This is a genomic window from Sorangium sp. KYC3313, from assembly GCF_052075895.1.
Taxonomy (GTDB): domain Bacteria; phylum Myxococcota_A; class Polyangia; order Polyangiales; family Polyangiaceae; genus Sorangium; species Sorangium cellulosum_B.
Genome location: NZ_CP197255.1, coordinates 10,311,115 through 10,424,506 on the forward strand (window position 1 = coordinate 10,311,115; position 113,392 = coordinate 10,424,506).

At 71.4% G+C, this 113,392-nt stretch carries 97 protein-coding genes (2 of these 97 running past the window's edge); 39 read left to right on the forward strand and 58 right to left on the reverse strand.

Annotated elements, in window-relative coordinates; all coding sequences use genetic code 11:
- Both ACSRUE_RS39090 and ACSRUE_RS39095 read left to right on the forward strand, forming a co-directional pair.
- A protein-coding gene (locus tag ACSRUE_RS39090) for a hypothetical protein (RefSeq protein ID WP_441288007.1) crosses the window boundary here: on the forward strand, window positions 1-210 show its 3' portion. The gene continues 18 nt to the left of window position 1, outside the view; 210 of the gene's 228 nt are visible here — the last part of the coding sequence; the start codon falls outside the window, past its left edge; its stop codon occupies window positions 208-210.
- 232 nt (window positions 211-442) lie between these two features.
- Window positions 443-1,408, forward strand: a complete 966-nt coding sequence (locus tag ACSRUE_RS39095; RefSeq protein ID WP_441288008.1) for a hypothetical protein — start codon at window positions 443-445, stop codon at window positions 1,406-1,408.
- Between the two features lie 33 nt (window positions 1,409-1,441).
- Here ACSRUE_RS39095 and ACSRUE_RS39100 read toward each other — a convergent pair whose 3' ends face one another.
- Entirely contained in the window at window positions 1,442-2,119 is a 678-nt protein-coding gene (locus ACSRUE_RS39100; protein ID WP_441288009.1) for a hypothetical protein, read from the reverse strand.
- A 657-nt stretch (window positions 2,120-2,776) separates the two neighbouring features.
- On the opposite strand from ACSRUE_RS39100, the gene ACSRUE_RS39105 reads away from it, so the two are divergent.
- The 6 genes from ACSRUE_RS39105 (at window position 2,777) to ACSRUE_RS39130 (ending at window position 6,512) form a co-directional block, all read left to right on the forward strand.
- Window positions 2,777-3,169, forward strand: coding sequence for a hypothetical protein (locus ACSRUE_RS39105; RefSeq protein WP_441288010.1), 393 nt, complete (start codon window positions 2,777-2,779; stop codon window positions 3,167-3,169).
- A gap of 149 nt (window positions 3,170-3,318) precedes the next feature.
- Window positions 3,319-3,633: a hypothetical protein gene (locus ACSRUE_RS39110; RefSeq protein ID WP_441288011.1), complete on the forward strand. Its 315-nt coding sequence runs from the start codon at window positions 3,319-3,321 to the stop codon at window positions 3,631-3,633.
- A 142-nt stretch (window positions 3,634-3,775) separates the two neighbouring features.
- Entirely contained in the window at window positions 3,776-4,828 is a 1,053-nt protein-coding gene (locus ACSRUE_RS39115) for an NAD(P)H-dependent flavin oxidoreductase (RefSeq protein ID WP_441288012.1), read from the forward strand.
- A 266-nt stretch (window positions 4,829-5,094) separates the two neighbouring features.
- Window positions 5,095-5,352, forward strand: a complete 258-nt coding sequence (locus tag ACSRUE_RS39120; protein ID WP_437769269.1) for a hypothetical protein — start codon at window positions 5,095-5,097, stop codon at window positions 5,350-5,352.
- Window positions 5,349-5,651 carry a hypothetical protein gene (locus ACSRUE_RS39125; protein ID WP_441288013.1) on the forward strand — a complete coding sequence of 101 codons (303 nt, stop codon included), beginning with the start codon at window positions 5,349-5,351 and terminating at the stop codon, window positions 5,649-5,651. Before ACSRUE_RS39120 ends, ACSRUE_RS39125 begins: the two co-directional genes overlap by 4 nt.
- A gap of 726 nt (window positions 5,652-6,377) precedes the next feature.
- Window positions 6,378-6,512: a hypothetical protein gene (locus ACSRUE_RS39130; RefSeq protein WP_441288014.1), complete on the forward strand. Its 135-nt coding sequence runs from the start codon at window positions 6,378-6,380 to the stop codon at window positions 6,510-6,512.
- Here ACSRUE_RS39130 and ACSRUE_RS39135 read toward each other — a convergent pair.
- Window positions 6,506-6,859 (reverse strand): hypothetical protein, encoded by a 354-nt coding sequence (locus ACSRUE_RS39135; RefSeq protein WP_437769273.1) that lies wholly within the window; start codon window positions 6,857-6,859, stop codon window positions 6,506-6,508. The two genes, ACSRUE_RS39130 and ACSRUE_RS39135, sit on opposite strands and share 7 nt — an antisense overlap.
- 662 nt (window positions 6,860-7,521) lie before the next feature.
- On the opposite strand from ACSRUE_RS39135, the gene ACSRUE_RS39140 reads away from it, so the two are divergent.
- From ACSRUE_RS39140 to ACSRUE_RS39185, 10 genes are all read left to right on the forward strand, one after another.
- Entirely contained in the window at window positions 7,522-8,451 is a 930-nt protein-coding gene (locus tag ACSRUE_RS39140; protein ID WP_437769274.1) for a hypothetical protein, read from the forward strand.
- Between the two features lie 271 nt (window positions 8,452-8,722).
- On the forward strand, window positions 8,723-9,628 hold the full coding sequence (locus ACSRUE_RS39145) for an ATP-grasp domain-containing protein (RefSeq protein ID WP_441288015.1): 906 nt from the start codon (window positions 8,723-8,725) through the stop codon (window positions 9,626-9,628).
- 152 nt (window positions 9,629-9,780) lie between these two features.
- Window positions 9,781-10,314 carry a 2'-5' RNA ligase family protein gene (locus ACSRUE_RS39150; protein WP_441288016.1) on the forward strand — a complete coding sequence of 178 codons (534 nt, stop codon included), beginning with the start codon at window positions 9,781-9,783 and terminating at the stop codon, window positions 10,312-10,314.
- 159 nt (window positions 10,315-10,473) lie between these two features.
- Window positions 10,474-12,183, forward strand: a complete 1,710-nt coding sequence (locus ACSRUE_RS39155; RefSeq protein WP_441288017.1) for a protein kinase domain-containing protein — start codon at window positions 10,474-10,476, stop codon at window positions 12,181-12,183.
- Window positions 12,184-12,256: 73 nt separating this feature from the next.
- Window positions 12,257-13,318: a tetratricopeptide repeat protein gene (locus ACSRUE_RS39160; RefSeq protein WP_441288018.1), complete on the forward strand. Its 1,062-nt coding sequence runs from the start codon at window positions 12,257-12,259 to the stop codon at window positions 13,316-13,318.
- The gene (locus ACSRUE_RS39165) at window positions 13,315-14,448 is read left to right on the forward strand and encodes a hypothetical protein (protein ID WP_441288019.1); all 1,134 of its coding nucleotides are present in this window, start codon (window positions 13,315-13,317) and stop codon (window positions 14,446-14,448) included. Before ACSRUE_RS39160 ends, ACSRUE_RS39165 begins: the two co-directional genes overlap by 4 nt.
- Window positions 14,449-14,532: 84 nt before the next feature.
- Window positions 14,533-17,553: a carboxypeptidase regulatory-like domain-containing protein gene (locus tag ACSRUE_RS39170; protein ID WP_441288020.1), complete on the forward strand. Its 3,021-nt coding sequence runs from the start codon at window positions 14,533-14,535 to the stop codon at window positions 17,551-17,553.
- A gap of 120 nt (window positions 17,554-17,673) precedes the next feature.
- Window positions 17,674-18,594, forward strand: a complete 921-nt coding sequence (locus ACSRUE_RS39175; RefSeq protein WP_441288021.1) for a LysR family transcriptional regulator — start codon at window positions 17,674-17,676, stop codon at window positions 18,592-18,594.
- 121 nt (window positions 18,595-18,715) lie between these two features.
- A complete protein-coding gene (locus ACSRUE_RS39180; protein ID WP_441288022.1) occupies window positions 18,716-19,843 on the forward strand; it encodes a 2Fe-2S iron-sulfur cluster-binding protein in 1,128 nt (375 codons plus the stop codon).
- A 32-nt stretch (window positions 19,844-19,875) separates the two neighbouring features.
- A complete protein-coding gene (locus tag ACSRUE_RS39185) occupies window positions 19,876-20,775 on the forward strand; it encodes a sterol desaturase family protein (protein WP_441288023.1) in 900 nt (299 codons plus the stop codon).
- Between the two features lie 34 nt (window positions 20,776-20,809).
- Here ACSRUE_RS39185 and ACSRUE_RS39190 read toward each other — a convergent pair whose 3' ends face one another.
- Both ACSRUE_RS39190 and ACSRUE_RS39195 read right to left on the reverse strand, forming a co-directional pair.
- Window positions 20,810-24,172 carry a HEAT repeat domain-containing protein gene (locus ACSRUE_RS39190; RefSeq protein ID WP_441288024.1) on the reverse strand — a complete coding sequence of 1,121 codons (3,363 nt, stop codon included), beginning with the start codon at window positions 24,170-24,172 and terminating at the stop codon, window positions 20,810-20,812.
- Window positions 24,173-24,540: 368 nt separating this feature from the next.
- The gene (locus ACSRUE_RS39195; RefSeq protein WP_441288025.1) at window positions 24,541-26,205 is read right to left on the reverse strand and encodes a glycoside hydrolase family 30 protein; all 1,665 of its coding nucleotides are present in this window, start codon (window positions 26,203-26,205) and stop codon (window positions 24,541-24,543) included.
- Window positions 26,206-26,509: 304 nt separating this feature from the next.
- On the opposite strand from ACSRUE_RS39195, the gene ACSRUE_RS39200 reads away from it, so the two are divergent.
- Window positions 26,510-27,295, forward strand: a complete 786-nt coding sequence (locus ACSRUE_RS39200) for a hypothetical protein (protein ID WP_441288026.1) — start codon at window positions 26,510-26,512, stop codon at window positions 27,293-27,295.
- Between the two features lie 47 nt (window positions 27,296-27,342).
- Here the strand turns inward: ACSRUE_RS39200 and ACSRUE_RS39205 are convergent, their stop codons facing one another.
- Both ACSRUE_RS39205 and ACSRUE_RS39210 read right to left on the reverse strand, forming a co-directional pair.
- Window positions 27,343-28,164, reverse strand: coding sequence for a metallophosphoesterase (locus ACSRUE_RS39205; protein ID WP_441288027.1), 822 nt, complete (start codon window positions 28,162-28,164; stop codon window positions 27,343-27,345).
- Between the two features lie 18 nt (window positions 28,165-28,182).
- Window positions 28,183-29,424, reverse strand: coding sequence for a radical SAM protein (locus ACSRUE_RS39210; protein WP_441288028.1), 1,242 nt, complete (start codon window positions 29,422-29,424; stop codon window positions 28,183-28,185).
- A gap of 243 nt (window positions 29,425-29,667) precedes the next feature.
- On the opposite strand from ACSRUE_RS39210, the gene ACSRUE_RS39215 reads away from it, so the two are divergent.
- Complete coding sequence (locus tag ACSRUE_RS39215) at window positions 29,668-30,087, forward strand: putative metal-binding motif-containing protein (RefSeq protein ID WP_441288029.1); 420 nt, start codon at window positions 29,668-29,670, stop codon at window positions 30,085-30,087.
- A gap of 150 nt (window positions 30,088-30,237) precedes the next feature.
- Here the strand turns inward: ACSRUE_RS39215 and ACSRUE_RS39220 are convergent, their stop codons facing one another.
- Together ACSRUE_RS39220 and ACSRUE_RS39225 are read right to left on the reverse strand one after the other, a co-directional pair.
- A complete protein-coding gene (locus ACSRUE_RS39220; RefSeq protein ID WP_441288030.1) occupies window positions 30,238-31,605 on the reverse strand; it encodes a hypothetical protein in 1,368 nt (455 codons plus the stop codon).
- A gap of 204 nt (window positions 31,606-31,809) precedes the next feature.
- Entirely contained in the window at window positions 31,810-33,015 is a 1,206-nt protein-coding gene (locus ACSRUE_RS39225) for an SMP-30/gluconolactonase/LRE family protein (RefSeq protein WP_441288031.1), read from the reverse strand.
- 219 nt (window positions 33,016-33,234) lie between these two features.
- Here ACSRUE_RS39225 and ACSRUE_RS39230 point away from each other — a divergent pair, with 219 nt between their 5' ends.
- Window positions 33,235-34,215: a 2-dehydropantoate 2-reductase gene (locus ACSRUE_RS39230; protein WP_441288032.1), complete on the forward strand. Its 981-nt coding sequence runs from the start codon at window positions 33,235-33,237 to the stop codon at window positions 34,213-34,215.
- 12 nt (window positions 34,216-34,227) lie between these two features.
- Here ACSRUE_RS39230 and ACSRUE_RS39235 read toward each other — a convergent pair whose 3' ends face one another.
- Window positions 34,228-34,893, reverse strand: coding sequence for a hypothetical protein (locus tag ACSRUE_RS39235; protein WP_441288033.1), 666 nt, complete (start codon window positions 34,891-34,893; stop codon window positions 34,228-34,230).
- Between the two features lie 386 nt (window positions 34,894-35,279).
- The gene (locus tag ACSRUE_RS39240) at window positions 35,280-35,684 is read right to left on the reverse strand and encodes a GFA family protein (protein WP_441288034.1); all 405 of its coding nucleotides are present in this window, start codon (window positions 35,682-35,684) and stop codon (window positions 35,280-35,282) included.
- Between the two features lie 319 nt (window positions 35,685-36,003).
- Here ACSRUE_RS39240 and ACSRUE_RS39245 point away from each other — a divergent pair, with 319 nt between their 5' ends.
- The gene (locus ACSRUE_RS39245; protein ID WP_441288035.1) at window positions 36,004-36,573 is read left to right on the forward strand and encodes a hypothetical protein; all 570 of its coding nucleotides are present in this window, start codon (window positions 36,004-36,006) and stop codon (window positions 36,571-36,573) included.
- Window positions 36,574-36,606: 33 nt separating this feature from the next.
- Here ACSRUE_RS39245 and ACSRUE_RS39250 read toward each other — a convergent pair whose 3' ends face one another.
- From ACSRUE_RS39250 to ACSRUE_RS39295, 10 genes are all read right to left on the reverse strand, one after another.
- Entirely contained in the window at window positions 36,607-37,110 is a 504-nt protein-coding gene (locus ACSRUE_RS39250; RefSeq protein ID WP_441288036.1) for a hypothetical protein, read from the reverse strand.
- 96 nt (window positions 37,111-37,206) lie between these two features.
- On the reverse strand, window positions 37,207-38,166 hold the full coding sequence (locus ACSRUE_RS39255) for a hypothetical protein (protein ID WP_441288037.1): 960 nt from the start codon (window positions 38,164-38,166) through the stop codon (window positions 37,207-37,209).
- A gap of 65 nt (window positions 38,167-38,231) precedes the next feature.
- On the reverse strand, window positions 38,232-39,296 hold the full coding sequence (locus ACSRUE_RS39260; protein WP_441288038.1) for a hypothetical protein: 1,065 nt from the start codon (window positions 39,294-39,296) through the stop codon (window positions 38,232-38,234).
- A complete protein-coding gene (locus ACSRUE_RS39265) occupies window positions 39,293-40,006 on the reverse strand; it encodes a hypothetical protein (protein ID WP_441288039.1) in 714 nt (237 codons plus the stop codon). The genes ACSRUE_RS39260 and ACSRUE_RS39265 overlap by 4 nt, the downstream gene beginning before the upstream one ends.
- Before the next feature lie 213 nt (window positions 40,007-40,219).
- A complete protein-coding gene (locus ACSRUE_RS39270; protein ID WP_441288040.1) occupies window positions 40,220-41,581 on the reverse strand; it encodes a DUF5050 domain-containing protein in 1,362 nt (453 codons plus the stop codon).
- A gap of 474 nt (window positions 41,582-42,055) precedes the next feature.
- Window positions 42,056-43,264, reverse strand: a complete 1,209-nt coding sequence (purK, locus tag ACSRUE_RS39275) for a 5-(carboxyamino)imidazole ribonucleotide synthase (RefSeq protein WP_441288041.1) — start codon at window positions 43,262-43,264, stop codon at window positions 42,056-42,058.
- Between the two features lie 55 nt (window positions 43,265-43,319).
- The gene (purE, locus tag ACSRUE_RS39280; RefSeq protein ID WP_173427451.1) at window positions 43,320-43,823 is read right to left on the reverse strand and encodes a 5-(carboxyamino)imidazole ribonucleotide mutase; all 504 of its coding nucleotides are present in this window, start codon (window positions 43,821-43,823) and stop codon (window positions 43,320-43,322) included.
- A gap of 116 nt (window positions 43,824-43,939) precedes the next feature.
- Window positions 43,940-44,266, reverse strand: a complete 327-nt coding sequence (locus tag ACSRUE_RS39285) for a TerB family tellurite resistance protein (protein WP_437551368.1) — start codon at window positions 44,264-44,266, stop codon at window positions 43,940-43,942.
- Between the two features lie 123 nt (window positions 44,267-44,389).
- On the reverse strand, window positions 44,390-46,147 hold the full coding sequence (locus ACSRUE_RS39290; RefSeq protein WP_441288042.1) for a hypothetical protein: 1,758 nt from the start codon (window positions 46,145-46,147) through the stop codon (window positions 44,390-44,392).
- 30 nt (window positions 46,148-46,177) lie between these two features.
- Window positions 46,178-48,796 carry a HEAT repeat domain-containing protein gene (locus tag ACSRUE_RS39295; RefSeq protein ID WP_441288043.1) on the reverse strand — a complete coding sequence of 873 codons (2,619 nt, stop codon included), beginning with the start codon at window positions 48,794-48,796 and terminating at the stop codon, window positions 46,178-46,180.
- 309 nt (window positions 48,797-49,105) lie between these two features.
- Here ACSRUE_RS39295 and ACSRUE_RS39300 point away from each other — a divergent pair, with 309 nt between their 5' ends.
- The gene (locus ACSRUE_RS39300; protein WP_441288044.1) at window positions 49,106-50,116 is read left to right on the forward strand and encodes an LLM class flavin-dependent oxidoreductase; all 1,011 of its coding nucleotides are present in this window, start codon (window positions 49,106-49,108) and stop codon (window positions 50,114-50,116) included.
- Between the two features lie 377 nt (window positions 50,117-50,493).
- On the opposite strand, the gene ACSRUE_RS39305 is transcribed toward ACSRUE_RS39300, so the two are convergent.
- Entirely contained in the window at window positions 50,494-51,282 is a 789-nt protein-coding gene (locus ACSRUE_RS39305; protein ID WP_441288045.1) for an FkbM family methyltransferase, read from the reverse strand.
- Window positions 51,283-51,750: 468 nt separating this feature from the next.
- On the opposite strand from ACSRUE_RS39305, the gene ACSRUE_RS39310 reads away from it, so the two are divergent.
- The gene (locus ACSRUE_RS39310; RefSeq protein ID WP_441288046.1) at window positions 51,751-52,704 is read left to right on the forward strand and encodes an alpha/beta hydrolase family protein; all 954 of its coding nucleotides are present in this window, start codon (window positions 51,751-51,753) and stop codon (window positions 52,702-52,704) included.
- Here ACSRUE_RS39310 and ACSRUE_RS39315 read toward each other — a convergent pair.
- Window positions 52,683-53,978 carry a PQQ-dependent sugar dehydrogenase gene (locus ACSRUE_RS39315; protein WP_441288047.1) on the reverse strand — a complete coding sequence of 432 codons (1,296 nt, stop codon included), beginning with the start codon at window positions 53,976-53,978 and terminating at the stop codon, window positions 52,683-52,685. The genes ACSRUE_RS39310 and ACSRUE_RS39315 overlap by 22 nt on opposite strands.
- A gap of 99 nt (window positions 53,979-54,077) precedes the next feature.
- On the opposite strand from ACSRUE_RS39315, the gene ACSRUE_RS39320 reads away from it, so the two are divergent.
- Both ACSRUE_RS39320 and ACSRUE_RS39325 read left to right on the forward strand, forming a co-directional pair.
- On the forward strand, window positions 54,078-55,325 hold the full coding sequence (locus ACSRUE_RS39320) for a hypothetical protein (RefSeq protein WP_441288048.1): 1,248 nt from the start codon (window positions 54,078-54,080) through the stop codon (window positions 55,323-55,325).
- Window positions 55,326-55,629: 304 nt separating this feature from the next.
- Window positions 55,630-56,943, forward strand: a complete 1,314-nt coding sequence (locus ACSRUE_RS39325; RefSeq protein WP_441288049.1) for an inositol-3-phosphate synthase — start codon at window positions 55,630-55,632, stop codon at window positions 56,941-56,943.
- Here the strand turns inward: ACSRUE_RS39325 and ACSRUE_RS39330 are convergent.
- Window positions 56,934-57,074, reverse strand: a complete 141-nt coding sequence (locus ACSRUE_RS39330; protein WP_437769315.1) for a hypothetical protein — start codon at window positions 57,072-57,074, stop codon at window positions 56,934-56,936. The two genes, ACSRUE_RS39325 and ACSRUE_RS39330, sit on opposite strands and share 10 nt — an antisense overlap.
- Before the next feature lie 26 nt (window positions 57,075-57,100).
- Entirely contained in the window at window positions 57,101-58,099 is a 999-nt protein-coding gene (locus ACSRUE_RS39335) for a diacylglycerol/lipid kinase family protein (protein ID WP_437769316.1), read from the reverse strand.
- A 597-nt stretch (window positions 58,100-58,696) separates the two neighbouring features.
- On the opposite strand from ACSRUE_RS39335, the gene ACSRUE_RS39340 reads away from it, so the two are divergent.
- Window positions 58,697-59,380, forward strand: a complete 684-nt coding sequence (locus ACSRUE_RS39340) for a hypothetical protein (RefSeq protein WP_012234436.1) — start codon at window positions 58,697-58,699, stop codon at window positions 59,378-59,380.
- Between the two features lie 89 nt (window positions 59,381-59,469).
- Here ACSRUE_RS39340 and ACSRUE_RS39345 read toward each other — a convergent pair whose 3' ends face one another.
- On the reverse strand, window positions 59,470-60,984 hold the full coding sequence (locus tag ACSRUE_RS39345; RefSeq protein WP_441288050.1) for an ATP-binding protein: 1,515 nt from the start codon (window positions 60,982-60,984) through the stop codon (window positions 59,470-59,472).
- Between the two features lie 99 nt (window positions 60,985-61,083).
- Between ACSRUE_RS39345 and obgE the strand changes: the two genes are divergently transcribed.
- Both obgE and ACSRUE_RS39355 read left to right on the forward strand, forming a co-directional pair.
- Window positions 61,084-62,124, forward strand: coding sequence for a GTPase ObgE (obgE, locus tag ACSRUE_RS39350; RefSeq protein ID WP_441288051.1), 1,041 nt, complete (start codon window positions 61,084-61,086; stop codon window positions 62,122-62,124).
- 384 nt (window positions 62,125-62,508) lie between these two features.
- Complete coding sequence (locus ACSRUE_RS39355) at window positions 62,509-64,257, forward strand: hypothetical protein (protein WP_441288052.1); 1,749 nt, start codon at window positions 62,509-62,511, stop codon at window positions 64,255-64,257.
- On the opposite strand, the gene ACSRUE_RS39360 is transcribed toward ACSRUE_RS39355, so the two are convergent.
- Window positions 64,249-66,354 carry a CotH kinase family protein gene (locus ACSRUE_RS39360; protein WP_441288053.1) on the reverse strand — a complete coding sequence of 702 codons (2,106 nt, stop codon included), beginning with the start codon at window positions 66,352-66,354 and terminating at the stop codon, window positions 64,249-64,251. The two genes, ACSRUE_RS39355 and ACSRUE_RS39360, sit on opposite strands and share 9 nt — an antisense overlap.
- A 182-nt stretch (window positions 66,355-66,536) precedes the next feature.
- Here ACSRUE_RS39360 and ACSRUE_RS39365 point away from each other — a divergent pair, with 182 nt between their 5' ends.
- A complete protein-coding gene (locus ACSRUE_RS39365; RefSeq protein WP_437769321.1) occupies window positions 66,537-67,175 on the forward strand; it encodes a Uma2 family endonuclease in 639 nt (212 codons plus the stop codon).
- Between the two features lie 58 nt (window positions 67,176-67,233).
- On the opposite strand, the gene ACSRUE_RS39370 is transcribed toward ACSRUE_RS39365, so the two are convergent.
- Window positions 67,234-68,115, reverse strand: coding sequence for an NAD-dependent epimerase/dehydratase family protein (locus ACSRUE_RS39370; RefSeq protein WP_437769322.1), 882 nt, complete (start codon window positions 68,113-68,115; stop codon window positions 67,234-67,236).
- 230 nt (window positions 68,116-68,345) lie between these two features.
- On the opposite strand from ACSRUE_RS39370, the gene ACSRUE_RS39375 reads away from it, so the two are divergent.
- Window positions 68,346-69,014: a hypothetical protein gene (locus tag ACSRUE_RS39375; protein WP_441288054.1), complete on the forward strand. Its 669-nt coding sequence runs from the start codon at window positions 68,346-68,348 to the stop codon at window positions 69,012-69,014.
- A gap of 176 nt (window positions 69,015-69,190) precedes the next feature.
- Here the strand turns inward: ACSRUE_RS39375 and ACSRUE_RS39380 are convergent, their stop codons facing one another.
- Both ACSRUE_RS39380 and ACSRUE_RS39385 read right to left on the reverse strand, forming a co-directional pair.
- Entirely contained in the window at window positions 69,191-70,699 is a 1,509-nt protein-coding gene (locus ACSRUE_RS39380) for a phenylacetate--CoA ligase family protein (RefSeq protein WP_441288055.1), read from the reverse strand.
- Between the two features lie 110 nt (window positions 70,700-70,809).
- Window positions 70,810-71,838, reverse strand: coding sequence for an NAD-dependent epimerase/dehydratase family protein (locus ACSRUE_RS39385; protein WP_441288056.1), 1,029 nt, complete (start codon window positions 71,836-71,838; stop codon window positions 70,810-70,812).
- Between the two features lie 177 nt (window positions 71,839-72,015).
- Between ACSRUE_RS39385 and ACSRUE_RS39390 the strand changes: the two genes are divergently transcribed.
- Window positions 72,016-73,011: a DNA polymerase III subunit gene (locus ACSRUE_RS39390; protein ID WP_441288057.1), complete on the forward strand. Its 996-nt coding sequence runs from the start codon at window positions 72,016-72,018 to the stop codon at window positions 73,009-73,011.
- Window positions 73,012-73,048: 37 nt separating this feature from the next.
- Here ACSRUE_RS39390 and ACSRUE_RS39395 read toward each other — a convergent pair whose 3' ends face one another.
- Complete coding sequence (locus ACSRUE_RS39395) at window positions 73,049-73,651, reverse strand: hypothetical protein (RefSeq protein ID WP_441288058.1); 603 nt, start codon at window positions 73,649-73,651, stop codon at window positions 73,049-73,051.
- On the reverse strand, window positions 73,648-74,400 hold the full coding sequence (locus tag ACSRUE_RS39400; protein WP_441288059.1) for a thiamine phosphate synthase: 753 nt from the start codon (window positions 74,398-74,400) through the stop codon (window positions 73,648-73,650). Before ACSRUE_RS39400 ends, ACSRUE_RS39395 begins: the two co-directional genes overlap by 4 nt.
- Window positions 74,401-74,522: 122 nt before the next feature.
- Here ACSRUE_RS39400 and ACSRUE_RS39405 point away from each other — a divergent pair, with 122 nt between their 5' ends.
- Complete coding sequence (locus tag ACSRUE_RS39405; RefSeq protein ID WP_441288060.1) at window positions 74,523-76,061, forward strand: hypothetical protein; 1,539 nt, start codon at window positions 74,523-74,525, stop codon at window positions 76,059-76,061.
- A 66-nt stretch (window positions 76,062-76,127) separates the two neighbouring features.
- On the opposite strand, the gene ACSRUE_RS39410 is transcribed toward ACSRUE_RS39405, so the two are convergent.
- The 15 genes from ACSRUE_RS39410 to ACSRUE_RS39480 all read right to left on the reverse strand — a co-directional run bounded on the left by ACSRUE_RS39410 (window position 76,128) and on the right by ACSRUE_RS39480 (window position 93,450).
- Entirely contained in the window at window positions 76,128-77,690 is a 1,563-nt protein-coding gene (locus tag ACSRUE_RS39410) for an acyl-CoA carboxylase subunit beta (RefSeq protein ID WP_441293180.1), read from the reverse strand.
- A 37-nt stretch (window positions 77,691-77,727) separates the two neighbouring features.
- The gene (locus ACSRUE_RS39415) at window positions 77,728-78,513 is read right to left on the reverse strand and encodes an enoyl-CoA hydratase/isomerase family protein (protein ID WP_441288061.1); all 786 of its coding nucleotides are present in this window, start codon (window positions 78,511-78,513) and stop codon (window positions 77,728-77,730) included.
- Window positions 78,510-79,457: a 3-keto-5-aminohexanoate cleavage protein gene (locus ACSRUE_RS39420; protein WP_441288062.1), complete on the reverse strand. Its 948-nt coding sequence runs from the start codon at window positions 79,455-79,457 to the stop codon at window positions 78,510-78,512. The genes ACSRUE_RS39415 and ACSRUE_RS39420 overlap by 4 nt, the downstream gene beginning before the upstream one ends.
- A gap of 24 nt (window positions 79,458-79,481) precedes the next feature.
- Entirely contained in the window at window positions 79,482-79,970 is a 489-nt protein-coding gene (locus ACSRUE_RS39425) for a MarR family winged helix-turn-helix transcriptional regulator (protein ID WP_441288063.1), read from the reverse strand.
- 50 nt (window positions 79,971-80,020) lie between these two features.
- Window positions 80,021-81,388: an STAS domain-containing protein gene (locus tag ACSRUE_RS39430; protein WP_441288064.1), complete on the reverse strand. Its 1,368-nt coding sequence runs from the start codon at window positions 81,386-81,388 to the stop codon at window positions 80,021-80,023.
- A 34-nt stretch (window positions 81,389-81,422) separates the two neighbouring features.
- The gene (locus ACSRUE_RS39435; protein WP_012234416.1) at window positions 81,423-81,833 is read right to left on the reverse strand and encodes a hypothetical protein; all 411 of its coding nucleotides are present in this window, start codon (window positions 81,831-81,833) and stop codon (window positions 81,423-81,425) included.
- Between the two features lie 34 nt (window positions 81,834-81,867).
- Entirely contained in the window at window positions 81,868-82,359 is a 492-nt protein-coding gene (locus ACSRUE_RS39440) for an ATP-binding protein (RefSeq protein ID WP_231864758.1), read from the reverse strand.
- Complete coding sequence (locus ACSRUE_RS39445; RefSeq protein WP_044964406.1) at window positions 82,359-83,348, reverse strand: PP2C family protein-serine/threonine phosphatase; 990 nt, start codon at window positions 83,346-83,348, stop codon at window positions 82,359-82,361. Before ACSRUE_RS39445 ends, ACSRUE_RS39440 begins: the two co-directional genes overlap by 1 nt.
- A gap of 48 nt (window positions 83,349-83,396) precedes the next feature.
- Entirely contained in the window at window positions 83,397-84,314 is a 918-nt protein-coding gene (locus ACSRUE_RS39450) for a slr1658 superfamily regulator (protein WP_012234413.1), read from the reverse strand.
- A gap of 24 nt (window positions 84,315-84,338) precedes the next feature.
- Window positions 84,339-86,723 (reverse strand): PP2C family protein-serine/threonine phosphatase, encoded by a 2,385-nt coding sequence (locus ACSRUE_RS39455; RefSeq protein ID WP_441288065.1) that lies wholly within the window; start codon window positions 86,721-86,723, stop codon window positions 84,339-84,341.
- 82 nt (window positions 86,724-86,805) lie between these two features.
- On the reverse strand, window positions 86,806-87,969 hold the full coding sequence (locus ACSRUE_RS39460; RefSeq protein ID WP_441288066.1) for a methyltransferase domain-containing protein: 1,164 nt from the start codon (window positions 87,967-87,969) through the stop codon (window positions 86,806-86,808).
- Window positions 87,970-88,040: 71 nt separating this feature from the next.
- A complete protein-coding gene (locus ACSRUE_RS39465; RefSeq protein WP_437534412.1) occupies window positions 88,041-88,598 on the reverse strand; it encodes a hypothetical protein in 558 nt (185 codons plus the stop codon).
- 962 nt (window positions 88,599-89,560) lie between these two features.
- Window positions 89,561-90,775 (reverse strand): tetratricopeptide repeat protein, encoded by a 1,215-nt coding sequence (locus ACSRUE_RS39470; RefSeq protein ID WP_441288067.1) that lies wholly within the window; start codon window positions 90,773-90,775, stop codon window positions 89,561-89,563.
- Window positions 90,772-92,334, reverse strand: coding sequence for a SpoVR family protein (locus ACSRUE_RS39475; RefSeq protein WP_441288068.1), 1,563 nt, complete (start codon window positions 92,332-92,334; stop codon window positions 90,772-90,774). The genes ACSRUE_RS39470 and ACSRUE_RS39475 overlap by 4 nt, the downstream gene beginning before the upstream one ends.
- 6 nt (window positions 92,335-92,340) lie before the next feature.
- Entirely contained in the window at window positions 92,341-93,450 is a 1,110-nt protein-coding gene (locus ACSRUE_RS39480; RefSeq protein ID WP_437769339.1) for a DUF444 family protein, read from the reverse strand.
- A 198-nt stretch (window positions 93,451-93,648) separates the two neighbouring features.
- On the opposite strand from ACSRUE_RS39480, the gene ACSRUE_RS39485 reads away from it, so the two are divergent.
- Window positions 93,649-94,929 carry a hypothetical protein gene (locus ACSRUE_RS39485; RefSeq protein WP_441288069.1) on the forward strand — a complete coding sequence of 427 codons (1,281 nt, stop codon included), beginning with the start codon at window positions 93,649-93,651 and terminating at the stop codon, window positions 94,927-94,929.
- Window positions 94,930-95,167: 238 nt separating this feature from the next.
- Here ACSRUE_RS39485 and ACSRUE_RS39490 read toward each other — a convergent pair whose 3' ends face one another.
- Window positions 95,168-95,878 (reverse strand): hypothetical protein, encoded by a 711-nt coding sequence (locus ACSRUE_RS39490; protein ID WP_437769341.1) that lies wholly within the window; start codon window positions 95,876-95,878, stop codon window positions 95,168-95,170.
- Window positions 95,879-96,164: 286 nt separating this feature from the next.
- Between ACSRUE_RS39490 and ACSRUE_RS39495 the strand changes: the two genes are divergently transcribed.
- A complete protein-coding gene (locus ACSRUE_RS39495; protein WP_441288070.1) occupies window positions 96,165-96,323 on the forward strand; it encodes a hypothetical protein in 159 nt (52 codons plus the stop codon).
- A 746-nt stretch (window positions 96,324-97,069) separates the two neighbouring features.
- Here ACSRUE_RS39495 and ACSRUE_RS39500 read toward each other — a convergent pair.
- The 3 genes from ACSRUE_RS39500 to glnE form a co-directional block, all read right to left on the reverse strand.
- The gene (locus ACSRUE_RS39500) at window positions 97,070-98,467 is read right to left on the reverse strand and encodes a carboxypeptidase-like regulatory domain-containing protein (RefSeq protein ID WP_437769343.1); all 1,398 of its coding nucleotides are present in this window, start codon (window positions 98,465-98,467) and stop codon (window positions 97,070-97,072) included.
- A 460-nt stretch (window positions 98,468-98,927) separates the two neighbouring features.
- The gene (locus tag ACSRUE_RS39505) at window positions 98,928-99,470 is read right to left on the reverse strand and encodes a hypothetical protein (protein ID WP_437769344.1); all 543 of its coding nucleotides are present in this window, start codon (window positions 99,468-99,470) and stop codon (window positions 98,928-98,930) included.
- 47 nt (window positions 99,471-99,517) lie between these two features.
- Window positions 99,518-102,664 carry a bifunctional [glutamate--ammonia ligase]-adenylyl-L-tyrosine phosphorylase/[glutamate--ammonia-ligase] adenylyltransferase gene (gene glnE / locus ACSRUE_RS39510; protein ID WP_441288071.1) on the reverse strand — a complete coding sequence of 1,049 codons (3,147 nt, stop codon included), beginning with the start codon at window positions 102,662-102,664 and terminating at the stop codon, window positions 99,518-99,520.
- 125 nt (window positions 102,665-102,789) lie between these two features.
- Between glnE and ACSRUE_RS39515 the strand changes: the two genes are divergently transcribed.
- Together ACSRUE_RS39515 and ACSRUE_RS39520 are read left to right on the forward strand one after the other, a co-directional pair.
- A complete protein-coding gene (locus tag ACSRUE_RS39515) occupies window positions 102,790-103,533 on the forward strand; it encodes a metallophosphoesterase family protein (RefSeq protein ID WP_441288072.1) in 744 nt (247 codons plus the stop codon).
- Between the two features lie 174 nt (window positions 103,534-103,707).
- Entirely contained in the window at window positions 103,708-104,640 is a 933-nt protein-coding gene (locus ACSRUE_RS39520) for a diguanylate cyclase (protein ID WP_437769347.1), read from the forward strand.
- A gap of 131 nt (window positions 104,641-104,771) precedes the next feature.
- Here the strand turns inward: ACSRUE_RS39520 and ACSRUE_RS39525 are convergent, their stop codons facing one another.
- The 3 genes from ACSRUE_RS39525 to fni all read right to left on the reverse strand — a co-directional run bounded on the left by ACSRUE_RS39525 (window position 104,772) and on the right by fni (window position 107,329).
- Complete coding sequence (locus ACSRUE_RS39525) at window positions 104,772-105,149, reverse strand: response regulator (RefSeq protein WP_012234398.1); 378 nt, start codon at window positions 105,147-105,149, stop codon at window positions 104,772-104,774.
- Between the two features lie 2 nt (window positions 105,150-105,151).
- On the reverse strand, window positions 105,152-105,997 hold the full coding sequence (locus ACSRUE_RS39530) for a GAF domain-containing protein (protein WP_437551285.1): 846 nt from the start codon (window positions 105,995-105,997) through the stop codon (window positions 105,152-105,154).
- 225 nt (window positions 105,998-106,222) lie between these two features.
- Window positions 106,223-107,329, reverse strand: coding sequence for a type 2 isopentenyl-diphosphate Delta-isomerase (fni, locus tag ACSRUE_RS39535; RefSeq protein ID WP_441288073.1), 1,107 nt, complete (start codon window positions 107,327-107,329; stop codon window positions 106,223-106,225).
- Window positions 107,330-107,501: 172 nt separating this feature from the next.
- Here fni and ACSRUE_RS39540 point away from each other — a divergent pair, with 172 nt between their 5' ends.
- Window positions 107,502-108,461: a hypothetical protein gene (locus ACSRUE_RS39540; RefSeq protein ID WP_437769350.1), complete on the forward strand. Its 960-nt coding sequence runs from the start codon at window positions 107,502-107,504 to the stop codon at window positions 108,459-108,461.
- Window positions 108,462-109,754 carry an argininosuccinate lyase gene (argH, locus tag ACSRUE_RS39545; protein WP_441288074.1) on the forward strand — a complete coding sequence of 431 codons (1,293 nt, stop codon included), beginning with the start codon at window positions 108,462-108,464 and terminating at the stop codon, window positions 109,752-109,754. It abuts the gene before it with no gap.
- 121 nt (window positions 109,755-109,875) lie between these two features.
- Here argH and rpiA read toward each other — a convergent pair whose 3' ends face one another.
- The 5 genes in view from rpiA to ACSRUE_RS39570 are tightly spaced (at most 34 nt apart) and all read right to left on the reverse strand, a layout consistent with a single transcriptional unit that may run on beyond the window.
- Window positions 109,876-110,574 carry a ribose-5-phosphate isomerase RpiA gene (gene rpiA / locus ACSRUE_RS39550; protein WP_441288075.1) on the reverse strand — a complete coding sequence of 233 codons (699 nt, stop codon included), beginning with the start codon at window positions 110,572-110,574 and terminating at the stop codon, window positions 109,876-109,878.
- A gap of 26 nt (window positions 110,575-110,600) precedes the next feature.
- Complete coding sequence (locus ACSRUE_RS39555; RefSeq protein ID WP_441288076.1) at window positions 110,601-111,242, reverse strand: phospholipase D family protein; 642 nt, start codon at window positions 111,240-111,242, stop codon at window positions 110,601-110,603.
- Window positions 111,239-111,682: an acyl-CoA thioesterase gene (locus ACSRUE_RS39560; protein WP_441288077.1), complete on the reverse strand. Its 444-nt coding sequence runs from the start codon at window positions 111,680-111,682 to the stop codon at window positions 111,239-111,241. Before ACSRUE_RS39560 ends, ACSRUE_RS39555 begins: the two co-directional genes overlap by 4 nt.
- 5 nt (window positions 111,683-111,687) lie before the next feature.
- Entirely contained in the window at window positions 111,688-112,263 is a 576-nt protein-coding gene (locus ACSRUE_RS39565; protein ID WP_437769355.1) for a DUF3501 family protein, read from the reverse strand.
- Window positions 112,264-112,297: 34 nt separating this feature from the next.
- A protein-coding gene (locus tag ACSRUE_RS39570) for a hypothetical protein (protein ID WP_441288078.1) crosses the window boundary here: on the reverse strand, window positions 112,298-113,392 show its 3' portion. The gene runs 264 nt beyond the window's last position; only the last 1,095 of its 1,359 coding nucleotides appear in the window; its start codon lies off the right edge, out of view; the stop codon is at window positions 112,298-112,300.

Genomic DNA, 113,392 nt, shown 5'->3' on the forward strand with positions numbered 1-113,392 from the left:
GGCAGGCGAAAAGCGACATCGATCAAGCCGCGGCCGTGGTACAACTTCTGGTCTCCGACAGCGAAGCGGGGCGATGGATCCGACTTCGTCATTGAAGACAAGGAGTACATTACCGACAAGCAGGGCCACCTCTACTACGGCACGATGAGCGGCACACCGAACAACCCAACGGTGCACGGCGGAAAGTACGTGCCCACAACGCCGAAGTGATAGCCCTATGCCTGTATGGCCGATCCTACCTTCGCCGCCTCCGCAGCAAGCGGATGTGGACCGCGCCCTCGGCAGCGCGACGGCGGCGTGGCTCGTCGCGAACGATCGCCGCCGCGTTCGCGTCGCTCGTTCGGAGCTCGACGCGCTTCGCCCGCTGCTTCGCCTCCGCGGGAATACGCCTCCGCACGGCGAGGGCGCAGATCTAGAAGCGGACACGCTGGGGCCGGTCACGGTGGAGCTCGAGCGCCATGGGCGGCCAATCGCCGCGCTGCGCGTGGGTGCTGACCTATCGATCCAGCTTGCGTGGGATACCGCCGCGCACGTGGACGCGCCTGCCGCGCTCCGCGCCTGGCTCACCGCGCACGGTGTAGCCGTACCGCGCCCCGAGCCAGGACGCGGCCAAGCGCCCGCAGGCTCGGCGTCCGGAGGTGCGCTCGTTCCTCAGGGGACAACCCTCGTTGCCGCAACGTCGTCGTCCTATCGCCGCCTTTGCACGGATGGCAGCCGGGTTTTCGCCATCGACGGCTGGCGGCTCGTGCGGCTGAAGAAGGACCACGGGGTCCTTGAGGTGCGCCCGGTCTTCAGGCCAGACACACCTATCGCGATCCGCAATCGCGCGGTGCTCTTGCTCGACCCGAGCGGCCGGCGCTGCATTGTGACGGAAGAGGGTGAGTCTCGCCCAGACCTGCGACCGCTCTGTGGCCTGCCGGCGGCACGCCTTCGCCATGCGCTGCCACGCTTCACGGAGGCGCGCGACGCGGCGCTCGCCCGCCTCGTCCCGAACGACGCCGACCTGCTCCCGCTCGACCCCGGCTACGACGCCTGCGACGCCTACGAGGCCTTTGGCGGCCCGCTGCCGGCCGCGCTGCGGCTGCGCTCGTTCTGGGGCTGCGACGTGCCGCGCGGGCTCCTGCACGAGGTGCCGAAGCGCGGCGCTCCCCGGAGCGTCGCGCTCCGCGGCCGCCCTGTCTGGCTGGGCGCGACCGAACCGGGTGTGGTCGTCGTCGTGGCGCGCGCTGACGACGAGGTGGCCGTGCTCGCGGTCGACGAGGGCGGCCCGGCCCGCTCGCTGGGCGCGTTCCGTGGCCGGGCGGACGGCGTGCTCGCCGCGCTGCGCGTGGGCGGCGAGGCGTGGCTCCACCTCGCTGCGCCGCCCGGCGACGTCATCGTGGCGCTGGAGGGTGCCGCCGGCGCATGACACCACTGCAGGGGCACCTCTACTGCGGCACGGTCAGCGCCCCGCGCGCCGGCGACGATCGATGAGCGCGGTCACGATCGGGAACAGCGGCAGCGCCATCAGCACGTAGAACCCCGGCTCATCGAACGCGGGCCCGCGCGGCCGGTAGATGCCGCCGCTGAGCAGACACGTCGCGAGGTACGCCGCCAGGATGCCCGCCCCGCACAGGCTCCACAGCCGCAGGTCGATCGGCGCTGGTGACGAGGCACGCGCGGCCCGCGGCGTGGCGTCCGGCGCGTCGAGGACGCCGCGCCACCGGTCGACGTCCCACAGCGCCAGCCCGACCAGGCCCGCGAACATCAGCGTGACGACCGTCGCCGTCGGGACGACCGCCGTGCTCCAGCAGAACGCCAGGATCGCGCCCGTCACCGGCAGCGCCAAGAATGCGCCGGCCGTCGCGAACCGCTGCGTCATGAGCAGCGTCGCGGCCACCAGCTGGACAACGCCCACGAACGTGTAGAAGTGCCCGGTCGCGTGGAACGCGTGCAAGAACTCGTGGAACGGGCCTTGATTCCCCGGGTCCGTGAACGGCTCGCCGAGGATCTTCTTCAGCCCCGCCGGCAGGAACGCGAAGCCGATCAGGATGCGCAGGTTCACCACGGCGAGGTGCGCCCACCGGCGCTGCCGGAGCCAGGCGACCATCGCCTCGATGCTGTCCATCACGGAGTCCATGGGCCGCGCAGTGTAGCCGCGCCGCCGCGCCGCGGCTCTGAAACCGTGGAACTCTCGGCCGTGTCAAGCCTCGCAGGGACGGCGCCGGGCGAGCCGTCTATCGCGCATCAGGTCCTCCGGGCTCGCTCGCCTCATGAGCATGAATACGACCCTCATTCGAGCACAAGCGCTGCGCGCTTGCGGGTAAAAGATGAGGAGCAGAGAAGAGAGAGGAGCGGCGAGGTGATGATCAGGGGGCGCGACGGACTAGGGGGTTGCTGCGCAGCAGCCGTGGTGTTGGCGCTGGGTCAGGCGGGCGCGATGGAACCGCCTCCCGGCTCCGCGCCGCAGATCTCGCCGGCACCACCGTCTCGGCCTGCGGCGGCGGACTCGACCACGGCGCCGCCGGTCGTCGACCCGCCGGCTGCCGGCGCCGCCCCGCCCGCGCCGCTCGCGCAGCCTGCGGGCGAGGCGGGGGGCGTACCATCTCAGCCTCCGTCCGGCGTGAGGAGCATGCCAGAGGCGGGGTACCCGCCGCCCGGGTACGCCCCGCCGCCCGACGGTTGGCGCGCTGGCCCACGGCAGCCCGGGAATCACGGCCCGGGCACGAAGCGCACGTCGCGGCGCGTCTGGTATGGCTGGAAGCACGTCATCGTGCTCGGCGGGAGTCTCCTGCTCGTGCCCGTCGCCATCGGCGCCGAGACCCCGGAGCTCCTCGTGGTGAGCCTCAGCGGCCTGATGGTCGGCGGCCCGATCATCCACGGCGGTCACGACAATGCCGGCAAGGCCCTGGCCAGCCTCGGCCTCAACATCGGGGGCACGCTCGTCGGCGGCCTGATCGGAGCGGAGACCGCCGGCAAGGCCGATGAAGGTGACTGGTACGATCCTTCGGTCACTGGCGCGATCCTCGGCGGCAGCCTCGGCCTGCTCGCGGCCAACCTCGTCGATATCGCCGTCCTCCCGTACGAGGAAAGCGAACTGGAGAGCCATCGTTCCACCCGTCTCCGGCTCGAGCCCCAGATCGGCTTCGCGCCCGGCGGCCTCACCTTCGGCCTCGGCGGCACCTTCTGAGTCGCGAGCCGCTCGGGCTGTGGGGCCAGGGTCGAGAGGGTACCCTGGGCAACGGGGAAGTCCCCAGCGACCCATCGTCTCCCATGGGAGGATCGCCCGCGCAAAGCCACTCCGACCTGGTACGTTGCGCGGCAGGAGGCTGAGTCGATATGTTGTTCGGGGATCGACTGGATTTTGCCATCGAAGCGGACGTGGAGCCCAACCTGGAGCCCCCGAGCGCAGTGTGGGGGCGCATGTGCGTCTGGTGCCGCGGGGCGGCCCTCGGAGACCTCGGGGAGTCGCACTGTGCGCTGTACCCGGCTTACCTCTCCTTCCGATGGCTGCCCTCCAACCTCGACCGCGAGCTACCCGGGCACATGGGCCGCGGCGTGGAGGTGTCGCGGGCCGGGCTCGTTGCAGCCGCCGAGGGGTTCGCCCGCTGGTTCGAGCAACAGGCGCGGCGTCTGGAAGGCGGTCGGGTCTAATGCGTGCCGATGCGGCCCAGCAGGGGCTTGCTGACCGACGCGTGAGCGCGCTACGCAACCCCACGCGCGGCACAACCCCCGCCGTTGGGCGGGAAGAAGACAAAAGCTGGACTCTGCCTCGGCCGTGGATCTGGAGATTCTCATGACGACGCTGCAGGAGCTCCTTGGGATCGATCTTCCAATCATCCAGGCCCCCATGGCCGGCGTGCAGGGCAGCGCGCTCGCGGTCGCGGTCTCCAACGCTGGTGGGCTCGGCTCGCTGCCCGGCGCCGTGCTGGGCCCGGACGCCCTGCGCAAGGAGCTGGCAGCCATCCGAGCGCAGACGACGAAGCCGTTCAACGTGAACTTCTTCTGTCACACGCGGCCCGAGCCCGATGCCGAGCGAGAAGCGATCTGGCGTGCCCGGCTCTCGCCGTACTTCGCCGAGCTCGGCGTCGATGCAAGCGCCATCCCGACCGGCCCCGGTCGATTGCCCTTCAGCGATGAGGCCGCTGATGTGCTCGACGAGCTCAGGCCTGCTGTGGTGAGCTTTCACTTCGGTCTGCCCTCGGAGGCCTTGCTTTCGCGGGTGCGCCGCTGGGGCGCGAAGATCCTGTCCTCTGCGACGACGGTCGACGAGGCGCGCTGGCTGGAGGCGCGCGGCGTCGACGCGGTCATCGCCCAGGGCATCGAGGCGGGCGGTCATCGCGGCAGCTTCCTGTCCGACGATCTCAGCGTCCAGCGCGGCACCTTCGCGCTGGTGCCGCAGATCGTGGACGCCGTGAAGATCCCCGTCATCGCCGCGGGCGGCATCGCGGACGCGAGGGGTGTCGCAGCCGCCATGGCGCTCGGAGCGGCCGGCGTACAGATCGGGACGGCCTACCTGCTGTGCCCCGAGGCCACCACGAGCAGGGTGCATCGCGCGGCCCTCGGGAGCGCCGCCGCCAGCATCACAGCGCTCACCAATGTATTCACCGGGCGCCCCGCTCGGAGCATCGTGAACCGCATGATGAGAGAGCTGGGGCCGATGAACGGCGCCGTGCCAGCTTTTCCGTTGGCGACGTCGGCCATCACCCCCCTGCGCGCCAGGGCCGAAAGCCAGGGCAGCGGCGACTTTTCGCCGTTGTGGGCGGGGCAAAACGTCAGCGGGTGCAAGGAAGTGCCAGCGGGCGATCTCACGCGACAACTCGCGGGTGCACTCCCAGGTACACGCTGACGCCGCCCAGCCTGCCCAAGGATCCGACGGGCGCCTGCGGCGTCCGCGGCTCATCGGCGGACAGTCGGGTGAAAGGCTCCTGTTCGTGTATCCTGCAGCGACCATGTGCTGCACCTTCTCCCCCGCGAGGCTCTCCAGCACCCTCCTCTATGCCGGCGATGCGCAGTGGAACGGCCTTTACGTCCACGTCCTCGCCTACCAGAACACGGCGTCGACCTCCGGCCCGAACGCCATGATCCTGCCGATCCCTGCCGGGCAGCTATGCGGTGGTGCTCGCCGAGTCGCCGCGCGCGGTGCTCTCCGTCCTCGGGCAGGTCCCGGAGCCGAAGCGGCCTGCGCTCAACGACCGCATGCTTCAGGCGTTCGAGGCCTACTACCCCGGCTGGCCGGTGGCGGTCTGTTGCTGGAACGGCGACCTCCAGCCCGAGCCGCTCCTGTGGTGGTACGAGCCCACGATGAGGCGGGTGCGCACCGGCCGCTCTTGCCCGCGAGCGTGCACGGCACGTGGCTGCAATCCCGGATGATCAACGGCGACTTCTGGTCGCGGCGCGACCAGCTCGGCGGGCCGGCGCTGCGTTGCGTGCCGGGCGACAGCGCGGGCGCGCCGATCGCGCTGAACGGCTGGGAGGGACCTCCACCGCCCTGGCTGCCGCCGGAGCCCATGGCGCCAAACTGGAATCCGCCGCCGCCCCGCCCGCCCATGCCGCCGCCTCCCGACGGAAAGAGGTACTGCTCGAACTGTGAGTTCTTGCTCGATGCCTCGGCGAAGCTCTGCACCATGTGCGGAACGTGGATGGATGTCGAGGGAGCAGCCCAGCGCTGAGCTCGGCGGCCGCGGGCATCTGGCCCCGCACGCTTCGAGGATAGGATGGTGGGATGATGCGTGTGATCGTCGCCGGCGCTGTGGCATGGACCAATGTGGAGGCGATCCGGCGCGAGCTGGCGAAGCTTCCGGTGGGGGCGACCGTGATCCACGGCGACTCGCCGGGCGCTAACGCGTACCTCGCGCAGCAGTACGCGGGAGAGTTGCTCATGCGCCTCCGCCCACCGTGCTCCCGTTTGCCCCCAGACCTGCTTCGCAGCGTTTTGCTGGCCGCAAGGAATGCCGCTGGCCGGTCGCAGCGAGCCGCGCCGCGCGGGTCTCTCGCGCCAGCAGAGGCGTAGCGGCCAGACTCCGCTGGGTGTCGGGATCGGAAACTGCTGAAGACGAGCCGAAAATGCGGTAGAGTTCACGTCATGAACCACCGCGATCGGATTGTGCGAGATCCTCTCGTCTGCGGGGGGGGAGCCAGGGGTCCCCCGACTCCGGCGTATGGGCGGCGGCTCAGGTGGACAAGCCGTTTTCTGATCACGCAGGATCTCGATTTCTCGGAGGTGCGGCGGTTCGCCCCTGGAACGCACTGCGGGGTCCTGCTCGTCCGCCTCGCTGATCCAGGCCGGCGCACACTCAAGGCCTGCTGACATGCGCGCCCTTGCGACTCCCGTCGACTCGCTGACGGAACCGCCGCCGAGTTGAACATCGCGCGGTCATTGCCCGATCCACACCTTCGTGACGACCTGCGCGGGGCCGGCCGCGCACGCCGAGCTGCTCCGTCAGCAGGGCCAGAGCGCGGGCGGCGCCCGCGGCGATCTCGAAGCGCTCGCCGAACCGGCGCTCGCCCGCGTGCTGGCGACCGCTCACTGAGCCTTGTCGAGCCTCAGCCATACGTAGGTCGGATAGCCCTCGGCGGTGCAGGTCTGGCTGGAGATGTTGAACTTGACCTTCCGTCCCGCGAGAAACGCCGACAGGAGCGTCCTGTCCATGAGCTGCCGTTCCGCCGCCGGGATCGTCGAGTGCGGGTCGAGATAACCGGTATTCGCGCAGCTCGCCGGGTTCTCCGTGGTGGCGGTGTAGACCCGATATCCGATCCCCGGCACCGTGTCGAGGTTATCGATCACGGTGTAGACGGGGTTCCAGTAGCCCGCGAAGGCGCCGGAGGTGATCGCAAGAGCAGCCGCACCCACAAGACCCATGATGTGAAAGCGCTTCATGATGATAGTCTCCTCGATTCTTGATATGAAAGACGGTCGATCTCAAGGACCCCTGAGAGGTCGGACGGATGACCGGCTGAGCGCCGACACGTGATCTCCCGACGCTTGGCCCCCCTGATTGCCAGAGGTGCCGGCGCCCCGAGGATCCGTGACTCCTGCAAGGCTCGGCGCATCGCTGTCATCGTACGCACGCCGCCGCTCAGTCGTTCGGGGGTGATTGCACGCCCTGTGCCACGTTCAGGGATAGCCCCACTTCGCGGTCCGCCGCGCCCCGCGCGCCGGTCATGGGGTCTCTCGACGTGACATGCGGCCCGAATTCGCGTGATATGTCACGGTTCTCGGCGTGACATGTCACGGTTCCCGGCGTGACATGTCACGGTTCCCGGCGTGACATTCCACGTGGGGGCGCTCGAGGCGACGGCGCCGGCCCGAGGTGTAGCCATAGGATTCCTGCGTTTTTGGAGCTGTCGCGTCGAACCACGGCGCGACCACGCCCGGCACGCGAATTGCTGGTTGTGCCAATCGCCGGCGAGACGCATGCGGCGCCGTCGACGCTGACGCATCGGCGGCAGCACGTCGCACGCGCAGGTCTTGACAGCGTCTCGTCGGCGAGGCAGTCGCGACTTGCGTCCTTCCTCTTGAGACAACCGAAAGGAGCCATCGTGAAGTACCCCATACTGGCCGCCTGCGCCTTGCTGATGACCAGCGCCTGCAGCGGTGAAATCGAGCCGAAAGAAGACCCCACCGGAGAGACGCACGACCAGTTCCGCACCTGGTGGCTCGGGATCGACCACAACGACCTCACGGAAGAAGCGCTCACTTTCCTTTCGGAGGATGTCGCGGACGAGGTCGGCGACCACAACGAGGACACCGACAGCGGATATCCGGAGTACAAGAGCAGGTACCACGTCGACAACTGCCGGATCCCGGACGCCTTCGACAGCATACGTGAGCGATATGCGGACGTCGTGTCCCTCCTCAACCCGGCGAGCCTTTCAAGATACGACGCGAAGCAGGTGTTCGGGACCATCCTGCACACCGTGCAGGACTTTTACGCGCACAGCAACTGGATGGAAGCGGATCAAACGACGCTCTTCGACCAGAACCGCTTCCGGTTTCCGTACGCCGAGCCCGGGAGAATGCTCGGCGGCATGATGGTCCTGACCAACGCGCTGCCCTCGTCGTATACGATCGATCTGCCGGACGGTTCGCGGGTTCCGATCGTGACGGTGGCCGGCTCCACGTCGACCAAGAAGGGGCTCATCACGGGCACCTACGAGGACAACGAAGATTCTTCAATCTGTCCGCCCGAGGCTTCCATCGAGCACGGCGACACCCTCTTTCAGGGCGATTACGACGAGTTCCTGTCGAAGGATGATCCCGACAGCCCGCACCACGACGAAGCCGCCAGCTTCGCCAGGTGGCAGACCAAGGAGGAGTTTTGCCGGCTTGCCCGGCTGGTGCTGCTCCGATACGGCAATCCCGGCCTCGACACCCTGCTCGACGTCTTCGAGGCCAGCAGATCCGGTTATGAAGCGGCGTGCCCCAACGACCGTAGCCTGGTCTCCTCCGTCATCACGTCGACGATTTGAGCTTCACGGGCTCTCCGTCGCGCTCACTCCATCCTCCCGCGGGCCGGGCCCAGTGATCCACGAGGTCGCCGGTGGGGAGAAATGGTCGGCGAAGCCGCAGGGGCCAGGAAATCCAGACGCCAGGCCAGAGCCAAGCTCCTCGTAGCGGCCGTCCCACCGCACAGCCACGTGTTCGGCTCGCCGCCGGTCCACTCGAAGTCCCACATCGCGGGGTCATCGCCCGATCCACACCGTCGTGACGACCTTCGCGCCATCGGGTAGAGTCGGCGAAATGCTCCCTGCCCCGCTCGTCCTGTTCCCGAGCAACCCGCTGCACCCGACCGCGCCGGACAGCGCCTTCGAGGAGGAAGCCCGGCACGCCGCCAGCGCGGGCTTCGACATCGGCCTCATCGACCTCGAGGTGTTCCTCGGCGGCGACGTGAAGCTCCGCCGGGTGCCGGAAGGCCCGGGCGAGGTGATCTACCGCGGCTGGCTCCTGGGCCTCGACGCGTATCGATGCATGAGCGAGGTCGTCGCCGCGCGTGGCCGGCGGCTGATCACGGGACCGGCGGCGTACCAGCACTGCTATCACCTTCCCGAGTGGTACGAGGCGATCGGCGGCGCCGAGCACACAGCGCGGTCGATCTGGATCCCGGGCTCCACGTTCGACCTCGACGCGGTCGTCGTCAAAGTGCGAGATGCGTTCGGATCGGGCGCCGTGATCCTCAAGGACTATGTGAAGTCCCGCAAGCACGAGTGGTTCGACGCGTGCTTCATCCCGGCGGCGGACGACGAGGCCAACGTGCGGCGCGTCGTGGGCAACTTCCTCCGCCTCCAGGACGACCACGTCGTCGGCGGGCTCGTCTTCCGCGAGTTCGTCGAGCTGCGACGCATCGGGCTGCACCCGAAGAGCAGGCTGCCGCTGGTGAACGAGCATCGCTTCTTCGTGCTCGACGGCCGGCCGTTCTACGCGGCACCGTACTGGGCCGACGGTGACTATCCGGGTGAGCCGCCGAGCGCCGACGTCCTCGCGCCCGTGCTCGGCCACGTGCGCAGTCGTTTCTACGCGGCCGACGTCGCCGAGAAGGAAGGGGGCGGCTGGATGCTGGTGGAGCTGAACGACGGCGGGTCGGCGGGCATCCCCGAGGGCGGGGCCGCGGACGCGTTCTACCGGAGCCTGCGCGCGGCGCTCGGCTGAGGAGCGGCCCGTTGCTCGATCCGAAGAACCATCCGCCGCGCGCCGCCACCCGGCGCACGCCCTGAGCGGGCCGTACGCCGGAGGGGGCGCTCACGCGAGCTCCGGCGCGCGCGGCTTGCCCGCGAGGCGCGGCGGCGCAAAGGGTGCCGGCCATGGCGCAAGAGACAGCGTTCGCCCTGTGGCTCATCCCCGGCGGAGCGCCGGCCGCGCGGCTCGAGGAGCTCATCGAGGCGCTCGCCCGGGAGACCGGCGGCCTACCGTTCGCGCCTCACCTCACCCTGCTCGGCGGGCTGCGCGGCGACGGCGGCGCGCTGGCCGCGAGGCTCGGCAGACTGCGCGGCGACGCCGGCGCGCTCCGCCCCGTCGCGCTCGAGGCGCGGGGACCCGCCACCGGCGGCACCCGCCACCAGTGCGTGTTCCTCGACGTGACGCCATCCGAGCCGCTCGCGGCGCTGCGCCGCGCGGCCGAGGCGGCGCTCGGCGCGAGCGAGGCCCCCTTTCGCCCGCACGTGAGCCTCGTGTACGGCGAGCTGCCGGCCGCGCGCCGAAAGGAGCTCGCCGCGGATCCTCGGGTGCTTGCGCTCGCGCACGAGGTGTGGCGGGCCGACCGGCTCGAGCTGTGGGCCGTGGAGGGGCAGACCGAGCGCTGGCGCTGCGTCGAGGGCGTCGCGCTGGAACGCCGGTGAGATCGCGCCGGCGCGGGTGTCATGCCTGCCCACCACGTACCCCGACGCACGGCGCCGCCGCAGGGGAAGCGTCGACGAGGGTTTTCCGCCCTGCGCGCAGATCGCGGCGCGCCGAGGTATGTGATCTCGTGGATCTCGGCTAGCCTAGGGCCCATGGCGATGGCTCCCGTTGCTGTGGGCGACGTTCTCGCGAGCAAGTACCGCGTGGAGCAGATCGTTGGCGCCGGTGCGATGGGCACGATCGTCGCTGCGTGGCACCTGGAGCTGGATCAGCGGGTCGCGATGAAGTTCCTGCACTCGCTGCGGTCGGACGGCGGCGACCCGGCGGAGCGGTTCCGGCGCGAGGCGCGCGCGCTGGCCAGGATCAAGAGCGAGCACGTGGCGCGCGTCCTGGATGTCGGCTCGCTGGAGGGCGGGATGCCCTACATGGTGATGGAGTTCCTGGAGGGGAACGACCTCGCCCACGAGATACGGGCGCGCGGTCCGCTGCCCGTGATGGAGGCCGTCGGGTACATGCTCCAGGCCCTCGACGCGATGGCCGAGGCGCACGCCACGGGGATCGTGCACCGCGATCTCAAGCCGGCCAACCTGTTCCTCTCGCTCCGGCCCGACGGCGACCGGGTCATCAAGGTCCTCGACTTCGGTATCTCGAAGTCGCTGCTCGGCATATCGCGCGACCAGGTCGCGCTGACCCAGACAGCGTCGCTCCTCGGGTCGCCGCTCTACATGTCTCCCGAGCAGGTGCGCTCCGCGAAGGATGTGGATACGCGCGCGGATATCTGGTCGCTCGGCGTGATCCTGTACGAGATGCTGACCGGGCGGACTCCGTACGACGGCGACTCCGTCGCTCAGCTCTTCCACGCGCTGCTCTACGAGAACGCGGCCCCGGTCGCCCAGCTGCGCCCCGACGTCCCGCGCGAGCTGGACGTCGTGGTGATGCACTGCCTCGCCAAGGAGCGCGAGCAGCGGTGGGCGAACGTCGGCGATCTGGCGGCCGCGCTGCTCCCGTTCGGCCCCGCCACGGGCCACATGCACGTCGACCGGGCGCGCCGCATGCTCGGCAGCTCCTCGGACATCGCGCGGCCGTCGCTCCTCCAGGCCGGCGTGCCGAGCGGGGGCGCCCAGGGCACCGGATCGCGCCCGTCCATACCGCACGGGGGCCCGGCCTTCGCGCCGGCCTCGCCGTCGTCGCCGTCCTTCGCGCCGGGCACGCCGTCCTTCGCGCCGGGCACGCCGCCCTTCGCGCCGGGCACGCCGTCCTTCGTGCCGGGCACGCCGCCCTTCGTGCCGCCCTCGCCGACCGCGCCCAACGCGGAGACGGGGCCCACGGTCAACTCGTGGAGCAACTCGGGCCATCCGGTGCGAACGGCCCGCAACGGGGCCCGCGTCGCCCTGGCCATCGCCGCCGGCGCATTGCTGGCAGGGGCCTCGCTCGGCGCCCTGTTCTTCCTGCGCTCCGGGCTCGCCACCGACCCGGAACAGCCCCCCGCAGCCGCGGCTGCGCCCACCGCCGAGGCCACGGCGGCGCCCCCTGCCGAGGCCGCGGCGGCGCCCCCCGCCGAGGCCGCGGCGGCGCCCACCGCCGAGGCCACGGCGAAGGGCGACGCGCGCGAGGCTCCCGGCGCCACCGGCGGCGCGCCGGAGGTGGCCGGCGGTTCACCGGCCCCGACCGCGCCGGCGGCCTCCTCCAGCGCGCCCGCGGCGCCGCCGGCGGCGTCCTCCGGCCCGGCGGCGCCGCTCGCCGCGCATCCGGGCGCGCCTCGGGCGACCGCCACGGCCCGGCCCGTCGAGCGCGCGCAGCCGGACGCGGGAGCGCGCCCGGAGCCGGCGCGGGGCAATTCGATCAGCGACTTCGGCGGGCGGCGCTGAGCGTGGCGCTCGCGTCGATCCGGCGACGGCCCCCGGGGCCGCCGTGGCCAGCTTGGAGGAGAACACGGGACGTATGAGGCGTACGAAACGTCGTCAGCGAAGCATCGCACACTGCGTCGGCCTGGGTCTGTGCGCGGCGTTGATCGCCGGGGGGCTCCCCGCGCGGGCGGAGCCGAGCGCCGCCGACAAGGCGACGGCGGAGGCGCTCTTCGACGCGGCGCTCGACCTGATGAAGCAGGGGCGCAGCGCGGAGGCGTGCCCGCGGCTGGAGCAGAGCCAGCGCATCGATCCGGGCATCGGCACGCTCCTCTACCTGGCCGAGTGCTACGAGAACACCGGCCGCACGGCGAGCGCGTGGGCCACGTTCCGGCAGGCCATGTCGGAGTCGCAGGCCGCGGGGCAAGCCGACCGCGCCCGCAAGGCGCAGGCGAGGGCGGCCCGGCTGGAGCCGGGCCTGTCGAAGCTGAGCATCGGCGTCGCGGCGGAGAACCTCGCGATCGAGGGCTTCAAGGTGCGCTCCGCCGGAAAGGCGGTCGATCCTGCGGTCTTCGGCGTCGCGATCCCCGTAGATCCGGGCGAGATCGCGATCGAGGCGAGCGCCCCGGGCCACGAGACCTGGACGGCGACCGTGAAGCTCGGGGGCGACAGCAAGGGCCCTGCGAGCGTCGATGTCCCGGCGCTCAAGCGGATCGAGGCGCCGCCGCCTGCGCCCGGCGATGCGCTGCCTCCCGAGGCGGCGGGCCCTGCGCCGGCGCGCGGCGCCCCTGCGCCGGCGCCCGCGGCGTCCGGGGGCAACACGGCGCGCTTGATCGGCCTCGTGGTGGGCGGCGCGGGCGTCGTGGGGCTCGGCGTCGGCACGTTCTTCGGCGTGAAGGCCATCTCGAAGAACAGCGACGCGGAGCGCTACTGCAAGGGCGGCAGTACGTGCGAGGACGAGCGCGGCGTCACGCTGACCGAGGAGGCCAAGAGCGCGGCCACCGTGTCGAACGTCGCGTTCGGGCTCGGGGCGGCGGCGGCGATCGGCGGCGCCGTCCTCGTGTTCGTCGTCGCGCCGAGGCAGGCCCCGCCCGTCCAGGTGGGGGCGTTCGTGGACGCGCGCAACGTCGGGTTGCGCGTGGGAGGTACGTTCGAATGAGACGCATGACAGGGCTCCTGTCGCTCGCCCTGCTCGCCCCGCTCTCGAGCCTCGCGTGGCTCGGCTGCCAGGCCATCGCCGGCATCGAGGACCGCACCTTCGACCCGGGCGGCGGGCCGGCGCCCGTGAGCGAGCAATGCGCGTCGTACTGCGCCGACGTGATGGCGAACTGCACGGGAGAGCACCAGGTCTACGCCACGCTGGCGACCTGCCAGGGCGTGTGCGCGCTGCTCCCGGCGGGCGATCCTCTGGAGCCCGTGGGCAACACGGTCGCGTGCCGCGCCCGCCAGGCGGAGCTGGCCGGCGCCACAGGCGAGGTCGGGGTGCACTGTCGGGCGGCGGGCCCGGGCGGCGACGGCGAGTGCGGGAGCAACTGCGAGAGCTACTGCGCGCTGCGGGCCGCGGCGTGCACGCTCGAGGTCGCCACCGAGGAGGAGTGCGTCGCCATGTGCGCCGGGCTCAAGGAAGTGGATACGTTCGACGTCATCGAGAACCACGACGGCGACACGCTGCAGTGCCGCCTCGTGCACGTGAGCTCCGCGACGGTGGACCCCGAGGAGCACTGCCCGCACGCGAGCCTGACGCCGGTGCAGCCCTGCGGCGATCCGGCAGGGACGACGCCGAGCTGCGAGGACTTCTGCCGGGCGGCCATGACGTCGTGCACGGGTGATCTGGCCGTCTACGAGTCGAGAGCGCAATGCCTCCTTGTCTGCTTGGCGCTCCCTCCCGGCGCGACGGAGGACCGGACCGAGAACACCGTGGGCTGCCGCAAGTACCACGCCTACAGCGCCATGCTGGCGCCGACCACCCACTGCCCGCACACGGGGCCTGGCGGAGACGGCCATTGCGGGGCCGACGAGCCGGGCTCGGGCGTGACGGGCAACTGCGTGTCGTACTGCACGCTGTTCGAGGCGGCCTGCAAGCCGACCCTCGGCGAGGCGTACGAGGGCTGGGGCGCGGCGTGCCAGGACGAGTGCAGCGCGATGACGGGCGCCGCCCACGATTCGGGCTACTCCGTGGCGAGCGCCGAGGGCGGCGACACGGTCTCTTGCCGGCTGCTCCACGTGAGCCGCGCGTTCGAGGACCCGGACGAGTGCCTCGCGCTGGCCGACGGGACCGCCTGCCAGTAACGACCCGCGGTGGGCCCACCGCGCTCTGGAGGGCGGGTCGGCGGTTCCGGGCATAGGCGCAAACCGAGCTCGTTCGGTCAGGCCATGAAGAGAGCGGAAGCGAGACGGTGGCTTGCCCTTGCCCTGCTCGGGCTGGCGGCGGCGGGGATCCTGGGCCTCTTGTTGTGGCTCCGCGCCGGAGAGGCGCCGGCGGACGGCCCCGCGCCTCCGGCGAGCGCCGCTTCGACGCGGGGAGCGCGGCGCCTCCGCGCGAGGGACGCGCCGCCGCCGACGCTCGGGAGCATCGCGGGGCGGGTCGCCGATGCGGCCGGCTCGCCCGTCGCCGGAGCGCTCGTGTGCGCCAGCGCGAGCGGCGGAGCGAGCGGACTGACGCCGTTCGATCTGGGCGAGCCGACGTGCGCGCCCGCAGGAGAGGACGGCCGCTACCAGATCGCGGATCTCTCCCCCGCGCGCTGGACGATCTTCGCCTCGGCGCCGGGCCACCGGCCGGCGAGCTACACCTCCCCTGCCCCGGACCGCACGCGCTGGCTCGATCTCCGCCAGGGAGAGGCGCGCACCGGCGTCGATCTGACGCTCGTCCGCGGCGGCGTCGAGATCCGGGGCCACGTCAAGGACGTCAGCGGCGGGCCCATCGCCGGGGCGCTCGTCATGATTCATGGCTTCCTGGGGTCGCACCAGGGCGCCGCGGTGACCCGCTCCGACGCGGATGGCGCCTTCTCCGCGTGGACCGAGGAGGGATACTGCCTGGCGCGCGCCACCGCCGACGGGTACGCCGAGGGGTCGCAGCACGGCATGGCGCCGGGGCCGCCGCTCGAGATCTCGATGACGCCCGGCTCGGTGATCGAGGGGCGGGTCGTCGAGGCGGGGTCGGGCGCGCCGATCGCCGGCGCGACGGTCCGTCCCGGGATGGCGCAGCGGTGGGGCCCCGGGGAGGTGAAACCCGTGTCGAGCGACGCGGAGGGGCGCTTCCGCATCCCGGGCCTGCCGCCCGGGCGGTACAAGCCCACGGCGCGCGCCGCGGGCGGCCATGGCCAGGCGCGCGCGAGCGTGGTGCTCGGGATCGGCCAGACCGCGAGCGAGGTGGTGATCGAGATGCACCCTGCCAGCAGCGTGGCGGGCCGCGTGGAGGTCGCGCCCGGGGGCGGGCCCTGCGCGAGCGGCTCCGTCACCCTGTTTCACGAGGGGAGCGGCTGGCTCCCGACGGTCCTCGGGGCCGACGGTTCGGCGCGCTTCGAGGGGGTGCTGCCCGGCTCGTACCAGGTGGTGGTGCTCTGCCAGGATCACGCGTCGGAGCCGGCCTACCCCGCCGTGGAGGTCGGCGAGGCGGACGTCGAGGGACTCGTGTGGACCGTCCGCGCCGGGCTGTCGCTCCGCGGCCGGGTGGTGGACCGCGAGGACAAGCCTGTGCGCGCCATGGTCCACGCGAGCCCGACCGATATGGGGCGGATGCAGCCGATGCAGCCCGGCCCCGTCGGGCAGAGCGATGACGACGGCCGCTTCGTGCTCCGGGGGCTCCTCCCTGGCAAACACAGGGTCATGGCGCACTCGAACGATCACATTCCGCCCGAACCGGTGATGGTCGAGCTCGTCGATGAGGGCGCTCCCGAGATCACCCTCGTGATGGACAGCGGGGGTCGCGTCGAGGGCACCGTGACCGACGAGGACCGCCGCCCCGTTGCAGGCGCGGACGTCATGCTGAGCGCGCAGCAGCCCGGGTGGGGCGGCCCTCCGAGAAAGTCGCTCGCGGACGGGACATTCGTGATCAAGGGGGTCGCGCCGGGCGCATACCGGATCTGGGCCATGCAGGGGGGTATGCCCATGAGGGCGCCAGGTCAGGCCGGCGGCGGCGACCCCGGGGTCGCGGTCACCGTGAAGGCAGGGGCGGCCGCGCGCGTGAGCCTGGTCGTGGAGCGCCAGAACGGCGAGATCCACGGGCGCGTCGTCGACGGGAGCAGCAGGCCGGTGGCGGACGCGTTCGTCAATGTCCAGCGGGAGCCCGAGGGCGCGGGCGAGCCGGGCGCCCCGGCCCCTCCGCCCCCGCCGCCGGAGAGCATGGGGCCGTACGCGCCGGTGCTCACCGATCCCGACGGGGAGTTCGTGATCGGGAACCTGGGCCGGGGCACGTACACCGTCCAGGCCCAGCGCCGCGGAGGGGGCCGCGCCGCCGTCGAGCACGTCGAGGTCGGCCGCACCGTGACGCTCACGATCCAGGAGACAGGCACCGTCTCCGGCGCCGTCTCCAGCCCCGGCGGCGCGCCGCCCGATCAGTTCACGATCCGCGTCACGGGCCGCGAAGCGCCGTTCTTCCGGAACGAGTCCTTCTCGTTCACGGACGGGGCCTGGACGATGAGCGACCTGCCGGCGGGCAGGTACGATATTGCAGCCGACGCCCCGGAGGGGACGGCCACGGGCGAGGTGACGCTGGCGCAGGGGGAGCAGCGGAGCGGGGTGGTGCTCACGCTCGCCGGGCGCGTCGCGCTCCGGGGTCAGGTGGTGTCGCTGGAGGACGGCGCGCCCATGGCCGGGGTGACGGTGCACGCGTACCCGCGCGCCGGCGGAATGGCGCCCTCGCCGGTGCAGCAGCACGAGGTCACCGACGGAGCGGGTCATTTTCACCTCGACCGCGTGCCCAGAGGTCCCCTCGCGCTCATGCTCATGCCCGCGGATCCGATGAGCTCGGCGTTCGATGCGGCGATGATCCCTGTCGATGTGCAGCCGGGCGCGGAGACCGACGTCGGGCGGTTGTTCATGGCGAAGCGCCGGATGAAGCACGACGAGCCTCCCGGCGATCTCGGGTTCACGGTCGAGCCGCCCCGGTCGCCGATGGATGTGGCCATGCGGCCGCACAAGGTGGTCGAGGTGCGCCGCGACGGTCCGGCCGCGGCGGCGGGCCTGCAGGTGGGAGACGTGATCGTCTCGGTGGACGGCCACGATGTCACCGGCAAGCTGGGGTATCTGGTCGGGCCCCTGCTCCGCGTGCCCGCGGGGACCCGGGTGACCCTCGGGCTCGCGCGCGGGGCGCGCGTGGCCCTTGTGGCCGCGGCGATGCCGCCGCCCCCGGGCGTCGGGCAGGGCGGCATCGAGGCCGCGCCCGGGCCACCGTAGGCGCCGGCCGCTACCTCCCGGTGCCCAAGAGGTCTCGGGGATCTCCCTCATGGACCGTACACGCACGCCGCTCGGGCCCTCGGCGGCGGGTGTCTGTCGGGGCAGCGCTACCCTCCCCGCATGAACGCACCGCCGCTGCCTCGCCTGCGCGCCGTGGACCTGAACCTGCTCACCGTGCTGGACGCCGTGCTCACCGAGCGCAACGTGACGCGGGCGGCCGAGCGCCTCGGCATGACCCAGCCGGCCGTGAGCAGCGCGCTGAACCGGCTGCGCCTGCTGTTCAACGACGATCTCATCGTGCGCCGCGGCAAGGAGATGGCCCCGACGCCGCGCGCCCTCGCGCTCGCCGGCCCGATCCGCAAGGCGCTCGACCTGATCCAGGCATCACTCGCCCACACCGGCGCCTTCGATTGCACGGCGAGCCGCACCTTCAGGCTCGGGATCAGCGACATCGGAGAGGCCCTCCTCTTGCCTCGTTTTCTGCAGTGGCTCGAGCAGCTCGGCGCCCGCGTCCGGCTCGATTTCTGTCGCGAGCCCGGGACCTCGCTGCAAAACGAGATGCGGCTCGGCAAGATCGAGCTCGTCCTGGATCACATCGCCATCCCGGGCGAGGAGTTCCGGCGAACACGCGTGCTCGACCTCGAGTTCGTCACTCTGGTGCGCCAGGATCATCCGACCGTCGGCCCCTCGCTGACCCTCGACGAGTACATGGCGCTCGAGCACGTGATCATCGAGCCGCGCGAGGGCCAGACCAACCTGGCAGAGCAAATCCAGGCCGCCGTTGGGCGAGCCCGGTGCGTGCGGGTGCAGGTCCCCCGCTATCTCTCGATGCCGTTCATCGTCTCGCAGTCGAACCTCGTCTGCACGTTGCCGCTCCCCCTGGCGCGGCTGTTCGAGCAGCACTTCCCCGTGCGGGTGGTGAGCTGTCCGCTCCCCCTCCAGCCGATCCCGCTGTTCATGATGTGGCATGCCTGTCAGGACGGCGACCCGGCCCACGAGTGGCTCCGGCGATCCCTCATCGAGCTCTGCAGCCGCATCTGACGCGTCCCACGCGGGCGGGCTCGGCCGGGACAGAGACGGGCGGCCGCGGATTCGGCGGAATATTCACGCCGGCAATCTGCCTCATACCATTTGCTGATTGGGCTTTTCGGTGGCCGCCCCCATGAAGCCACGTGCAACAGGGAGCCATGACATCGTGAAAGCCATCTCATTCGGCGGCCGGACGAGGGGTCGAGCCGGGACCCTCCAAATCCTCGGCAGCGATCGCGCGGCCCGTATCGAGGCCGGAGAAACGCTGCTCAGCGCAGCCGTGCGCGGGAATATCCCGTTTCCACACATGTGCAGCGTGGGCGAGTGCGGCACGTGCAAGTGCCGCCTCATCAAGGGGCATATCCGACTCAAGAGCGATATCTCGCGCCACGTCGCGCCCGAGGAGATCTCTGCCGGCTTCGTGCTCGCCTGCCAGAGCCTGGCCGTGTCGGAGGACGTGGCGGTCGAGGTCCCGGGGGTGGGCCGCCGGCGCGCGACGGATCGAGCGCCGGCGCAGATCGACGCGAGCGTCGCGCGCGTGACGCGGCTCGCGCCCAGCATCGTCGCGCTCGAGGTCGACCTCGCCGCGGACGTCCGCTACGTGGCCGGGCAGATGGCACAGCTCACGGTTCCCGGCGTCCCGGGGCTCGGCGAGCCGCGCTGTTACTCGTTCGCCGAGGCGCCGGGTCGGGCCTCGCCGCGCAGGGCGCTCTTTCATATCCGCCACGTGCCGGGCGGCGCCTTCACCGGTTGGCTCTTCGGGGCCGATCGCACGGGCGCGCGCCTCTGCTTTTCGGGGCCCCACGGCAGCTTCCGCTATCACGAGGCCGATCGGCCGCTCCTCTGCGTGGCAGGAGGCACCGGGCTCTCTCCGATCAAGGCGATCCTGGAGCAGGGGCTCTCGGATGGGCTCGCCCGCGACGTGACGCTGGTCGTCGGCGCGCGCACCCGGCAGGATCTCTATGCGCTCGACGCCATCGCGTCGATCGAGGAGCGATGGCGAGGTCGATTCGTCTTCATCCCCGTGCTCTCGCACGAGCCCGAAGGCTCGAGCTGGACAGGGCGTAAGGGGCACGTCACCGACCACCTGCGTGAGGTCGCCGCGGGCCACGCCGATTGCGCGGCTTACGTGTGCGGGCCGCCCGGGATGATCGACGCCGTGCTCGACGTGCTGCGCGGCGAGATCCCGCGGATGCACTTGCATCACGACAGATTCCTGGACCGCGGCTCGGTGGCTCACGCCGCCGCTGCGGTCGCCTGAGCCAGGCCACGACGCTCGAAAGGAGAGCCCTCATGCTCCACGGTACGGTGTTCGTCCTCGTCTTCCTCGCGCTCTTTGCCGCCCTCGAGCTCGCGCTCGGCCTGTATCGGCGCACAGGCGTGCTCACCATGCGGGAGCTCGGCGCGAGCCTCGTGTCCGTCGGCGCCTACCTCGTGATCCGCGGCGCGTCCTTCGTCGCCGTGACCTGGGCGCTCGGGGCGCTCTGGCCCGCCTCCGAGGGCGCGCTCGCCGGCGTGAGCTCCTGGCTGGTGTTCCCGATCTACGTGCTCCTCGATGAATACGGGATCTACTGGGTACACCGCAAGAGCCATGAGCTGCCCTGGCTCTGGCGGATCCACAAGCCGCACCACGTGCCGCGCAACATGAACATCGCGGTCACGTACCGGGAGAACTGGAGTTGGCATGTCCTGTTGCCGGGCACGTGGATGGCCCCGCTCGTCGTCTGGCTCGGCCACCCTGGCGTCTATATCGTGGGATTGGCCTTCAGGACGATGATCGTGCTGGCGGAGCACAGCGATCTCCGCTGGGACCTGCACCTCCAGCGGAGCCGCTCCACGCGCCCTGTCATGCGGATCCTCGAGCGCATCGTCTCGCTGCCCGACACGCACCATGTGCACCACGGGGTCGGCCGCTTCGGCAATGCCACGAAGAACTATGGCGCCGCCCTCATTTGCTTCGATTGGATCCACGGCACGCTCATGATCCCGCACGCGCGCCAGGAGGGCTTCGGGCTCCCCGAGGGCGCGCCGGTCGAGCCCTGGGCCGAGCAGCTCTTCTGGCCGTTCGTGCGCTCGACGAAGGAGAAGGCGGCTCGTCGCCGGCCGATCGAACCGACGTCGCCGGATGCCGAGGTCGCCGGGGCAGAGGCGGTGATTTACACCGCCGATGGCCGCGCTGTCGTCGTGAGGTGAGCCCTGCCAGACGGCGCGCCCGGCGCGCCCCGCCTCACGGCGGCATGACGAACGACGCCGGCCCCGCCACGGCGGGGGACGGGTCCTTCCGGTAGCGCTCTGCCAGCAGCTCGCGCCGGTCCGCGGTCCAGCCGTTCTTCGGCGACGCCGCCTGCACGAGCGCCTCCAGCGCCAGCCGGCGCAGCCGCGGATCGGGGCTCCCCCGGAGCTCCTGCTCGAGCTGCGACGGGTGGGCGCAGCCGTGCACCGCGGACATCGCCGCGACCATCGCGTCGTGGTGCAAGAGGTCCCGCCGGCCGAGCTCCGCGAGCGCCTGTCCGAGCGCCTTCCAGGGAAGGAGGCGCGCCGCGAGCCCCAGGTACTGGGGCACGGCCAGGGCGTCCGCCTTGAGCGCGGCGAGCAGCCCCTCTCCGACGGCGACGTGGTGCTTCGCGGCGTACGAGCCGAGCCGCGCCGAGAGCACGGGCAGGAACGCCACGAGGTGCCGGCGCCTCGGCGAGAGCTCCGCGAGCCGCTGGACGACGGTCGCGACCTCCCCCGGCTGCATCCTGGCGAGCGCCGCGGACAGCGCCTCCGCCGCCTCCTCGGGCGCGGGCGCGGCCATGTGCTCGATCAGCCGGCGGAAGAGCGACCGCGCCTCGTCCCGGAGCGGCAGGTACGCGCCGCGCCGGAGCAGGTCGAGCCGCGCCTCCGGCTCCGCCCGCCCGAGGATCGCGGCGAGCAGGTCCACCACGCGCCGTTCGGCCTCGGTCGACAGCCTGCCGAGCGGGATGTCCGCGAGCTTCGAGGCCACGATCCAGTCGGGATCCCGGGCGGCGCGGCCGAAGACGTCCCAGGTCTCGGGCTTGTCCAGGTGGTCCCAGAGCGCCCGGAGCAGCGCGATCCGCACGTCGCGGTGGGTCTTCGGGGCGTCCAGCCGGAGCAGGTCGCGGTAGGCGTCGTCGCCGCCCAGCTCGCCGAGCAGGCGCACGACCTCCTTGGCCACGGTCACCTTCGTGGTCGGCACCGCCCGGAGCTCGGCGAGCACCCGCTCCCGGGACATCTCCGCGAACGCCTTCCGGAGCGCGTAGATCGCCCAGCGCGCGCGATCGTCGCCCAGGCACTCGATCAGGACGGGGACGCCCTGGCCGGCGTCGAGCCACGGCAGGCCCCGGATGGCCATCTCGCGCAGGGGCGGCCTCGGATCCGAGGCGAACGGGGTGATCGCCGACGCGTCGACGTACGCGAGCCGGACCAGCGCGGAGATCGCGAACCGCAGCGTGGGGACATCGCACGTCTCGTCGCCGAGCAACGCGCGGAGGCCGGCGGCGTACTTTTCCTGCTGCCTCGCCGTCCAGCGGCCGTGGCCCCCACCGAAGTCGAGCACCCAGCGCGTCTTGCCCGTGGCGAACCTGCCGGTCATGGGCTGCGCCCGGTCGAGCAGGGGGTCCAGGAGATCCTGGCGCTTCTGGCTCACGTGCCGGGCGACGGTCGCGATCAGCACGAAGCTCCTGTCCTCGCGCAGCAGCGCGGGCACGAGCCGCGCGAACCGCGGCCTGTCGTGGGCGCGCAGGAGGCCGAGCGCGCCCGCCGCGACGCCGACGAACGGGAGCTCGCGGGACAGCCGCTCGAGCGCCTCGAGCAGCGGCGTGACCACCCTGAGGCGGATGCCGAGGCTCTGCGCGAGCGAGAGCACCGCCCCTGCCCGCTCGCCGGTGCACCACGCGCCCGCGAGCTGCGCGAGCGCCGGGCTGAGCCGCTCGGCCTCCGCCGGGGTCAGCTCCTCCCCGAGGCCCTCCGTCGAGACCGAGCCGCGCACCGCGAGGATCTTCGCGAGCCAGCGCGCCCCCCACGCCCCGTCGATGCGGAACAGGCGGACCACGAGCCGCTCCACGGCCGAGGCCGTGGCGTGGGACAGGTCCGCTGCGTCGAGCGCGTCCTGCGCCACGGCGCCCGCGGCTTCCAGGTGCTCCTGCGCGAACCGGCCGAGGGGCAGCGCGGCGAGGGCGCCGATCATCGCCCGCCGCACCGGATCCTGCTCGAACTTGCGGGCGCGCACGTTCGCGAGGGCGTCCGCGAGCGCGCCCCGGTCGTGCAGGACGCTCGCGACGAGCAGCGCCTGTGCCTTCGCCCGCTCGTCGCCCTCCGGGTGCCCGAGGAGCGGCGCGAGCACCTCCTTCGCCTCGGCGAAGGACAGGAGGCGCGCGTAGCTCATCCGCCGGTCCGGCTTCGAGACGAGCGACGGGCAGCTCGTGAGGTGCCGCCTCGCCTCGCGCTCGCGCAGGTCGCGGGGCAGCGCGTCGAGCACCTCGGGCGCGATCGTGCCGTCGGTGGCCTGCGCCGCGCACGACCAGCGCGCGAAGGCCCGCTCCCGGAGCGTCTGCTCCTTGGCCGACTCGGCCTTCACGTAGCGGAACAGGAAGGCGCCGTAGCCCCCGGCCCCTCCGAGCAGGAAGGCCCGCAGGACCGCCTGCTGGTCGTCGGGGCCGAGCCGCAGGAACCACCGCGGGCCCAGCTTGCCGTCGCTCAGCGCGCCCCAGGCGTGGCGGATGAGGTAATCGAGGCGCTCGGCGCCGAGGGCGGGCGCGCCCTTGTCGAAGCGCACCACACCGAAGACGCCGGGCGGGCGCGCGGGTCGCCCGCTCTCGTGGCGCGCCTTGAGGAGGTCGAACGTGGCGGCCGGGCGCGATCGGGCCAGGAGGTGCAGGGAGCCGGCGAGGAACGAGGGCTCCTCGCCGCGCTCGAAGAGGGCCTGGATCAGCGGCAGCGCCGCGTCGGGTGCGCGCCGGGCGAGCGGGACGAGCAGCGGCGCGAGGCGGTAGCGCAGGCGAGCGTCGAGGGACTTGGAGCGGGCGATCGCCTCCCCGAACCAGCGCGCCGCGGCCGCGGGGTGCCTCACGCCGAGCCGATCGAGGCAGCTCGGGCCGCCCGCCTCGTCGATGGCGTGCCGGTGCGCCGACACGAGCGCCTCGGAGCCGAACGGGAGCAGATCCACGATCAGCGGATCGCGCCCCGCCTGCATGCGCGCGCCGAGGAACGCGTCCACGGCGGCCTGGCGCTTCCGCCGCGCGAGCTGGGCGACGGTGCGCCGGAGGGTGCGGCGCTCGAGGAGGGCGCCGAGCGCCGCGAGCGCCTGCGCGTCGTCGCAGAAGCGGGCGACCATGCGGCTTGCGCGCCGCCGCACGGAGCGGGACGGGTCGGAGACGGCCGCGACGACGCGCGCGCCGTCGCCCGAGCCGTAGACACTCATGAGCGCGAGGAGCCGCTCGTAGGGCTGCGCGCTGCTCCAGAGCGCGCCGAGGAGCGCGCTTGCGCCGGCGTCGCCGCGCGCGGCGGCGCGGCCCAGCTCCACCACGCGTCGGACGCGATCGTAATGGGCCAGCGGCTCGATGTCGGCGAGGAAGGAAGCGGCATCCATGGAGGGCGATCATAGCGCCCCGGGGCCGGAGGCTCGCAAGGCCGAGCGCGGCGACGCTCCGGAGCGTCGACACCCTCCGGTTTGAGTTTCATCTCTCCCGGGAGGCTGTCGACACCCTCCGGTTTGAGTTTCATCTCTCCCGGGAGGCTGTCGACACCCTCCGGTTTGAGTTTCATCTCTCCCGGGAGGTTGTCGACACCCTCCGGTTTGAGTTTCATCTCTCCCGGGAGGCTGTCGACACCCTCCGGTTTGAGTTTCATCTCTCCCGGGAGGCTGTCGACACCCTCCGGTTTGAGTTTCATCTCTCCCGGGAGGCTGTCGACAGGTCCGGGCCGCGATGGGTCGACCCGGGCCGGGTCGCGCGCGCCTCACTTCCAGTTGACGGTGGCCCAGCCGCGGGCAGGAACGCTGAACTGGAGCTTCTTGCCGGCCACGCCGAGGGTGGTCGCCTTCGCGGAGCTGCCCGAGTTGTAGATGACCGTGACGATGCTGCCGTCCGGGTTCTTGAACGCCAGCGCGTCGCCGCCGGTCGTGTTGACGCGCATCGCGCCGGGATCGACGTACTGCGAGACGTGGCGGAAGACGTAGTAGGCAGGGGTCAGCACCAGCTCCTTGGTGTCGGCTTTCACGTTGAGGAGCGCGTTCTGGGGCCACGGCCGCTGCGAGTCGATGTTCTTCCCCACGGGGTCCAGCACCATGTTCCAGGCGCTGTACGAGTTCACCCCCGCCTTGATCCAGTCGCGGATGAGCCCCCAGCTCTCCTGCCCGTACGCGTGATCGTTCGCTGCCGTGTCCGGGTTGAACGCCGGCACGCCCGGAGGGTTCCAGTTGTAGTTGCCGCACTGGTGCTCCGTTTGCACGATCGGCAGATTCCGCGATTTCAGGCCGTTCACGCTGCCCCGCATGTTCCACTGCAGCCCGAAGCCCTTGACGTACTTCATCGCGGTGGCATCGCCGGTCACGGCGCTGAGGATCTGCGGGTCCGCCGCGTCGTTGGACATCGTGCCGAGGAAGATCTGCGCCTTGATCCCGCGCTCTTCGAACGTCGGTCCGAGGTAGGTGCCGATGAACTTGGCCATGAGCTGCCCCGTCCACCCGCAGCTCGGATACCTCGTCTCGTAGGTCGGCTCGTTCTGGGGGTGGACCGCCTCGATGGTCATGCCCTCCGCGGCGTACGCCTCCACGAACTTCGCGAAGTACAGGGCATGCGCCTTCAGGGTGTTCGCGTCGTCCTTCATCTTGCCACCATCGAAGGCGCCGTTGCTCTTCATCCAGGTGGGGGGCGTCCAGGGGCTGGCCCAGAGGTGGAGGCCGGGCCTCACGGCGAGCGCCGCCTTGATGAACGGGATCAATTTCTCCTTGTCCCGCGCGATGGAGAAGCTCTCCATCGTGAAATCATCTTTCTTCTCGTTGAGGCTATAGCGGTCCATCGCATAGTCGCTGGCCCCCATGGGGATGCGCCCGTAGGAGAACCCTGCGCCCTCGTTCTTATCGAAGAGAAGCTTGATGGCTCGCTGCCGCTCGGCCTCGCTGAGCATCGAGAGCATGTTCCAGCCCATCTCGTTGAAGGAGCCGCCGAAGCCATCCCATCGCTGCTGCGTTGCCGCGTCGTCGACGGTCACGTCGGCATTGCCGCTCGTCACTTCCGTCGGCGTCCCGATCTTCCAGTACTCGTTCGCGCCCGAGGTGATCAACGTGGGCTCGACAACGTCGGGCTCACCGCCGCCGGTACCGGAAGACGAGCCGCCGCCGCCGTCTCCGCCCGGATCGCCGCCCGCACCGTCCGAACCGGTCGAGCCGCCCGTCCCCGCGCCGCTGCCTGCCGTCCCGCTCCCGCTCGCGTTTCCGCTCCCGCTCCCGCTCGCGTTTCCACTCCCGCTCCCGCTCGCGTTTCCGCTCCCGCTCCCGCTGCTGCCCGCACCCGCACCGGGGCCGCCCGAGCTCTCGGGTTCTTCCGGGCCGCTCGAAGAACCGCAACCCACCAGGAGAAACGCGAGCAATATGCCGGCGGTCGAACCGCGTGCCCTGTTCATCACAAAAATCCTCCATCCCAGGGGTGCAACCCCTTGGCGGTGCCTGCAGCAGGCGTCAGAAAGTGGCCGTCCTATATGCCCAGAAGGCCCCACGGTGATCGGGCGGGTGGGATAAAAGGCAGCAAGCTCCACGTCGATGACCCGGCGCACGCACGCGCCATGCGCTCGCGTCACGTCTCCCGTGCCGAAGGTCCGCGTCGACGTCGCGGATGGCACGGCGGCACGCGTTCCAGATCGTGCACAGCGGATCCAACCCGGCCGTACGATTGCTGGGTTTCGATGCGCGTGTTAGCGTCGGCCCCCGATGCGAACCGCGGTTTTCGCCCTCGCCCTCCTGGCCGGCTGCGGGGGCGCATCCGGGGCGGCGCCCGGCGCGGCCCTCTCCCCCTCCTACGCGACGAGCCTGGGCTCCACGTCGGCGAGCATGCCCAGCAGGCTGCCCGCGCCGGCGTTGCCCAGCCGGGCTTCGGTCCAAACCGATCTGGTCGTCCGCCCCGACGTGCTCGTCCTCGGCTTCGCGCTCCAGGAGACCGACGCCGATCCGCAGCGCGCCCTCACCGCGGCGAAGGCTTCGGTGGAGGACCTGGAGCGGCAGTTCAAGGAGGCGACCGGCGGCGCATCCACGGTGAAGATGCTGGGCGCGTCGTTCACCACGGTCTTCACCGAGAAGGCGGAGAGCGAGGGCGACGCCGTATCGGCCGCTGTCGACGGCGTGATCGAGGTGCGCCTCGCCCCCGAGCTCGACTTCTGGGCGAGGAGCCGGCTGGCCGCAGCCGTGGCGCAGGTCAGGCGCGAGGTGAGCGCCGCGGTGCAGGCGGCGAAGGACGGGCGGCGCGGGGCCACCTTCGGGCAGCCTCGGGCCGAGGTGAAGGAGCCGGAGGCGCACCGCGCGCAGCTGACCGAGCAATGGCTCCGGAGGGCGCGATCGTTCGCGGAGGCGGCGCAGGCGGCGTCGGCGCCGCTCCTGCTGGTGGACTGCGCGCCGCCGGGGGCCATCGAGCAGCGGCCCATCTCGCTGCTGGAGGTGGGGCTCTCGCTGTCGGTCGCGTGCCGCCTGGACGCGCTCTCCGCAGAGCCGAAGCGCGACTGACGGCCTCCGGGCGGTTCACCCCCGGCCGTCCGTCGTCGGGCAGGACATCACCCGGCGATCAGCCGGAACACGGGGAGCTCTGGCCGACATGTGAACCGCACAGGAAGGACGCTTGTGCCGACACCGCGGCTCACGTACACCCTGCCATGGGCCGTGTCGTACATGCCCGAGCGAAATCGGCCCGATCCAGGCGGAACCCACACCGCCGTTCCGAGCGCTCGGATCTGTCCTCCATGCGTATGCCCCGCGAGGCCCAGATCGAAGCGCGGCGCGCCGGGAGGGAGCGTCTCGAAGACGCCGGGCGCGTGCGTGAGAAAGAGCCGAGCCGGAGCGGACGGCACGCTCGCCAGGGCGGCGCGCAGATCGGCGTTCCCGCTGCAGAAATCGTCCGTCGCGACGATGGAGACGCCGCGCTTCAGCAGCACCGACTCGTTCCCGAGGAGCCTGGCTCCGGCGCGCGCGTACACCTCGCTCAGCCTCCGCAAAGGGACGTGCCCCCAGTGTTCCCAGTTGCCGACGGTGGCGAGGACCTCACGCCCCGGCGCGGCGAGGCTGCGGCAGAACTCCTCCAGCACGCCGAGCGCGCCCTCGCCCTCGATCGAGTCGCCGGTCAGCACGACGAGATCGGGCGCCAGCCCGCGGATGGCGGCGATGGCCTTCTCGTGGACGCTGCCCAGCGCGCGCAGGTGGATGTCAGAGAGGTGAGCGATCCGAAACCCCTGGAGCGCGGCCGGGAGCTGGGGGATCGGGACATCGTGCTCGGCGACATCGAGCCAGGAAGGTTCGATGGCGATCCCGTCGAAGGCGGCAATCCCTGCAGCGCAGCAGCTGGCGTGGAGGAAGGCTCGGCGGGTGACCGGCTGGACCATCCCGGAACCTTAACAAAGTCAGCTCGAGGCCCGCGGCTTGCGCGTGAGCTGGACCAGCCGCTCCGGGGAATCGAGCCCGGGATCGGGGCCGTCGAGATCCTCCAGCACCAGCTCGAACAGCCCGTTGTCGAACGGCCTCCCCGCGGCCGGCGCGGCGGGCACGAGGCGCTCGCGCTTGCCCTGCGCGGCCAGCGTGCGCGCGCGAAAGTGGCAGTACGGGTTGTTGCCCGGCCGCCCGAAGAGCGCGTGCGCCGTGAAGGTGCACCCGCCCATGCACACCTCCGCGAAGGCGCAGCTCCGGCAGAAGCCCCAGAGATCGTCGGCCGTGCGCGCCCGCGCGAACGCGAGGCGCGGCGCCTCGTCCCAGATCTCCTGGAGCGCGCGCCCGCGCAGGTCGCCGCCCACGTAGGCGTCGCTCTGGAGCGACGGGCAGCCCTTCACCGCGCCGTCGGACTCGATCCCCAGCACCAGCTTCCCGGCCTGACAGCCGCGAAAGTGGTCGCGGCCGCCCTCGCGCAGCGAGCGCAGGAGCGCCTCCTCCGGGCCGAAGTAGCCCAGGTTGTTGCCGGGCATCACCGTGATCCCGTCGCGGAAGGCCCGCCGCTTCAGCGCGGCGATGCGCGGGAGCACGTCGAGCAGATCGTAGGGCTGGAGCAGCATCGCCGGCCGGTCGGCCGCGCGGCCGAGCGCCGCGGTGATCTGCACCTGCCACGCCTCGATCCCCTGCTCCCGGAGCAGGTCGTAGAGCGCCTCCAGATCGCCCTGGTTCACCCGGTTGAGGTTGGTGTTGGCCGCGGTGAGCAGCCCCGCGCCCCGGAGGTGCCCGAGCGCCGCGAGCGCGCTCCGGTGGCTGCCCGGGGCCTTGCGGATGAGGTCGTGGGCGCGCTCCAGCCCGTCGACGCTGACCGAGACGCTGTGCAGGCCGGCCTCCTTCATCTGCGCCGCGATCTCCGCCGTGATCCCCCGCCCTCCGGTCGTCATGGTCGGCCGCACGCCCGCGGCCTTGAGCGCCGCGATGATCTCCAGAAAGCCGTCGTGCAGGTAGGCCTCGCCGCCGATGAGCACCACCTCGCGCGCGCCCATCGCCGCGAGCTGCCGCACCACGCCCAGCGCCTCGTCGGTGCCGAGCTCCGAGGGCCGCGCGGCCCCTGCCCTGGATCCGCAGTGCCGGCAGGGCTGATCGCAGCGGAGCGTCAGCTCCCAGACCACGTACGCCGGGAAGTACTCGCCGGGGACCACATCGAGACGGCGCAGCGCCATGCCGGAGCCTACCGCGAACTCCGCCGCCGGCTCCTGCTCTCCGGCGCCCTTTCGATCGCGCGGGGGATGGATGATGACCTGCGCACGCGCACGCGCCACGCGCACGCCGCTGCGCCACTCCCCTTCATTTTCCTTGTGCGTCGCCGAGGCGGCTTGCCATAGAATGGGACGGTTTGACCTCCCTGGCTCGGCCTTCCGAGGCGCGCCAGGGCTCGGCCTCATGGCCCAACGGCGGAGATCCTCATGCTCACCCTCGGCGCTTGTCCTTGCTGCGATGGTTTCCTGCCTCCCGGCGCTTCCGCCTGCCCGCATTGCGGCGCGACGCCCACGGCCGAGCGCGTCACCTGCGCGCAGGCGCGCCACGGGATCGCGGGCCGGCTGCTCGCGGCGGCGTCGGGCGGCATGATGGCTGTCACGCTGATGGCCTGCTACGGCATGCCCCCGTGCGACGAGCCCGCGACCGACAGCGACGGCGACGGCTACCAGGCGACATGCGAGGGCTACGGGCCCGAGGAGGACTGCGACGACGGCAATCCGGACATCCACCCCGGCGCGACCGACGTGGCAGGTGACAGCATCGATCAGGACTGCAGCGGCGACGACACCCCGCTCGGCACCGGCGGCGCGGGAGGCGGCGGAGGCGGCGCTGGCGGCGCCTCCTGACAGATCCCCTCACCTTGTTGGCATTTTAATGGGGAATTGAACAGGGAGACGGGGAGACGGGGAGACGGGGAGACGGGGAGATTGATTTTTTACTCTCCTTCTCCCCGCCTCCCTGTGAATCTTCCCGAAAAATTCGAGGGGACGCCTCGCCTACGGAGCTGCGGCCCATTCGGACAACGCATGGCGGACGCGCTCGAGATATCCCCCCTCGCGCACGATCTCCTGGTATCCCGGCACCGCGCCGACCCACTCCCGCATACGCACGTTCGACGCCTCGGTGAGGTACATCGTGGGAAGTCCCATGAGCGCGGGCCCGTCCATGCCCGCGGTCGTCACGCCGAGCTGACCGACGAGGCCGTGCGTTCGCTTCAGGTGCTCGAAGAACTGCAGCTGCGCCCGGCGCATGTCGAGCTGCCGGAAGGTCGGGTCCTTCCAGAAGAGCGTCATGTCGATCGCTCCCTCGGGGACCCGCGCGTCTCGAAGGGCGTCGCCGGTCAGCACAGGCACGAGCCCCGTGCGTTGAACGAGGTCCGTCAGCTCGAGCAGCTCGGCGAGCGTCGTGTTGCGGTGCGGGTGGTGGCTCCCCTCGCGGATCCAGAGCAGCACCTTCTTCCGGCATGACGCCCCCGCCCGCGCTTCCGCGAGCCTGCGATCGACCCAGGCGATCACCGATTCCGGAATCGGCGCGTCCGCCAGAAACGCTGTGCGAAGTCTCCCCTGGGCGGACGACGGATCGACCTTGAAGGCGCGGGCGACGATCTCCGTGGTCTGCTTCACCGCGCGCGGGCGCGGGCGGTACGCCTGAAGGTGATCGCACAGGCCTGCATCGCGCAGAAACGCCTCGGCTTGCGGCGTTCCCGGTTTGCCTGGCTCGACCTGGATGGCCGCGCCCGCGAGGACGGCGGCCGCGGCGACGTACCACCCCTCGCCGAACGAGAAGCCGCCGTCCGTGTGGAATGTATACGCGTGGTTTCGCTCCTCGATGATCCTGCGCGCAGCGCGGGCGGCGACCTCGGCCTCGTGAGCCGCCGCGCGCGCAGCGCGGGCGACCTTTGACCGCAGAGAGCCGCCCTCGAGCTCCGAGGCGCTGATGGCGGCCGCGCGCGCCGAGGCCTCTGCGCCGGTCACGATCGCCTCCACGCGCCGCCAGCCGTCGTCGCAGGCTTCGCGCGTCGGCGCGCGCTGCGCGCTCAACGAGAGCTGGCCCGCTCCGTGGAGCGCGTCTGCCGCCCGCGCCGCGTGGGCCCTCGCCAGCGTCGAACGGGCGCCCATCGCCGTCGCGAGGATTCGCTCTCTTCCAGCGTCGACCTCATGTTCCTGGAGGGCGGCGCGCTCCTGCTCGGCGGCGGCCAGCGCGCGATCCGCCTGCTCGATCGCGCATTCGAGCAGACGCCGATAGCGCTCGCGCTGCCCCGGCGCGTGCAGCGTGGTCGCCAGGGCGAGCGCGGCGTCGAGGCTGCTTTCGGCGTCGCGCCCGATGTGCTGCGCGGCGAGCGTCTCGGCGACAACCACTCCCATGCACACCGGCTCGAGTCCCTCGATCATCGTGACCTACGCCGGACCGCCAGACCGGTCAAGCGCTGTCGCCCGCAGGGTGTTCCGCGTCGGTGAATCCATCACGGATTTCCTGGACAGCGCGCTCGCGCGCGGGGGCGAGCCGCCGGACGCTCGCTGCTGGGACGCCGGCGCGGTTGAGCACCGGCGACCCGCGTCCAGCAAAGTTCAGTTAGGATATCCGGGGATGTTCACCTCCATCGCGTAGAGCGACGCGCCCGACGTGATGTAAAGGGTCTTTCGATCGGCCCCGCCGAACGCGACGTTCGACACCTCGCCCATCCCCGTGATCGCGCCGAGCCTCGCGCCGCTCGGCGCGAAGACGTCGATGCCGTCGCGCCACGCGATGTAGAGGTTGCCCGCGCAGTCGACGCCCATGCCGTCGGCCTTCGGCAGGTTCGCCGCGAAATTGGACGAGGCGCCGGGTGCTCCTTCGGCGCTCAGCGGATAGCGAAGGATCCGGCCGGGGGTGAACTCGGTCACGTACAGCACGCTCTCGTCCGGCGAGAGCGCGACGCCGTTGGGGGTTTCCAGCGTGCCGATGAGGCTCACCGCGCCGGACGGGGACACGCGGTAAGCTGCTGTCGGCAACTCCGGCCTGCCGGCGCTGAGCTGAAAATCGGGATCGGTGAAGTAGACGTTGCCGTCGCTCCGCACGACGACATCGTTCGGGGAGCTGAACCGCTTGCCCATGTACGATCCGGCGATCTCGCGCCGCGCCTTCGTGCCGAGATCGAACACGGAGACGCTGCGCGTGTCGTGGGTACACCCGATGAGGTTCCCGTCGCTGTGGAGGCCCAGCCCGTTCGTCCCGCTGTTCTCGAGGAACACCTCGATCGTGCTCGGAGGCGTGAGCTTCTGGATCTTCGCCTTCGGGCCGTTGAGGGGCGGCGTGTTCTGCGCCTGCATGTTGATCTCCGAGAAGAACAGCGCCCCGAGCTCGGCGACCCAGACCGGGCCCTCGACGTACGTGAACCCCCCTCTCACCAGCTGCGGCCTGCCGTTCGCCGGCACCGGATCGGCCGCGTACGGGCCGCCCGGGCAGACGGCCGACACCTCATCACCGCCGCCCGCCCCGGCGCCGCCCGCCCCGGCGCCGCCCGCCCCCGCGCCGCCGCTCCCCGCCGCGTCGCCCCCGCTGCCGCTCGACGCCGCCGCGCTGCCCGCGCCCGCGCCCGCGCTGGTGGAGCTGGAGCTGGAGCTGGAGCTCGTGGCGCCCACGCTGCCCGCGGAGCCGCTCGACCCGCCAGCTCCAGCGCCGCTGGAGGATCCGCCCCCGCCCTCCGACTGGAGCGGGTCGTCGTCGCCGCCGCCACAGCCATTCGCCGCGACGAGCACGATGCAAGAAACGACGAGCGAGTACGTGACCTTCATAAGCAAGTGCCTCCAAGCGCCCCCCGGCTGGTGTGCCGATCGGGCCCGCTCATCATCGTCAGCTCGCCTCGCGCCGCAAGGGCCGAGGCGACCGAGCGGCACCGCGCCTCGAACGCGCGCTCCGCGCAGGCCAGGGACCGGCGCGCCGCGCTGCGCCGTGAACGGCGGCGGCGGGCGAGGAGGCAAGCGGCGGCCGGCGACGGTAGGATGCAGGGAACCATGAAAATTGCTGTTTACGGCTTCGGAGCCATCGGCGGTTTGCTCGGCGCCCGGCTGGCCACGGCTGGCTGCGACGTGAGCGCCGTCGCGCGCGGAGAGAACCTCGCCGCCTTGCAGAAGCGCGGCCTGCTGCTGCAAGGCGAGGGAGAGATCACCCGGGTGCCGATCCGCGCCTCGGAGGATCCGGCCGCGCTCGGCGCGCAGGACGTCGTGATCATCGCGGTCAAGGCCACCGCGCTGGCCGACGTCGCCGCGCGCATCGCTCCGCTGCTCCGCGAGGACACGATCGTCGTCCCCGCGATGAACGGCGTGCCGTGGTGGTTCTTCGCCCCCGAGAACGTGCCGTATGCCGGCGCCCGGCTCCGCTCGCTCGACCCGGGCGGCATCGTTCCGCGCGCCATCCGGCTCCGCCAGGTGGTCGGCTGCGTCGTGCATCTGTCGGGCTCCAGCCCGGAACCGGGGCTGGTGCGCGTCGGCCTCGGCAACCGCCTGCTCCTCGGCGAGCCGGCCGGCGGACCTTCGCACCGCGTGGGCGCGCTGGTCGAGCTGCTGCAGCGCGCCGGCTTCAACGCCGAGGCCAGCGCCGATATCCGGACCGACATCTGGTACAAGCTGTGGGGCAACATGACGATGAACCCGGTGTCGGTGCTCACCGGTGCGACGTGCGATCGGATACTGGACGATCCGCTGGTGCGCGGCTTCTGTCTCCAGGCGATGCAGGAAGCGGCGGCGATCGGCGCGAGGATCGGTTGTCCGATCGCGCAGAGCGGAGAAGACCGGATGGAGGTCACGCGCAGGCTCGGCGCGTTCAAGACATCGATGCTGCAGGACGCGGAAGCGGGCAAGGCGCTGGAGATCGACGCGCTGGTGACCGTGGTCCACGAGATAGGCAAGCTGACCGGCGTACCGACGCCGACCATCGACGGCTTGCTCGGCCTCGTGCGCCTGTGCGGCCGCACGCGCGGCCTGTATGCCGGATGATCCGATCGTCGCTCAGGGCCGGGCTCCACCGCAGTCGCCCGGGCAATTGCAGTCGTTCTCACCCGCGCCGCAATCGCCGTCGCCGCATGTCGCGCAGAGGTGCGCGTCGGGCGCCGTGGTCACGCACGCGCCGTCGACGCGCGCCATGCTCGCGATGGGCGTGAGACCCGGGCAGCAGGCCGTGAACGCCTTGCTCGACGCCATCTCTCCCTCGCCCGAGCAGCGCGACGCGAGCGCGGCGCACGAGCCGTCGGCTTGCTGGACATACCCGGGCAGGCAGTCGCACTGCGGCCGCCGGGGGCGCAGCACCGGCACCGTGCCGGCCGGGCCTCTCGGCCCGAGCTGAACGGCAGCCGCGGCCGGAGACCGCGCCGACGCGGCGCCATCCGGGCTCGCCGGCGGCGGGGGGCTGGCTCCCTCCGGGCCCGCTGGCCCCGCGGGAGGCGTGGCGATCTTGCCGTCGGGCGTCTGGGACTCGATGGGGATCCAGTCGACGATCTGGCCGTCCGGCGTGACCGTGGTGGCCACGACGTGCTCGCGGGGAGGCCGCGGCGTTCCCCCCGGCGCGCAAGGGTTTTCAGCGCCCGGGTGCGGGGGATCCGCCGGGTCGGGCCCCCTGGCGGCGCAGGCCGTGGCGAGGAGCAGCAGGGGGCACAGGAGCAGAGCGAGCGCGCGCATGGGCATGTAAACACGAGAGCCCGCGGGATCTTACGGCGCCACGCCGCCTGCGGCGGCGGAACGGCGCGAAGCGGGGGCGGGAGCGGCCGGCGTCGCGCGGGTGCCTCGGAGGTGACGCGGCGGGGCGTTCGCGATCGAGCCGATGCCGTTCTGCCGGGCGTGCCACGCGCCCGAGGCGAGGCCGGAGGCGCCTGAGCCGGAGGCGCTCGGGGCGCTCGGGGCGCTCGGGGTGGGGTGCGTGACGTGCCACGTGACGAGCGACGCCGAGGGCGAGCTCGCAAGGCAGGCGGTGGCGCCGGTGCTCGCGGCGCCGTGGGCGGGGCGCCGGCGTGCGGCGGCGCCTCCGTCGATGGGCCTCCGTCCGCCGCAGCCAGCGGCGGCGACGGTCACATGTGCCGGGTCTCTCCCGGCGGCGCGCCCCAGTTGTTGTTGCGTCCGTCGGCGTACCGGATGGGCGCGGAGATGAGCTCCGCGAGATCCACGTCGTCCAGCGAAGCGAGCTGGACCGCCACATAATCGCCGCCGATCTCCTCGACATGCCCGCGCCCGAACGACCGTACGCCGCAGTGTCGACAGAACAGGTGGTGCCCGACCTTCATGCCGAACTGGTAGTCGCTCAGCGCGTCCTCACCCGCGAGCAACCGGAACGCGTCCGGCTTGAGGATCACGTTCCAGTTTCTCGTCTTGGTGCAGATCGAGCAGTTGCACTTGTTGGTTCCGGCGCTGAGGTCGATGTCGGCCTCGAAGCGGACCGCGCCGCAGTGGCAGCTCCCTGTATAGGTTTTCTTCATGTGCAAACCTCCTGGCAGGACGGGCGTTCGCGTTCGGACGCGCGACCCCCTGATGGCCTGACGGTACCCGAATCCGCACCGGCGGGAGCCCCCTTCGAAGCGCCGCCGCGCGGTCTGGAGGCGCGCTGCGCCGGCGGCGCCGGGGCGTCCATCCGCCGAGCCGCGGGTTCGTTGCCCTGACACACATGTCATGCCGCTCGGCGGGCGCCTGGCACAAGGCGTCAGGAGCGCCGGCTTCTTGCGCCCGCGCAGGTGGCCCGCCCGTTGCTATGCCAGCGCGTCCATCCACGGCGGTTCCGCCGGAGAGAGGATGCCCTCCATGACCTTATCTCTTTTTTCCCTCGTCCCACTCGGCTCTTTCGCGCGCAAGGCCGCCGCGCTCGCCGCCGGATTCACCGTGACCGCCGCCATGCCCGGCTGCATCATGGACCCGAAGTCATGCACGGAGATTGGCTGTAGCGACGGCTTCTCCATCACCGCCGCGACGGCGGACAAGCGCTGGGCAGCGGGAGAGTACACGCTGGAGGTCGCAGTGGACGGCGACAAGGTGTCGTGCGCCTACAGCTGGACGAACACGCCGACGGTCGGCGGCGGCGGCGTGTTCGTCCGGTGCAGCCCGACCGTCAGTGTCGCGGTCAATGCGGTGACAATCTGCACGGAGACGAGGCGCGGCGACGCCGTCTCCCAGAGCTGCGTCCCGGCCCCCGGGCAGTTCACCCAGCAGCTCGCGATTCAGGGCACGCCGGCGCGCGTCGACGTCGTCGTGCGCCGGGACGGCGCCCTCGTCGGAGAGCGGAGCTTCACCCCCGCGTACCGGACATCGTACCCGAACGGCGAAGACTGCGAGCCTGCGTGCCGGCAGGACGCGCAGGACTGGGCGCTCCCGTAGCCGCCGGCGCCGGAGGGGCGCCGAGGCGCTTACCTAATCCCAGCGGGCGGAGAGCACGCCTCTCATCCGGTCGATCCGCAGCGCCCTCTCCAGGGCGCGCCCCTCGTAGGCGCTCAGGAGCGCGGGGAGCGCCTGCCGGGCCAGCGCCAGCAGCGCGCGGCGGCGGACCTCCGGATCGAGCCTGCCCTCGACGACGATCTGGCTGAAGGCCAGGGCGAGGATCGCCTCGTCGCGGGTGAGCAGGCCGTACTCGTCCTCTTCGCCGAGCGCCTCGACCTCGGCCGCGTCCACGGCGTCCCAGCCGGCATTGCCGACCTCCCAGCGCTCGAGGAGCGCGTCGAGGAGCTCGATCGGGCTCTTCTTCGGGTGCTCGTCGCGGAAGTCGCGGAAGGCGTTGAGGGTCTCGTGCGCGGTCTCGTTGCCGAACGGAGCGGTCTCGTCGGTGAGCGACCAGAAGAACGGGTCGGCGAGGGCAGCGGCGGCCCGGGGGTGGCAGTCGTCGGGGGAGAGGTCGGGGAGCTCGGGCGCTTCGGTCATGGCAGAGGGCTTTCCGTCGGGTGAGGCGCGGGCGCGCCGCGCCGCCACCTTACCGCGTCGGCGCGCCCCGTCCGAGCGCGGCGCCCTCCTCCCCCGTCATTTCCAGTGCCATTTGCCCTTCCCCTTGCCCTTGTGCTTGTGCTTGTGCTTGTGGATGACGAGGACCCGGCCGTCGTCGTCGTCATCGTCGTGCACCACCACGGTCGGCTTGACGTCGACCTTCACGGCCCACGTGGTCGCCACCAGGACGCCGATCACGGGCGCGCGCGGGCCGACCACGATCACCGCGCCTGGACGGTAACCGCAGAGGACCACGTGCGTGTGCCCGCCTTCCTTGAGCACCACCGTGATCTTGGTCGGATTGACCTTCACGTCGAGCTTGCCGGTGAAGTAGAGCCGCTCGGGCCCGGGCGCGAGCACGATGACGTCCGGCCCCGACGCCGTCTGGATCGCGAGCTTGATCTCGCGCTCGCCGATCGGCACCGGCTTGAGGTTGAGATCCAGCACGTACACGCGCAGATCCCCGCTCTCCTTGTCGGCGACGATCTCCACGATGTCGTCTCCGACCGGCTGGAGCACGCCCCCGTTCGGCCCCTTGGTCCCGTCGAGCTGGGTGGTCTGGTGCTCCCTGGCGCTCTCCTGGAGCTCCCGGGTCCCGCCGCGCGGCACGTGCAGCACCCCCTTGAACGGCTCGCCCTTCACCTTGAGCTCGTAGCTGACCTCGGTCAGGTCGTCCTCGAGCGGCGGGAGCTTGGCGAGCAGCACACCGCCCGATTTGGGCTCTGGCACGAGCGCCGCGCTCATGGGGGCTCCGCCCTTGCCAGGCACCTTGACCGAGACGCTGCCGGACACGTCCGCCTCGATGGGCTTGCCGTCGCGATCCTTCACGAGCGCCGTCACCTGCCCGTCCTGGGCCACCGTCATGAGGACGGACCCGGGCTCGTGCTGCTCCGTCAGCGCCCAGTTGTCCTCGATGCTCTCCGCCGTGATCTGCGGCGACTTGCTGCAAGCGGGCGAGGCGAGCGCCGCGGCGGCGACCCCGAGCGCGACGACCATGGACCGGAGACAACGTTGGATTCGCATACACCCCTCTCTGGCAACACCCTGAAGGCTTGATCGCCTCATACCTGCTTGCGCGTCACGGACCAGATGAACCCGTCGTACCAGAAGTGCATCAGCGCGACGGCCTGCGTGATCGACCACAGCGCGCGGTCGTCCGCCGGCGCGAGCTCGGCCCAGACCCCGTACACAAGGACGCCCCCGAGGAAGACCGCCACCGCGATCGGCGCCCCGGCCCGGAACGCGTCGAGGCGCAGCCGGCGGCGGAGGCGGCCGCCCTCCGACCACCAGACGAGCGCCAGGTACTGCACGGCGTGGAACAGGTTCATGATGAAGAAGGCCTGTCCCCAGGGGTTGAAACCCCACGTGTAGATCGAGCAGAGGCCCGTGCTGACGAGCAGCCACACCTTGGGGAACGACACCCGATACCCCCGCCGGATCATCGCTCGGTAAGCGAGCGCGTAATAGAGCAGGTACGACGTGCCCGCGGCGATGACGGCCCAGCTGATGACGCGGTGGCTCGACGTCATCAGCGCAGGGACGGCGGTGAAGAAGGCGGGGCCCACGCCCTCGAAGGCGTCGAAGCTCTGGAAGTGGAGAAGCATCGTCGCGCCGCCCAGGATGGGGCCGGCGTAGAGGACGAGGTTGAGCCACAGGTCCAGCCGGCGGCCGAGCGCCGGCGCGTTCCCCGTGCGCGCGTCGTAGATGCGCCCGAGGCCGAACGTCTGGAGCGCCGAGTGGTAGACGTCCCAGAACACCACGAGGACCGACACGCAGGCGACGGCCCACATGGACAGCATCATCGCGGCGAACAGGGCGACCGGCGCCACGAGGAAGCGGAGCCGGTGCCGCCGGAAGATGTCCGCATTGCCGTGGCTCCGGAGGAGCACCGCGGCGAGGTGGCCGTGGATGAGCGTGCCGATGAAGAGCCCCGCCCCCGTGACCTTCTCCCCATGAAGCCTGAACGTCGCGTCGACGAACGGCGTCCCCGCGATCAGGGCGCCGGCGGCGAGCGCGACGGGCGGCGGAAGCAGAAAGAAAGCCCAGTCGTACCAGGGGCCGACGATGTACGCGGCCCGGCCCACACCGAGCTGCGCAGCGGACACGGGCTCGGCCCGTGCGCTCATGTGGGATGCTCGAGCGCCGCGGGCCGCGGCTCCGGTGCTGCTGGCGAGAAGCCGATCGTCCACCCCTGCACGGCGAGGTGATCGACGAGCGACAGCAGGAAGAGATTCACGCCGAGCATCTCCATCGACTCCTCCACGAAGTCGATGAGCGCGTAGATCAGGTTGTCGCTCCCGGCCCGCTCGGTCCAGTACCCGAGCGGCAGCTCCAGGACGAGGGCGCCTGTGACATAGATCCCGCCCGAGAGGAGGAATCGATTCCGCGTATCTCGCGGCAGGTGCGAGAGGAACTGGAGGTAGGCGACCGCGAACACCGCCACCGCGGCGGCCGCCGGGATCACCCAGCTGAAGTACAGGACCCCGCCCAGATCGAGCCAGGAGCTCGCCGCTTCATGGATCTCGACCACCTCGTCGAGCGAGATGTAGAGGAACGCCGCGGAGAGCCCCCACCAGTGCTTCACGAACTTGCCCGTGCGCCGGGCGCCGGCGGCGATGAAAGCGAGCGTGAGTGAGCACACGAACAGCAGTGACGAGGTGTACCACGTGGGCACATTCTGTTCGTAGCTCAGCGAGAACAACGGGACGACGCCGCTCTGGCTCCCCAGGTGGAGGAGCGGCTTGAGCACCTCGACGCCGAGCCCGGCGCCCGCAATCACCGCCATCACGGCGAGCAGCGCGACCTGGAGCCGGGCCCTCGGGAGGGTGATCTGCATCGAATGAGAAGAACTACGCCAGGACGCCGGACACGGTCAATGCGCAAAGCCGCCGACACCGGCGCAGCGGGGCGGCGCAGCGCGCCCTGGCGAGCGGCCTCGGGAGCGCTCGCCATGCGCTCTCGAGCCACATTCGGTGCAATGCGGTGCGGGCGAACGGGCTTTCTCCGCCGCGTTCGCCCCTGCTGCCCGCAATCGCCGCCGGACGCGCGCTCAAGGAGCGCTGTAGGACACGATCTCGCCTTCGAAGCGGTAGTCACCGCCGTTGGTCCAGAACACGTCCTGACCTTCCGGGGCGAGGATGCGCCAGGCGAAGTGCTGGCCGAGCGCGAGCACGGTGGTCGTATTGCCCGCGAGATCGTGGGCCTGGACGCTGCGGTTCCGGCTCATGTCCGTCGAGAAGAGCGTCGAGCCCCTGAGGGCCAGCCCCGCCATCGAGCCGCCCTGGTAGATCAGCGTCTTCGCCCCTCCGGCGATCGGCGCCTTGAACACGCCGCCGTCGCCGGCGTTGGCCCAGTAGACGAACTGCGCGTCCACCGCGATCCCGGCCGGCTCGCCCTCGTTCTCGGCGATGACGGTCACGTCCCCGCCCGCCTTCGCCACCTTGTAGACCTTGTTCGTCGTGGCGCCGCCGGTCCAGTAGATGTTCTGTGCGTCCTGCGCCAGGTGCTCCGGCGCCCCGGCGCCTTCCGCGAGGAGGACGGGCGCGCCGCCGTCGAGGGGCATCTTGTAGATGTTGTGTCCGTCGCCATCGCCGAAATAGACGGACGACTCGTCTCCGATGACGCTGAGCAGGTAGCCGATCTCGACCAGCGTCTCCATCCCCAGGGTCGATTTGTCGACGCGCTTGAGCGCCGAGGGGATGACCGGTTCGTTGTCTCCGCCGCTCGCCCAGTACACGTGGGAGGCGTTGACCCACAGCGCCTTGGGGTCGGGATCCGCGGGGGTCATCGCCTCCACCTCGGTCGTGCCCGGCTTGACGCGATAGATGTAGCCGTCGTTCGAGTCCGCGGGCGCATTGGCCTCGGTGCCGCCGCTCGCAAAGTAGAGGTAGGTTTCGTCGGCGGCGAGCGCCATCGGGTAGGCGTGCTGGCTCGCCATCGCCGCCGGCGGGACCATCCCGGCCTGGAAGCGGGAGAAATGAGGGGTCTCCGTGATGACGCCGGCAGGGGAAGCGTCATGACGCCCGAGCCGCGTGAAGTCATCGGAGTCGGCCGGCGCGGTGAAGGCATAGGCGTCGAGGATGGTGTTTTCCCCGAGCTCCGCCTCGAGCTCGACGGTGATCGGCAGCGTGAGCGTGATCGGCTTGTCGAACGTCTGCCCCTCCGGGCCGAGGAGGTACATGGGCCCCACCCCGCCCTCGCGCGCGCCCTCGACGCGCTCGATGGTGATGTCGGTCGCCGCGCTGACCGCGCCCGGCGGCACTTCGATCTTGAACCCGTCGTCCGAGGTGAACACGCCGCCCTGAGCGTCGACCGAGAACTGCGGCTCGTTCCCCTGCGCGGCGCCGTCGTCCGCGTCCACCCCCCCGCACGACACGCTGCCCAGCCCGCCCGCCACACACGCCAACACCATGAATGAGATTCTTTTCATCGACTTGCTTCTCCGCGGGCGGTCGCCGCCGCCCATGATCGACAGGGTTGCAAGCAGGGGCACGGCCGGAGTCTCCACGGTCGCGAGCCGATGAGATGCGAACATGCCACAGCGGCGCCTCTTACGAGATGATCGTTGGAGTTGGGATCGGGTGTTGTCGGATCGGCTGCTGCCTGGTCGCCATGAAGACAAAGACGCCGTGAGCGCGCTCCGCACTGGCAGTGAAGACGATTGACTCTGCCGAGCACACTGCACGCGGCCCCGGTGCCGCCGTCGCGTCCACACGACAGCGGAGCCCCAGAGCCGCGGGAAGCGAAGCCAAGCATGAGCAAGTAGGACCACGCCCTACCCGTCACGCTGGTCCCGGGTGAGCAGTTGCGCCGCGGCTCATCGGCGGCTCACAAATCGGCGGCCGTGGAGAGCGTCGTGCGCCGGCGGAGGCCCGCCGGCGGCGGGTCAGCGCCCGGGGAGCGGCAGCCCGGCCTGCGCCGAGAGCCGGGCCATCGCGAGCTTCGCGGCGACGAGCGCCTCCTCCGGCGTGCGGCCCGTGGCGGAGAGGTGGCCCATCTTGCGGCCGGGGCGGGCGACCCGCTTGCCGTAGAGGTGGAGCCGGACGCCTGGGATCTCCAGCGCGGCCTCGAACGGCGGCGGCGCGCCGCCGAGCCACACGTCGCCGAGCAAGTTGAGGATCGCCGCGGGGCGGACGATCTCGACCGAGCCGAGCGGCAGGTCGCACACGGCGCGGACCGCCTGCTCGAACTGGCTCGTCGCGCAGGCGACCTCGGAGGCGTGGTAGCTGTTGTGGGGCCGCGGGGCGAGCTCGTTGATGAGCAGGCGGCCGTCCTTGAGCAGGAAGAGCTCGACGACGAGCAGCCCCTCGACGCGCAGGCCGACCGCGAGGTCGAGCGCGATCTGGACCGCCTGCCCCGTCACCGCGGCCGAGAGCGGGCCCGGCAGCAGCGACCAGTCGAGGATCTGGTCGACGTGGTGGTTCAGCGCCGGCGGGTAGACCGCGAGCTTGCCGCTCGGGCTCCGCGCGACGAGCACCGAGAGCTCCGCCTCGAGGTCGAGGGCCTGCTCGACCACGCAGCGCTGGCCGCCGAGCGACGCGAAGAGCGACGCGGCCTCGCGCGCGAGTTCGCCGATATCGCCGGCGCCGCCGCCATCGTCCAAGCGCGCGTCCCCCGAGAGCCGCAGCTGGCCGCGGCCGTCGTACCCGCCGACGCACGACTTCACGAAGCACGCCCCGCCCATGGCGCGCGTCGCCTCGAGGAGCTGCTCGCTCGTCGCGACCTCGCGGAAGGGCCCCACCGGGAAGCCGTTGCGCGAGAGCCAGCCCTTCTGGACGCCGCGATCCTGCACCATCGCCAGCACGTCCGCCGACGGGCGCACCGGCGCGAAACGGGCGGCGGCCACGAGCCCGTCCGTGGCGACCTTCTCGATCTCGAGCGTCACCACGTCGCACTGCGACGCGAGCTCGGCCGCCTGCGTCACGTCGTCGAACGAGGCGACGATGCAGTGATCGAGCACCGAACGGGCCGGGCAGTCCGGGTCAGGGTCGAGGGCGTGGACCTTGTACCCGAGCGTGCGGGCGGCCAGCGCCGTCATGCGGCCGAGCTGGCCGCCACCGAGGATACCGAGCGTGGAGCCGGGAGCGATGGGCATTTCCGGAGGACCTGGTCGAGGGGGAGCGAAACGAGGCCCGGCGAGGCCTGACGAGCTAGACGATGACCGAGTCGCGTAGCACCGCCGCCTCCTGGGCGCCGCGGAAGGCGGCGAGGCGCTCGCGGAGCTCCGGGTGCTTGCCCGACAGGACCGCCGCCGCGAACAGGGCCGCATTGGCCGCCCCGGGCTTGCCGATCGCCATCGTGGCGACGGGGACGCCCTTCGGCATCTGGACGATCGAGAGCAGCGCGTCCATCCCGTTCAGCGCCGTGGCGGGGATGGGCACGCCGATGACGGGCAGCACCGTCTTGGCGGCGACCATCCCGGGCAGGTGGGCGGCGCCGCCGGCGGCGGCGATGATCACCTCGATCCCGCGCTCCGCGGCCGTGCTCGCGTACTCGAACATCCGGTCCGGCGTGCGGTGCGCCGAGACGACGCGCACCTCGTGCGGGATGCCGAGCTGCGTGAGCAGCTCGCTCGTGACGGCGAGGTGCTCGTAGTCGCTCTTGCCGCCCATGATCACGCCGACCCAGGGCTTCTCGGCCGAGCTCGCTCCCATTTCCGCCGGGGTCCGGCCCTCGCCGGCCCCTCCCTGCGCCATCGTGCTCATCGTTCCACCGCTCACCGGCTCATCGTCCGTCCGTCGTCCGTCATCCGTCGCCCCCCCCGCCCGCGTCAGCGCGTGAGCTGATCCAGGAGGCTCAGGCTCTCGCGCTCTTCCTCGCCGATCTCGCCGTCGGACGAGATCATCTCGCGCGCGGCGTTCAGGAAGAGCTGCCGGTGCGCGCGCGGGATCTTCATCGGATCCACGTCGTCGGCCGCGGGCGGCACCTCGAGCCAGCCGCGCACCTGCTTGGCTTCCTCCGCGTCCAGGTGGAGCCGCAGGATCATCTTGCGCACGAACTCGCGCTCCTGGTCGCGCACCTGGAGGTCGGCCCAGGCGAACGAACAGATGAACCGCATCAGCTGGAGGCGCTCTTCGCGAGAAAGCTTGTCGAGCATGGGGCGAGGACTCTAGCCCGGATCCGCCAGCGTTTTGTGTGGAAATCAGCGAGCCGCGCGCCGCGTAAGGGGATTCCCGGTTCCGGAGTGCCAGCCCCCGCCCGGGCGCCCGCTCCTCGCCGCTCAGCGGTACGGGCGGGCGGCGCGCGGGCCGCGCAGCAGCGCCGCCACGTGCAGCTGCTCGCCGAGCAGGTCGCGCAGGGTGGCGGGGTCCTCGAGCGGGGCCGGCAGCGTGATCACGATGGAGTGCGGCGCGATCCGCAGCGCGCGCGTGCGGGCCTGCAGGCCCTTGACCGCCTCGCGCGCCCTGGGCGAGGCGGCGCGCAGCTGCTCGGGATCGTCGGGATCGAGCGCCGCGTCGAGGGGCGGCTCCACCACCAGCGTGATCTCGGAGCGCTCGGGGTGGGGGCCTCGCTCGAAGCAGGTGTCGAGGTGGAACGTCGCGCCGTCGATCTGCGCGTCCCGGATGCGCATGCGGCCCACCTCGAAGCGGCCGTGGACCTCGGCCGCGAACCGCTCCCATGCCGCGCGCATCCCCGCCATCGGCGTGGGCGGCGGGATGCGCTCGTTCGCGGCGCCGATCTCGGCCGCCAGCGCGGCGAGGTGCTCCAGGAACGCGCCGAGCCAGGGCTGATCGTGGCCCGGCGTCCGCGACCGGACCGACACGTGCTCGTCGTCCAGCCGGACGTCGTCGAAGGCGAGCAGGGCCCGGCGCAGCGGCCCCGCGACCACGGCGCGCACCTGGCCGGGATCGCGCCCGCGCACGCGGTAACGGCGGCCGAAGCCCTCGTCGTCCTCGGACGACAGCGCGAGCAGGAAGCGCCTCACGCCGACCTCCAGGTCGAGCCCCCACGACGGCCAGCGCAGCTCGCCCGCGAGCGCGCCGCTCGACGAGGAGCCCGCGTCGATCCACACCGACGCCGCGGCGCCGGAGAGCGTGCCCGAGAGGCGGAGCTCCAGCGCGTCGAGGGACAGGCCGTGGCGCGCGCCGACCGCTTCCCAGACGGCGCGCCACCTCCCGGAGCCGATCTGCCGCCGCATCGCGCCGAGGCCGGGCGGGCTGTCGAAGACGCCGAGCGCGAGCGGCGTCGTGTGGACGACGCCGTCCGCGCGCGCGAGCTCGACGCGCACCTCGAGCCCCCAGACGAGGGCGACCCAGCCGGCGTCGAACGACGGCGCGACGGAGCGGGGGATCCGGAACCGGAACGGCAGCTCCCGCCCCTCGTCGCGGCTGTCCGCGCGGCGGAACGCAGTGAAGCGGTGCGCCTCGGTCGCGCGGTTCGGCGCGGAGCGGTCGACGCTGAGGAGGCGCTCGACGCCGACCAGCGAGATCTCGATCCCGCGCACGCCCCGGCCCTGCACGTTGCCGAGGGCCACCGCCCCCGAGATCTCGTCGCCCGGCGCGAAGACGCGATCGTCGAGCGAGACCTCGACGAAGGGGCTGTCGCCGCGCGCCGTCGTCCCCGCGGCCGGCGACCGGGCCGGGCGGGTGACGGGGCGGGGCGTGACGAGCACCTCGTAGGACTCCTGGACGTCGAGCCACCACGGGATCGCGATGGAGAGCGTGATGCCGTAGCGGATCTCGGCGCGCGTGCCGAGGTACGAGCAGGGCGCGTCGGCCGGGACCGGGAAGCTCGCGCGGTAGCGCTGCTCGCCCTCCGGGAGCGTCGTCGGCCCCGAGACGCGGGCGACGAGCGAGAGGAAGTGGGGCGGCACGAGGACGCGCTCCTCGACGCGGGCGACCTGCATGCCCTCCAGGTGGAGCGCGATCGCGTCGACCGGCGTCTTCCCGCGGCAGCGGAGCACCAGCTCGACGAGGACGACGTCGCCCGGGTGGACGGTCCTGGACATCCGGAGCTCGACGTCGGGTCGGGTTCGCATGGTGTCCGGCTCAGCGCGGCGGGCGCGGGCTCACTTCACGAGCGGGGCCGGGACGGTCAGGCGGATCGGCCCGCGGGGAGCGCCGCGCTCGAAGAGCTCTCCGCGCCGGTCCGCGACGCCGAGGCGCATGAGCCCGTCCGCGCGCACGAGCGCGAAGGGCGCGCGCGGGGCCGGCGCGTCGCGGACCGAGCCGCCCCGGCCCGCGTCGAACGGGACGATGAAGACCACGACGTCCTCGGCGCCGGCGGCCGGCGCGCGGGGCGGCGCGGCGCGGGCGCAGCGCCCGGCGACCGCGGCGTTCCTGTCCTCGGCGGCGCAGCGGGCGAGCGCGCGGCGATCGTCGTCGGCGCCGCTCCGCGCGACGTGGTCGGCGGCCGCGAGGCGGACCGCCTCCGCGGGGTCGCGCGCGAGCAGGTCCCGGGCCGCGTCGCCGTCGCAGCGGGCGCCGGCCACGGTGAGGGCCGCGAGCGCGTTGGCCCGCACGTAGGGGCGCGCGTCGGCGAGCGCCGCGCAGAGCGCCGCGGCCGCGCGGGCCGGCTGCCCGGCGCGGCCGGCGGCGCGCCCGATCGCGCCCGCCGCGTTGCCCGCCACGGCGGCGTCGGGGTCCTTGAGCAGCGGCAGAAGCAGCGGCAGCGCGTCCTTGTCCCCCGCCGCGCCCAGCGACCAGACCGCGTTGGCGCGGACGCCGGGATCCGGATCGCCCGCGAGCGTGCGGAGCGCGGCGGCGGCCTCCGGGTGCCCCGCGAGCGCCTCGGCGATCTTGCGGCGATCGTCGATGGGCGCCGCCGAGGCCATCCGCGCGAGCGCGGCGCCCGCGGCCTGCCCCGGCATGCGGCCGAGCCCCTCGATCAGCGCGTCGCGCGCGGCGTCCGGCGCGCTCGCGATCGCGGCCGCGACCTCGTGGACGAGGCCCTTGCCGCTCGCGCCGCGCGCGGCCTTCGCGCCGCCGGCGTCGTCCGCGCGCGACAGGGCGCCCGAGAGGGCGATGCCGAGCGCGCCGCGGTCCTGCTCCGCCGCGACCGTGAGGCGCTGGAGCAGCGGCCGGGCGCTCCCTGGGCCGGCGACGCGGGAGAGCGCGATCGCCGCCCGGAGCCGCACGTCGGCCGACTCGTCGTCGAGCGCCGCGAGCAGGGCGGCGTCCACGGCCGCGCCGAGCGTCCCGGCCGCGCGCGCGGCCCCGAGCGCCTCGATCACGGCGAGCCGGAGCGGCGTGGAGCGCGCCTTGGCGAGCGGCAGCAGCGCCGCCTGCGCGCGCGGCGAGCCGGTGCGCCCGAGCAGCTGGACGAGGGCGAGCTTCTCGTCGGGCGCGGTCGCCGGGTCGACCAGCTGGGCGCGCGCCGGGTCCACCGCGCGCCCGTCGGGCCGCGCTGGATCGAGCAGCGCGGTCGCGGCGCGGATGGCCTCCGCGCGGACCGCGGGGTCGGCGTCGCCGAGCAGCTCCAGCACGCCGGGCAGCGCCGCGGGATCGCCGAGCGCGCCGAGGGCGCGCAGCCCGTGCCGGAGCGGGACGACGCCCCGCTGCATCCCCCGCGCGAGCGCGGGCAGCGCTTCCCTGGCCCTGAGCTCGCCGAGCACGAGGGCGGCGCCCGCCGCGGTGTTGGCCGACGGCGCGGCCGCGAGCGCCGCGACGAGCGCGGGGACGGCCGCGGCGCCGGCGCTGACGAGGCCGTCGCGGACCGCCGAGCGCGGCGCCGCGGGGTTGTCCTTCGCGAGCGCCGCGAGCAGCGCCTTCACGGCCGCGTCGGAGCCGATGCGGCCGAGCGCCCGGAGCGCCGCCTCCCGCACGTCGTTGCTCGAGGTGGCGCTGTCGGACGGCCGCGCCCCCGGGAACGCGCCCGCGGCCCCCGGCGACGCCGTGACGAGATCGGCGATCGCCGACGTCGCGTCGTCCGAGCGCAGCCGGCCGAGGGCGGTGACCGCCTCGACGCGCACGTCCTGGGACGCGTCCTGGAGCGCGAGCAGCAGCGCGCTGACCGCGCGCGGGTCTCCGAGCTCTCCGAGCGCGCGCGCCGTGACCTTGCGGACCTCCGGGATCGAGTCCTGCACCTTGCCGATCAGCGGCACGACGGCGCGCGCGTCGCCGATCCGGCCGAGCGCGCGCGCGACCTCCGCGCGCACCTCCGGCGCGGTGTCGTCGAGGTGGCCGAGCAGGGGCGAGACAGCGTCCGGGAGCCCCGCCGCGCCCATCGCGGTCGCGGCGGCGAGGCGGACGTGCGGGTCGGGATCGCCGAGCACCCGCCCGAGCGCGACGACGGAGCGGTCCGTGGGCGCCGCGCGGATCACGTCGCAGGCCGCGAGCCGCAGGCGCGCGTCGCCCTCGCCGAGCCACTCGATCACGAGGTCCCCCGCGCGCGGCATCCGGAGGCGCACGGCCGCCCCGGCGAGGTGCAGCCGCACCTCGATGTCCGGATCGCTCATGCCCCGCTGGATCAGCCTGATCGCCGTCTCCGGGGCGAGCTCGCCCACGCGGGTCGCGGCCAGGCGCCGCTCCAGGGCGTCGCCCGACGTGAGCGCACGCGCGATCTGCTCCGGCACGTTGGGCCAGAGGGTCGCGGCCGCTCCCCCGGGCGACGCCACAGCGGCGGCCGAGGCGGCGACGACGAGCAGGACCTGCGGCAGGCGGCGCAGCGGCGAGGACGAACGGCGCACGAGCCGAGCGTAATACAGCGGGCGCGGCCACGTCATGGCGTTCCAGACGGCTCGAGCGCCGCGGGGCGCGCTGGCGGGGCCGCGCGCCGGCGGGGCCGCGCGCTGGCGGGGCCGCGCGCCGGCGGGGGCGCGCGCTGGCGGGGCCGCGCGCCGGCGGGGACGCGCGCTGGCGGTCGCGCGCCGGCGGGGTCGCGCGCTGGCGGGGGGCGCCTCCTCGCCGCGATCGCGGAGACCGCGTACGCGCCGCGCCGGTCCCCGAGCGCTCCCGCAACCGTCCGTGGCGTGCAACAGTCTGGCGAGGTGTCCAACATGATTCCGTTCTCCGTTCTCGACCTTGCCCCCATCGTCCAGGGCGGAGACGCCGCGCAGGCGCTCCGCAACTCGCTCGATCTCGCGCGCCACGCCGAGCGGCTCGGCTATCACCGCTACTGGCTGGCCGAGCACCACAACATGGGCGGCGTCGCCAGCGCCGCGACGTCGATCGTGATCGCGCACGTGGCCGCCGGCACCTCGACGATCCGCGTCGGCGCGGGCGGGATCATGCTGCCGAACCACGCGCCGCTCGTGATCGCCGAGCAGTTCGGCACGCTGGCGTCGCTCTTTCCCGGGCGCATCGATCTGGGCCTCGGGCGCGCTCCGGGCTCCGACCCGATCACCGCCCGCGCGCTCAGGCGCAACCTGGCCGGCGACGCGGACGGCTTCCCCCGGGACGTCCTGGAGCTGATGGGCTACTTCCGCCCGGCGGAGCCTGGCCAGCTCGTGCAGGCCGTGCCCGGCGCCGGGCTCCGCGTGCCGATCTGGATCCTCGGCTCCAGCCTCTTCGGCGCGCAGCTCGCCGCGGCGCTCGGCCTCCCCTACGCCTTCGCCTCGCACTTCGCGCCGGGCCAGATGACGCAGGCGATCGCGCTGTACCGAAGGGAGTTCCGCCCCTCGGATCAGCTCGCAGAGCCCCGCATCATGCTGGGGATCAACGTGGTCGCCGCCGGCACCGACGAGGAGGCGCGCCGGCTGTGGACCTCGCTCCAGCAGGCCTTCGTCAACCTGCGCCGTGGCCGGCCGGGGCCCTTTCCTCCGCCGGTCGACGATGTCGACGATTTCGAGCGCGACCTGAGCCCCCTGGACCGCGCCGGCCTCGAGCAGGCGCTGGCCTGTTCCGTCGTCGGCTCGCCCGAGGCCGTGCGGCGCGGGCTGGACGCCTTCATCACGCGCACCCGCGCCGACGAGCTCATCGTGAGCTCGTCGATCTTCGATCACGCCGCGCGGGTGCGCTCGCTCGAGCTCACGGCAGCGGTGCGCGACGAGCTCGCCCGCGCTGGGTGAAGCGCCTTGCCCGGAGGCGCGGGCTCGCGCCGGGCGGGGCGCCGGCTCGGCACGCAGCGCCCTCCGTCCGGCTCGTTCGCGGGACGGTGGTCGAGCACCTCCGGGCAAGCCCGCCGCACTTCCACCGAGGTCCTCCACCACCTCCGGGCAAGCCCGCCGCACTTCCACGACGGTGGTCGAGCACCTCCAGGCAAGCCCGCCGCACTTCCACCGAGGTCCTCCACCACCTCCGGGCAAGCCCGCCGCACTTCCACCGAGGTCCTTCACCACCTCCGGGCAAGCCCGCCGCACTTCCATCGAGGTCCTCCACCACCTCCGGACAGCCGTCGGGCGTGCTGGTCATGAGGGATGTCGACGCTGCTCGAAGCTCGGCGAGCTCACGATGAGCTCGTCGGCGCGGGTGCGGGCGATGAAGGCGTCCAGCCACCGAGGCGGGCGTAGACGTCGCCCGATCCCGATCCGAGGGTCAGCGACGCGAGGAAGCGGCGGATGCCATCCGCGTCGAGCCACGCCGTTTCGCCGAGGACGAGGCTCTCTCCGCGGGACCAGTTGTAGCGGTAATCCCCCAGCGAGGTGAGCCGCTCGACGCACTCGAGCGCGATCTCCCGCGCGGCGGGCAGGTATTCGAACGAGAGCGCGGGCAGCGGCCTCGAGAGGCCCGAGAGGACCTCGGCCTCGAAGCCTTCGACGTCGATCTTCACGAAGGCGGGAACGCCGAGCTCGTCGATCAGCGCGTCGAGCGTGCGCACCTCGACCTCTGCGCCCTCGGACCATCTCACGCCCCGGAACGACGGATCCCTCCGTACCTTGTCGATCCAGGCGCGCGACAGCGTCGTGACCGTCGGCGCGCGCTCGCTGACGAAGAGGCGCGCTCGTCCCGGCGCCCGACCGAGCGCGGCGTGCAGGAGGACGACGTCCCCGTCGCGCCCATAGAGGCCACGAAGCAGGCGGACGAACGCGGCCTGGGGCTCGACGGCGACGACGCGCGCGCCGAGACAGCGGAACGCGCGGATGCGATCCCCCGCGTGCGCCCCGACGTCGAAGCAGAGCGAGCCCGGCGTCACGAACTGCCCGTAAAGACGAGCCATCCGGCGGACGCGGAGCGGCACGCCGTAGTACATCGCGAGCGAACGCGCGATGCCGAACCAGCTCTCCACGCGCGTCATCGCGCTCCTTACCGCCCCGCGGGTCGAGCCCGGAGCGTCGCAGGCCCCGCCCGGCGGCCTGGCGTACCTCGTGTCGTCATTCCGCGGCGCAGCTCCGATCGTCAGCCGCCGCGAGCGACGGTAGCACGGCGCCCGCTCACCCGCCGCTCCCTGGGGAGCGTATCGATTCCACGTTACCGAGCGGGCGTTACGTCCACTTCCGGCGCGTCCGTCCGCTCGGCGAAGGCGACATCGACGGCTTCCCTCGAAGCCGGGGAGGATGCGCGGCGAGGCGGATGGATCCGTCGCGGCGCGCGACGGGTCCCGGCCGCCGGCGTCACCGGCCGTGGTTGCGGGTCCACGGGGCGTCCGGTGTTACCTCATCATCGGTCACCGAGGTCGGGGTGGTCGTGCCGGTGAGCCCCTGATAAACGGACGGGCACCGCCCGTGGTCTTCCCGTCACCCCGACCCCCTCCGGAGAAACGAGCATGAGTCGATTCGTGGGCTGCCGCAGCCTGACCGTTCGAGACCCGATGAACGACCTCTCGTTCCCGGTCCTCGTGATGTACCCGACGGACGTCCCTGCCGAGGTCGTCGCCATGGGGCCTTACGCGCTCGAGGTGGCCCGGAACGCGCCCGCGCACGGCGGCCCTTTCCCCTTCGTGGTCATCTCGCATGGCGGCGGCGGGACGCCCCTCGGGTATCGGACCCTCGCGTCCCACCTCGCGCAGAGCGGCTATGTCGTCGCGATGCCCGAGCACCCCGGGGACAACCGCAACGATCGGTCCCTGACCGAGGCGGTCGAGAACCTGGAGCGCCGGCCCCGGCACGCCCGGCTGGCGGTGGACGCCGTCTGCTCCGACGCCGAGCTCGGGCCTCGCCTGCTGGGCGACGACATCGCCGTCATCGGGCACTCGATGGGTGGCTACACCGCGCTCGCCCTCGCGGGCGGGCAGCCCTGGACGGGGCCGGGGCAGAGGGTCGCGGTCACGAAGGACCCGCGCGTCAAGGCGCTGGTCTTGATGGCCCCCGCGGCGTGCTGGTTCGTGCCCAACGACGCCTTGAAGGACGTCGAGGCGCCCGTCCTCCTGCTCGTGGCGGAGCACGACCGCATCGCGCCGCGATGGCAGGGGCAGCTCGTCCTCGACCTCGTCCCCGACCCGGCCCGGGTCACGTTCAAGGTCGTCGAGAACGCGAACCATTACTCGTTCCTGAGCCCGTTTCCTCCCCAGATGCGGCGCCCGGACTTCCCGCCCGCGATCGATCGCGCCGGGTTCGATCGCGAGGCGTTCCACCGTCGGCTCGAGCGCGACGTGCGCGAGTTCCTCGACGCGGCGCTGCGGCGGAGCCCTTCGTCGCCGCCACGTCGACAGCCCGTCCCGGAGGGAGCAGGCGACGCGCCGGCGGCCGTGGAACCACCTCACCCCGGATCGAGCCGGTAGACGCGCCCCGTGTTGAACATCACCACGTAGACCTCCCCGGCCGCGTCCTCGCCGAACGAGGACGGGAGTCCATTCGGGTTCAGCGCCGAGGTCAGCTCGACGGGATCGGTCGCGGCCTTGCCGTCCCACACGAAGGAGAAGAAGCGGCCCGTCACGTAATCGGCGTACAGGTAACGGCCGCGCAGGCACGGGATCTTCGCCCCGCGGTAGACATAGCCGCCGATGATGGAGCCCGCCTCGCTCCGCGGGTGCTCGACCGCGGGCGGGAGGCCGCGCGGCTTGCACGTCGCGCCGGGAGGGTAGCAATGGGCGCCCTCCATCGCTTCCCAGCCGTAATCGTTCCTGCCCTGGCCAGGGCGCTCCACCAGGATCTCTTCCCAGCTCTTCTGGCCGACATCGCCGATGTACATGTCCCCGGTGAGCCGGTCGAAGCTGAACCGCCACGGGTTCCGGAGCCCGTAGTCCCAGATCATCGGGTCACCGCTCGTCATGTTGCCCGCCGGCGCCTTGCCCGGCTGATCGACGTCGATGCGGAGGATCTTGCCGAGCTTCGAGGTGAGATCGGCCGCGGGGCTCGGCGATCGCGCGGAGTCGCCGATCGCGGCGTAGAGATGGCCGTCCTTGCCGAAGGCGAGCATCCCGCCGACGTGGTTCCAGGCGCCGTGCTTCACGTCGACCAGCGACCTGACCGGCTCGGGATGGGCGGAGTCGCCGCCCTGCGCCGCGCGCTTCCACTCCTCGATCACCACGTTGCCGCGCGGGGCCGACGAGTAGTGGAGCCAGAAGCGCCCGTTCTTCGCGTAGTCCGGGTGGAACGCGAGCCCGAGCAGGCCGCCCTCGGCGTTCGGCGCCGGAAAGAACACGCGCGATCGCACGTCGAGGAACGGCGCCTGCTGGACGGCGCCGCCCTTGATGAGCCGGACGACCCCCGTCTTTTCGAGCACGAGGAGGCGCGACGGATCGCCGGGCGGCCCGGCGACATACGTCGGCTGATCGAGCCCGCTCGCCACCAGGGTGAGCTTCAGCTGCGGGACGCCCCCGCACTTCGCCGGGCGGCCGAGCTCCGCGGCGCTCGCGGGCGCCCCCTGCGCCCCCTGCGCCGCGGGGGCGCCTTGCGCGGCCGGCGCCCCCTGCGCGGCCGGCGTGTCTTGCGCGGCGAGCGCCGCGCCAGGCGCCCCCGTGCCCCCCTGAGCCGCCTGGACCGGGCTCCCCGCCGCGGCCTGGCCGGGAGGGCCGCCCTCGCGAGGCTCCTCGGGCGGCCCCGCGACCTGCACGCGCCTGTCACAGGCGGCTACACTGCCAGCGAGCAGGAGGCACCAGGCGGTCCGATGGCACGCTCTCGTCACATAGGCAGCGCGCCCCACGACGCGCCGGTGGCTCGGTCTCTCGGGCAAGCGGACACCTCCCTCTTCACCTTCACCACGAGAGGACGCGCCTGGCAAGCCGCGGTCGCGTCGCTGCTGCTGGCCGGCTGCGGCGGCTGCGGCGCGCAGGAGGCGCCCCGGCCCGAACCTCTCCCCACCGCACCGGCCCAGACCGTCCCGGCGGCCGCGGCCACCACGCGCGCAGCCGGCGCAGGCGATCGCCCCGGCCAGGCCGCGGCCGAGACGCCCGGAGGCCTGCCGCGGTGCAAGGACGGCGACACCGATCCTCACGATCTCCGCTGCACCGGGCTCTACAGCGACCCCGGCGCGCGCACGATCGCGGCCGGTGTCCGCGAGTTCAGGCCGGCCTTCGAGCTCTGGAGCGACGGCGCCGAGAAGACGCGCTGGATCTACCTCCCTCTGGGCGCGACCATCGATGTCTCCCGGATGAACGACTGGATCTTTCCTGTCGGCACAAAGCTGTGGAAGGAGTTCCGTCTGCCCGTCGCCGGCGCGAGCCGCCGTATCGAGACGAGGTTCCTGTGGAAGACAGCGGAGGATCGCTGGACGCGCGCCACCTACGTCTGGTCGGAGGACGAAGCGAGCGCGACGCAGGTGAAGGCCGGTGTCCCCCACGTCCCCGGCGCCCCCGACTACGCGATCCCGGCGCAGGTCGACTGCATCCGTTGCCACGGTGGCAAGACCGACAACCCGCTTGGATTCGAGGCGATCCAGCTCGCCGCGCGGGGCGCCGGCGGCCTGACGTACGCCGAGCTCGTCGAGCGCGGCCTCCTGTCGACGACCTCCGGCGGCCCGCTCCCCGACGCGGCCGCGCTCGAGGTGCCCGGGACCGCGACGGAGCGGCGCGCCCTCGGCCTGCTGCACGTCAACTGCGGCGTCTCGTGCCACCACCGGCTCGGCGTCGCGACGCACTTCGAGATGCGCCTCGACATCGACGCGGCCGGCCGGGTGGGCGACGTGCGCGGCACGCGCGTCTACCAGACGGCGATCAACCAGCCCGCGAAGCTCCGCCCGCCCGGAGCGCCGCCGGGAGCCCGCTATGACCGGCTGAGGCCCCTCGATCCGGATCGCAGCGCCGTGCTCCGCGCCATGTCCCGGCGCGACGCGCCCGGCGCGCCGCCCGAGCAGATGCCGCCGCTCGCGACCCGGCGCGTCGACGAGGAGGCCGTCGCCGCGGTCCGCGCCTGGATCGAGGCGATGACCCCTGCCGCCGGCTACCCGCGCCCCTCGCCTTGATCGCTATCGCCCGCCGGGGTTGCCCGGCGCGTCGCGAACATGCCCTCTCGTGGCAGCACCGCATGCCGCCGTCCGAGGCGCCGAGGGGAAGGGAGCGCCGGAAACGCGCGAAGGGCGCCCGCGGGAAACGCCATCGCGCGCGCGCCGGCCCCGTGGTGATCGCGGCCCTCGAGCTTCATGCTCCCGGCGGGTCGCGGCGCCGCGCGGCCCCGACCGACCTCGCGCTCGCCGTGTCCACGGCGCCGGCGGATGCACGCCCTCACCCGACGAGCGCCCACGACCACGACCGGGGGGAACACGTCACGTGAAGCAGCCGAAAGAGATCAAGACCGCGGAGGGCAAGCTCGGGGTCCTGCTGCCGGGGCTGGGCGCCGTCTCCACGACGACCATCGCAGGGACCCTGCTCGCGCGGCGCGGGCTCGCGGCGCCCATCGGGTCGCTCACCCAGATGGGCACGATCCGGCTCGGCCAGCGCACCGACAAACGCGCGCCCAGGATCAAGGATTTCCTGCCGCTCGCGGCGCTCGATCAGCTGGTGTTCGGCGCGTGGGATATCTTCCCCGACAACGCCTACGAGTCGGCGCGGCACGCGGACGTGCTCGAGCAACGCCACCTCGACGCCGTCCGCGAGGAGCTCGAGCGGATCCGCCCGATGTCCGCGGTGTTCTACCCGCAGTACGTCCGGCGGCTGCACGGCAACCACGTGAAGAAGGGCGCGAGCAAGGCCGCGATGGTCGAGCAGGTCCGGGAGGACATCCGCGACTTCCTCCGCGAAAGCGGCGCTGCGCGCGCCGTCGCCGTCTGGTGCGGATCGACCGAGGTCTATACCGCGCCCGCGGAGGTCCACTCCTCCGTCGCGCGCTTCGAGGCGGGCCTCGCCGAGGACCACCCGGCGATCTCGAGCTCCCAGATCTACGCGTGGGCCTGCCTGAAGGAGCGCGTCCCGTTCGCGAACGGCGCCCCGAACCTGACGGTCGATTTCCCGGCCGCGTGGGAGCTCGCGAGCAAGCAGGAGGTCCCCATCGCCGGCAAGGACTTCAAGACCGGCCAGACCCTGATGAAGACGGTGATCGCCCCGGGGCTCAAGGCGAGGATGCTCGGCGTCGCAGGGTGGTTCTCGACGAACATCCTCGGCAACCGCGACGGCGAGGTGCTCGACGACCCGGACTCGTTCCGATCGAAGGAGGTCTCGAAGCTCGGGGTGCTCGAGCACATCCTCCAGCCGCACGTCTACGGCGAGCTCTATGGCAAGCTCTTCCACAAGGTGCGGATCGAGTACTACCCCCCTCGGGGCGACGCCAAGGAGGGGTGGGACAACATCGATCTCGTCGGCTGGCTCGGCTACCCGATGCAGGTGAAGATCAACTTCCTCTGCCGCGACTCGATCCTCGCCGCGCCGCTCGTGCTCGACCTGGCGCTCCTCCTGGATCTCGCGCAGCGCGCCGGGCTGCGCGGCACGCAGGAGTGGCTCAGCTTCTACTTCAAGAGCCCCATGACCGCGCCGGCGCTGTACCCGGAGCACGATCTCTTCATCCAGTCGATGAAGCTCAAGAACACGATGCGCTGGCTCATGGGGGAGGACCTCATCACCCACCTGGGCAACGAGTACTACGACTGAATCGCGACGAGCCCGCGCGACGCGAGCGGCTCGAGCTCGCCGGCGCTCGACGCGCGGTTCGCGTCGCGGTCGCTCCAGAGCACGAGCGGCGTGCTGGCGGCGCTGCCGCGAGTCGTGCCAGTCTGGTCCAACCCGCGTCCTGCCGGACGGCTGAGCCTTATCCGCGCGGCGGCGCGTAGAAATCCACGATCCGGATCGGCTCGGTCAGGCGCACGCGCACCCGCGATCGCTCCCCGCGGACGTCGCCGCCGATCTGGAAGCTCGTCACCGGGTCCATCTCGATCGTGACCTCGTCCACGAAGTAATCGAACACCGTCTCCAGGTCGTCGTACTCCCCGCTCCAGATGCGCGAGAAGTTCCGCATGAACGTGAACGGCGAGACCACCGACACGCGCAGCTGCATGCGGTCCTGGCGATCGTCCGCATAGGGGAACATCCGGAAGCCGAAGCCGTAATAGGGGATCGTCGACAGCGCCGCGATCTTCGCCGGCCCCTCGTAGATGACGCCGCCCTTCTTGATGGGCGCCCCCAGCATCGCCCCCTTCTCGCCGACGCGGATCGCGTCGTTGCCCTCGTTGATGATGCGGCAGTGCGGTGTTCGCCGCACGAGGTAGCTCGGGATCGTCCGCGTCGTCGCGGCGACGGCGTACGCCACCGGCCCCGGCGCGAGCCGCTTCAGCGGGCCCCGCGCGAGCGCCGACTTCACCGCGTTGTAGTCGCGGAGCATCACCGCATCGATCCCGAAGCCGCAGAACGGCGACAGGATGTCCTCGGCCTCCACCAGCCGCAGGTTCCGGCTCCCGGCCTCGGCGCGCAGCCGCTGGAGGTCGACCGCGAGCCCGGGCTTCGCGCCCGCGCCGGCGGACGCGCCGAGCACCCACGCCAGCGAGTTGCCCGTCCCCAGGCGCAGCAGCCCGAACCGCGGCAGCGGCAGCCCGCGCCGCTTCGCCTCGTTCACCACGGCCGTCACCACCACCGTGAACGTCCCGTCGCCGCCGCCCGTGAGGATCGTGCCGTAACCCCGGTCGACCAGGATCCGCGCGATGCCCTCGCTCTCCTCCACCCGCCGCGAGACGAACAGATCCCCCGTGTCAAGGATCTGATCGAGCGTCTCGATCACCTCCGCCGTCACGCTCTTGGCGTTGCCGTTCACCACCACGGCAATCCGGCCGCTCGCCGCGCCTCGCGGTATTTCGCTCGCACGACGCGGCGCATCAGCGACCGCGGCCTTGGGGACGTCATCGGCGGGGCCGCGACCGGCGGGCGGAGAGGTCATACACCGCGATCTACCACGACCCACCCCTGCGCTTGGTGCGCGGGATCGCGCGGGCTGGCTGGATGGCTGGCTGGATGGATGGATGACCAACCGCCCGGCCGGCGGCCGGCGCGCGACAGGCGCCGCGAGCGTGGCCTGCGCCGGACCGCAGCGCCGAGCCCGCCGAGGCCGGCGATTGTGGACCGATGTGGCCGACGCGACGCAGCGGCCCCGCCCGACGACCGGCTTCCGGGACGCCCGATAGCGTGCGATGCTCGCTGGTTTGGCTCCCGGACCGATCTTGGGTCATGCTGCCCTTCGGGAAAGCGAAAAGCCTCCCCGAAACTTAGTGGACGGGGTGGTCGATTTTTTGGTAAGGCGACGACCTGGTGAGCCAATCGGGCTTGACAGCCGTGCGGGTCTTTACCGCCGCGCGGGCGGCGCGCGCTTGAGGCGAAGGGCCGCGACGATCTCGTACCCAGCGGGGGACGCAGCGACATGCCGAAGATCACAAAGCAGGGCAGCTCCGAGAAGGCGACGGGTATGAAGAAGAAGGCCTCTTCGAGCAGCAAGGGGGGCGCAGAAGCTCAGCTTGCGAAGCCCGTGAATCCGGTAATCAAGGAAGATTCGAAATCAGCGTCGAGCGCGTCGAAGCGTAAGCTCGGCCTCCGTGGCGCTGCGCCCTGGGCTGCGCGGCACGCCGCGAAGCACGCCGCCGAGGCGCGGGCCCGGGCCGCGGAGCCGGCGCCCCCTGGCAGCGCCCGGGCGACCATCCGCGTGCCGAGCGGCGCCGAGGAGATCAAGGCGAAGATCGCCGAGCTCCACAACCAGACCCAGAAGATCCGCACGCTCCGCAAGCGGCTCGACAAGGGGTTCTTCGATATCGGGGTGGTGCTCGCCGAGATCCAGCAGCAGGAGCTGTATCAGGCGAAGGGCTACGGCTCGTTCGAGGCGTTCCTCGAGCGCGAGATCGACCTCGGCAAGCAGACGTCGTTGCGCCTCATCAAGGTCGCCCACGTCTTCCAGCGCGAGGTGGCCCTCGACTACGGCATGGACCGGCTGTTCGTGGCGCTCGCCGCCCTCGAGGGCGAGGTGCCCAAGCCCGCCCCCTCCGCGATCCCCTCCGCCCCCGGCTCCAAGCCCCCTCTCCCGCTGAAGCCCCCCATGCGCATCGTGGGCTGAGCAGCGCTCACCCGCTGCGGATACGGGCCCACCTCGACGTTTTCGGTGCTCGGCGGACGTGAGGCGGCGCGCGCTCCGGGCGGCGCGCGTCAGGCGCCTGCGCCGCGGGGTGGGGACGAGCCGATCGGGCGCTCGACGGGCTCGGGGACGAAGCGGGGGAAGCTCACCCGGACCGTCGTGCCGTCGGCGGCGTGCGCGTCGACATCCACGCGGCCCGCGTGCTGGTCGACGATCTTCCGGACGATCGCGAGCCCTAGGCCCGTGCCCGCCGCCTTCGTCGTGAAGAACGGATCGAAGATCTCGGCGAGGATCGTCGGCGCGATCCCTGGTCCCGTGTCCCCGATCGACAGCCACACCTCGTGCGCGTTCCCCGACGCGCACGCCCGCAAGACCCCGCCGTCGGGCATCACGTCGAGCGCGTTGACGACGAGGTTCAAGACCACCTGCTTGAGCTTCTCGACGTCGCCCAGCGCGAAGCAGTCGTCCGCCAGATCGCGGACGACCTCGACGTGGTGGCTCGCGAACGCCTCCTCCTCGAGGTCGAGCACGTCGCGCACGACGCGGGCCAGATCGACGGGCTCCCGGTGGGGCGCGCGCGGCCGGGCGAGCTCGAGGAACTCGCCGAGGAGCCTGCCCAGCCGGGCGATCTCCGCCTCGACGATGCCGACGCGCCGCTTCATGGGCTCGCGGATCGCCTCGTCGGAGAGGCGGTCGATGCCGCGGCTGAGCAGGTGGAGCTCCAGGACCGCGGCGTTCAGCGGGTTCCTGATCTCGTGGGCGAGCCCGAGGGCGAGCGGGGCCATGGCGTTCAGGGCCTCGGCGTCGGCGGCCCGCCGCTCGAGGGCGCGCCGCTCGGTCACGTCGATGCCGATGCCGTAGACGAGGTCGGTCCTGCCGCCGCGCCCGCCGCCGCGGACGCCGGAGAGGTGCCAGCGCACGCGGCGGATCGCGCCCACCGCGTCCCGAACGCCGACCTCGACCTCGGCGGCGGCGTCGCCCTCGACCACGCTCAGGAACGACTGGTTGAACCGGCGCTGATCGGGCTCGTCGACGAGCGCCTCGGAGAACGCCATGCCGAGCGCGCCGTCGCAGGACACGCCGGTCAGCGCGGACAGGCGCGGGTTGAAGAGCGCGACGCTGCCGCCGGCGTTCAGGCCGAGGATGAGCACGTCCGCCGCGTCGATGATCGCCCGGTACCGGCGCTCGAGCTCTTCCCGCTCCCGCTTCAGCGAGATCTTCTCGATCGCCTGGGCCACGGTGGAGATGAGCTCCTCCGGGCGGAACGACTTGAGGATGAAGGCGAAGGCGCCGGCGCGGAGCGCGGCCATGGCGGCGTCGACGGTCGCGAAGCCGGTCACGAGGACGATCTCGCCGTGGGGGGCGGCGGCGCGGAGCGGGGCGATGAGCTCGAGGCCGCTCGCGTCCGGGAGCTTGACGTCGACGACCGCGACGTCGAACCCGTCGCGCCGGGCGGCCGCGAGCCCCTGCTTGCCGTCGGGCGCGAGGGCGACCTCCACGTCGAGCTCGCGCGCGCCCTCGAGGACCTCGCGGAGGTTTGCGGCGAGGCTCGTGTTGTCGTCCACGATCAGGATTCGAGCGGGCACCTGGGGTCTCCTGGGCGAGCGGTCCGGCGGGCGGCCCGGGGCGCGGGGCGTCCTTCCGCTTTGGGGTGTTTCCTAAATTGTATGCTATGAGCCGCCGTCATGCGGTTCGTCGATCGGTGCCGTCTGAAGGTGATCGCCGGGGATGGCGGCAATGGTGCGATCGCATTCCGTCGTGAGAAGTACATCCCGTTCGGCGGCCCCGCGGGTGGAGACGGCGGCCGCGGCGGGGACGTCGTCTTCGTGGGCGACGGGGGCCTGTCCACGCTACTCGACTTCACCTACGCGCGCACGCTCGAGGCCGACCGGGGCGAGCACGGGATGGGGAGCGACTGCCACGGGCGCGCCGGCGCCGACCGGGTCGAGAAGCTCCCCGTGGGGACGCAGATCTTCGACGCGGAGAGCGACGAGCTGATCGCCGACGTGACCGAGCACGGCCAGCGGGTCATCGTCGCCCGCGGCGGCAAGGGGGGCCGCGGCAACCTGCACTTCAAGTCGCCGCACGACAGGGCTCCGCGGCGCGCGGAGCCGGGCGAGCCGGGCGAGGCCCGCGAGCTCCGCCTCGAGCTGAAGGTGCTCGCCGACATCGGCCTGCTCGGCTTCCCGAACGCCGGCAAGAGCACCTTCGTCGCGGCCGTCTCGGCGGCCCGGCCCAAGATCGGCGACTACCCGTTCACGACGCTCACCCCGATCCTGGGCATGGTCGAGATCGGCGGCGGCGTCCGGGCGGGCGGGTCGAGCTTCGTCATCGCGGACATCCCGGGGCTGGTCCCTGGCGCGAGCGAGGGGGTCGGGCTCGGCATCCAGTTCCTGAAGCACGTGGAGCGGACGCGGGCGCTCCTCCACCTCGTGACGCTCGACCCGGGCGAGGGCCGCGAGCCGCTCGCCGACTACCGGGCGCTCCGCAAGGAGCTCAAGAAGTTCAGCCCGGAGATCGCGGTGCGCCCGGAGATCGTCGCCTTGACGAAGGCCGATCTGACCGAGGTGCGCGAGGCCTACCCGAAGCTCAAGGCGCGGTTCGCGAAGGCGAAGGTGAAGCTCCACCTCATCAGCGCCGCGACGGGCGAGGGAGTGCCGGAGCTCGTCCGCGAGCTCGCGGCGCTCGCGCGCAAGCGGGAAGAGCCGGCAGAGCAGGACGGCTGAGCGCCTCCGCCCGGACGGCGGGCGCGGCGCGCACCGACGGCGCGGCGTGAGCGCCGCCGCCGTCGGCGCATCGTGACACGGCGGAGCCCGCTGGCGCGCTGGCTCGAACGGACACTGGCTCGCGGAACGCGAAACAACGCTGATGGCGGCGCAGAGCCGGCGCCTCGCGCCCCCTCGTCATCACATCACCCGTCATCCGGCGCACTGGAAAAAGGGGGGCTGCCGCCTTCGTGCGCACAGACACGAAGTGTTCTCACGTGGGGTGGTCCTCCACATCCGTCGTTATTTGGTTCGAGCTGGCGCGCGCGCCACCTGGACAGGAGAGCAAAACTCGAGTCCAATTTACGATCCGGACTCGCGTGTCCTGTCGGAAGGAGAAGCCTTATGCGCTGGTCGACCCCCAACAAACCCTCTTCTCTCGCGTGGCGTGTGGCCCTCCTCGTGGCGCTCGGCGCGGTCGGGACGGCGCGCGCGGATGTGGCGCAGCCGAACGGCACCGTCGTCCCGGTGGTCACGAGCCGATTGAGCGATCTGCTGAACGGCTCGGAGAAGAACGACATGCTCGACGAGATGATCGACGTCGTGGCCGACGCCGCGGTGGAGCCCCAGGTGTTCTCGCCGCTCTGCGAGTTCAGCGGCAAGTACATCGAGAAGGGGGGCGGCGCCAACTTCGCGGTCGGCTGGTACAACGTCGACGATGGCCGCGACAGCGGCGACCCGCCGCTGTACGTCCCCGTCGACACCGGAGCCAACCTCAGCACCCCGGCGCCGGAGAGCGATATCCAGATCCTCTTTCCGTTCTCGGGCTCCCTGCCGTCCGCCGAGAAGCGCGAGCTGACGGCCGTCTCGATCCGGGAGAACCCCGCCTACGCGGGAGGCCTCATCGGCTTCGTGCTGATCCCCAACCCGAACGGCACCGGCAATGGAAACGCCACGCAATACCATTACACCGAGCACCGCTTCAACGTGGAGTGTACGGCGTGCGAGAGCCCGGGGCCCTGGTACTCCGATCTCATCTACAGGTCGAACCAGCTCGCCAACACGTTCTACCTGGGGTTCGAGGATCTAGATTTCCGGAACGCCGCCGGCAGCGCGGGCGTCAACGGCAATGATCTCGATTACGAGGACTTCCTGTTCCGCTTCTCCGGCATCACGTGCCCCGCGGCCGGCCAGCCGTGCGAGATCGAGGAGAACGTGGGCGCGTGCCGCGCGGGCATCTCCGACTGCGACGGGCAGGGACAGGCGATCTGCACGCCGATCGTCGAGCCTGGCAGCCAGGCCGAGCAGTGCGACGGCATCGACAACGACTGCGACGACATCGTCGACGAGGAGGCGCCCTGTCCGGAGGACCAGGTGTGCAGCCGCGGCCGCTGCGTGAACCGCTGCGGCTCGGCCGAGTTCCCGTGCGATCCTGGGCTCGTGTGCGTGGAGGGCCTGTGCGTCGAGCAGGCGTGCGTCGACGCGAAGTGCGATGTCGGCCAGGTGTGCCATGACGGCGTGTGCCGCGCCCCGTGCGACGGCGTGGTGTGCCCGCACGGCCAGACCTGTCGCGGCGACCGCTGCCTGGATCCGTGCGACGGCGTGACGTGCGGCGCGGGCGAGGTGTGCGAGAGCGGCGTGTGCGTGGTCCAGTGCAACTGCCGGGGCTGTCCGTCGGCGGACCGCTGCGCGGCGGACACCGGGCGGTGCGTCGAGGCCGCGTGCGCCGACGTGTCGTGCGGCGCGGGCACCACTTGCCGTGGCGGGGCGTGCGTCGACCTCTGCGATGGCGTCGTGTGCCCCGCGGGCGAGCGGTGCGTGGCCGGCATGTGCGCCGAGGAGCCGCCGGCTCCTGCCAGCACGACGGCGGCGGGTCCGACGCTCGACGCGGCCGCCTCGGTCGGCGCGGGCGACGCCGCGTCGGGCGCGGGCGGGGCCGGATCGGGCTCGGGTGGGGCTCCCTCCACCGGCGCGGGCGGGGACGCGAGCGGGAGCGGGGAGTCGGCGGGCTGCAGCTGCAGCCTCGGCGGCGACGCGCCGTCCGCCGGCGGCGTCGCCGCGTTGCTCCTCGCCGTGAGCCTCGGGCTCCGCCGCAGGAGGGGCGGAGACCCGGAGCGCTCGGCTCCTGGCCTCCGTATCCGTCGTTCAGGGTGATCCGGACGCCGGCCCGAAGAACTCGACATCATCGATCTCGATGGTGCCCGAGTCGACCTTGTCCTTGCCGAGGAAGCCGCTCGCGCGGACGCCGTTCATCTCCGCGCTGAAGGAGAGGCCGACGATCGACCGGAGCACGTCGTTCACGTCGTCGCCCGGGTCGCGCCCCTGATCGATGGCCCAGCCCGGGAGCGCCATGTCGGCGAACCTGAGCTCGATCAGCGTCGGCTCCGCGGTGAGCCGCACGTCCCATCCGTGGCGAACGCCCGTGAGCCCTTCGCTCTGCGCCGGGCTCTCGACGTCGAAGCGCATCCCGCGCGCCGCCTCCGCCCGCGCCCAGAAGCGGACCCCCTCGAGCGCCGTCGCGTCGAGCATGCCCTCGGCGAGAGGCACCCCGAAATACACGTACTGCCCCCAGGGAGACGCCTCGTCGCGGAAGTCGAAGCGGAGGAGCATGCTCTGCGCGCCGTTCAGCGGATCTTCCTGCGAAAGGCCCTGCACGGCGCTCGACGCGTTGTTGGTGGACAGCACCGTACCGACGTACAGCCCGAGGGTGTCCGCGGCCTCGAAGTCGTTGATCCCCGTCGCGGTGAACGAGAAGGGCGCGAGGGGCGTGCCGCTGGCGAAGCGGCCCAGGCGCTCTCGCAGGATCGGCAGCTCGTTCCTGAGGCGCTCCACCGCGGGCTCCCACCCGGCGAGCCCGGGCCCGAGCGGGTCCTCCTCGACGGCGGCGCGGATCAGCGCCGCGTACTTGTCGACCTGCTCCTCGAGCCGCCCCTCGCTGAACGGGCCCTCATGGAGCGCCTGCAGCGCGGCCTTGTAGCCCGCTGCGTCCTGGTTCAAGGCGCCGAACAGCGCATCGCAGCCCGGCGGGCGCACGTGCTCGGAGCCCATGAACACCGGGACCACGGCGCTGCAGTCCGCCGGCGTCTCCGTCCATCGCGGCACGTGGCCGAAGTAGGTGCTGGGGCCGAGGGTCTGATCGAGATCCCACGGGATGAGGTGGAACTTGCCCGAGGACGGCTCGTCGTAGACGTAGAAGTTGTGGTTGAACGCGGCGCCCGCCTCGTTGGCATAGTAGGTCGTGACGCCGTCCCAGTTCACGATCGCCTCGTCGACGGCCATGTAGCGCTGCAGCTGCTCGACGTCCGCCCACTCCGACAGCGCGGTGAGCCGCGCCGCGCCCTCGGAGGACGCGAGGGCGGTCGAGAACGCGATGAACCGCTCGTGCGTGGCCACGTCTTCGTTCGTCTCGATCCGCTCCGCGTAGTAACCGGCGTCGTCCGAGACCGGCCACGCTTCCTTGTAGAGATCGCCGTCCGGAGCCTCGGAGAAGTGGTGTTCCAGGAAGCGGCCGTCCACGTCCTCGACCATCGAGAAGAGCCCCTGCGACTCGCCGTTCACGCGCAGCGTCGCCCACGCGCTCCGCGGGGCGGCGACGCCCATCTCCCGGAACAGGCCATAGGCGATCCGCTCGTGGAGCCTCGTCGGGTCCCAGATCATGGAGTGGAAGTTCAGGCGCTTCTGCGCGTAGAAGCGCTGTCCGTCGACGACCTCGTCGAACTTCACCTTCATGCTGAGCTTCGGACAGGTGAGGTTCCCCTCCCCGTCGAAGCACATGTCGAGGGTGCCGTACCCGCCCTTGAACCGCAGGCCGACCACGCCCAGGCTCTTGCCCTTGTAGCAGGCCTCGGCCTCCACATACCGCTCGTCGCGGGCGTTCTCCTTGAGCTCCGCCCAGCGCTCTTCCGGAAGGTAGAAGTCGAAGCGCGGGACCTCCTCCGCCGCGTACAGCTCGTCCGCGTCGCGGTTGGCCAGCGCGGGGTCGGACGGCTCGCACCGCGGCGTCGGGGGCTGCCCGCCGCTCCCGCCGTCGCTCGCGCCGCCCTCTCCGCCGGCGCCTCCGGCGCCTCCGGCGCCTCCGCCCCCGGCGCCTCCGGCGCCTCCGCCCCCGGCGCCTCCGCCTCCGGCGCCTCCGGCGCCAGCCCCGCCCGAGCCGCCTGGCCCGACGCCGCTGCTCGCGCCTTCGTCATCGCCGCAGCCCGCGCCCACCGCGGCAGCCGCAAATGCAAGCACCATCCAATACCCAAGCTTCATCCAGCGATCCTCCAAGAGCCCCGACCCTAGTCGCGGCCATCGCGTCCGTCGATGCCTGAATTTCACGGCTGGCATGGACGCCTCGCTGGACATCGTGCGGCGCCGCGTGACCTCGCGACCCCGCTCATGACCCGGCACGATGGACCCGGCACGAGGCGCGTGGTGATGGTAGTTTTCCAGGCGTGAGCCAGCGCCCGTATCCCGAGCCCCAGGCAGCCCGCCTCCTGTCCGTCGCGGAGTGGGCAGCGCTGCCGGAAGACGAGGCCGGTGAGCTCATCGATGGCCGCCTGGTCGAGGAAGAGATGCCCGATTGCGTCCACGAGCTGGCCGTCGCCTGGCTCATCCACACCCTGCGGGCCTGGCTCATCCCGCGCGGCGGCTTCGTCTTCGGCTCCGAGGTGAAGTACGCGCTCAAGCCACGGCGCGGGCGCAAATCCGACGTGTCGGCGTTCCTCCCGACCTCGCGGAGGCCCCCGGCCCGTGGCGCCGTCGGCATCCCGCCGGACATCATGGTCGAGATCGTCTCCCCCTCGCCGCGGGACAGCCGGCGCGATCGCGTCGAGAAGCTCGAGGAGTACGCCGCGTTCGGGGTGCGCTGGTACTGGTTGCTCGATCCGCAGCTCCGCACCCTTGAGATCCACGAGCTCGCGCGCGGCGGGCTCTACCAGCACCGCCTCACCGCGCCCGGAGGGGTGCTCCGGGAGGTTCCGGGCTGCGGGGGGCTGACGCTCGATCTGGACGCGCTCTTCCGCGAGCTCGACCGGCTCGACGCGACGGAGCCGCAGGAGCCGCCGCAAGGCAGCGCAGACGGCGAGGCGTGACAGCGCGGGCGGCGAGCGGCGCGGCCGCGCGGCGGTTCACCCGCGATGCCAGCGCGGCTCACCCGCGGCCCCGCGGGGCGCGCTCGCTCGGGGCGGGGGCCGGCGCCTCGGCCTCGACGGCCAGGCACGCCTCGAACCCCTCGACGTAGCTCGGGTAGAGCAGCGCCATGCCGAGGGCGCGCTTGACCTTCGCGTTGTCCACGGCGCGATCGTGGCGGAGCGTCTCGTGCAGGTCCTCCCGCGGCGCCCCGGCCGGCAGCGCGAGGCCGAGCCGCGCGCAGAGCCAGCGGACGACCTCGATCTGCGGCACGGGCGCGTCGTCCGCGACCAGGAAGATCTCGCCGGGGGCGGCGCGCTCCAGCGCCGCGAGCGCGAGGCGCGCGAGGTCCTCGACGTGGATGCGCGAGACGACGTTCCTGCCCTGCCGATCGCCCTCGCCGGTCATGCGGAAGTCGCCGCGCAAGAGCCGCTGGTGCAGGCCGCGGCCCGGGCCGTAGATGCCCGCGGCGCGCAGCACCACGGCGCCGCGCGCGCGGTACACGTCCTCGGCCGCGAGGCGCGCCGCCGCGCGGGGGCCGTCGGCCGACGTGGGCGTCGCCTCGTCGATGCGCCCCGTCGCGTCGCCGTACACGGCGGTCGACGAGACATACGCGATCGCGCGCGCGCGGCGGAGCGAAGGCGCGATCGCGGCGTCGGTCGCGCCGTCGGGCGGGAAGGCGACGAGCACGTCCGCGCCGTCCGTGACGAGCCGGTCGACGGCCTCGGCGGTGAGCGCCGGGAGGACGCTCACCTCGATGCCCGCCCGCGCGAGCTCCGCGGCGCGCTCGGACGAGCGCGTCGTCGCGACGACACGGCCGCCGGACGCCCTCCGCAGGCCGGCGACCACCGCGCCGGTGAAGCCGCAGCCGAGGACGATGAGCGGGGGGGAGGTGTTGAGCATGGGTTCCGGGCGACGCTTCTACCAGCAAGAGCGAGAGGACGCCTCTGCGGCGCGAGAGCGCTGCCGGCCGGGCCCGAGGTGCACGGACGGGGGCGCGAGGTCGTCGTCGTCTTCGTGCTGGTGGGTCGCCGGGTCTGCGCACCGCCGCCTAGGATGGTAGGGCTGGCGGCCACGCTGCGATCGCCGGCGTGGCGGGGGAGCGGCGCACCGAAGGCAGGAAGGACAGGGAGATGGGGAAAAGGGAGAGAGCGAAGCAGCTGCTGCTCGTGGTCGCGACGGCGGGGCTCACCGCGTGTGAGGACGACGGCGCTACCAACCCTCCGTCTCCGCCGCTCGTGTGCGACGAGGTCGCTGACGGCTCGGCGCTGTGGGCCAGAGGGACGCTCACCAAGGATCCTCAGGAGCCCAGCGCTCTCCTGTGGATCGAGCTGAACCACGAAGGCGCATGGGTCGACCCCCCGGTCGTGACGGCCCTTTCGGGGATGACCATCACCGCCATCGACAGCTCCTTCGGTTCGAGGAACATCCATGCCGTCATGGACGACGGCGCCACGACCGCCCGCTTCCAGGTGCGCGGCAAGCTCACCGACCCCGAGACGACGTGCGACGTGGACCGCACATTCACCGTGACGATCGACGAAGAGAGCAAGGTCGAGATCACGAGGCACGACGCGCTCCCGTTCCTGCCGCACAGGCGCGCCTCGCTCGATCCGCGCAGGCACGCCTCGCTCGACGTGGTGCGGTGCGACGGCGGCGACGTCGGGCGGCGCGCGCCGGGCGACGATGACCACGAGCGCGTCCCACAGACGAACGCCGCTGGCACCACCGAGGCGACAGCCGGCGTGGCGCGCGGCGACGCTGGCCGGAGGGGCCGGGCAACGATCAGGCGAAGAGGCTGAGCAAACGCGGCGAGCACGTCGCCGCACTGGCATCTTACAGGCTATCGCCAAACAGCCTGACATGGCTACACGACACAGACGGATTCCGGCTGCCGATGGAAGCAGAGTGGGAATAGTTCGGCTTCCGTTGCGCCGATCCTGCCCGCCGAAAAGGCTGCTCTCCGCCTCCGCCGCCCTCACCCCGCCGGCTTGCGCGTATACCGGTGCTTCACTCCGAGCGGGAAGTACTCCGGATCTCCCGCCGCCCGCAGCGTCACCCGCGGCGCCCGCTTCCCCGCCGGCACGTAGCTCCTGAACTCGCTGTTCAGCCGGACGAGGTGCTCCTCGATCGACCGCGCCGCCGCCTCGCGCCGCGCCTCGCTCTCCCCCTCCCCCGGCGCGAGCTCCACCACCACCGAGAGGACCACATCCCTGTCCGCGCCCTCGCGGACCTCCAGCACGAACTTCCCCGTCACCCACTCCTTCACGCCGGGCTGCTCGATGCCCACGACCACGTTCTCGGGATAGATGTTCGCCCCGAAGTACGACACCGTGAAATCCGAGCGCCCGAACACATGGACGAACGGGAGCTCCCGGGCCCCGCGCTCCCCGTCGAGCTCCCGCCGCGGGTCGAAGCCGAAGCCGGCCAGGGCCGCCATCATGTCCGCGTGTGAAGTGACGCCCCCGCTGTCGAGGATCGCATAACGGACGAGCGGGACGCCGTTGTCGCCCGAGAAGAGGAGCATCCCGTCGCGCTGCTCGAAGTACCTGTCGGCCGGGTCGTACTGCACGAGCGTCGGGAGCCGGTCCTGCGCGAACAGGGCGCGCGCGGCGTCCGGCCTCCCCGCGAGGAAACGGCGGATCGCGACGCTGAGCGGCGTCTCGTTGCCCAGCACGCCCGCGTCCGCCGTCCCGTACAGCGAAGCCGAGTCGTAGCAGGGCGACGTCGACCCGACGCGCTCGCCGACCAGGGACCGCCACTCCTCGCTGAACACCTCCCCGGCCATCACGAGCTTGATCCGGAAAGGTGCCCAGTCGACGCCCCGGGCCCGCCCCGTGTCGATGACGTCCTTCAGGAACGGCGGATAGCCGAGCAGGACGACCTGCTCGAACGCCGGCCCCAGATCCTGCACGACGCGGAAGATCTCGTCCTTGTTGTTGCCCGGCGTGACGACCGTGATCGGATATCCCTTCGCCGCGAGGTGACGGCAGCACGCGGCGGTGTACATCCCGCCGACCCACGAGCCGAGCGCGAAGCACACGACCGCGAGCGTGCGGCGCGTGTCGGCCCGGAAGCCGTCGTGGAACACCTGCTCGAAGCGCCGGGCGATCGGGAGCTCGTCCGTGACGGAGCGGGGCCAGAACGTCGGCTTTCCGGTCGAGCCCGAGGAGACGGCGATCATGTCGCACGGCTCGACCCGCCCCCCGCGGCAGAGATCCGCGATGGGGTGCCGGAGCACGTAGTTCTGCTTCGTGATCACCGGCAGCGCCGCGAAATCCGCGGGCGTCCGGATCGCCGCCGGGTCCACGCCGTGCTCCGCGAGGAAGCGGCGGTAAGCAGGGACAGCGGCGGCGACCTCGTGGAACAGCGCGAGCGCGCGGTCGGCCGGATCGGCCTCACGGTGCCGCGACAGCGCCGCGTCGAGCGGCGTGCTCAGGAAGGCGTCGATGGCCGCCAGGACCCGCTTGGGTTGCACATCCTGCATCGCGAGATCTCCCTCCGTCCGATGATTCGCAGCAAGCGGACGCCGGTTCAACGAAAGCGCTCGCCTGCCCTCCTCCCCCTCGCCTCGCGGGCGAAAGCGCCCGCGCAGCGTCAGCGCCCTCCACCCCCCGCCGCGCCAGCGAGCTCCGACGCGAGCGCTATCTCCTCGGCGCGCTTCTCGTAGCCGTCCGGCGGCTCGGGACGCGGGTTCGCGAGCAGCGACGTGATCACCGTCTCCAGCCAGCGCCGGAGCGGCGTGTGCTGGAAACCGAGCTCCGCCCTCGCCTTCGCTGGATCCAGCAGCGACATCCAGCGGTCGCTGAACGGCGACATCGCGACCGGATCGATGCCGCGGGCCCTGATCGCCGCCGACGGGATCGGCGCGAGCCGCGCCGTCGCGCCGAGCAGCGAGGCGATGAGCTCGAGCAGCTCGGCGAGCGTCGGCGTCTCGTCCATGCAGAGGTTGTACGCCTCGCCGAACGTCGACGGCACGAGGAGCAGCTTCACGATCGCCCTGACGATGTCGCCGCTGTAGACGTGCCGCACCGGGTGTCCGCCGCCGTCCGGGACGAGCAGCGGACCGCCGTCGAGCATGCGGACGATGTACCGATCGAGGCGGCGGTAGGGATCGCGCTCCCCGTTCACCATCGGGATGCGCAGGACGGTCGCGGGGAAGCGGTCCCTCTGCCAGGCGGCGGCGAGCTCCTCCTCGCAGCCGCGCTTGTTCATGCCGTAAGACCACGCCTCGCGGTCCTCTTCGCCCGCGGGCTCCGGGAGCAGCGGGCCGTCGTAGTCGCGCTCGCGCGACGGCCGCGGGCACGCCTCCCGGACGAGGTACACCGAGCCGGTGCTGATCGCCACGTAGTGGCCGATGCGCCCGCCGCCGAGCGCCTGGGCCGCCGCGCGGCCGTCCGCGGCCGTGTACGCGGTGAAGTCCACCGCGGCGTCGAACTCGCGACCTCCGAGCGCCTGCGCGAGATCGCCGGCCGCGCGATCGCAGCGGACCCGCGCGACGCGATCGCCGAACGCGTCGGGCGTCGCGCCGCGGTTCAGGAGCGTGACCTGGTGGCCCGCCGCGAGCAGGCGATAGACCAGGAAATGACCCATGAATCGAGTGCCGCCGAGCACGAGGACGCGCATGCGCGGCAACCTATCACCGCCGCGCGCAATGACGATGACGAGGACGCCATCACGCGCGGGAAGACGCGCGGGAAGACGCGCGGGAAGGCGCGCGGCCAAGGAAGCCGCCGCCGGGCGGCCTCGCGCGCGGCGCGGACCGGGACCAGGTCGAGCCCCGGTCGTGCTAGATAGCGGGCCGTGCCGTTCTCCCACATCCTCGGCCAGGACACCGCGGTCGGCACGCTCGTGCGCGCGCTCGAGGCGGGCCGCGTGCACCACGCCTACCGCTTCGAGGGCCCGCCGGGCGTCGGCAAGGAGCTCGCGGCCGTCGCCCTCTCCCAGGCGCTCGTCTGCACCGGGGGCGACCCGCTCGGCTGCGGGCGCTGCGACGCGTGCCGGCGCGCGGCCGCGCGCTCCGACGGCCGCCCCGCGGCGCCGCTCCACCCCGACGTGCAGATCGTCGCGAAGAACTTCTACCCCGCCGCCGTCATCGGCCGGAGCCGCGACGAGCTGACCGAGATCTCGGTCGATCAGGTCCGCGCCATCGTGCTCGCCCGCGCCGCCTACCCGCCCCACGAGGGGCGCGCTCGGGTGTTCATCGTCCGCGACGCCGAGGACCTCAGCGTCGGCGCCGCGAACGCGTTCCTCAAGACGCTCGAGGAGCCGCGGCCCGGCACCCACTTCATCCTCTTGACCTCGCGCGGCGACCGGCTGCTCAACACGATCCGCTCGCGCACCCTGCCCGTGCGCTTCGCCCCGCTCTCCGAGGCCCTCATCCGCCGCATCCTCCGTGATCGCGGCGTGCCCGAGGGGCGGCACGACCTCGCCGTCGAGCTCGCCGCCGGCAGCGCGTCCACGGCGCTCGATCTCGCGGACGAGGAGCAGACCGCCTCGCGCGACGCCTTTGTAAAGGGTGTCCTCGATGCAGCGGCCGCCCGGGACCTCGGGCCCGCCGTCGCGTTCGCCGAGTCGGTGGATCGCGACAAGGGCGCCCTCAAGGACGACCTCCGCGCGCTGAGCGCCGCGCTCGCCCGCGAGGCCCGCGCCGCGGTCGCATCCGATCCGCGCCACGCAGGCCTGTCGGCCCGGCGTTACGCGGCGGTCTCCCGCGCCGTGGCGCAGCTCGAGCGCAACGCCTCGCCGAGCCTCGCGATGGCGTCGCTGATCGCGGAGCTGCGCAGCGTCGTCGGCTGACAGGCGCCGCGCGCCCACGTGGCCGCGCGGGCCGGCGTCAGCCCTCGCCGCCTCCCCCCAGCCGCTCGTATCCGCCGTCCTCGATGCGCCGCCCGGCCCACGCGTGGATCCGCCCCTCGCTGGCGAGCACCACGGCCGCGTCGCGCCCGGCGCCGTCGTAGAGGGCGATGATCCCTGCGTCGCCCACGGGGGGCGCGCCCTGCCCGCACCGCTCGAGCGCCGCCGGCAGGCGCGCCCGACGCCGCATGGTCGCGCCCGCGATCTCGAGCGTCGCCGGCGGCTCGTCCGGCGAGTCGGCCGCCGCAGGCGCGAGCCACAGGATCTCGCGCCGCGGCGCGGGGAAGGCCACGACCGCCCCGTGCACGCCGCCCTCGGGCGCGAGGAACACCGCGGCGACGATCTCGCCCCGCTCGCGCGCGACGATCGCGCCCGAGAGCCAGCGCTCCTCGCTCCCGGCGAGGACCACGTCGCCGAGCGCGAGCGGCAGCTCGTGCCAGGGCGCGTCTTCCGGCGGCGCCGGCGCGTCTCGCGCGCGCTCGCCGCCGTTCCCTCCCGGCGCCTCCCGCTCGCGGCGCGACGCCATGTAGCCCACGGTCGCGGCCACCGCCGCGGCGGCCGCCGCGAGCAGCGTGAGGCTCATCGCGCGCCCCTGTCCACCGGCGCCGCGCGCGCGTCCGCCAGCGCGAGCGCCTGCTGGAGCGCCCGCGCCCGCGCGCTCACCTCCTCGAGGGCGCGCGGCGCGGGCGTGCCCTGATCCGGCAGCAGCGCGGCGATGATCGCGGCGGCGGAGCAGCGCGCGCCCACCTCGGCCGCCCTCTCCAGCGAGATGCCGCCGATCGCCACGACCGGGAGCCCGGGACGCACCCGCTCGACCAGGGCGCGCAGCGACGCGAGCCCCTCGAGGCCGACCACGGCGTCGGGGCGCTCCTTGCTCGAGGTCGCGAAGATCGGCCCGATGGCGATGTAATCGAGGCGCTCGAGGGAATCGCCGGAATCACCGGCATCGCGGAGCTCGCTCGGCGCCCGCAGCGCGGCCTCGATCTGCGCGGACGTGTGGGTCGAAAGCCCGACGCGCAGCGGGACGGAAGCGCGCTGCGCCAGCCTGCGAACCGCGGCCACCGGGAGATCGTCCTGGCCGACGTGCACGCCGTCGCAGCGGGCGAGGATCGCGAGATCCGCCCTGTCGTTCGCGAACAGCGGCACCCCCGCGCGCGCGGCCAGGGGCTGGATCGCGCGGAGGAGCGAGAGCGCCTGGGCCGCCCCGCCCCGCTTGTCGCGCAGCTGGATGGCCGCGGGGCGCGCGTCGAGGACGGCCTCGGCGAACGCCGCGGGATCGAGCCCGCGGCGCGCGAGCGAGTCGGTGTCGACGATGGCGTACAGGCCGCGCATGACCACGCTTCGAGCGGTAGGAGAGCGCCCGGGCGCTCCGGAGGAGGCCAGGCTCGCTGGCTACGCTAAGGTTGACGCCCCCGGAAAGAAAGCGGAAGCGTTCGCTCCCGAACGGATCCTCCATGCGCACACGTCTCGTCCGGATCGCCTGTCTGTTCACCTCGATCGCTCCTGCTGCAGCGGCGGTGATGGGGCTCGCGTCGAGCCCTGCGCTCGCGGAGGAGAAGTCGAGACCCGCGCAGCAGACCCAAGGGCCGGGCTCCGCAGTGCCCGCGCAGAGGCCGAAGGCTGCCGCCGCCCCGCCGCCCGGCGGGAGCAAGGTCGCCGCGCCCAAGGCGAGCGTCGGCGCGCCCAAGGCGAGCGCGAAGAAGAAGGCGCCCGAGTCCCCGCCGCTGCCGCCTCCGCCGGCGCGCCTGTGGCTCATCGCGCCGTCGCCTCACGGGCCCTGGACGTTGCGGATCGACAACGAAGGGGAGCGGCCGATGCGCATCCCGGCGGACGTGCGGCTGCTGCGCCTGGAGGTCGACACGCTGAACAAGCGCGCGAAGAAGACGGTCCGCTGCGCCGCGCCCGCGGGGCTCAAGCCGAGCGGCTTCCCGGAGCGGCGCGCGCTGCTGCTGGCGCCCGGTCAGTCGTACATGGAGCATTTCGACCCGCGCCTGCTCTGCTTCGGCAAGGACGAGGCGGCGCTCGCCGGCGGCTCGGTGGTGAGGGCCTGGTACGGCTGGGGTCCGCCGCCCAAGTGGTCGAAGAAGCCGCCGGCGGCGCCGTTCGCCGCGGAGTCGACGGACTATCCGCCGGCGTTCGCCCCTGCGCCCGGCCTCGCGGCGCCCACCGTCGTGCTGAGCTACGCGCTGCCCCCCGAGGAAGCCACGGAGAGGGGACACCACGCGGGCGACGCCGAGCCGCCCTCTCCGGCAGCCCAGACAGCTCAACACCAGGACGACAAGGCGGCTCAGCCCGCGGACGACAAGGCGGCTCAGCCCGCGGACGACAAGGCGGCTCAGCCCGCGGACGACAAGGCGGCTCAACCTACGGACGACAAGGCGGCCCAGACGTCCGCGGACAGGCCAGCTGGCGAGTCCCCGGAAAAGCGCGTTCCGTCGGACAAGGGCCACAGCGCCGGTCCGCGGAGCAAGCCGGTCGTGGACGCCAACGCGCCTCGCCTGGAGCTCACGAGCGAACCCTGGTCCGACGCGGCGAGCCCTCGCTCAATCGTCGTCCGGGTGAGCGCCAAGAACGCTGGCAGGCGCCCCATGACCGTCGCCATCCGGTCTCGGATGCTCGAGTTCCACGTCGCCGGCCCGAACGGCGAGACGAGTTGCACGGCGGCCCCGCCGACGGGGGCGATCCCGCGCGATCTCTTCAGGACGCTGAAGCCCGGCGCATCGGTCGACGTCTCGCTCCTCCTCCGGGAGGTCTGCCCCGCCGACACGTTCAACCGCGAGGGCCTCTACGAGGTCACGGCCACGCTGCACGCGAACGAGCCGGGCACCACGTTCGGCCTGGATGCGTATACCGCCGTCGTCCCCGCCAAGAACACGACGCTCCTTCGCGTGAAGAGCGCACCAGAGCCGTTCTACGCGGCCGCGCCGCGAGCCGTGCCGACGCCCAAGCCCGAGGCCAGCCAGGCGTCGGAGCACGAGGCTCACGACGAGTAGATTGAAGGAAGCGGACCGCGCGCCAGTGCGGCAGGGACGCTTGGTGCACCCCGTCCCCGGCGCGACTTACACCGGCAGGATCCCCCGCTTCTTCTCCGGCCGCTCCACCCGCTTCTTCCGCGCGAGCTCCAGCCCCCACGCGATCGCCCTCCGCGTGTCCCGCGGATCGATCACGTCGTCGATGAGGCCCCAGCCGGCGACCTTCATCACGTCGATGTTCTTCTGGATCGCGTCGACCATCCCCTGCTTCACCTCCGGCGGCGGCGGCGCGTCGCCGAACATCTTCCTCGCCGCGATCCCGAGCATCCCCTCCGGCCCCATCACGCTGATCTCCGCGGTCGGCCAGCCGACGATGAGGTCCGGCTCGTACGCGCGCCCGCACATCACGTAGTAGCCCGCGCCGTACGCCTTGCGCACGACCACCGTGATCTTCGGCACCGTGGCCGCCGCCATGACGTGCAGCATCTTCGCCCCGTGGCGGATGATCCCCTCGTGCTCGACCTTCGAGCCGATCATGAAGCCGGGCACGTCCTGCAGGAACACGAGCGGGATGTTGAACGCGTCGCAGATCTGCATGAAGCGCGCGGCCTTGTCCGACGCGTCCACGTCGAGGATGCCGCCCATCTGGGTCGGCTGGTTGGCCACGACGCCGACCGGCTGGCCGCCGATGCGCGCGAGGCAGGTGATGATCGACCGCGCCCACCGCGGCTTCAGGTCGAACCGCTCGCCGTGATCGACGATGGCGTCGATCAGCTTCAGCATGTCGTAGGCGCGCCGCGGGCTCTCCGGCAGGAGGTCGAGCAGCGACTCCTCCCGCCGGTCGATCGGATCCGTGACCGGCAGGCGCGGCGGCTCCTCGTCGCAGCTCGAAGGGAAGAACGAGAGATACCGCTTCACCGCGGCGACACACTCGGCGTCGCTCGGGTACTCCGCGTCCCCGACGCCGCTCTTCGTCGCGTGCACCTTGCTGCCGCCGAGCTCCTGCTCGGAGATGTCCTCGCCCGTCATCGCGCGCACGAGCGCCGGACCGCCGAGCGCCATCGAGCCGACGTCCTTGACCATCGGCACGAAGTCCGCGAGCCCCGGGATGTACGCGGTGCCCGCGGCGCCGGGCCCCACCATGGCGGCGACCTGCGGCACGACGCCGCTCATGTGCACCTGCTCGCGGAACAGGTGCCCAGAGCCGGCGAACAGCGAGATGCTGTCCGGGTGCATCGAGCCGGGATCGATGCGCGCCCCGCCCGAGTCGATGAACCACACGATCGGCCAGCGGCCGCGGAGCGCCATCTGCCGCAGGCGGGTCACCTTCTCCTCGCCCGTCTGCCCGATGCTGCCGCCCTTCACGGTGAAGTCGTACGCCGCCGCGCAGACCATCCGCCCGTCGACCTTGCCGAACCCGCAGACCACCGCGTCCGCCGGCGGCCGGTCGCTCCCGTCCGGCCCGGCCGCGAGCCCCATCTGCGTGCCGTGCATCCCCACCTCGAAGTGCACGCCGTCGTCGAAGAACGCCGCGAGCCGCTCCCGCGCCGTCATCTTCCCGCGCGCGTGCTGCCTCGCCACGCGCTCCTCGCCGCCCATCCGCCGCACCTGCTCCCGGCGGGCCTCGAGGTCCTTCACGAGCTCTCGCATGTTCACGGGCCACCTCTCCCTGCGCGCCCCGGCGCGCCTACTTGCCCGACCAGCGGGGCTTTCGCTTCTCCAGGAAGGCCAGGAGCCCTTCCCGCGCGTCGTCCGTCGCGAGGCAGCCGGCGAGCCGCTCGCGCAGGAGCGGCAGCGCCGACTCGAGATCGAGATCGTCCTGCGCCGCGAACGCCTCGAGGCCGAGGCGCACCGCGATCGGGCTCTTCGAGGCGATGGCGGAGGTCACCTCGTCGACCGCGGCGTCGAGCGCGCCCGGCTCGACCACCTTGTTGAGGAGGCCGCACTGCGCGGCCTCGTCGGCGTCGAGGCGCTGCCCGAGGAGCATCATCTCCAGCAGCTTGCGCCGGCTCACGTGCCGCTGGAGCACCGCCATGATCATCATCGGGAACAGGCCGACGTTGATCTCCGGCGTCCCGAGCTTGGCGCCGCGGGCGCCGATCGCGAAGTGCGACGCCGCGACGAGCCCGAGCCCGCCGCCCAGCGCGTGCCCGTTCACCCGCGCCACGATCGGCTTGCTCGAGTTCGCGAAGGCGAGCAGGAGATCCGCGTAATCGCCCTTCATCTCGGGCGGCGGCGCCCCCTCGGCGCCCGCGATCTGCGCGAAGTCCCCGCCCGCGCAGAACGCGTCGCCCGCGCCGGTCAGGACCACGCAGCGCACCGTCTCGTCCGCCGCGCCCGCCGCGAGGGCGTCGAGGAGCTCGCTCACCATCGCCGGCCCGATCGCGTTCTTGCGCCACGGGTTGTTCAGCGTGAGCCGGAGGACGCCCCCCGCGGAGGACGCCTGGAGGACGGTATACGCGCGCTCCGTCACGAGGCCGCCGCTCCTGCCGCTCCTGCCGCTCCTGCCGCGCCGCCGTCGTGAAGGCCCAGGATCTGCCGGGCTTCCTCGACCGTCGCCGGCCTGCGGCCGACGTCGCGCACCATGCGCACGGCCACCTCGCAGAGCTCACCGTTGCTGCGCGCCATCTCGCCGCTCGGCAGGTAGAAGTGGTCCTCGAGCCCGCACCGCACGTTGCCGCCGAGCACGAGCGCCGCCGCCAGCATCCTCCACTGCCCGTGGCTGATCCCGATCACCTCCCACTCCGAGCCGGGAGGCATGATCCTGGTCTGGAGCTGGAGCGACTCCACGTGCGCGGGGATGCCGCCCAGCACGTTGACGATGAACGAGAACTGGAGCGGTGGTCTGAGCAGCCCCATGTCGACGAGCGGCCAGGTACCCTGCGTGTGCCCCGTATCGAAGCACTCGAGCTCCGGCTTCGTGCCGGCCTCGTTCATTGCGTTGAGGAGCTTGCTGATCTTCGCGTACGTGTTGGGAAACACCATATCGAAATCGAAGGTCTTCCGCGCGCGCGAGTACTTCGAGTAGTTCATGGTGCCCATGTTGAGCGCCGCGATCTCCGGGCGGCTCTCCCGGAGGGTCGCGCACTGCTCGCTCACGTCGTCGAGGAGCGTGCCCGTCGAGAAGTTCAGGATCACCGGGCAGCGCTGGCGCACCTCGTCCTTGATCCGCGCGAACACGGCCGGAGAGAACGTCGGTGATCCGTCGTCGTTGCGCGCGTGGATGTGCACCGCCGCCGCCCCTGCGTCGTAGGCCCGCTTCGCCTCCTCGGCGATCTCGACGGGCGTATAGGGGATGGCGGGGCATTGCTTGCGGCCGGCGAGCACCCCTGACAGCGCGCAGGTCACCACGCAGATATCGGGATCTCGTCCGTTCGGATCCCTCGGTTCCCCGGTGAACGTCGGCTTCTCTCTCATGCCCCCTGCCTCCCTTTCGCGTCCTCAGCGCCGTCGCTCTTCTTCAGTCCGGCCCTGTCCGACCCGCGAAACCACCTGTTTTTGCAGCTTCGTCAGGATCCGGAGCAGATCGCGCAGATCGGTCGAGCTCAAGCTGAGCAGCGCGCTCCGGAAGATCTCCATCGGTTCGACCTGGATCTCGCGGGCGAGCCGCGCCCCCTTCTCGCTGAGCCGGAGGTGGACGACGCGCCGGTCGGCCTTCGAGCGTTCGCGGCGGACGAGCCCCTCTCGCTCCATGCGATCGACGATCCCGGTCACCGTGCTGTTCTGCGCCCGGATGCGCTCCGACAGCGTGGACAGCGAGAGATCCTGGAACGACTCCAGCAGCTTGAGGATGGTGAGCTGTGGCCCCGTGAGGCCGAACCCGCTCGCCATGCCCTTCGTGAGCCTGCGCGACTCCGTGTAGAGATAGATGATCATCTCCACGATGGCGTCGATCTCCGGCCTCTCGGGCGGCGGCAGGGTCGCTGTCACGATGCTTCGTGTACGAAATATTCGCTCCCCGGGGGAGGCGCAACCTGGATCTACCGACGTCCCCGCCGCGTCCCTGTCGCCCGGTCTGCCCGGAGCTCCCGGATGCACCACCGCAGCGCCTCCTGGAGGTCCCGATGCACCTGGACGGACGAGAGCTCGACGCCGAGCGACGAGGCCGTCTGCGCCACCTGCGGCTGGACTCCGGCCACGACCCCTTGCGCGCCGAGCAGCTCGATCGTCTGCAGCATGCCGATGAGGTGCTGCGCCGTCGTGGAGTCGACCTCTTCGACCCCCGTCACGTCGACGATCGCGTAGCGCGACTTCGTCTCGACGATCGTGCGCAGCAGCTTCTCCGTGATCTCTGTCGCCCGGTGACGATCGATGCTGCCGACGAGCGGCAGCACGAGCACGCTGTCCCAGACCTGGATGATCGGCGTCGACAGCGTCTCGATCGCGGACTCCTGCCGCGAGATCACCGCGCGCATCGACTCCTGCTGCTCGACCACCTCGCGCAGCGACTCCTCGGCGCGCATGCGCTCCAGCGTGATCGCGACCATCTCGCCGATGACCTGGAGCAGCGCCCGGACGCTCTTGTCCCACGCGCGGGTGGATCGCACCGCGTCGAGCCCCACGACGCCCACGAGCCGCCCCGCGTACACTGCAGGCATCCGGACGAGCGAGGCGATCCCGAGCTCCGTAAAGGCCCGCCGCTCGCTCGCTGCCTCATCCGGCAGGTCGGCCACGCGCGGCACGTCGCACACCTCGAGGCGGAACAGCCGCTCGACGAGCCACGGATACACGTCCCTGGATACGATTCCCCGCTCCGCGCGCAGCGACGGCACCCCTTCGGCGCACCACTCGTGCGTGTTCAGGAACCTCCGCCCGTCCTCGGCGAGGAGGAACAGGCTCGTCCTGTCGGCGCGCAGCGCCTTGCCGAGCTCCGCGAGCGCGGACTGGAAGCCGCGGTCGACGTCCGCCAGCTTCACGTTGATGAAATGGGCCGAGATCGACGCGACCAGCATCTTCGTCTCGATCCGCTGCATCAGCGCCCGCTCGAGGCGCTTCTGCTTGCCCACGTTGCGCGCCCACCCGTACACGAGCCCCTCGCTCGGCACCGAGAGCATCGACCACGACAGCCAAACGTAGAGGCCGCTCCTGCTCCGGCACCGGTTCTCCAGCCCGAGCGTGCCGGGCCCCTGGCGGAGCCGATCCATCTGCTCCCTGGTCGCGACGACGTCGTCCTGGTGCACGAGATCGAGGAGGCTCCGGCCGACGAGATCCTCGGTCCTGAGGCCGAGCGTCCGCTCCCAGGCGCCGCTCACGCGCAGGAACGATCCATCGCTCCGTAAAACACACAGCGGATCGGGACAGACAGCGAAGAATCGCTCTACGTCCGCTTCGTTCGCAGCTGTGTCCATCGCCGGTCGCCTTACCCAGACCACACCCCCACGCTCAGGTCTCCTTGACGTCCTCGAACGTCGTCCGCGCGGCCACGTGCTCCTCGTTCAGGTTGAGCAGGATGGGCAGCGTCTCGTGCTGCCAGTCATCGTCGAGGATCCGCCGCACGGTCACCCGGCCGGGCACCAGGTTGTAGACGGCATCCACGATATCCATGATGACGTAGAAGCCGTTCGAGTTGCAGAACCGCATCTTCACGAAATCCATCACCGTGGACGTGATCGGGTGCTGCGGGAGGACTCGGGCGAGCTCGTCCAGGTAGCTCGACAGGTACCGGTACGGGTTGTCGATCCGGATAGCGCCCTCGAAGGTCAAGACGAGGCGGTTGTCGTCATCGAGCCGGGCGACCGACTGAAAGACGCTCAGCCCGCCATCCGTGATTTCTCCATAGCTGAGAGCCTTCATACGCGACCTTTCGTGGAAAACATACGCAGCCTTTTCAAGGGAAAGTAGCCTGGACGACGAGGATTCCATCGACGTACTGCGTCGAGAGATGGAACTTGTTCTCGGCGGTCAACCGAATGAGCCCTAGACCGCCCCTGCGTCGATCGTTGCGCCTTTCGCGCACCGTCCTGGCAAAGAGCTCTCTCGGGTCCTCCGCGGCGAAGATCTCGTCGAATACCGCCTTGACGGTCCGGTACTCTTCCGGCGTAACGCGGTTGGATACCTTGATGAGCAGCCGATCCGGATCGATGCTCAGATCGAGCCGCACCTCGCTCTCACGCTCGGTCCCGTGCTGGAGCACGTTGGTGACCAGCTCCGTGACCACCACGTTGACCTTCTGGCAGATCCGTCTGGGATAGAACCTCACCAGAAGCGCGTCCAAAAAGTTCGCAAGCAGGCCGGCCACGTCGCCCGTGATGTGATCGATCGGAGAGATATATATCGATGCACCGACCGACGTCTGCGAATGATTCTTCTCGGGCTTCATCAGGCGCACCTTCGCAGGATGATCAGTGTGATGTCGTCGGCGTCCGCCACCCGGAACCGCGTGTAGTCCTCGATGCACCGGTCGAGGATCACCTGCACCGGTTCCTCGCTGTGCTTGACGACGATTTCGTTGAGACGTTGCACGGAATATATCTCCCCGCTCGCGTCCTGCGCCTCGAACATCCCGTCTGTGTACAAGGCGAGGACGTCATCCTCCTCGAACGGCAGCTCGAACTCATGAAATGGCTTGATGCGCAGACCGATGAAGTTGCTCACCCGGTTGAACGAGCGAGGCGTTCCGCGACGGACCAGGAGCCCGTACCCTCCGCCCGAGACGTAGCGGAGGAATCGGTCAGTAAACATGACGAAGTTCACCGTCGCGTAACGGCGAACCTCCCGGAGGAACGAGTAAGCGCTCCGGTTCACCCAGTCCACGATCGCCCCCGGGCTATCGAGCCGCTTGGTAGCGTGGGCGAACTGCGCCTTCAGAAACGCCATGATGAGCGCCGACGATACTCCGTGACCTGAGATATCGTAAACACCTATCGCGTGACGCTCGCCGGGAAGGTAGAAGAAGTCGTAGTAGTCTCCTCCGACCTGGGCGAGCTGCTTGTGAAAGATGGCCATGTCGAACGACGAGGCGATGGCCCCGCTCGCCTCCGGAAGCAGGGCGCGCTGGACCTGCCGCGCCACCGCGAGGTCGTCGTCGATGGCCCGGTTGTACCCTTCAAGCTCGTTCTCGATGCTGGTCGCGTGTTCCAGGATCGCCTCGTGCACCAGGGAGAGGTCGTCGAAGTCGAGCTTCAACTTGTCGACGTACTCCAGCAGCGCGCTGCAGCGCTCCATGAAATCTGTGAAGTTCCCTTCCTCGCGGAGCAAGGTGTTCCACGCTTGCCGCTCCTTCACGATCGCCCTGATGGCATCCAGATTGCTCTGCTTCTGCAGGAAGCCTCTGGAGTGCATCGAGCTGATGTCCTTGGGTGCAGTCATGGCTCGACCTGGACGCGATTCGGGTTGGACGGAAGAACCCATCCGATCTCAATCACAGAGTATCATCTCGAAGTTCTGATTGAACTTCTTGAGGTTGGGCAGCGACTTCCCCTGCCACGGGATGGACTTCGACCCGCGGACGATGAGCTGGAGCTCACCCTTCTTCCGGGTGGCGATCGCGAACTTGTAGAGGACGTTGATCCCTGAGCTGTTCAGGAAGTTGAGCGCCCTGACGTCGAGTGTGATGGTGGGAGGGTTCGTGGCCAGGACCTTGTCGAGCAGCTCCTCGATGGGGGCGTACTCGGTGGTGCCGCCAAGACGAAGGATGCCTTCCAGGTACACCACCACCTCAGAGGGATCGTACCAAACCCGATAGTTACCACCCTTGATTTCCATTCTCGACCTTTCATTCAAAATAGGAATCCTGGCCATCGTCTTGATGCTGAAGCTGTTGACCGAAATCGGGTCCAGCTTCCAGCCAAGACTGACACCGTAATCATTCATGATGATGAGATACCCGAGCCCCGACCCGGCGTTCTCCGCGTCCTCGGCGTTCGCCTCCGCCTGCCGACGCAGGAGCTCCCCAGGGTCCTCCTGCGTGAGCTCCAGGAGCTTCTCGCGAAGCGAGGGGACGGCGGCGTTCGTGATCTGGTTGCTGACCAGGCACACCAGGTCCTCACGCCCGATACCCACGGTCACGGTGATGTCACCGTGCTGATTGAACTTGACGGCGTTCTCAACCAGTTCGTTCAGAACGTACCCGATGGCGCCTGAGACCTCGTCTCGGCTGATGAGCCTGTCCTCGCCGTCTATCTCCGGAAAGAGCTCGCCGAAGTACTCGGCCATGAAGTTGGCCGTCAGGTTACAAAGGCTCCATCTCACCGCGAACGAGTCGGGGTACAACGTCAGCGACATGTGTTCGCTGAACGAATCGTCTAAAGAGTAGACGCCGATGATTTCGCTCATGGTAATGCCCAGTCTCCCCCTTGCTCATACCCTCTTAATGACAAGTACAGTGATGTCATCATGGATTTTGTTGTAGCCTACGTGCGCCAAGACGTCCTCGATGATAGCGTCCTTGATCTCCCGCGAGGTTCTTTCGTGGTTTCGCGAGATCACCTGACACAGACGGTCGATTCCGTACTGCTCCTCTGCAGAGTCCTCCGCCTCGGTGATGCCGTCGCTGAAGAGCGTCACGACGTCCCCGGTCTCCAGCTTCACCTCGATGCTACCGATGAAATCGCTGATATCCAGGTCGATGCCTATCGGCAACCCGAGCCCCATGGTCTCGACGCGCTCGAGGGTCCCGTCCTTCCGGACGATGATCAGATCCTCGTGCTGGCCGGTGAGCTGCAGCCCGCCGTCGCTGTAGTCGAGCAGGGTCAGAGACAGGTTCTTGTCCGACCGGATGCGCTGGATGTTCTGGTAGATGACCTTGTTGACGATGCTCAGGAACTTCTTCGGATCCCGCTCGTTGGCCGCGAGCAGCGTCCGGACGGCCGTCTGGACCATGAGCATCAGCACGCCGCTCTCCAGCCCGTGGCCGGTGACGTCGCCGATGCCAATCTTGACGAGCCCGTCGCTCCGGAGCACGTCGTAGTAGTCCCCGCCGACCTCGTCGGCAGGGGCCATGTAGCCCGCGATGTCGAGGCCGGGGATCTCCTGGAGCTCGCTCGGCGCGGGGAGCACCATGAGCTGGAGCTGCCGCGCGACGTTGAGCTCGGCGCCGAGCCGGATGTTCTCCTGCGCGAGCTTCGCGTTCAGCTCGCTGATCTCCTCGTTCGCCTTCTCGAGGGCCCTCGTCCGCTCGCCGACGAGCTCTTCGAGGTTGTTCGTGTAGGCCTCGATCTCGCTCGCCATCTCGTTGAACGCGACGCCGAGCTGCCCGATCTCGTCCGCGGAGTTCACGTCGATGCGAACGCCGTAATCGCCCTCGCGCATCCGCGTCGCGCCGGTCGAGAGCGCGACCAGGGCGCCCGTCATCTTGCGGGAGATGAGGTAGACGCCCAGCATGAGCACGAGGAACGAGGCGATCGTGATGAGGACCTGGGTCCCGACGATCACCGTCCTGCTCTTCTCGATGCTCTTCTGCGCGGCGAGCAGCGAGGCGTACATCTCCTTCTTCGGGACGACGAAGCCCATCGTCCACCGCTCCTTGGCGATGCGCGCGTCCGGCCCGGCCCAGCCGTTCACCGGCGCGAGCCGCTGGAGGGCGATGATGTACGTCTCGCCCGATATCACCATCTCCCGGTAGTCGACCTTATCATCGTTCGGGAGGACGATGCCAGACACCCCCGAGTCCTCGCTGTCCTTGAAGAACCGCTGGAGCATGCCGACGCCGGAGTTCTGGCCGGCGCCCGCCTCCGTGCGCAGCCGCAGCGTCTTTGCGCCGAGCTCGTTGACCGCGAAGACGTTCCCGTCCGCCTGCGCCAGGAAGGCGAAGCCCGCGGTGGCCAGCTTGACGTCCTTGATCGACGCGATGAGCTGCGCGAGCGTCAGGTCGAGCCCGACGGATCCCACGAACGTCTTGCGGTCCTTCGCCCAGAGCGGGTGGAACGCCGTCATCACGATGCCGCCGCCCGCCGCGTCGTCGTACGGCGCCGTGACCGTGGTCTGATCCGGGTGCGCGCTCAGCCCGGCGGGGTCCTTCGCCCACTCGTTCCAGCTCTCGGCGATGCCGGGGAAGAAGAACTTGTACCACCCCTGGTCGTTGTGCCCCGGATACAGCCTGTCGAAGGTCGACGCCATGTCCGTGTACGGCGTCAGCCGCACATACGGCTTGTCCTCGGGGCCGATGTAATAGATCTGGAGCTTGTCGGCGCCGTACTTGCCGAACGCGGGCAGGATCAGATCGAGAAACGCCGTCTCGTCGACGGCCCTCTGGACCTCGGGCAGGATCGTCCCGTCCTTCCCCAGGTAGCCCCAGACGCTGACGACGCTCGGCTCGCTCGGATCGTTCTGGTACCAGTTCCCCTTCGGGTTGTACTTCATCTGATCGCGAAAATACGGGAAGTCGGCGGCCGTCCGCAGGAACGGGGCGACGTCCTCCTCGCGATCGATCACGGTCTGCAACACGCCGGCGAGGGTCTGGAGATCCCTGTACGCCTCGCCGAGCCTGAGGTTGACGTGAGTGGCCTTGTCCTCCAGGTGATTGGTGAGGTACTCGCGGTTCGCCGAGTTGAGGCCGGCCTCGATCTCCGCGGCGGCCTCGCTGCTCAGCCGATGGATGCCTTGCCGCCCGACGACGACGTTCCACACGGCGCCGAGCAGGACGCTGACGCCCGTCACGAAGATGATCTTGGTGCTGAACTTCCTGAACCTGAAGAGCAGGCTCTGAGGCCGCTGTTCGCCAGAGTTCCGAGGTTGAATGCTCACGGCTGGCAATCTCCTAACGGCACGGCCCTGGGCCACTCGAGCGGCATCACGACGCGGCGGAGCATGACGACCGGGGCTCCCCTCACATGACCCGCATCGGCTTGCGGCCCGAGCCGGCGTAGATCGGCCACGAGGCGAGGCCGTGCGGGTGCGTGATGGCCGCCATGTGAGCGCGCAGCCCGGTGCTCAGCTCGGCGTGGTAGTCCGGCGGGGCGCCGGCGGTCCGGGCCATGTTGGCGGTCACCGAGATCCAGCACTCGACGACGCGCGCGAAGTCGAAGCAGTCCGTGTTCATGTTGTTGATGTCGATCAGGTTGACGCGGATGTCCTCGAGGCCGGCCTCGCCCATGATCTGCCGCGTCTTTATCCCCGTATCGAGATCCATCCCGATCGACCTGCCGAGCTCGACGAACCGCTTGTAGGTCGCGCGGATGAGGTCCTGCTCCGGATAGCCGTACGCGCACGACAGGAGCTCGTTCGTGATGTAGATCCGGCCGCCCGGCTTGCAGATGCGATAGAGCTCCTGCATGATGCGCTCGGGCTGCGGAAAGACCTGGAGAGACAGACGGCAAGACACGAAGTCGAACGAGTTGTCCGGCAGGAGCAGCGCCGCGGCGTCGCCGTACTGATACTCGACGTTCTCCAGCCCGAGCCGCCTCACGTGGTCCTGCGCGTAGCGGAGCGCGGGCCGGGAGTGATCGACCCCGGTGACGTGCTCTGGCTTGAACTCCTTCTGGAGCAAGATCGCGAAGTCGCCGAAGCCGCACGCGATGTCGGCGATCTTCATCCCCGGGTAGAGGCCGTGGTTCGTCAGCCCCGTCTTCTCGTGCTCCCAGATGATGCGCTCCTGGAGGCGGAGGACGTCGATGAACTCGGCGTCTTCGAGCATCCCCTGGCTCGGGTAGAACGCGACGTCGTAGATCTCGACGGAGACGCTCGAGTAGATCTCCGCGATGACCTGAAACTTGCGGATGGCCCAGGGGATGACGCTGGAGATGATCAGCCGGATCTTGAGGTTGGGGCGAGCCTCGACGGCCCAACGGACAAACCTGTTGATCTCCAGGAATGCCACGTTGTTCATGTACTTGAGCCGCTTGAAGTCCAGGCAGAGCTCGCCGCTCGCGTTCTTGGCCGCGGTCTCCAGCGTGCCGCGGATGGCCCTCATCTGATCGGCACCGAACGGCCGCAGCATGCCCGAGAGCGCAACCTCCTGGTCGGTCTGGTCGACGCGCATGCTGAAGGTCACCTGCGAGCGCCACGAAGGGAGGCCGCTCGCAGACGAGGGCGGTACGGCGGATTCGCGACCGATCGGAGCAGTCATAGTTCTTCTACCTCAGTGAACGGGAACTGAATCGCCAGAAGGAGCCAGTCCCCGCTCGTGGGTTCGGAGATACTGAGCTTCGAGCCGTAGACGACCGCGAGTTCGAGCAGCCCGAGCGCCTGGGCGTCATCATCCGGAACGTCGTGCTCGAGCTGCTCTCGATACCAGGCCATCGGGTCCGGCTGATTGGCCAGCTGGACGGCGTGGTTGTAGAACTTGGCGCTCTGCTCGTTGATCGGGACCTCCGCCTCGACGAGGATGTGGTTCTGCTTCTTGCGGAACCGCATCTTGATCTCGCCGGTGGAGCCGTGATTCCGGTATATCGCCTCCAACAATTCGTTGAAGAACGTCGAGAGCAAGGTCGCGTGGCGCTCGGGGTCATCCTCATTGGCGCTCGCGTACCTCGCGAGGAAATTGGCTAGCTGATGACAGTGGTTCCACCGTTTACTGAAGCCACCGACCGAGAAGTTCGCGGAAATGACCATGCCGTCCGCCGGTAACGCGGGCGGCGGTCGCAAGGTCGGAGCTATGTCGGCCTGCTTGGAAACGGACATCAAAGCCTCGGGGGTTGGTTGACAAGTGAGGCACGAACGAGATTACCCGGGTTCGGGGTGCCCCGTCGAGTGCATCGCGAGGTTTCCAGCGAGCGCCATCCGGGCCTTCACGCGGCAGAAACGTCAGCGATCGCCCGGCCGGTTGCACCAGGCATGCCACCGCGCCGTAGTTTTTCTGTAATACCGCTCGCATTTGTCGAAGATCACTGGTCCCATGACCAGGTGAACCGATGTAGGGCGCCGTCCGCTGGCCGACGGCTCCGTTCGGTCGCTTCGCGCAACTCCGGGTGAAACGGGCTCCGCTTGCCTCAGCACGCGGTGTTCGTAGGTCGCCACGACAGGCAGACATTTTGTCCACAGAACACCCACGCCGGCGACGCCATTTGTAATTCGCTACACATGTGCTCCCCGCTCGCCTCGGCGGGGCGCACAGTCGTTGACCATCAGACCATTTGGAGCAGCAGAAGAGAGGTAATCGAAAGTGCGTCGCTGCTGTCAACCCCTTCCTGCGCGCGGCGGAGGTGCGCTCAGACATCGTGTGGTCCCGCGAGTCGCCGCGGGAGTGCGAGGAGATCCGTGCGCCGACCTACCACGTGGCCCAACGCGCGCCGGAGCCGAGTGCGTCTCTCGGCCGCGGATTCGGTATGCGGCCCTCTCGCGCGGGAGTCGGCGTCTCGAGGCAGCGCCGCGAAGAGTCCGACGCCGGGCGAGCGCTCGGGGCTGGCGCCGGGTGTCGTCAGGCGTCCGGGAGCGCTGTGCAACATCGATGGTCCCGCAGCCCACGTCCTGCTGCTGGGCGCCGCTCGACCGAGCGCCCTCGCCTTCGCCGCGAGCGGCGCGAGCCGCCAAGGGACGCGCGAGGTCGGACATGGCAACGATTGAGCTTGACAAACATCCATGCTGGCTACGTGTATTCACCGTCGCGCAGCGCCGGGGAAGCTCACGCCACCGGCGCCTCGGCATCACCGCCGCGGAGCGCCTCGCCGCTCGATGGCGTCGAGCTCGTCCATCACCGCCTTCACACGCGGATCCGTGGGATCGACGGCGCGTGCCTTCTCGTACGCCGCGCGCGCGTCCTTCAGCTGGCCCGACTGCGCGAGGGCGTTGCCCAGGTTGATCCAGGCGCTCCCGAGCTTGTCGTCGAGCTTGAGCGCCTCGCGGTAGAGCGCGGTCGCCCTCTGCAGGTCGCCGCGGAGGTGGTACGCATACCCGAGGTTCGATCGGTAGGTGGCGCGCGCCGGGTCGCGCGCCACCGCCGCCTCGAGGTGCGGAACGGCGCGCGCGGGATCGTTCGCCGCGAGGAGCGCCGTCCCGAGGTCGTTCTGCAGGCGCGCGTCCGCCGGCGAGAGCCTCGCGGCGCGCTCGTAAGCGCGGATCGCGTCGGCCGTCTTCCCCGCGGCCAGGAGCGCTGTCCCGAGGTTCGCCTGCCGCTCCGCGTCCCCGGGGGCGAGCTCCGCCGCCCGCGTCAGCTCGCGGACAGCGTCTTGCAGGTTGCCGAGCGCGAGGTGCGCGACGCCGAGCGCGGAGTGCGCCTCGGCGTCGCTCGGGGCGAGCTCCGCGGCACGCGTCAGCTCACCGAGCGCCGCGTCGGCCCGGCCGAGGACAAGGAGTGTGCGGCCGAGCTCGAGGTGCGCGAGCGCGTGGTCAGGCTCGAGCGTCACCGCGCGCTTCAGCTCCGGGAGCGCGGCGAGCAGCGTCCTGTCGCCCGGCGCCCCGTTGTAGTCGGTGGACACGCCTGCCCTGGCGATCGCCGCGCGCTGGGCGCCGACGATCGCCGCCGCGTCCTTCTTGTCGAGCTGCGCGGCCGCGCGATAGGCCCTCTCGGCAGCGGCGAAATCGCCGCTCGCGTAGGCGGCGTCGCCCTCTTCGAGCTTCCTGTCCGCGGGCGTGCCGGTGCCGCGCGCGACGCGCGGAGGAGGGCTCGCCGCCGCCGCCTCGCTCGTGGAAGGCGCGTCGAGCGGGACGCCCGAGCCGACCGGCGGAGCCGCGCCCGGGGCCGCGCCGCTCCCCGGAGGCGGCGCGGGCGCCGCGTTCGCCGTCGGCTCGATCCGGGCAGTCGGCGCAGGGGCCTCCGCCGGTGGTCGCGGCGCCGGCGAGCGCGACGCCGGCGCCGCCGGGGCGCAGCCGGCGAGCGCGAGCAGGACGCCGAGCCGGCGGATCGCTCCGCAGGCGCTCACAGCTTGTACGGGGTCATCGCGTGCTCCTTGCCGTCATACCGGAGGAGCACAGGCTTGTTATCCATCTTCGTCGCCACGCCGACCGGCCGCTTCCAGCACCGGACGAGCGCCACGAGCGTCTCGCGCGCGTAGTCGGCGCGGAGGTCGAAGCCGCCGTGCACGTGCTCGAGCAGGAGCTCTCCGCGGTTGCCGTAGTTGGCGTCGACGACACGGATGTACGGATCGCCGAAGTTCGTCAGCTGGAAGAGGAGCTTCTCCTTCACCTCCTTGAACTCGCGGCTCTCGATCTCGAACCTGTCGTTCCGCCCCGAGAAGCCGAACGTGTACATCTTCTGCTCGATCACGAACTCCGGCGTCAGGAACTCGTCGATGAAGGTCACGTCGTTGTAGAGCGCGCGCACCTGGAAGATCTTCTCGCGGCCGAGGCCGAGCCGCATGTCCCACGTGCGCTTCGCGTCGAGGTCCGCGCACTCCTCCCACTCGCGGCCGAAGCGGCCCTTGTTCCATCGCTCCTCGATGTAGCGATAGAGCTCCACGCCGACCTTGTAGGGGTTGAAGCGCCCCGGCGCCGTCGCCATGACACCGGCGTTGTTCTCGGCGTAGTCGATGATCTCCGACGCATCGAGGACCTTCTCGGTCATCATCTTCGAGTGCCAGTACGAGGCCCACCCCTCGTTCATGATCTTCGTCTGGCGCTGCGGGACGAAGTAGTAGGTCTCCTCGCGGATGATCTCGAGCACGTCGCGCTCCCACCGATCGAGCGGCGCGTGGTCGAGCAGGAACTTGAGCACGTCGCGCTCCGGGCGCTCCGGCACCTTGCGCTCCGGCTTCTTCTGGTCCTGCCGCTTCTTCCGCTGCGCCGCGAGGATCTCCTCCGGGTTGATGAAGGAGTCCATGTACTCCTTGGCCCGGAGCTTGTAGGTGTCCATCGGCTCCTCCGTGGGCTCCTCGTCCTCCTTGGCCACAGGACGGCCGGTGAAGGGGGCCCACGGGTCGATCAGGTTCTCGAGCGAGAGGCAGTGGTCGACGAACGCCTCGACCTTGTTGATGCCGTAGCGCTCGATGTGGCGCGACACGCGCGCGCCGTGGTTCGCCATCTTGTCGATCCACTTGCGGTCCGGATCGTAGGCATCGCTCTTCCGCACCGGGTCGAGGATCGGGCCGCGATGGTCGAGATCGGTGGACCGGAAGCAGAAGTTGTTCTTGAAGAAGTCGACGTGCGCGTACACGTGCGCCATGACGAGCTTCTGGTCGGTGAGCGAGTTGCCCTCGAGGAGGTAGGCGTACGAAGGGTTGTTGTTGATGACCATCTCGTAGATCTTCGAGAGGCCATACTCGTAGCTCTTCGAGAGCTGCTCGTACTCCATGCCGAACCGCCAGTGCGGGTAGCGGCTCGGGAAGCCGCCGTACGCGGCGATCTCGTTCATCTGATCGTACGTCAGCATCTCGAAGATGACGGGGAAGAAGTCGAGCCCGTAGTCCCGGGCGATCTTCTCGATGCGCTCCTTCTCGGTGCGCAGGTAGCGGGGAAGCGCGGTGTTCAGGGCGAACTTGCTCATACCGCTCTACTTCCCCTTCCCCAGGAAATCCTTGATGCTGCCCACGATGGCGTCCTTGTCCCTGATCTCGCTCACCACCACCCGATCGTCGTGCGAGAAGTGTTCTTTCAGATCCTTGATGAACTGGCCCGAGCCGTACGGGCTCTCGACCTGCCCGTAGGCGAACATGTTGACCCGCGGCAGGATCTGGGTCTTGAGCACGTCCACGCAGGAGAGCGTGTCGTCCATCGACCAGTTGTCGCCGTCGGAGAAGTGGAACGGATAGATGTTCCACTCGTCCGGCGGGTAGTCGTTGTCGATGATCTGCGAGCACAGCTTGTAGGCGCTCGAGATCATCGTGCCGCCGGACTCGCGCGTGTGGAAGAACGTGTCCCGGTCGACCTCGCGGGCGATCGCGTCGTGGATGATGAAGCGCGACTCGAGGCCCTTGTACTGGCGGGTCAGCCACGCATCGATCCAGAACGACTCGATGCGCACGATCTCCTTCTGCTCGTCGCCCATCGACCCGGAGACGTCCATCATGTAGATGATGACCGCGTTCGCGACGGGCTCGGTGATCGTCTTCCACGAGCGGTACCGCTTGTCGTCCGGGACGGGGACGACGACGGGCGCCGACGGGCGGAACGTCCCGCTCGAGATCATCCGCTTCAGCGCCTCGCGGTACGTCCGCTTGAAGTGGCGCAGCGACTCGGGGCCCACCCTGCGGATGCCGGAGTAGCGATCGTGGGCGTTCGAGATCTTGCTCTTGCCCTTGTCCTGGATGTCGGGCAGCTCGAGCTCCTCGCCGAGGATGCCGGCGAGCTCCTCGAGCGTGACGTCGACCTCGAGGAGGTGGTCCCCCTCGCCGCTGCCCGCCTGCCCCTGGCCGGGCTGCTTGTCGTCCGAGCCCCCCACGGGATCGCCGGGGTTGCCGTCGCCCTGCCCCACACCGCCGCGTTGCTTGTCGCCGAAGCGGAAGCGCGGGATGTCGATCTGAGGGATGGGAATCGAGACGAGGTCCTTCCCCTTTCGTCCGATGAGCTCGCCCTGCGAGATGTACTTGCGCAGGTTCTCGCGGATGCGGCCGCGAACGATCTGACGGAAGCGCCCGTGATCCTGGTCGATCTTCAACGACACGCTCGCGAGTGTAGCATCGGAAGCCGCCTCGGGTCCGCACGTTCGGCGGGCCGCCGAGGTCTCCCGCCCCGGCGGCGCCGCTTCCCCGCTTCCGTTCGACGTCTCCATCCCCGACTTCCCCACTTCCCCACTTCCCCGCCGTTGCCCCACCGCCACGCCCGCCCGTCGTGAACTGGCCCCCGTGTTAGCCTCGTCGCCGTGCTGTTTCGAGCGCGCCCCCTCCGCGTGTTCCTCGTGCTCGTGGTCCTCGCGGCGCAGGCCCTCGGGTGCGGCTCGCGAGAGCAGCTCGTCGGGCTGCCCGATCTCGCGGGCGCAGGGGGCGCCCCCGACGCGCCGCCCCCGGCCCCGCCGGTGTGCCGGGAGGACGGGCTCCCCTGCCAGGGCGCGGCGGACTGCTGCAGCGCCGTGTGCGCGCAGGGGATCTGCGGCGGCGACAGCTGCGCGCGGGACGGCGCGCCGTGCGCCGCCCCGGGCGACTGCTGCGCCGGCCTGTGCACCGGCGGGCTCTGCCGGCAGGGCTGCTCGGCCGACGGGGCGCCGTGCCAGAGCGCGGCGGAGTGCTGCGCCGGGGTCTGCATGGGCGGGGCCTGCGGGCGGGGCTGCTTCCGGGACGGGAGCGCGTGCGGGTCCGCGGGACAGTGCTGCTCGCTGAGCTGCGTGGAGGGCGCGTGCCGCGCGCCGTGCATCCAGAACGGCGCGCGCTGCAGCGCGGGCGACGCGTGCTGCAGCGGCGCCTGCATCGCGGGCGTCTGCGCCGAGGCGTGCGCGCCCGACGGCTCCGCGTGCGACCAGAGCGCGGACTGCTGCACCGGGCGCTGCAACGCGGGCATCTGCGGCGGGTGCAGCTCGGACGGGGTCGCGTGCGGCTCGGCCGATGCGTGCTGCTCCGGCGTCTGCGCGCAGGGCGTGTGCGGGGGCGCGGCGTGCTCGCACGCGCCCTGCGCGATCGGCGCGCCGCTCGCCGCGGACTGCGGCGGGTGCGCGGCGGAGCTCTGCCGGTTCGACCCGTTCTGCTGCACCACCAGCTGGGACGAGATCTGCGTCGGCGAGGTCCCCTGGCTCTGCGGGCTGGTCTGCGTCGAGTGCGCCGCAGACGGCAGCCGCTGCGCGTCCGGCGAGGCGTGCTGCAGCGGCGCGTGCGAGGACGGCGTCTGCCGGCCCCCGTGCGCGCGCGACGGCCAGCCGTGCGCGGACCCCGGCGAGTGCTGCAACGGCAGCTGCCAGAACGGCCTCTGCGGCGGCCCCGCTTGCCCATCGGACGGGACGGGCTGCGGAGGATGCGTGGCCGAGCGCTGCTGCGCGCAGCTGAGCCAGTGCCTGCTCAGCCCCACCTGCGCGGACGACGTCGCGTGCTTCTTCGGCTGCCTCGACGAGGGGAGCGGCCCCGCCGTCTGCGGGTTCCAGTGCATCCACAGCGCGGAGACGTTGCAGCTGCTGCGCTGCGTGGGCAGGAGTTGCGGCGGCGGCGCCTGCTTCTGACGCGCGGCGCGGGCGCGACGGCGGCGCGAGGGGCGCGGGTCTCGCGCGGGCGTGGGGCTCGCCGCGCCAACGGCTCCGCCGCGCGGGTCTGGAGGGCGGATTGCCGAGCGCCTGACGCGCAATAGGCGCTTCCGCCGGGGTTGGCTACAGCGGATCCTGATTTCGATTCCGGTGCTTCCCGCCGACTTTCCGACCGGGAAAGAGGGAAGGCTGTGGCACCATGAGTCCACGAGCGAGCTCATGTCGAGAGAGCTCGGGGGGAGGGCTCAATGCCGAGAGGCGAGACATCGAAGGATACGTCCAAGCAGAGGAAGCGGGTCCAGAGCGGCGAGCGCGAGCAAGCTGCGCCCGCGAACTCCCGGGGCGAGGCGGGTCGGAAGGCTCCGCGCAGGCGGACGAAGTCCGCTGCCGGCGCACGGATGGCCGCTGCGTCGACCCGGCGGGTGACGCGGGCGAAGAAGGGAGCGAGCAAGGCAGGAGCGAGCGCCGCGGCGCGGCCGGGCACGGCGCGGAGCACCGCGGCGGCGGAGAAGAAGAAGACCAGCAGCGCGCCGAGGAAGGCGACCGCCGGACAGACGAGCCGGCAGCAGAGCGGCGCGGCCAAGAGGGCGGCCACGACGAGGAAGCGGACCACCACCGGTAACGCGGCGGGGCGCGGCCGGAGCGCGGCGGGCGCGACGCCGGCCGGCGGGCGCAAGACGACGCGCGCGGCGGGCGCGACGCCGGCCGGCGGGCGCAAGACGACGCGCGCGGCGGGCGCGAAGCGCGCGGCCCCGCAGCGCGCAGCGGCGATGAGGAAGCCGTCGGCCAGCGCCCGCGTCGGGCGCGGAGCCGCGCGGCGAACGAAGGCGGCGCAGCCGGGCGCGCAGAGGGCGGGGCAGAAGCGCGCGACCGCCGGCAAGCGGTCGGCGGCCAGCTGAGCTGCAGCGTCGGGCGCGCCGCTCGCCACGGGGCGCCCAGCCGCATCTTTCCCATCCCATCCCATCCCATCCCAAGCATCCCAAGAGGACGCCGGCAGATGCTCGGCCGTCGAGCCTCCGCGCGAGGCCCCCACCTCCGGGCGCAGCGGCACGCCAGCCACCTTCGCGGCCAACGGGAGAGGTGGGCACGCGCCCGCTCCGCCGCGCCGGCGACGAATGCTCCCGGAGCGCGGCGTCGTGCGCGGCAGAGCGGCTGACGCGCACGACGCCGCGCCCGGGCGTGATCAGGGCGGTGACGGCAAGGGCTCGCCGACCATGAGCACCACCCAGGTGGCGGCCAGAAAGGGATACGGCGCCCCGCCGAGGCCTGGCATCGTCGACCGCGCGCGCCGCGCGCAGAGCGGGCAGCCCGCGCCGCCGCGCCGGCTGAACGTATGCCGGCGCGAGGACGGCGGCGGCGCAGGACAGATCTGAACTTCATCGCCCTCCATCACCCCGCGCATCCCCCCCATCTCGCCCTGCAGCGGAAGCGCCTCCGTGCGCCCGGTCTCCTGCGACGCCCCGCGCAACCGCGGAGCACGACCGCCATCGCGAAGCCAACGCTCGATGGCCCGACATGCAGCCGCTGGCTTAGGGCGATGCTGGACCATCGTAGGAATGTTCCTTCTGCCGAGCCGAAGACCAGCGACCCAGGCTCCGGATGTGACCCCGCACTGCGGGCGAGATTCATCCTAGCAGGATCCCCGGACCATGCATGGATGACATTCCGTATCTGCGTAGTGCTTCCCACCGCGACAGCCTCTTGTCTCGGCTGTCGTCATGATTGTCGCCTTCGTACGCCTCCGTCTGCTCAATCGATATCTCCGAGACGCACGCGCAGCGCAGCGCGGCGAATGGCTGCGCAGCGCGGCAGCGCGTCCCGCCGCCGGCGCGCGCGATGGAGCGCAGACGCCCCCCGGCTCGCGGTCTCCCGCGGTCAGGCGAGGCGGATAGCGACAGGACACCCCGGAGAGGCACGAAGGCGAACCCCGATGGCGCGCGGCGCCCGCCGGATCGAGCGGAGACGACGCTCTCCGCCCATCATCAAGGATCGTTTGCGGGGCAGCTCGGGATGGTGACGACGTAGCTCAGGAGAATACCGACATGCGTCCTTCGGCGCCGGCGAGGCCCGGGGGCCGGCGCGCGGGCGCCGGCGGCGCGGTGGACGCCAGGGAGGCAGGTCACTGCGGGATGGGGATCGGCGGCGGCTCGTCGTCGGGAACGATGCAGGACGACAGGTCGAACAGCATGAAGAGCAGCGCCTTCTCCTGAGCGCTCAGCTCCTCCGTGGAGCACCCCTCCGGGAAGGGCGGGCCCGTGAGGTCCGCCGCAGAGACATGGATGTCCGTGAAGACGAGACGCCCGCACTGCTGATCTTCCGGGACGTCGACGGGCGTGTTGAATGTGAAGTACTGGACCCCGGCGGGCTCGGGCTCGTTGTAATAGATCCACCGGGTCGAGATGTCCTCGGTCACGTCGCTCACCGTATGCTGCGCGCCGTTGATCACGATCTCGCCGGGCACGTCCGACGCGCCGACATTGACGAGCCACTCCGCGAGGGCTTGCCCCTTCGGGAGCGTGGTGTCCACGAGCGCCGTGAGAGGGCTCTCCGGGTCCGTGACGTCGTTGTCCCAGACCGCCGTGTCCGGGAACGGCGCCGGCCCCTTCTTCAGCCAGACGTTGTGCCAGTGGGACGCGAACACGCGCCCGCCGAGCGAGGTATAGTCCAACATGGCCTGGCGCGCGGGGCCGGGTTTGTCCTCCTGGTGCGGATCGCCCTCGCAGGCGAGGATCACCATGTCGTACTGGCGCAGGGCCTCGACGGTCCCCCAGAGGCTCGTGGCCGAGGTGAACTCCACGCCTTGATTCAGGCCATCCGCATAGCGCGTCGTCACCTCGTGATCGACGTCCCCGCGGCCGGCGAACAGGTTGATCCGCCCGGTCCCGGTCTCCGGCGTGAACTCGCTCTCATCGATCCCGAGTTTGTGCAGCAAGCACTCGAGCGGATCAGCGCCGCCCGTCGTGAGCGCGATTTTCGGGATGTGCCCCTCCGATTGGTTGCGCGGCAACCGGATGATCCCGGCGTCCGTCGCGGTGTCCTCGCATCGCTCGACCACGGGGAGCGTCATCTCGCGGCGCCATTTGCCCACCTGGACGACCAGCGGGATGTTCTCGCCGACCGGCACGTCCTCCAGGACGAACTTTCCTTCCGTATCGGTCAGCGCCGTCACGAGGGGTGAGCCGGAGAGCGTCGCGCTGCACTGATCGCAGGTCGCGCCGTCGGGGATGGGATCGAGCGGCGCATTCGGGACGTAGACGATCACGTTGTAGAGCGGCAGTTTGCCGGAGGGGTCGTACACGGTGCCGCTCACCGTCGTCTTCGCCCCGTTCTCGCACTCGACCTGCTGGCATTCGAGGCCCTCGCAGTCGCCTTCGCCTTGGCCTCCGACGCCGCCCCCGCTGGCGATCGCCGGGAAGCCGCCGAAGCCACCGCCAATTCCACTCCCACCGCCAGGCCCCGCGCCGCCGGATGCGATCGGCGCCGTGCCCCCGGTATCTCCGCAGGAGCAGCCAGCCATGACGCCCGGTGCTACAGCGATCGCAGCCATCAAGACTCCCGCCTTGCCCGACCAAGTCACCATTTCGAGCCTCCCGGCGACGCGAGCAAAGGTGCTCTGCTGCCGCCCAGTCTCTATCGTATGCCAGACCGTAGAAATCGGGAAGTATGTCCAGCAAAGAGCAGGAATGGAGCGATGGGTTATTAGGGCGAGCCCTGATACCTCTGACTACCGCATCCGCGAAGGACATGCGTGTCGCGCGGTCGGACGGCCCGGACAGCGGATCTCCGTGCGTCCGACATGGTGCGTGACGCAATGACAAGAAGGATTGACGGATCGATGATTCGTGACGAGCGCGTTGCTCTCTGAAGCCGCACGCCGCACGCCGCGCTCCGCTCAATCGCGCCGCGAGCGAGGTCCCGCGACGAGCGCCGCTCGCGCCTCCGGCTCGCCTGAGCCCGCTTCGGGCCGGTCCGGCGGATTATTGCGGATCGACGCGGGTCAGCCCGAACCAGAGCACGGCGTGCCACCGCTCGTGCCACTTCAGCAGCATCGGCCCGATCGCGAGCCCGGCCTCCACGGTCCGCAGCTCGTCCTTGACCGCGCTCACCGGCCAGGGATTGCCGAACGCCTTCTCGCCATACGTCAGCGCGAGCGTCGGCTTGCCGTCGAGCTCCGAAGGGATCAGCTGCGCCTTGAAGCGACAGATCCGGCTCCCGAAGACCACGTTCCTGCCGGAGTTGCCGCCATGGTCGAACTCGTTCCCTTTCCAGGGCATCCAGCGCGACGCGAGCGCCGTGATCAGCGGGCGCGTCGCCAGGTGGATCTCGGCCGTCGGCTGCAGGGCGAGCAGGCGCCCTCGCGGCAGATCGCCGAGCTCCGCCGGATCCGCCGGCTTCCCTGCCTCGTAGAACTGCCTCAGCGTACCCGGGTGCGCGCCGACGAGGCTATCGAGGGAGGTCGTCCCCGTGACATGACGGTGCCCGACGGACGGGCGTGCGCTCTGCTCGCTCTGGATGGTCATCGGAGCGCTGGCATTCCACCGCGTCCGACAAGGGTCAACGGCAACCGTCAGCGCTCGTCTTCGCCCGGTTCCCTCGGTTCCCTCGATTCCCCCGCGGTCGCCTCTCGCGCCTCGGTCGCTGCGCCGCCCGCGACGATGGCCTCGTACGCCCGGCGTACGCGCTCGGTGATCGCGCCGTAGCGCGCGAGCAGCTCGCGCGCGGCCTCGGCCGCGGTGCGGCCCCGGATGCCCGTCCGGCGCGCGAGGGTCGGGACCCCGGGCGCGTCCTCCTCGAGGAGCTGCGACGCGTCCGCGTGCACGATGCGGATCCGCTGCTCCAGCTTGCGCAGGAACGCGTGGCCGTCCCGGAACGTCTCGGCGTGCGCGGCCGAGAGGTGCCCGGCCGCGGCGAGCGCGTCGATCGCCGCGAGCGTCTCGGTGGTCCTGACGCGCGGATCGGCGCCGTGCCGGATCTGCAGGAGCTGCACCGCGAACTCGATGTCCGCGAGGCCGCCCCGCCCGAGCTTGAAGTCGCGGCGGCCGCGGCGCTCGTGCGAGAGCTCGCGCTCCATGCGCAGCCGGAGCCGGTGGATCTCGTCGGCGATCCGATCGAAGTCGTCCGCTTGGAGGTACGCGGCCTCGTGCGCGATGGCGATCGCCTCCGCCCCGAGCTCGGGATCGCCGGCCGACGCGCGCGCCCGGATCAGCGCGAGCCGCTCCCAGATCGCCGCGCGCATGTGCCGCGCGCCGGGCGACGACTCCGGCTCCGCGGGCGCCGGGGCAGCCGCGTCGGCGCGGCGGATGCCGTGGTAGCGAGCGAACGAGTCGGCGGACGTGACGAGCAGCCCCTGGCTGCCCGACGGGCGCAGGCGCGTGTCGAGCTCGTAGCCTGAGCCCGCCGCGTGCGACATGGAGATGAGCCGGATGATCTGCCGCGCGCGCCGCGCGTAGTACGTGCCGGGGTCGGACGCGGCCCCCTGCTCGCCGGGCGGCGCGCACGCCGGGTCGAACAGGAAGAAGACGTCCAGATCCGAGCCGTAGCCGATCTCGCGTCCGCCGAGCTTGCCCATCGCGATCACGGCGAGCCCTCGCACGGGCTCGCCCGGCGGCGTCCCCAGCGCGAAGCGCGTCGCGGCCTCGAGCGACGCGTCGGCCAGATCCGAGAGCGCGAGCGTCGCCTCGCGCGTGCCGACCTCGCCGCTCAGGTCGGCGAGGCCGACCTCGATGGTGACGCGCGCCTTGGCGCGCCGGAGCGCCCCGATGAGCGCCTCCTCCGGATCCTCGTCCGGCGACGCCTCGCTGAGGCTGGCCTCGATCGTGTGTCGGATCAGCTCGGCGCTCGGCGCGCCGCGCGCGAACAGGACGGCGTCGACGAGCTCGGGGTACCTCACCATGGCGTCGCCGATGAACGCGCTCGATCCGAGCGCCTCGACGAGCCTGCGGAGCGCGCGCGGCTCGTCGCCGAGCATGCGCGCGTAGACGGAGGAGTGCCTGATGCGGGAGAAGCACAGCCGGAGAAAGCGCGCGGCCTGCTCCGGATCGGCGGCGTCGACCACCGCGGCGAGCAGCGTCTCCGCGAGGGAGGAGGACCCCTCGCGGCTGCGCGCCCCGAGAAGGCCGTCCGGGTGGCGGGACAGCTCGAAGAGATCGTCGGCGACGTCGCGGAAGCGCGCCGCCAGCGAGGCGTGCGGCTCCGGCGGCGCGGCGAGCTCGGGCGCGGCGCCGCCGGCGGCGGCCGCCGGCTCGCCGCCGAGGACGAGCACGGCGTGCTTCGCCAGCGCCTCGGCGAACGCGTCGCGATCGCCGTGGTCGAGGGCGGCCATCGCGTCGATCCACCGCGACGGCCGGGCGCTCCCCTTCGGCAGGAGCGACAGGAGCCGGGCCTTGATGCGCCCCCGGCGCTGCGCGGTGTCGGCCAGGAACGCCGCGGCGTCCTCGAAGCGCAGCGTCCGCGCGAGGCGCGCGATCTCCGCCTCGCTGTCGGGGAGGAGGTGCGTCTGCACGCCGGTCGCGGACTGCACCGCGTGCTCCGCGCGCCGGAGCGCGAGGTAGCCCTCCACGAGCTCCCGCCCCTCCCGGTCGGTCACGTACCCGAGGGTGCGCAGGCGCCGCAGGCCGTCGAGCATGCCCTGCGCGCGCGCGCGGGGCTCGCGCCCGCCCCAGATGAGCTGCAGGGCTTGCACGAAGAACTCCGCCTCGCGGATCCCTCCCGGGCCGAGCTTCAGGTCGCGCGACGCGTCGTGCGGGAGCTCCGCGCGAGCGCGATCGACGAGCTCGATCATGTCGACGGCGAGGTGCGGGTCGACCTGGCGCCGCCACACGAACGGGCCGAGCACCCCGAGCGCCTCGGCGCCGAAGTCGAGATCGCCGGCGATCTCGCGGGCGCGGAGCAGCGCGGCGCGCTCCCAGAGGCGGCCGAACGACTCGTAGTAGCGCTCGGCTGCGGCCAGGGAGTTGACGAGCGGGCCGCTCCGGCCCTCGGGGCGGAGCCGGAGATCCACGCGCCAGACGAAGCCGTCCTCCGTGACCTCCTCGAGCGTCGACGTGAGGCGGCGCGCGACGCGGGCCCAGAAGTCGTGCAGGGTGACCGAGACGGCGCGGTCGCCGGGCAGGCCCACGTGCCCGTCGTCCGTGTCGTAGAGGTAGATCAGATCCACGTCGGAGCCCGCGTTGAGCTCGTCGCCGCCGAGCTTCCCCATCCCGAGCACGACGAACTTCGAGCGCGCGCCCGTCGCGGTGCGCGGCTCGCCGAACCGCGCGGTCACGGCGGAGACGGCCTCGGCGAGCGCGACCTCGATCGTGGCCTCGGCGAGCGCGGTGAGCTCGCGCGCGGTGACGTCGATGTCCGCGCCGCCCGCCGACGGCGGGAGCAGCTCGCGCAGCGCGACGCGGATCCGCTCCTCGCGCGCCACGCGCCGGAGCTCCCGCCGGACGCGGTCCGTGTCCGAGACGTCGCCGACGCGGCTCCGGATCCGCGCCAGGTACGTGGCGCGATCGCGCGCCGTCTGGTGGCCCTCCGCCGCGAGCCGCTCCACGATGTCCGGATTCGCCTCGATGATCGCGCCGATCGCGGGGTAGGCGGCCGTCAGGAGCGCCGCGATGGCGAAGGCCATCGTCCCGGGACGAAGCCGGGACGACAGCCGCTCCGCGCGATCCTTCACGCGTTGCTCATCGATCGCGCTCGCGATCTCCAGGAGCCTCGAGACCTGTTGCATGGCGGGAGGCTAGCAAGACCGTGGGGGCGTGAACGGCGGTTCCGCAGGGCCCGACCGCCGGTTTATCGCCACCTTGCCCCACCTCGCGCCTTGGCGGCGTCGCTCTCCGATCCTATGCTCGCCGGGTGCGATTGCTCTGCGTCTCGGATATTCACGGCCACGCCGACGCGCTCGCGGCGGTCCTGGCCACGGCCGAGCGCCGAGGGTACACCCAGCTCCTGGTCGCCGGGGATCTCTGCTTTCCCGGCCCGAAGCCGCTCGAGACGTGGCGCCGGCTCACCCAGGCCAAGGCGGTTTGCGTACAGGGCGTATCGGATCGCGCCCTGGCGACGCTGGACCTCGACAAGGTCAGGGCGCGGAGCGAGCACGAGCGAGCGCGGCTCGATCGCCTGTCCCAGACGCGCACCGAGCTCGGCGAGCTGATCCTGGCGCGGCTGGCGCGGCTCGCCCCGACGTACCGCCTGCCGCTCGAGGACGGCGGCGAGCTCGTCCTGGTCCACGGCTCCCCGGCGGATCCGCTCGAGCCGATCTCTCACGACATGACCGATGAGGAGGTGCTCTCCCTGCTCGGCGACGATCCGGCGGATGTCGTGATCTGTGGTGGCTCCCACGTCCCGTTCGATCGGATGGTGGGCGGCGTGCGCATCATCAACGTCGGCTCGGTGGGCGAAGCGCCGTGCTCGCTGCGGGGCGACGTGCGGGGCACCGTCGATCACGTGCGTGTCGGTGTGCGCGCGCCTGGCGAGCTTGTGCGGAGCGGTACCGTCTCCGCGTATGGCGCGGGGCACGCCGACGCGACGTTCATCGAGCTCCGAGCGGGCGAGCTCTGGGTCGAGCAGCTCGTGGTGCCGCTCGGCAGGGCTGCGTGAGCGCGCAGGTGCGCGGAAGCGCTCCGTCGGGAGCGCGCGCAAGTGGTGGGAGACGCTCGAGCGGCGCGAGACGCGCGGCGCTCCGTCACGCACCCTACCCGACAGGGAACATCGCCTGTGCCATGCCCTCCCGCTTGAACCTATTTCAAGGATTTAGGATCATCCTCAGGGAGCATGGGCAGCTACCTCCCCGACGATGACTTCGAGGCTACGCGGGTGGCCAACGTTGGGGAACTCCACAAGGAGCTCCCGGCGCGCTCGCCGAAGGACCGCGCCTACCTCATCGTGCTCGCTGGCTCGAACGTCGGCGAGATGTACCGGGTCGAGGGCGCCGAGATCGTGATCGGCCGGGCATCCGGGGCGACCATCCGGCTGAACGACGACGGCATCTCGCGGCGCCACGCGCGCCTCCTCCAGATGGACAGCCAGGTGCTGATCGAGGATCTCAACAGCTCGAACGGGACGATGGTGAACGGCGAGCACATCACGCGCGTCGCCCTGCACGACGGCGACAAGATCCGCCTGGGCTCGACGACCATCCTCAAGTTCACCTACCACGATCACCTGGATGAGTCGTTTCAGCAGCAGATGTACGACGCCGCGCTGCGCGACGCCCTCACCAAGGCCTTCAACAAGAAGTATTTCCTGGATCGGCTCGAGACCGAGGTCTCCTATGCGCGGCGGCACGGCGCGCAGCTGTCGCTGCTCATGTTCGACGTCGATCATTTCAAGAGGATCAACGACACCTTCGGGCACCTCGCCGGCGACTACGTGCTTGCGAGGATCGCCAAGATCGCGAGCCACACGGTGCGGACCGAGGACGTGTTCGCGCGCTACGGCGGTGAAGAATTCGGCATCCTGTGCCGCGGCGTGGGGCTCGAGAACGCGGGCATCCTCGGCGAGCGGCTGCGCCTCCTCATCGAGGGGTCGGTCTTCGAGCACGAGGGCGTTCGCATGCCGACGACGATCAGCGTCGGCGTCGCGGCGCACCCCGACCTCGCGGTGCAGAACGGCACGGATCTCATCGCGGCGGCCGATGAGGCGCTCTACGAGGCGAAGCGCACCGGCCGCAACCGCGTGCTCCTGAAGTTCGGCCCGAAGCCGTAGAGCGGGGCGCGGGTTCATCGCAGCGCCGCCCCGCACGGCCGCGATAGGCCGCCGCGCCGCCCGAGCGGCCGGCGAACGGAAGCGTGCGCCCGCAAGACGCAGGCGACGGGGCGCGGCCGGTGGCGCGCGCCTCAGTCGATCTTGAGGAGCTCCTTGACCTTGGCGATGACCTGCGGGGCCTGGATCGGCTTCGTGATGTACGCGTTCGCGCCGAGCTGCAACGCGCGCTGGCGATCCTCCTGAGACCCCTCGGTGGTGATGATGATGATCGGGGTGTCCTTGTGGACCGGATCCGTGCGCACGCGCTTGACGAGCTTGAGCCCGTCCATGATCGGCATGTTGATGTCGGTGATGATCACGTCGTACTTGGTCGAGGCGAGCTTGCGGAGACCGTCGACGCCATCGTCTGCCTCGGTGACGCGGAGGTTCTTCACGCGCGCCAACGCGAAGACCAAGAGCTGCCGCATCATGGGCGAGTCTTCAACGATCAGACACGAGTACTCGGCCATGATCAGTCCTCCAGGTCCAGGAATGCCTGGACGCCAGGCACCTTCCGGCCGGCGTCGGTGAAGAGCCGCGCGTTGATGAGGGCGGGGGCGGCCTGGGCCCCGAGGAGCTTGAAGAGCTCGGTGTCCACGTTCACGAACTCCGTCTTTTGCGGGAGCGTGCTGAAGATCGCGATGACACCCACGGTGCGCCCGTTGAAGTCGAGCGGGATCACTGCAGCGGGATCCTCGATGCTCCCCTTGGAGACGTCCTTGGTCTCGTCGAAGAAGATTTCCCCCTTCGAGAATGCCTGGCCGACGATGCCTTCGGTCACCGGCATGCGCGCGATCTCCTCGACCGCGACGCCTTCGCTTGCGATCGAGACGAGCTCTTTACCATCGGGAGACGCCAGGTACACGGAGAAGGCGCCCGCCCCGAGGAACTGCGCCAGGAGCTCCTTGAGGTTGCGGAGGACATGGCGCACGTTGCGCGCCGCGTGCAGCTGCGACAGCGCGACGTACAGGTTCGCGAGGTTCGCGAGCTCTCCCTCCGCCTCCGAGTAGCGGCTGTTGAAGCGGTCCGAGGCCGCCACCATCCGCACCGACTGCGTCACGAGGTCGCGTTTCTCCTGCTCGAGCTCCTCGATCTTGCGGAGCAGATCGCGGATGGCCGAGTCGCTCGCGAGGTGCGCGCGGAGCTTGCCGTTCTCCGACTCGAGCTCGGAGATCTTGTCACGAAGGCGCTCGTTCTCGCGGAGGAGCTCCTCGGTCAGCTGCGCCCCCTTGCGGAAGAACTGCTGAATGAAGGCATCGCGCTCCTTCTTCAGGTCCTCGGGGGGACGATCGCTCGGACGCCCTTTTTTCTCCGTCATTTTATCCCGGGGTTCTCCAGAGCTTCGGACCGTATCATGCGGGGCTGACCGGACGGAAGCGTCGAGCGCGGGCCAGAGGCGTGCCCGGCGCCCCCGCCAAGGACAGCGACCGCTGGGCGCCTTGCCGTCCCCGCCGACAACGTCGGTTCGGCCCCGCCGGCCCTACCCCGGGGACCGGACCCCGCCGTCTCGTCCCCCCTACCCCCGTTACCGCCACCGCCACGACTACGCCCTCTCCGTCTGCTTCATCTGCTTCATCTGCTTCATCTGCTTCAGCAACCGGGTCCACCTGCGCAGCTCCCGTCCGAGCAGCACGGGCGCCTTCTGGAGTGACGCGACGTCGCGCGCACCGACGAGCAGCATGACCGCCCGGAGCTCGGCCTCGACGCTCTCGAGGTACCGCACCGCTGCGTCCCGCCCCCCCGAGACGAACGCCTGGAGGACCGGACGCGCGATCCCGGCCGCATGCGCGCCGAGCGCGAGCGCTCGAGCGACGTCAAGGCCGCTCGTGATGCCCCCGGTCGCGATGATCGTCTTGAAGCGAGGACGGATAGCGCGGGCGATGAGCACCGAGGCGGCCGTGGGTACCCCCCACTCGCGCAGCGCCTCACCGAGGGAGCGGGCCGCCCCCTCGGCGCGGGCCGCCTCGACGGCGACCCAGGAGGTGCCTCCAGAGCCGGAGACGTCCAGGTCGCGGACGCCCGCCCGGGCCAGGCGGTACGCCGTCCCCGGGCCGATCCCGCAGCCGGTCTCCTTCGCGACGACCGGCACGCTGAGGCCGCTCGCGAGCCGGCCCATCGCATCCAGCGCGCCGGCGAAGTCCCGGTCGCCGCCCGGCTGGACCAGCTCCATCGCGGGGTTCATGTGGACGCAGAGCGCGTCGGCGCCGACCTGGGCCACGAGCTCGGCGACCGCCTCCGTCGGCAGCGATCGCGCCTGCACGGCGCCGATGTTCCCGAGGAGGAGGGTGGTCGGAGCATGCGCGCGGACCTCGTAGGAGGCGGAGGCGTCGCCGTTCAGCATCGCCCGCTGGCTCCCGAGCCCGAAGCCGTACCCACGCTCCTCGGCGATCTGCGAGAGCTCCCGGTTGATCGCATGCGCGCGCTCCGTCCCGCCGGTCATCGCCGCGATCAGGAGCGGGACGCGGAGCCGCTTCCCGAGCAGCAGCACCGAGGTGTCGATCGCGTCGAGGGAGAGCTCCGGCAACGCGTCGTGGATCAGCTCGACCTGCTCCAGCAGCGTGGTCTTGGCGCGGAACCCGACATCGCCGGTCGCGCAGAGCTCGATGTGATCCGCTTTCCTCTCGGAGATGCCCTTCGCCTCTTCCGTCATGGGGGCACAACTTTACGCGGTCGCCGACCGCCGTCGAAAGGGAAGTGGCATGGACAAAAAAACGCCAAAATTCGCGTCCCCGAGCCAGGCGCTGCCGCCCGGCCCGCCTTCCGCTGCCGCTACCCGGGAACTACCGCGCGACCGCCGCGCAGCGGTGGCATACAGTAGCTGTATGGACCTCCCGGACGAACCGCAGATCCGCTGGATCCTTCGTACGACCGCGACGCTCCTCCAGCACGGCGCGGAGCCGGTGCGCGGGCTGGTGCAGCCGACGGCCGAGTTCTTCCCGGACGCGTTCGACGGCTCGCCGAAGACGGTGGCCGCCCTGATGCTGCGGGTCCAGGAGCACGCCGGGCTCCAGGATGTCCCGGTGGAGCTCGCGGTGGTCACCCCCGAGGGGCAGGCCAGCACGGTGAGCTGCTCGAGCGGCGCATGCGGCGGGATGGCGCTGGAGTCGAAGCTGGAGCGCGTCGCCCCGCGCGGCGACGGCGGGTACCGGGTCGCGCTCTCCGCGGGCGAGCTCCGCAACCCCACGGTGCTCACGACGGCGTTCGTGCGCGCCGTGGCGTACATGTTCCTGAGCGAGGCCGACGCCTTCGACGCGCTCGCGCCGTCGGACCGCGAGCCCGCGGTGGATCTCGCCGCCGTGCTGCTCGGCTTCGGCGTCCTCGCGACGAACGGCTCCTACCTGTACGCGAAGGGCTGCGGCGGCGTGCAGGTGCACTCGGCGACCAAGATGCCGGTCGACGAGCTCGCGCTCGCGCTCGCCGTCTACTGCCGGCTGCACGACGTGCCCGATCGGACCGCCGCGCGGCACCTCGACGTGACGCCGCGCGCCCACTTCGACGAGTCCGCCGTCTGGGCCAGCTCCAACGCCGGGCTCGTCCGGATGCTGCGCGCCGCGCCGGACCGGATCGCCGCGGACGACTTCGCGATCGGCGAGTCGAGGAGCTGGCTGGCCCGCGCGCTCGGCCTCGGCAAGCGCCGGCCGGCGCGGACGGCGGACGATGAGCTGCGCGAGCTCGAGCGAGAGCTCGCGGCCGGCGCGGCGAAGCCGCGATCGCTGGACGAGGGCAAGGCCAAGAAGCTTGCCGAGATCCGTGCTCTCGTGGACGAGAGCCTGGGGAGCTGAATGAGCGTACGACTCTGGGACAAAGGGGGCGCGACCGACGCCCAAATGCTGCGTTACACCTCGCGCGACGACTGGCAGCTCGATCAGCGCCTGCTCGCGTACGACCTGCGGGCCACGATCGCGCACGTCCGCGGGCTCGCGCGGATCGGCGTGCTCAGCGAGGCGGAGCGGGACGCGCTCGTCCGCGAGCTCGAGGTGCTCGCGGCGCAGAACGAGGCCGGCGAGCTGCGGCTCACCGAGGACGACGAGGACGGCCACAGCGCGATCGAGGCCGCGCTGGTCGCCCGCATCGGCGACGCGGGCAAGAAGGTGCACACCGGCCGGAGCCGCAACGATCAGGTGCTCGTCGCCACGCGCCTGTACGAGCGCGACGCGCTGGACGAGCTCGCCGAGAACGCGGTGGCGGGCGCCCGCGCGCTGCTCGATCTCGCCAGGCGCGAGGCGGAGACGCCGATGCCCGGCTACACGCACCTGCAGCGGGCGGTGCCGTCGTCCGTCGGCTACTGGGCCGCCTCGTTCGTCGAGGGGCTCACCGACGCGATCGACGTGGTGCGCGCGACGCGGGCGCTCGTCGATCGCTGCCCGCTCGGGGGCGCCGCGGGCTTCGGCGTGAACCTCCCGCTCGATCGCGTCGGCGTCGCGCGCGAGCTCGGGTTCGCCGGCGTTGCGCTGAACCCGCTCGCGTCCCAGACGTCGCGCGGCATCATCGAGGCGCAGATCCTCGCCGCCGCGTGGCAGGTGATGGCGGTGAGCCGCCGGCTCGCGTGGGATCTCAGCCTGTTCGCGATGAGCGAGCTCGCGTTCATCCGCCTCCCGGAGGCGTTCACGACCGGCTCGTCGATCATGCCCCAGAAGCGCAACCCCGACGTCGTCGAGCTCATGCGCGCGGCGTGCTCCGTCGTCCAGGGGGCGCTCGCCGAGGTGCAGTCCATCGTGGCGCTCCCGTCGGGCTACCACCGCGATCTCCAGCTCACGAAGGGCCCCACGATGCGCGGGCTCGACGAGGCGCTCGCGACGTCGCGCCTCTTGCCGCGGCTCGTCGAGGGGCTCGCGTTCGACCGGGAGCGCATGGCCCGCGCGATCACGCCGGAGTGCTTCGCCACGGATCGCGCCGTCGAGCTCGCCGTGGAGGGCGTCCCCTTCCGCGAGGCCTACCGCAAGGTCGCGGCCGAGATCGCGGAGCTGCCGGCCGGCGACGCCGCGGCGAGCCTCCGCGCGCGCGTGTCGCTCGGGGCTCCGGGCAACCTCGCGCTGGACGACCTGGCCCGCAGGCTCGATCGCCACGCGCGCTAGCTCCGCCTGTCAGAGGTCCCGCCATGGGCGGGCGCGCGCCGCGCTGGCGCCGCCCGCCCGAAGGCCGTGTTCCCTGGCTTCGCGTGTCAGCGATCCCCGACGGGATTCGTGACACGCGGAGCTAGCGCTGTCGCGTCAGCTCGCGGACGGCGCCCGGGTCCGCCACCAGCACGAGGGTCGCCATGTCGAGGAACAGCCCCGTGTCGACGACGCCGGGGATCTTGCGGATGCGCGCGTCGACCGCTGCGGGCGCGTCCATCGGGCCGAACGCGGTGTCGAGGATCCAGTTGTGGTTGTCGGTCTGGAAGGGGTACCCGTCCGCGTTCCTGCGGATCGCCGGCTTGCCCCCGAGCGCGGTCAGGTGCCGCGCGGCCGTCGTGCTCGCGAAGGGCACCACCTCGACGGGGATGGGCGCGCGCGAGCCGAGCTTCTCGACGAGCTTCTCGGGCGTGACGAGGATGATGAACTGCGCGGCCTCGTAGGCGACCACGCGCTCGCGGAGGAGCGCGCCGCCGAGGCCCTTGATGAGGCCAAGGTCGGGCGACACCTCGTCGGCGCCGTCGACGGCGACGTGGAGGCGCTCGATCTCCTCGAGCGACACCATCGGGATGTTCTCGCGGCGGGCGAGCGCCTCCGAGCGCTCCGACGTGGCGACGCCCTTGATCTGGAGCCCTCGGCGGACGCGCTCCCCGAGGCGGCGGATGAAGGCCTCGGACGCCCGCCCGGTGCCGAGCCCGAGCAGCATCCCGCTGTCCACGCGCGCGAGCGCGGCGTTGGCGATTCGATCGAGGTCGGAGGGGTCCGGTCCCGCGGTGCTCATGCGCTGCTCATCGGCCATCGGGACCGTCAGCGCAACGGGATTTTGTCGAGCTGGTCGAGCGGCCCCGGGCAGAGCGGCCGGAGCCTGCAGCCCTTGCACTCGGCGCCGGTCCAGATCGCCTCGAACGTCGCCTGCATCTCGTCGAGCAGGAGGTCGTCGTCGGTGAGAACGCCCGCCTCGAAGTTCCGCCGCCCCTCGCCCTTCGCCCCGAGCCCGGCGCCGGTGAGGTTCGCGGAGCCGAGGTAGAGGAGCGCGCCGTCGACGGCGATCATCTTCAGGTGGACCCGCGGGCAGCGCCGCATCTCGATCGGCGGCCGGGGCCGCCGGCGGAGCTCGGCGCGGAAGGCGCGCGACGGGACGCCGGCGTGCAGCAGGCGCAGCTCGACCCCCCGGGCGGCGAGCGCGTCGAGCAGGTCGAGGAACGACATGTACCGGCCGCGCGCCCGCGCCCTCGATCCGATGGGCGCCTCCACGCGCAGCTCCTTCACGTTCGCCGTCGCGATCCACACGGAGACGCGCGCGTTCGCGACGGCGCCCATCACGAGCGCGTCGTAGTGCGCCCTGTCGCGGAGGAGCGTCAGCTCGACGCGCCGCTTCAGCAGCGATCGCGCCTTCGCCTCGGGCTCGGTCCTCGCGCGCGCCCGCGGTCGCGCCGGCCGAGCGCTCACGCCCGTTGACCGGCGCCGGAGGGCGCCTGCTCGAGCTCGAGGTGAGCGATGAGCAGGGCCCGGACGTCCTCCGGCATCGGGACCGACACCAGCTGCACGAGGTCGGTGGTCACCACCGTGTGCCGTAGCTCCGCCGACAGCACGCCGTCGTGGGCGCGGTGCATACGGTACCGGAGCGTGGCGCTCCGCCGGCCGATGCGGACGATCGACGTCTCGATCCGGAGCGCCTGGCCGTAACGCACCGGCGCCGCGTAGTCGGCCTCGACCCGCACCGCCGGCAGCCCGATCCGCCGCTCGAGGATGAGCCCGGCGTAGCCTCCGTCGAGCGGCGCGAAGAACCGCTCCATCGCCTCGTGCGCGTAGTTGAGGAAGCGCGCGAAGAAGACGATGTTCGCGGCGTCGACGTCTTCGAACTTGATCGGGCGATCGAGGGAGACCATCGCGGCTAGGACAGGTCCTCGGCGAGCTTCTCCAGGGTCGCTCTCCCGAGCGGCGCCTTCACCGCGTAGCGCGGGTGCCCGACGACGAGCGATACCGTCGCCTTCCTCGCCTTGATCGCGGCCTGCGCCTCGGCCGGGAGATCCGCCTTGAGGTAGTGCACGGCCGTCGTGCGGCCCTCCATCGCCCCTTCGCGCTTGCCGAGCGCCCGCGTGGCGACGCCGTCGACCTCGATCGACACGGTGTCCTCGAGGCCCACCAGATCGATGAGCATCCGGTCGCGCAGCGCTCGATCGGGGATCTCGACGAAGAGCGTCAGGCTGAGCTGCCCTGCGCCCGGGATGAGATCGTTGTACGTCTCGATCTCGTGGAGGATGCCGCTCTCGCTCGTGATGCGCTCGGTGCGGAGCATCTCCTGGATCTGGAAGAGCACCGAGTCGCGGTTCTCGAACACCGCGGTCAGGTGGTCTCCGATCCGCACGCGGCGGGGCCGCTTCTCCTCGATGATGCGGCCGCGGAATCGCTCGCGGATCGCCTCGTATTCGCCGATCCCGAGCACCTCGTTGCGATCGATGGGACGCATGACGCTCCTCTCCTTGACGACGTCGGACCGAGACTCACGGCGTCGGGCCGAGCCCGTACGCGTGGGCGAGCGCCTCGACCGGGTGCAGCACCGTCGCGCCGTTCTCCTTGACCATCCTGAGACCCGCGAGGGTGCAGTCGCTGACGATGACGTCCGCGCCCCCGACGCCGCGCACGAGCTTCGACGCGTACTTGCGCCCGGTCTCGTAGTGGGCCGCCTTCATCCCCCACGTGCCGTCGACCGCCGAGCACTGCTCGATGACGCGCACGTCCGTGTCGGGGACGACGCCGAGCACCCTGGCGCCGGGGAAGCCGATCTTCTGCGCGCGCAGGTGGCACGCGGCGTGGTACGCGATCGTGCCGAGCCCCTTCTTGAACTCGCGGTTGAGCTTCTTCTCGCGGCCGAGCTGGACGAGGAACTCCATCATGTCGACCGTCGCGGCCGCGACCTCACGCGCCTCCGCCGTCTGCAGGTACTCCGGCCACTCCTTCTTCATCGTGTAGCCGCACGTCGGGCCGATCACGACGATCTTCCTCCCCCTGCGCACGTGCGGGAGCAGGAGCGCGACGTTGTGCTTCACCTTCGCGGTGAAGGCCGCGAGATCGCCGCCGTCGAGGTTCGGCATCCCGCAGCACGTCAGCGCCCCCGCAGGGGTGTCTCGCGGATCGTCCGCCGAGGAGCAGCCAGGGACGTGCACCGCGTAGCCGTTGTGCTCGAGGACGCGGACCGCCGCCTCGGGGACCGCGGGCGTGTTGTATTCGCCGTAGCAGGTCGCGAAGAGCACCACGTCGCCTTGCTTGCCGGCGCCGGCCGCGGCGCCGTGCTCCGCGAACCAGGACGAGAACGGCTTGCGCGCCATCTCCGGGAGCGGGAACTCCGACGAGATCCCGGTCACCTTCTCCTGCACCTTGCGCAGCAGGCGGCTCGCCTGCACGAGGTTCGCGAGCGGCGCGACGGCGCCGGAGCCCAGCTCGCCGATCAGCTGCGGCTCGCCGAGGATCCTGTCCACCAGCGGGATGCCCTCCCGCTGGGCGCGCACCGCGCGCTCTCGCGCGAGCACGCGCGGAAAATCCAGGAGCTCGTACGCGTGCTCGTCGGCCGTGTACGGGCACTTGATGTAGCAGAGCTT

Coding starts and splice junctions, on each gene's coding strand:
- ACSRUE_RS39420 (WP_441288062.1), bottom strand. CDS start 79,457: ATGAGAGAGAAGCCGACGTTCACCGGGGAACCGAGGGATCCGAACGGA.
- ACSRUE_RS39310 (WP_441288046.1), top strand. CDS start 51,751: ATGAGTCGATTCGTGGGCTGCCGCAGCCTGACCGTTCGAGACCCGATG.
- argH (WP_441288074.1), top strand. CDS start 108,462: ATGAGCGTACGACTCTGGGACAAAGGGGGCGCGACCGACGCCCAAATG.
- ACSRUE_RS39100 (WP_441288009.1), bottom strand. CDS start 2,119: ATGGACTCCGTGATGGACAGCATCGAGGCGATGGTCGCCTGGCTCCGG.
- ACSRUE_RS39500 (WP_437769343.1), bottom strand. CDS start 98,467: ATGGCTGGCTGCTCCTGCGGAGATACCGGGGGCACGGCGCCGATCGCA.
- ACSRUE_RS39235 (WP_441288033.1), bottom strand. CDS start 34,893: ATGCGCGCGCTCGCTCTGCTCCTGTGCCCCCTGCTGCTCCTCGCCACG.
- ACSRUE_RS39205 (WP_441288027.1), bottom strand. CDS start 28,164: ATGGTCCAGCCGGTCACCCGCCGAGCCTTCCTCCACGCCAGCTGCTGC.
- ACSRUE_RS39305 (WP_441288045.1), bottom strand. CDS start 51,282: ATGACGCGCGTGGAGAGCTGGTTCGGCATCGCGCGTTCGCTCGCGATG.
- ACSRUE_RS39475 (WP_441288068.1), bottom strand. CDS start 92,334: ATGAGCAAGTTCGCCCTGAACACCGCGCTTCCCCGCTACCTGCGCACC.
- ACSRUE_RS39180 (WP_441288022.1), top strand. CDS start 18,716: ATGAAGCCACGTGCAACAGGGAGCCATGACATCGTGAAAGCCATCTCA.
- ACSRUE_RS39240 (WP_441288034.1), bottom strand. CDS start 35,684: ATGAAGAAAACCTATACAGGGAGCTGCCACTGCGGCGCGGTCCGCTTC.
- ACSRUE_RS39260 (WP_441288038.1), bottom strand. CDS start 39,296: ATGAGCGCACGGGCCGAGCCCGTGTCCGCTGCGCAGCTCGGTGTGGGC.
- ACSRUE_RS39155 (WP_441288017.1), top strand. CDS start 10,474: ATGGCTCCCGTTGCTGTGGGCGACGTTCTCGCGAGCAAGTACCGCGTG.
- ACSRUE_RS39410 (WP_441293180.1), bottom strand. CDS start 77,690: ATGCGAGAGCTCGTGAAGGACCTCGAGGCCCGCCGGGAGCAGGTGCGG.
- ACSRUE_RS39395 (WP_441288058.1), bottom strand. CDS start 73,651: ATGAGCCTCACGCTGCTCGCGGCGGCCGCCGCGGCGGTGGCCGCGACC.
- ACSRUE_RS39385 (WP_441288056.1), bottom strand. CDS start 71,838: ATGCGCGTCCTCGTGCTCGGCGGCACTCGATTCATGGGTCATTTCCTG.
- ACSRUE_RS39210 (WP_441288028.1), bottom strand. CDS start 29,424: ATGGCGCTGCGCCGTCTCGATGTGGTCCCCGGCGAGTACTTCCCGGCG.
- ACSRUE_RS39360 (WP_441288053.1), bottom strand. CDS start 66,354: ATGAAGCTTGGGTATTGGATGGTGCTTGCATTTGCGGCTGCCGCGGTG.
- ACSRUE_RS39250 (WP_441288036.1), bottom strand. CDS start 37,110: ATGACCGAAGCGCCCGAGCTCCCCGACCTCTCCCCCGACGACTGCCAC.
- ACSRUE_RS39495 (WP_441288070.1), top strand. CDS start 96,165: ATGAGCACCACCCAGGTGGCGGCCAGAAAGGGATACGGCGCCCCGCCG.
- ACSRUE_RS39290 (WP_441288042.1), bottom strand. CDS start 46,147: ATGCGAACCCGACCCGACGTCGAGCTCCGGATGTCCAGGACCGTCCAC.
- ACSRUE_RS39265 (WP_441288039.1), bottom strand. CDS start 40,006: ATGCAGATCACCCTCCCGAGGGCCCGGCTCCAGGTCGCGCTGCTCGCC.
- ACSRUE_RS39200 (WP_441288026.1), top strand. CDS start 26,510: ATGCGAACCGCGGTTTTCGCCCTCGCCCTCCTGGCCGGCTGCGGGGGC.
- ACSRUE_RS39370 (WP_437769322.1), bottom strand. CDS start 68,115: ATGCTCAACACCTCCCCCCCGCTCATCGTCCTCGGCTGCGGCTTCACC.
- ACSRUE_RS39430 (WP_441288064.1), bottom strand. CDS start 81,388: ATGGACACAGCTGCGAACGAAGCGGACGTAGAGCGATTCTTCGCTGTC.
- ACSRUE_RS39170 (WP_441288020.1), top strand. CDS start 14,533: ATGAAGAGAGCGGAAGCGAGACGGTGGCTTGCCCTTGCCCTGCTCGGG.
- ACSRUE_RS39225 (WP_441288031.1), bottom strand. CDS start 33,015: ATGAAGGTCACGTACTCGCTCGTCGTTTCTTGCATCGTGCTCGTCGCG.
- ACSRUE_RS39565 (WP_437769355.1), bottom strand. CDS start 112,263: ATGCGTCCCATCGATCGCAACGAGGTGCTCGGGATCGGCGAATACGAG.
- obgE (WP_441288051.1), top strand. CDS start 61,084: ATGCGGTTCGTCGATCGGTGCCGTCTGAAGGTGATCGCCGGGGATGGC.
- ACSRUE_RS39175 (WP_441288021.1), top strand. CDS start 17,674: ATGAACGCACCGCCGCTGCCTCGCCTGCGCGCCGTGGACCTGAACCTG.
- ACSRUE_RS39375 (WP_441288054.1), top strand. CDS start 68,346: ATGGGGAAAAGGGAGAGAGCGAAGCAGCTGCTGCTCGTGGTCGCGACG.
- ACSRUE_RS39215 (WP_441288029.1), top strand. CDS start 29,668: ATGCTCACCCTCGGCGCTTGTCCTTGCTGCGATGGTTTCCTGCCTCCC.
- purE (WP_173427451.1), bottom strand. CDS start 43,823: ATGGGAGCGAGCTCGGCCGAGAAGCCCTGGGTCGGCGTGATCATGGGC.
- ACSRUE_RS39505 (WP_437769344.1), bottom strand. CDS start 99,470: ATGACCATCCAGAGCGAGCAGAGCGCACGCCCGTCCGTCGGGCACCGT.
- ACSRUE_RS39525 (WP_012234398.1), bottom strand. CDS start 105,149: ATGGCCGAGTACTCGTGTCTGATCGTTGAAGACTCGCCCATGATGCGG.
- ACSRUE_RS39145 (WP_441288015.1), top strand. CDS start 8,723: ATGCTCCCTGCCCCGCTCGTCCTGTTCCCGAGCAACCCGCTGCACCCG.
- ACSRUE_RS39300 (WP_441288044.1), top strand. CDS start 49,106: ATGATTCCGTTCTCCGTTCTCGACCTTGCCCCCATCGTCCAGGGCGGA.
- ACSRUE_RS39135 (WP_437769273.1), bottom strand. CDS start 6,859: ATGAAGCGCTTTCACATCATGGGTCTTGTGGGTGCGGCTGCTCTTGCG.
- ACSRUE_RS39110 (WP_441288011.1), top strand. CDS start 3,319: ATGTTGTTCGGGGATCGACTGGATTTTGCCATCGAAGCGGACGTGGAG.
- rpiA (WP_441288075.1), bottom strand. CDS start 110,574: ATGAGCACCGCGGGACCGGACCCCTCCGACCTCGATCGAATCGCCAAC.
- ACSRUE_RS39245 (WP_441288035.1), top strand. CDS start 36,004: ATGACCTTATCTCTTTTTTCCCTCGTCCCACTCGGCTCTTTCGCGCGC.
- ACSRUE_RS39340 (WP_012234436.1), top strand. CDS start 58,697: ATGCCGAAGATCACAAAGCAGGGCAGCTCCGAGAAGGCGACGGGTATG.
- ACSRUE_RS39405 (WP_441288060.1), top strand. CDS start 74,523: ATGCGCACACGTCTCGTCCGGATCGCCTGTCTGTTCACCTCGATCGCT.
- fni (WP_441288073.1), bottom strand. CDS start 107,329: ATGACGGAAGAGGCGAAGGGCATCTCCGAGAGGAAAGCGGATCACATC.
- ACSRUE_RS39160 (WP_441288018.1), top strand. CDS start 12,257: ATGAGGCGTACGAAACGTCGTCAGCGAAGCATCGCACACTGCGTCGGC.
- ACSRUE_RS39355 (WP_441288052.1), top strand. CDS start 62,509: ATGCGCTGGTCGACCCCCAACAAACCCTCTTCTCTCGCGTGGCGTGTG.
- ACSRUE_RS39185 (WP_441288023.1), top strand. CDS start 19,876: ATGCTCCACGGTACGGTGTTCGTCCTCGTCTTCCTCGCGCTCTTTGCC.
- ACSRUE_RS39195 (WP_441288025.1), bottom strand. CDS start 26,205: ATGAACAGGGCACGCGGTTCGACCGCCGGCATATTGCTCGCGTTTCTC.
- ACSRUE_RS39400 (WP_441288059.1), bottom strand. CDS start 74,400: ATGCGCGGCCTGTACGCCATCGTCGACACCGACTCGCTCGCGCGCCGC.
- ACSRUE_RS39380 (WP_441288055.1), bottom strand. CDS start 70,699: ATGCAGGATGTGCAACCCAAGCGGGTCCTGGCGGCCATCGACGCCTTC.
- ACSRUE_RS39190 (WP_441288024.1), bottom strand. CDS start 24,172: ATGGATGCCGCTTCCTTCCTCGCCGACATCGAGCCGCTGGCCCATTAC.
- ACSRUE_RS39450 (WP_012234413.1), bottom strand. CDS start 84,314: ATGAGCGAAATCATCGGCGTCTACTCTTTAGACGATTCGTTCAGCGAA.
- ACSRUE_RS39440 (WP_231864758.1), bottom strand. CDS start 82,359: ATGAAGCCCGAGAAGAATCATTCGCAGACGTCGGTCGGTGCATCGATA.
- ACSRUE_RS39115 (WP_441288012.1), top strand. CDS start 3,776: ATGACGACGCTGCAGGAGCTCCTTGGGATCGATCTTCCAATCATCCAG.
- ACSRUE_RS39150 (WP_441288016.1), top strand. CDS start 9,781: ATGGCGCAAGAGACAGCGTTCGCCCTGTGGCTCATCCCCGGCGGAGCG.
- ACSRUE_RS39540 (WP_437769350.1), top strand. CDS start 107,502: ATGGACCTCCCGGACGAACCGCAGATCCGCTGGATCCTTCGTACGACC.
- glnE (WP_441288071.1), bottom strand. CDS start 102,664: ATGCAACAGGTCTCGAGGCTCCTGGAGATCGCGAGCGCGATCGATGAG.
- ACSRUE_RS39220 (WP_441288030.1), bottom strand. CDS start 31,605: ATGGGAGTGGTTGTCGCCGAGACGCTCGCCGCGCAGCACATCGGGCGC.
- ACSRUE_RS39255 (WP_441288037.1), bottom strand. CDS start 38,166: ATGGTCGTCGCGCTCGGGGTCGCCGCCGCGGCGCTCGCCTCGCCCGCT.
- ACSRUE_RS39465 (WP_437534412.1), bottom strand. CDS start 88,598: ATGTCCGTTTCCAAGCAGGCCGACATAGCTCCGACCTTGCGACCGCCG.
- ACSRUE_RS39560 (WP_441288077.1), bottom strand. CDS start 111,682: ATGGTCTCCCTCGATCGCCCGATCAAGTTCGAAGACGTCGACGCCGCG.
- ACSRUE_RS39520 (WP_437769347.1), top strand. CDS start 103,708: ATGGGCAGCTACCTCCCCGACGATGACTTCGAGGCTACGCGGGTGGCC.
- ACSRUE_RS39125 (WP_441288013.1), top strand. CDS start 5,349: ATGATCAACGGCGACTTCTGGTCGCGGCGCGACCAGCTCGGCGGGCCG.
- ACSRUE_RS39285 (WP_437551368.1), bottom strand. CDS start 44,266: ATGCTCGACAAGCTTTCTCGCGAAGAGCGCCTCCAGCTGATGCGGTTC.
- ACSRUE_RS39530 (WP_437551285.1), bottom strand. CDS start 105,997: ATGACGGAGAAAAAAGGGCGTCCGAGCGATCGTCCCCCCGAGGACCTG.
- ACSRUE_RS39165 (WP_441288019.1), top strand. CDS start 13,315: ATGAGACGCATGACAGGGCTCCTGTCGCTCGCCCTGCTCGCCCCGCTC.
- ACSRUE_RS39445 (WP_044964406.1), bottom strand. CDS start 83,348: ATGACTGCACCCAAGGACATCAGCTCGATGCACTCCAGAGGCTTCCTG.
- ACSRUE_RS39435 (WP_012234416.1), bottom strand. CDS start 81,833: ATGAAGGCTCTCAGCTATGGAGAAATCACGGATGGCGGGCTGAGCGTC.
- purK (WP_441288041.1), bottom strand. CDS start 43,264: ATGCCCATCGCTCCCGGCTCCACGCTCGGTATCCTCGGTGGCGGCCAG.
- ACSRUE_RS39270 (WP_441288040.1), bottom strand. CDS start 41,581: ATGGTGTTGGCGTGTGTGGCGGGCGGGCTGGGCAGCGTGTCGTGCGGG.
- ACSRUE_RS39230 (WP_441288032.1), top strand. CDS start 33,235: ATGAAAATTGCTGTTTACGGCTTCGGAGCCATCGGCGGTTTGCTCGGC.